The sequence below is a fragment of the Rhodospirillaceae bacterium genome (assembly GCA_028819475.1).
GTDB lineage: Bacteria > Pseudomonadota > Alphaproteobacteria > Bin65 > Bin65 > Bin65.
The window spans coordinates 1-99,959 of record JAPPLJ010000016.1; the positions used below are offsets into that span (position 1 = coordinate 1).

General features: G+C 66.9%; 90 protein-coding genes and 1 tRNA gene. 39 read left to right on the plus strand and 52 right to left on the minus strand.

All coding sequences use genetic code 11. The annotated features are described in order from the left end of the window. Window positions 1-257: 257 nt before the first annotated feature. Window positions 258-1,973, minus strand: coding sequence for an aldehyde ferredoxin oxidoreductase (locus tag OXM58_03400; protein ID MDE0147394.1), 1,716 nt, complete (start codon window positions 1,971-1,973; stop codon window positions 258-260). Between the two features lie 433 nt (window positions 1,974-2,406). On the opposite strand from OXM58_03400, the gene OXM58_03405 reads away from it, so the two are divergent. After that, complete coding sequence (locus tag OXM58_03405) at window positions 2,407-3,618, plus strand: Fic family protein (protein MDE0147395.1); 1,212 nt, start codon at window positions 2,407-2,409, stop codon at window positions 3,616-3,618. A 252-nt stretch (window positions 3,619-3,870) separates the two neighbouring features. Next, the gene (locus tag OXM58_03410) at window positions 3,871-5,043 is read left to right on the plus strand and encodes a M20 family metallopeptidase (GenBank protein ID MDE0147396.1); all 1,173 of its coding nucleotides are present in this window, start codon (window positions 3,871-3,873) and stop codon (window positions 5,041-5,043) included. Window positions 5,044-5,048: 5 nt separating this feature from the next. Here OXM58_03410 and OXM58_03415 read toward each other — a convergent pair whose 3' ends face one another. Continuing rightward, window positions 5,049-5,741 carry an EI24 domain-containing protein gene (locus tag OXM58_03415; protein ID MDE0147397.1) on the minus strand — a complete coding sequence of 231 codons (693 nt, stop codon included), beginning with the start codon at window positions 5,739-5,741 and terminating at the stop codon, window positions 5,049-5,051. A gap of 206 nt (window positions 5,742-5,947) precedes the next feature. Between OXM58_03415 and OXM58_03420 the strand changes: the two genes are divergently transcribed. Both OXM58_03420 and OXM58_03425 read left to right on the plus strand, forming a co-directional pair. Continuing rightward, window positions 5,948-6,940 carry an adenosine kinase gene (locus OXM58_03420; protein MDE0147398.1) on the plus strand — a complete coding sequence of 331 codons (993 nt, stop codon included), beginning with the start codon at window positions 5,948-5,950 and terminating at the stop codon, window positions 6,938-6,940. Between the two features lie 64 nt (window positions 6,941-7,004). Then, window positions 7,005-8,423 (plus strand): MFS transporter, encoded by a 1,419-nt coding sequence (locus OXM58_03425; GenBank protein ID MDE0147399.1) that lies wholly within the window; start codon window positions 7,005-7,007, stop codon window positions 8,421-8,423. Window positions 8,424-8,510: 87 nt separating this feature from the next. Here the strand turns inward: OXM58_03425 and OXM58_03430 are convergent, their stop codons facing one another. From OXM58_03430 to OXM58_03460, 7 genes are all read right to left on the minus strand, one after another. Continuing rightward, complete coding sequence (locus tag OXM58_03430; GenBank protein MDE0147400.1) at window positions 8,511-8,684, minus strand: hypothetical protein; 174 nt, start codon at window positions 8,682-8,684, stop codon at window positions 8,511-8,513. Between the two features lie 143 nt (window positions 8,685-8,827). Next, window positions 8,828-9,514, minus strand: a complete 687-nt coding sequence (phoB, locus tag OXM58_03435) for a phosphate regulon transcriptional regulator PhoB (protein MDE0147401.1) — start codon at window positions 9,512-9,514, stop codon at window positions 8,828-8,830. A gap of 25 nt (window positions 9,515-9,539) precedes the next feature. Next, entirely contained in the window at window positions 9,540-10,259 is a 720-nt protein-coding gene (gene phoU, locus OXM58_03440) for a phosphate signaling complex protein PhoU (GenBank protein MDE0147402.1), read from the minus strand. Window positions 10,260-10,318: 59 nt separating this feature from the next. Continuing rightward, window positions 10,319-11,065 (minus strand): phosphate ABC transporter ATP-binding protein PstB, encoded by a 747-nt coding sequence (gene pstB / locus OXM58_03445; protein MDE0147403.1) that lies wholly within the window; start codon window positions 11,063-11,065, stop codon window positions 10,319-10,321. 102 nt (window positions 11,066-11,167) lie between these two features. Beyond that, on the minus strand, window positions 11,168-12,472 hold the full coding sequence (gene pstA, locus OXM58_03450) for a phosphate ABC transporter permease PstA (GenBank protein MDE0147404.1): 1,305 nt from the start codon (window positions 12,470-12,472) through the stop codon (window positions 11,168-11,170). Beyond that, window positions 12,465-13,874: a phosphate ABC transporter permease subunit PstC gene (pstC, locus tag OXM58_03455; GenBank protein MDE0147405.1), complete on the minus strand. Its 1,410-nt coding sequence runs from the start codon at window positions 13,872-13,874 to the stop codon at window positions 12,465-12,467. Before pstC ends, pstA begins: the two co-directional genes overlap by 8 nt. A gap of 115 nt (window positions 13,875-13,989) precedes the next feature. Further along, the gene (locus tag OXM58_03460; GenBank protein ID MDE0147406.1) at window positions 13,990-15,033 is read right to left on the minus strand and encodes a PstS family phosphate ABC transporter substrate-binding protein; all 1,044 of its coding nucleotides are present in this window, start codon (window positions 15,031-15,033) and stop codon (window positions 13,990-13,992) included. 208 nt (window positions 15,034-15,241) lie between these two features. Here OXM58_03460 and aceB point away from each other — a divergent pair, with 208 nt between their 5' ends. Continuing rightward, a complete protein-coding gene (gene aceB, locus OXM58_03465; protein ID MDE0147407.1) occupies window positions 15,242-16,858 on the plus strand; it encodes a malate synthase A in 1,617 nt (538 codons plus the stop codon). Between the two features lie 111 nt (window positions 16,859-16,969). Here the strand turns inward: aceB and OXM58_03470 are convergent, their stop codons facing one another. From OXM58_03470 to OXM58_03485, 4 genes are all read right to left on the minus strand, one after another. After that, window positions 16,970-17,839, minus strand: a complete 870-nt coding sequence (locus tag OXM58_03470; protein ID MDE0147408.1) for a DMT family transporter — start codon at window positions 17,837-17,839, stop codon at window positions 16,970-16,972. A 46-nt stretch (window positions 17,840-17,885) separates the two neighbouring features. Then, on the minus strand, window positions 17,886-18,617 hold the full coding sequence (locus OXM58_03475; protein ID MDE0147409.1) for a 2Fe-2S iron-sulfur cluster-binding protein: 732 nt from the start codon (window positions 18,615-18,617) through the stop codon (window positions 17,886-17,888). 9 nt (window positions 18,618-18,626) lie between these two features. Then, a complete protein-coding gene (locus OXM58_03480) occupies window positions 18,627-20,612 on the minus strand; it encodes an FAD-binding protein (protein ID MDE0147410.1) in 1,986 nt (661 codons plus the stop codon). 360 nt (window positions 20,613-20,972) lie between these two features. After that, window positions 20,973-21,518, minus strand: a complete 546-nt coding sequence (locus OXM58_03485; protein ID MDE0147411.1) for an NAD(P)H-dependent oxidoreductase — start codon at window positions 21,516-21,518, stop codon at window positions 20,973-20,975. Between the two features lie 237 nt (window positions 21,519-21,755). On the opposite strand from OXM58_03485, the gene OXM58_03490 reads away from it, so the two are divergent. Together OXM58_03490 and OXM58_03495 are read left to right on the plus strand one after the other, a co-directional pair. Further along, window positions 21,756-23,453, plus strand: a complete 1,698-nt coding sequence (locus tag OXM58_03490) for a thiamine pyrophosphate-binding protein (GenBank protein ID MDE0147412.1) — start codon at window positions 21,756-21,758, stop codon at window positions 23,451-23,453. Between the two features lie 76 nt (window positions 23,454-23,529). Continuing rightward, window positions 23,530-24,177 (plus strand): isochorismatase family protein, encoded by a 648-nt coding sequence (locus OXM58_03495; GenBank protein MDE0147413.1) that lies wholly within the window; start codon window positions 23,530-23,532, stop codon window positions 24,175-24,177. A 27-nt stretch (window positions 24,178-24,204) separates the two neighbouring features. Here OXM58_03495 and OXM58_03500 read toward each other — a convergent pair whose 3' ends face one another. The 4 genes from OXM58_03500 to OXM58_03515 all read right to left on the minus strand — a co-directional run bounded on the left by OXM58_03500 (window position 24,205) and on the right by OXM58_03515 (window position 29,277). After that, window positions 24,205-25,305, minus strand: coding sequence for a hypothetical protein (locus OXM58_03500; protein ID MDE0147414.1), 1,101 nt, complete (start codon window positions 25,303-25,305; stop codon window positions 24,205-24,207). A 37-nt stretch (window positions 25,306-25,342) separates the two neighbouring features. Beyond that, complete coding sequence (locus OXM58_03505) at window positions 25,343-26,230, minus strand: isocitrate lyase/PEP mutase family protein (GenBank protein ID MDE0147415.1); 888 nt, start codon at window positions 26,228-26,230, stop codon at window positions 25,343-25,345. 94 nt (window positions 26,231-26,324) lie between these two features. Beyond that, on the minus strand, window positions 26,325-26,864 hold the full coding sequence (locus OXM58_03510; protein ID MDE0147416.1) for a BrnA antitoxin family protein: 540 nt from the start codon (window positions 26,862-26,864) through the stop codon (window positions 26,325-26,327). Window positions 26,865-27,288: 424 nt separating this feature from the next. Beyond that, window positions 27,289-29,277, minus strand: a complete 1,989-nt coding sequence (locus tag OXM58_03515) for a benzoate/H(+) symporter BenE family transporter (protein ID MDE0147417.1) — start codon at window positions 29,275-29,277, stop codon at window positions 27,289-27,291. A gap of 218 nt (window positions 29,278-29,495) precedes the next feature. Between OXM58_03515 and OXM58_03520 the strand changes: the two genes are divergently transcribed. Beyond that, complete coding sequence (locus tag OXM58_03520; protein ID MDE0147418.1) at window positions 29,496-30,707, plus strand: acyl-CoA dehydrogenase family protein; 1,212 nt, start codon at window positions 29,496-29,498, stop codon at window positions 30,705-30,707. A 33-nt stretch (window positions 30,708-30,740) separates the two neighbouring features. On the opposite strand, the gene OXM58_03525 is transcribed toward OXM58_03520, so the two are convergent. From OXM58_03525 to OXM58_03545, 5 genes are all read right to left on the minus strand, one after another. Continuing rightward, a complete protein-coding gene (locus OXM58_03525) occupies window positions 30,741-31,529 on the minus strand; it encodes a crotonase/enoyl-CoA hydratase family protein (protein MDE0147419.1) in 789 nt (262 codons plus the stop codon). Window positions 31,530-31,942: 413 nt separating this feature from the next. Beyond that, the gene (locus OXM58_03530) at window positions 31,943-33,250 is read right to left on the minus strand and encodes a TRAP transporter large permease (protein ID MDE0147420.1); all 1,308 of its coding nucleotides are present in this window, start codon (window positions 33,248-33,250) and stop codon (window positions 31,943-31,945) included. Between the two features lie 59 nt (window positions 33,251-33,309). Then, entirely contained in the window at window positions 33,310-33,867 is a 558-nt protein-coding gene (locus OXM58_03535) for a TRAP transporter small permease (GenBank protein MDE0147421.1), read from the minus strand. A 42-nt stretch (window positions 33,868-33,909) separates the two neighbouring features. Further along, window positions 33,910-34,953, minus strand: coding sequence for a TRAP transporter substrate-binding protein (locus OXM58_03540; protein MDE0147422.1), 1,044 nt, complete (start codon window positions 34,951-34,953; stop codon window positions 33,910-33,912). Between the two features lie 102 nt (window positions 34,954-35,055). Next, complete coding sequence (locus OXM58_03545) at window positions 35,056-35,664, minus strand: VOC family protein (protein MDE0147423.1); 609 nt, start codon at window positions 35,662-35,664, stop codon at window positions 35,056-35,058. 191 nt (window positions 35,665-35,855) lie between these two features. Here OXM58_03545 and OXM58_03550 point away from each other — a divergent pair, with 191 nt between their 5' ends. Beyond that, entirely contained in the window at window positions 35,856-36,671 is an 816-nt protein-coding gene (locus OXM58_03550) for a citryl-CoA lyase (protein ID MDE0147424.1), read from the plus strand. A gap of 7 nt (window positions 36,672-36,678) precedes the next feature. Then, complete coding sequence (locus OXM58_03555; protein ID MDE0147425.1) at window positions 36,679-37,992, plus strand: hypothetical protein; 1,314 nt, start codon at window positions 36,679-36,681, stop codon at window positions 37,990-37,992. A gap of 12 nt (window positions 37,993-38,004) precedes the next feature. Here OXM58_03555 and OXM58_03560 read toward each other — a convergent pair whose 3' ends face one another. The 6 genes from OXM58_03560 to OXM58_03585 all read right to left on the minus strand — a co-directional run bounded on the left by OXM58_03560 (window position 38,005) and on the right by OXM58_03585 (window position 42,075). Further along, complete coding sequence (locus OXM58_03560) at window positions 38,005-38,184, minus strand: hypothetical protein (protein MDE0147426.1); 180 nt, start codon at window positions 38,182-38,184, stop codon at window positions 38,005-38,007. A gap of 11 nt (window positions 38,185-38,195) precedes the next feature. Continuing rightward, entirely contained in the window at window positions 38,196-39,116 is a 921-nt protein-coding gene (locus tag OXM58_03565; protein ID MDE0147427.1) for an XcyI family restriction endonuclease, read from the minus strand. Then, on the minus strand, window positions 39,109-40,506 hold the full coding sequence (locus OXM58_03570; GenBank protein ID MDE0147428.1) for a hypothetical protein: 1,398 nt from the start codon (window positions 40,504-40,506) through the stop codon (window positions 39,109-39,111). The genes OXM58_03565 and OXM58_03570 overlap by 8 nt, the downstream gene beginning before the upstream one ends. Before the next feature lie 80 nt (window positions 40,507-40,586). Further along, a complete protein-coding gene (locus OXM58_03575) occupies window positions 40,587-40,883 on the minus strand; it encodes a hypothetical protein (protein ID MDE0147429.1) in 297 nt (98 codons plus the stop codon). After that, entirely contained in the window at window positions 40,880-41,200 is a 321-nt protein-coding gene (locus OXM58_03580; protein ID MDE0147430.1) for a hypothetical protein, read from the minus strand. The genes OXM58_03575 and OXM58_03580 overlap by 4 nt, the downstream gene beginning before the upstream one ends. After that, complete coding sequence (locus OXM58_03585) at window positions 41,197-42,075, minus strand: IS1595 family transposase (protein MDE0147431.1); 879 nt, start codon at window positions 42,073-42,075, stop codon at window positions 41,197-41,199. The genes OXM58_03580 and OXM58_03585 overlap by 4 nt, the downstream gene beginning before the upstream one ends. A 229-nt stretch (window positions 42,076-42,304) precedes the next feature. Here OXM58_03585 and OXM58_03590 point away from each other — a divergent pair, with 229 nt between their 5' ends. Then, complete coding sequence (locus OXM58_03590) at window positions 42,305-43,204, plus strand: alpha/beta hydrolase (protein MDE0147432.1); 900 nt, start codon at window positions 42,305-42,307, stop codon at window positions 43,202-43,204. Between the two features lie 214 nt (window positions 43,205-43,418). Here OXM58_03590 and OXM58_03595 read toward each other — a convergent pair whose 3' ends face one another. The 4 genes from OXM58_03595 to OXM58_03610 form a co-directional block, all read right to left on the minus strand. Further along, window positions 43,419-44,537: a 5-methyltetrahydropteroyltriglutamate--homocysteine S-methyltransferase gene (locus tag OXM58_03595; protein ID MDE0147433.1), complete on the minus strand. Its 1,119-nt coding sequence runs from the start codon at window positions 44,535-44,537 to the stop codon at window positions 43,419-43,421. An 83-nt stretch (window positions 44,538-44,620) separates the two neighbouring features. Continuing rightward, window positions 44,621-46,042 (minus strand): pyruvate kinase, encoded by a 1,422-nt coding sequence (gene pyk / locus OXM58_03600; protein ID MDE0147434.1) that lies wholly within the window; start codon window positions 46,040-46,042, stop codon window positions 44,621-44,623. A gap of 63 nt (window positions 46,043-46,105) precedes the next feature. Beyond that, window positions 46,106-47,410 carry a glycerate kinase gene (locus OXM58_03605; GenBank protein MDE0147435.1) on the minus strand — a complete coding sequence of 435 codons (1,305 nt, stop codon included), beginning with the start codon at window positions 47,408-47,410 and terminating at the stop codon, window positions 46,106-46,108. Window positions 47,411-47,696: 286 nt separating this feature from the next. Continuing rightward, a complete protein-coding gene (locus OXM58_03610; protein ID MDE0147436.1) occupies window positions 47,697-49,091 on the minus strand; it encodes an aspartate aminotransferase family protein in 1,395 nt (464 codons plus the stop codon). 262 nt (window positions 49,092-49,353) lie between these two features. On the opposite strand from OXM58_03610, the gene OXM58_03615 reads away from it, so the two are divergent. Beyond that, window positions 49,354-49,896, plus strand: a complete 543-nt coding sequence (locus OXM58_03615) for a paraquat-inducible protein A (GenBank protein MDE0147437.1) — start codon at window positions 49,354-49,356, stop codon at window positions 49,894-49,896. Window positions 49,897-49,976: 80 nt separating this feature from the next. On the opposite strand, the gene OXM58_03620 is transcribed toward OXM58_03615, so the two are convergent. From OXM58_03620 to OXM58_03650, 7 genes are all read right to left on the minus strand, one after another. Then, complete coding sequence (locus OXM58_03620) at window positions 49,977-50,177, minus strand: hypothetical protein (GenBank protein MDE0147438.1); 201 nt, start codon at window positions 50,175-50,177, stop codon at window positions 49,977-49,979. After that, window positions 50,156-50,410, minus strand: a complete 255-nt coding sequence (locus OXM58_03625) for a hypothetical protein (GenBank protein MDE0147439.1) — start codon at window positions 50,408-50,410, stop codon at window positions 50,156-50,158. The genes OXM58_03620 and OXM58_03625 overlap by 22 nt, the downstream gene beginning before the upstream one ends. Window positions 50,411-50,599: 189 nt before the next feature. Next, entirely contained in the window at window positions 50,600-51,091 is a 492-nt protein-coding gene (locus tag OXM58_03630) for a hypothetical protein (GenBank protein ID MDE0147440.1), read from the minus strand. Continuing rightward, on the minus strand, window positions 51,088-52,242 hold the full coding sequence (locus tag OXM58_03635; GenBank protein MDE0147441.1) for an ABC transporter substrate-binding protein: 1,155 nt from the start codon (window positions 52,240-52,242) through the stop codon (window positions 51,088-51,090). The genes OXM58_03630 and OXM58_03635 overlap by 4 nt, the downstream gene beginning before the upstream one ends. 34 nt (window positions 52,243-52,276) lie before the next feature. Further along, window positions 52,277-53,722, minus strand: a complete 1,446-nt coding sequence (locus OXM58_03640) for a protease modulator HflK (protein MDE0147442.1) — start codon at window positions 53,720-53,722, stop codon at window positions 52,277-52,279. Window positions 53,723-53,734: 12 nt separating this feature from the next. Beyond that, window positions 53,735-54,655: a protease modulator HflC gene (hflC, locus tag OXM58_03645; GenBank protein MDE0147443.1), complete on the minus strand. Its 921-nt coding sequence runs from the start codon at window positions 54,653-54,655 to the stop codon at window positions 53,735-53,737. Beyond that, entirely contained in the window at window positions 54,652-57,009 is a 2,358-nt protein-coding gene (locus OXM58_03650) for an SO_0444 family Cu/Zn efflux transporter (GenBank protein MDE0147444.1), read from the minus strand. Before OXM58_03650 ends, hflC begins: the two co-directional genes overlap by 4 nt. Window positions 57,010-57,797: 788 nt before the next feature. Between OXM58_03650 and OXM58_03655 the strand changes: the two genes are divergently transcribed. From OXM58_03655 to OXM58_03665, 3 genes are all read left to right on the plus strand, one after another. After that, window positions 57,798-58,736 carry a zinc ABC transporter substrate-binding protein gene (locus tag OXM58_03655; GenBank protein ID MDE0147445.1) on the plus strand — a complete coding sequence of 313 codons (939 nt, stop codon included), beginning with the start codon at window positions 57,798-57,800 and terminating at the stop codon, window positions 58,734-58,736. A 108-nt stretch (window positions 58,737-58,844) separates the two neighbouring features. Further along, window positions 58,845-59,984, plus strand: a complete 1,140-nt coding sequence (locus tag OXM58_03660) for a Na/Pi symporter (protein MDE0147446.1) — start codon at window positions 58,845-58,847, stop codon at window positions 59,982-59,984. A 304-nt stretch (window positions 59,985-60,288) separates the two neighbouring features. After that, entirely contained in the window at window positions 60,289-61,374 is a 1,086-nt protein-coding gene (locus tag OXM58_03665) for a Fic family protein (GenBank protein ID MDE0147447.1), read from the plus strand. Window positions 61,375-61,646: 272 nt separating this feature from the next. On the opposite strand, the gene OXM58_03670 is transcribed toward OXM58_03665, so the two are convergent. Then, window positions 61,647-61,722 (minus strand) — tRNA-Thr (locus OXM58_03670). Between the two features lie 103 nt (window positions 61,723-61,825). Continuing rightward, the gene (locus OXM58_03675) at window positions 61,826-62,290 is read right to left on the minus strand and encodes a nucleoside 2-deoxyribosyltransferase (GenBank protein ID MDE0147448.1); all 465 of its coding nucleotides are present in this window, start codon (window positions 62,288-62,290) and stop codon (window positions 61,826-61,828) included. A gap of 184 nt (window positions 62,291-62,474) precedes the next feature. On the opposite strand from OXM58_03675, the gene ilvD reads away from it, so the two are divergent. Beyond that, on the plus strand, window positions 62,475-64,205 hold the full coding sequence (ilvD, locus tag OXM58_03680; protein MDE0147449.1) for a dihydroxy-acid dehydratase: 1,731 nt from the start codon (window positions 62,475-62,477) through the stop codon (window positions 64,203-64,205). A gap of 140 nt (window positions 64,206-64,345) precedes the next feature. Here the strand turns inward: ilvD and OXM58_03685 are convergent, their stop codons facing one another. The 5 genes from OXM58_03685 to erpA all read right to left on the minus strand — a co-directional run bounded on the left by OXM58_03685 (window position 64,346) and on the right by erpA (window position 67,677). Next, the gene (locus OXM58_03685; protein ID MDE0147450.1) at window positions 64,346-65,533 is read right to left on the minus strand and encodes a multidrug effflux MFS transporter; all 1,188 of its coding nucleotides are present in this window, start codon (window positions 65,531-65,533) and stop codon (window positions 64,346-64,348) included. A 93-nt stretch (window positions 65,534-65,626) separates the two neighbouring features. Further along, the gene (locus OXM58_03690; GenBank protein ID MDE0147451.1) at window positions 65,627-66,028 is read right to left on the minus strand and encodes a PaaI family thioesterase; all 402 of its coding nucleotides are present in this window, start codon (window positions 66,026-66,028) and stop codon (window positions 65,627-65,629) included. Further along, window positions 66,025-66,402, minus strand: a complete 378-nt coding sequence (locus tag OXM58_03695) for an EthD domain-containing protein (protein MDE0147452.1) — start codon at window positions 66,400-66,402, stop codon at window positions 66,025-66,027. Before OXM58_03695 ends, OXM58_03690 begins: the two co-directional genes overlap by 4 nt. 96 nt (window positions 66,403-66,498) lie before the next feature. Further along, window positions 66,499-67,287, minus strand: coding sequence for an exodeoxyribonuclease III (gene xth, locus OXM58_03700; protein ID MDE0147453.1), 789 nt, complete (start codon window positions 67,285-67,287; stop codon window positions 66,499-66,501). Between the two features lie 42 nt (window positions 67,288-67,329). Beyond that, the gene (erpA, locus tag OXM58_03705) at window positions 67,330-67,677 is read right to left on the minus strand and encodes an iron-sulfur cluster insertion protein ErpA (GenBank protein ID MDE0147454.1); all 348 of its coding nucleotides are present in this window, start codon (window positions 67,675-67,677) and stop codon (window positions 67,330-67,332) included. A 164-nt stretch (window positions 67,678-67,841) separates the two neighbouring features. Between erpA and OXM58_03710 the strand changes: the two genes are divergently transcribed. The 15 genes from OXM58_03710 (at window position 67,842) to OXM58_03780 (ending at window position 82,702) form a co-directional block, all read left to right on the plus strand. After that, entirely contained in the window at window positions 67,842-69,059 is a 1,218-nt protein-coding gene (locus OXM58_03710; GenBank protein ID MDE0147455.1) for a deoxyguanosinetriphosphate triphosphohydrolase, read from the plus strand. A 14-nt stretch (window positions 69,060-69,073) separates the two neighbouring features. After that, a complete protein-coding gene (argS, locus tag OXM58_03715) occupies window positions 69,074-70,837 on the plus strand; it encodes an arginine--tRNA ligase (protein MDE0147456.1) in 1,764 nt (587 codons plus the stop codon). Then, window positions 70,834-71,835: an SPOR domain-containing protein gene (locus OXM58_03720; GenBank protein ID MDE0147457.1), complete on the plus strand. Its 1,002-nt coding sequence runs from the start codon at window positions 70,834-70,836 to the stop codon at window positions 71,833-71,835. Before argS ends, OXM58_03720 begins: the two co-directional genes overlap by 4 nt. 7 nt (window positions 71,836-71,842) lie before the next feature. Then, complete coding sequence (gene nagZ, locus OXM58_03725; protein MDE0147458.1) at window positions 71,843-72,883, plus strand: beta-N-acetylhexosaminidase; 1,041 nt, start codon at window positions 71,843-71,845, stop codon at window positions 72,881-72,883. Next, entirely contained in the window at window positions 72,880-73,587 is a 708-nt protein-coding gene (locus OXM58_03730; protein ID MDE0147459.1) for a site-2 protease family protein, read from the plus strand. Before nagZ ends, OXM58_03730 begins: the two co-directional genes overlap by 4 nt. Before the next feature lie 11 nt (window positions 73,588-73,598). Continuing rightward, window positions 73,599-74,378 carry a ScpA family protein gene (locus OXM58_03735; GenBank protein MDE0147460.1) on the plus strand — a complete coding sequence of 260 codons (780 nt, stop codon included), beginning with the start codon at window positions 73,599-73,601 and terminating at the stop codon, window positions 74,376-74,378. Continuing rightward, window positions 74,375-75,103: an SMC-Scp complex subunit ScpB gene (gene scpB, locus OXM58_03740; protein MDE0147461.1), complete on the plus strand. Its 729-nt coding sequence runs from the start codon at window positions 74,375-74,377 to the stop codon at window positions 75,101-75,103. Before OXM58_03735 ends, scpB begins: the two co-directional genes overlap by 4 nt. A gap of 91 nt (window positions 75,104-75,194) precedes the next feature. Continuing rightward, a complete protein-coding gene (locus tag OXM58_03745; GenBank protein ID MDE0147462.1) occupies window positions 75,195-76,934 on the plus strand; it encodes an iron ABC transporter permease in 1,740 nt (579 codons plus the stop codon). Next, window positions 76,931-78,001 carry an ABC transporter ATP-binding protein gene (locus OXM58_03750; protein ID MDE0147463.1) on the plus strand — a complete coding sequence of 357 codons (1,071 nt, stop codon included), beginning with the start codon at window positions 76,931-76,933 and terminating at the stop codon, window positions 77,999-78,001. The genes OXM58_03745 and OXM58_03750 overlap by 4 nt, the downstream gene beginning before the upstream one ends. Before the next feature lie 125 nt (window positions 78,002-78,126). Then, a complete protein-coding gene (tatA, locus tag OXM58_03755) occupies window positions 78,127-78,360 on the plus strand; it encodes a twin-arginine translocase TatA/TatE family subunit (GenBank protein ID MDE0147464.1) in 234 nt (77 codons plus the stop codon). A gap of 79 nt (window positions 78,361-78,439) precedes the next feature. Then, on the plus strand, window positions 78,440-78,904 hold the full coding sequence (locus tag OXM58_03760) for a hypothetical protein (GenBank protein MDE0147465.1): 465 nt from the start codon (window positions 78,440-78,442) through the stop codon (window positions 78,902-78,904). Continuing rightward, complete coding sequence (gene tatC / locus OXM58_03765; protein MDE0147466.1) at window positions 78,904-79,833, plus strand: twin-arginine translocase subunit TatC; 930 nt, start codon at window positions 78,904-78,906, stop codon at window positions 79,831-79,833. Before OXM58_03760 ends, tatC begins: the two co-directional genes overlap by 1 nt. A 130-nt stretch (window positions 79,834-79,963) precedes the next feature. Beyond that, complete coding sequence (gene serS, locus OXM58_03770) at window positions 79,964-81,235, plus strand: serine--tRNA ligase (GenBank protein MDE0147467.1); 1,272 nt, start codon at window positions 79,964-79,966, stop codon at window positions 81,233-81,235. Further along, on the plus strand, window positions 81,232-82,014 hold the full coding sequence (gene surE, locus OXM58_03775) for a 5'/3'-nucleotidase SurE (GenBank protein MDE0147468.1): 783 nt from the start codon (window positions 81,232-81,234) through the stop codon (window positions 82,012-82,014). The genes serS and surE overlap by 4 nt, the downstream gene beginning before the upstream one ends. 52 nt (window positions 82,015-82,066) lie before the next feature. Further along, the gene (locus tag OXM58_03780) at window positions 82,067-82,702 is read left to right on the plus strand and encodes a protein-L-isoaspartate(D-aspartate) O-methyltransferase (GenBank protein ID MDE0147469.1); all 636 of its coding nucleotides are present in this window, start codon (window positions 82,067-82,069) and stop codon (window positions 82,700-82,702) included. On the opposite strand, the gene OXM58_03785 is transcribed toward OXM58_03780, so the two are convergent. After that, the gene (locus OXM58_03785) at window positions 82,699-83,568 is read right to left on the minus strand and encodes an ATP-binding protein (protein MDE0147470.1); all 870 of its coding nucleotides are present in this window, start codon (window positions 83,566-83,568) and stop codon (window positions 82,699-82,701) included. The genes OXM58_03780 and OXM58_03785 overlap by 4 nt on opposite strands. A 215-nt stretch (window positions 83,569-83,783) precedes the next feature. On the opposite strand from OXM58_03785, the gene yajC reads away from it, so the two are divergent. From yajC to OXM58_03815, 6 genes are all read left to right on the plus strand, one after another. After that, window positions 83,784-84,182: a preprotein translocase subunit YajC gene (yajC, locus tag OXM58_03790; GenBank protein ID MDE0147471.1), complete on the plus strand. Its 399-nt coding sequence runs from the start codon at window positions 83,784-83,786 to the stop codon at window positions 84,180-84,182. Window positions 84,183-84,244: 62 nt separating this feature from the next. Then, on the plus strand, window positions 84,245-85,846 hold the full coding sequence (gene secD, locus OXM58_03795; protein MDE0147472.1) for a protein translocase subunit SecD: 1,602 nt from the start codon (window positions 84,245-84,247) through the stop codon (window positions 85,844-85,846). A 115-nt stretch (window positions 85,847-85,961) separates the two neighbouring features. Further along, the gene (gene folE / locus OXM58_03800; GenBank protein ID MDE0147473.1) at window positions 85,962-86,567 is read left to right on the plus strand and encodes a GTP cyclohydrolase I FolE; all 606 of its coding nucleotides are present in this window, start codon (window positions 85,962-85,964) and stop codon (window positions 86,565-86,567) included. Window positions 86,568-86,680: 113 nt separating this feature from the next. Beyond that, window positions 86,681-88,126 carry a TrkH family potassium uptake protein gene (locus OXM58_03805; protein MDE0147474.1) on the plus strand — a complete coding sequence of 482 codons (1,446 nt, stop codon included), beginning with the start codon at window positions 86,681-86,683 and terminating at the stop codon, window positions 88,124-88,126. Window positions 88,127-88,160: 34 nt separating this feature from the next. After that, window positions 88,161-89,327 (plus strand): acetylornithine deacetylase, encoded by a 1,167-nt coding sequence (argE, locus tag OXM58_03810; GenBank protein ID MDE0147475.1) that lies wholly within the window; start codon window positions 88,161-88,163, stop codon window positions 89,325-89,327. Between the two features lie 41 nt (window positions 89,328-89,368). Then, on the plus strand, window positions 89,369-90,232 hold the full coding sequence (locus OXM58_03815; protein MDE0147476.1) for a phosphosulfolactate synthase: 864 nt from the start codon (window positions 89,369-89,371) through the stop codon (window positions 90,230-90,232). Window positions 90,233-90,275: 43 nt separating this feature from the next. On the opposite strand, the gene OXM58_03820 is transcribed toward OXM58_03815, so the two are convergent. The 4 genes from OXM58_03820 to OXM58_03835 all read right to left on the minus strand — a co-directional run bounded on the left by OXM58_03820 (window position 90,276) and on the right by OXM58_03835 (window position 95,025). Then, a complete protein-coding gene (locus OXM58_03820; GenBank protein ID MDE0147477.1) occupies window positions 90,276-91,277 on the minus strand; it encodes an Hsp33 family molecular chaperone HslO in 1,002 nt (333 codons plus the stop codon). Further along, window positions 91,274-92,275, minus strand: a complete 1,002-nt coding sequence (argF, locus tag OXM58_03825) for an ornithine carbamoyltransferase (GenBank protein ID MDE0147478.1) — start codon at window positions 92,273-92,275, stop codon at window positions 91,274-91,276. Before argF ends, OXM58_03820 begins: the two co-directional genes overlap by 4 nt. Continuing rightward, window positions 92,265-93,461, minus strand: coding sequence for an aspartate aminotransferase family protein (locus tag OXM58_03830; GenBank protein ID MDE0147479.1), 1,197 nt, complete (start codon window positions 93,459-93,461; stop codon window positions 92,265-92,267). The genes argF and OXM58_03830 overlap by 11 nt, the downstream gene beginning before the upstream one ends. Before the next feature lie 388 nt (window positions 93,462-93,849). Further along, window positions 93,850-95,025: an FAD-dependent monooxygenase gene (locus OXM58_03835; GenBank protein ID MDE0147480.1), complete on the minus strand. Its 1,176-nt coding sequence runs from the start codon at window positions 95,023-95,025 to the stop codon at window positions 93,850-93,852. Between the two features lie 236 nt (window positions 95,026-95,261). Here OXM58_03835 and OXM58_03840 point away from each other — a divergent pair, with 236 nt between their 5' ends. Continuing rightward, a complete protein-coding gene (locus OXM58_03840) occupies window positions 95,262-96,149 on the plus strand; it encodes a DMT family transporter (protein ID MDE0147481.1) in 888 nt (295 codons plus the stop codon). On the opposite strand, the gene OXM58_03845 is transcribed toward OXM58_03840, so the two are convergent. Beyond that, window positions 96,143-97,321 (minus strand): acyl-CoA/acyl-ACP dehydrogenase, encoded by a 1,179-nt coding sequence (locus tag OXM58_03845; GenBank protein MDE0147482.1) that lies wholly within the window; start codon window positions 97,319-97,321, stop codon window positions 96,143-96,145. The genes OXM58_03840 and OXM58_03845 overlap by 7 nt on opposite strands. Window positions 97,322-98,054: 733 nt before the next feature. On the opposite strand from OXM58_03845, the gene recQ reads away from it, so the two are divergent. Then, the gene (gene recQ / locus OXM58_03850) at window positions 98,055-99,905 is read left to right on the plus strand and encodes a DNA helicase RecQ (protein ID MDE0147483.1); all 1,851 of its coding nucleotides are present in this window, start codon (window positions 98,055-98,057) and stop codon (window positions 99,903-99,905) included. The last annotated feature ends 54 nt before the right edge of the window (window positions 99,906-99,959 follow it).

The window sequence follows — 99,959 nt, forward strand, 5'->3', positions numbered from 1 at the left end:
AACCCAGAGAATCACACTACGGACAGGTTGAGAATCCCCTTTCGCAGAGAAATCCCTCCCCTTGGGGGAGGGGGTTAGGGGGAGGGGTCCGCGGACCCTGTCGCGGCGCCGGGATCGGACGTCGGTGCGGCGGCGGCCGACCCCTCCCCTGGCCCCTCCCCCAAGGGGAGGGGGATTCGAGCGACGCCCCTCTTGCAGAGGAAACCGCTGACGCGGGGAAGAACCGGGTAAAGGATCGAGCGAATTCGCGCCGACGGTTACCAGGCCGCCACGACCTCGTCCATCGCGGCGTTGACTTCGGCGGCGTGCAGCCGGCCCGTCTTGTTGGTCGGCGCGAGCGGTTCGTGGAGGAAGAATTCGGGCAGTTCGTCGTCTTCGACCGTAAAGCCGGCCTGGCGGTTGAATTCCTTCTCCAGCCTCAACGTCTCGATGCCGATCTCGTCGATGAAGTCCGGGGGTATGTCGATATTGTAGGAATCGTTGATCGCGTCGGCGATCAACTTGCGGTTGACGTCGGTCACCGTGCGGCCGAACACGCACAGGCCGAGGGAATCGGCGACCGCGCTGTTGATCTGGACCTGGTAGCTGCGCTCGGCCAGGTCCTTCATCGGCTTGCCGGCGCTGTCGTAGTGCGGCAGGTTGCCGGCGGTGTGGTCGGCGCCCTGGGCAGTCAGCATCATGGAGACGCCGGTCACCTCGATGACCCGCGGATCGTAAGCGCTGATCGCCTGCTTCTTGATCACCGGCACCCGCTCGATGCCGTAATGCGCGCCGACCCGGGCGGTGCCCTGGGCGAGGATGCGGCCGCGCTCGTTGCCGACGCGGATATCCTCCAGCGCCCGCTCCATGAAGGCGACGTCGCCAAATTCGGCCTCGCCGTGATCCATCAGGATCGCCAGCATCGCGCCGACCTCGATGGTGTCGATGCCGAGATCGTTGGCGATGAAGTTGAGCCGGGCGATATCGTCCGGATCCTTGATGCCGCAGTTGGTGCCGAGCAGGCCGATGGTCTCGTATTCCAGCGGTGAGACGACCTCGTTGCCGTCCGCGTCGTTATAGATGTTGGAACATTTGATCAGACAGCCGGGCATGCAGGCGTGGGAGGGGTCGCCGCCGCGCTCGACATTCTGGTTGTAGATAAAGTCGCCGCCCGCCTCGAAGGTCTCCTCCTTCGGATCGACGATCTGGCCGGCGCTAAAATTGCGCACCGGCAGGGCGCCGGTGGCATTGGTGTAGTCGGCCATCATGGCGGTGCCGTAGGTCGACATGTTCTGGACCGCCGGCTGCTCGCGCAACATCGCGCCGTATTGCTTGATCGCGCCCATCACCTTCGGGCGGTCGTGCAGCGGCGGCATCTTGGTCTTGTCGACGACGATCGCCTTGACCTTCTTGAGGCCCATGACGGCGCCGACGCCGCCGCGCGCCGCGATGCGCACCGGGCGGTTCTCGGCGTCGCTCACCGCGATGCCGGCGAGCAGGCCGCAATATTCTCCGACCGGGCTGCACAGGGCGACGCTGGTCTTCCGGCCGTATTTCTCGTGCAGCAGGGCGGCGGCCTCGATATTGCCCTTGCCCATGTAGGGCTCGGCCGTGTCCCAGCTGAAATTGCCGTCCTTGTCGATATGGATGACGACCCAGTTGTCCGCCGCGCCGTGCAGCGTGAAGCCGGCGATCTGCAGATGGCCCATGGCGAGCGCGAAGGTGCCGCCGGCGTTGGATTCCTTGATCCCGCCGGTCAGCGGGCTCTTGCAGCCGATCGACAGCCGGTTGGCGTTCGAGAAGTTCGTGCCGGCGAAGGGGCCGGCGGAGAAGATCAGCGGGTTGTACGGCGACATCGGATCGACCGTGGCGACGCCGTCCTTCAGCAGGGTCTTGGCGATGAAATAGCGACCGGCCTCGGCGAACTCCCGCCCTTTCAGCTCGCGGGATGTGACGGTGCGGGTCGCAAGATCGATATCGAGATAATGGCGCATGACAGCCCCGGTGTTTCCAGTCGTATGTCGCGGATATTAACGGCTCGGGCCGGCGGTGTGTGGGAAAATTATGACGCCCGCCCTTTCGCTCTCGACCGCTGGTGGCGATAACTCCTCCTCCGCAGATGGAGGGACGCTCCGTGAGGCGCGGTCGATCAGCCGCTCGGTCAGCTAGATGAGCGGCATCAGACGGTCCCAGCGGCTCGCAGGTGACGGTTACATGCAGCCCTCAGCGCCTGTCACCGCCATCACAAGCCTGACAAGCGGGTGAACGATGAACTAGCGCACGAACAGCCAGCAGGCAATTATCGCGCAACAAATAAGAAATGAATCTGAGGAGAGAGTCGGAAATGAAAAATTAATTTAGTTTTTTCAATGACTTAAATGATATTTTTTCTCTTGACATTGGAAATGAAGACGATATTTTCAAAATATGACCATACAGTATCAGATACCTGATCGCTGGGTCGCTTACGATCCTGTGGCGATAATCGATGAGCTGACAGAGGCGAAGGCGGCCGTCCTATCACTCACCAATATTCCGTTCCAACGATCTTGGGCGGAGAACCTTCAAGAAATGGAATTAAAGCGAGAGGTCGCTGGCACCTCACGCATTGAGGGCGCTGACTTCACTGATCGGGAGTTTGAAGAGGCGGTATCGAGCGACACTCCAGACGCTCACTTTAGTCGATCCCAACGACAAGCACGAGCTGCAATCTACACTTATCGCTGGATTGCAGCACTAGAATCAGACAGGCCACTGGATGAGAGCCTAATAAGAGAAATACATAGGCGGATTGTTACTGGGTGTGACGATGATCATTGCCCTCCTGGTCAGTTACGAGAATTTGGACAGAATGTGACTTTCGGTCGCCCGCGGCATCGAGGGGTTGAAGGGGGGACTACTTGTGAAGAGACCATAAAACGTTTTGTAGGAGCGGTAAACCAAGAGTTCCTCGGTCACGATCCCTTAATTCAAGCATTAGCAGTGCATTATCACATCGGAGCGATGCACCCTTTTCTTGACGGGAACGGTAGAACGGCACGGGCACTCGAAGCTCTTATTCTCCGTCGTGCGAGATTGAAAGATGCTCTTTTCGTTTCAATGTCAAATTATTATTACGATGAAAAGAATACTTACCTTTTATGCTTAAGCGAATCACGACAAGGAGGCCATGACCTCACCCCATTTCTTAGATTTGGGCTTCGGGGAATTGCTATTCAATGTAATCGATTGTTAGGTGAAATTCGAATGCAATTGCAGAAAAGCCTTTTCCGAGATGTAATGGGACAAATGTATGATCGCTTGAGTTCTACTCGCAAGCGGGCTTTAGCGCGTCGGCAATGTGAGATATTAAACAAACTTCTCGACCTCGGAAGGGAAATTGAATATCGCGAATTGTATGAGAATTTAGGAAGAATATACAGCGGCTTAAAATCTCCGTTTAGAGCGTATATTCGTGATTTAAGTCATCTTATAGAACTGAAAGCTATTGACCTCAAATTTGAGAAAAATGAGTCCGATTTTAGTTTAATTCGTGTTAGGGTGCGATTAGAATGGGCAACCGAAATTACAGAAACTGAGTTTTATCGACATATAAACCAGCTTCCAAAGGCGAAAACTCGGCTCATTGCAACTATGTAATTCCCAAAATGTATTATTCCCCTTAACCGCCACATCGACTGGAGCGGATCTCGGAGCTGCGTAGCGGAAAATCATTCCGCGTTGTGCAAGGATCCGAAGTGCCGTGTGGTAAGACCTCTTTATGCGTTTCACTCGGTAGATATGACGGACCGGCATGCGCTTGAGTCGGCTGCCTCCAGAGTCACAGTATTGATTCTGTCCGAATGCAATTCGCGCTAAGAAGGGGTTCGTACAACCGAGGAGCGACGCCCCATGCCCGTCATCAACCGCATCGCCGATTTCCACGACGACATGACCGCCTGGCGCCGGGACATCCATGCCCATCCGGAAACCGCCTTCGAGGAGAACCGGACGGCCGATATCGTCGCCGACAGGCTGGAGAGCTTCGGCATCGATGTGCATCGCGGGCTGGCGAGGACCGGCGTGGTCGGCCGGCTGAAGGCCGGCGCCTCGGACCGGACCATCGGGCTGCGGGCCGACCTCGACGCCCTCAACCTGCTCGAAAAGAACGACTTCGACTACCGCTCGAAGCACGACGGCAAGATGCACGCCTGCGGCCATGACGGCCACATCACCATGCTGCTCGGCGCGGCGCGCTACCTGGCCGAGACCCGGAATTTCGACGGCACCGTGCATTTCATCTTCCAGCCGGCAGAGGAAGGCGGCGTCGGCGGCAAGGTCATGGTGGACGAGGGGCTGTTCGAGAAATTCCCCTGCACGGCGGTCTACGGCATGCACAACTGGCCCGGCATGGCGCGCGGCCGGATCGGCGTGCGCACCGGCGCGATGATGGCCTCGGCGGACATGTTCGAAATCCGCATCCACGGCCGGGGCGGCCATGCCGCGATGCCGCACCATGCCGTCGATCCGGTGGTGGTCGGCGCACAGATGGTCGGCGCCCTCCAGACCATCGCCAGCCGCACCAACGACCCGCTCGACAGCGTCGTGGTCAGCGTCACCCAGTTCCACGCCGGCACGGCGGACAATGTGATCCCCGACGAGGCCGTGCTCTCCGGCACCTGCCGGGCGCTCTCGCCGGAAGGGCGGGACATGATCGAGCGGCGGATGCGGGAGACGGTCGCGGGCATCGCCGCGGCCCACGGCATAACCGCCGACCTCGACTACCGGCGCAACTATCCGGTGCTGGTCAACACGGCCGAAGAGACGCAGAGGGCCGCGTGCGCCGCCGCGAAGGTGGTCGGCGAGGCCAATGTCGCGGTCGACGATCCGCCGGTCATGGGCTCCGAGGATTTCGCCTTCATGCTCCAGGCCCGGCCGGGCAGCTATGTGTGGATCGGCAACGGCGTCGGTGCGGAGGGCGGCTGCATGGTGCACAATCCGCACTATGACTTCAGCGACGAGATCCTGCCGGTCGGCGCCAGCTACTGGGCCGCGCTGGTCGAACAGGAACTGCCCAGGGGGTAGACGATCTAGGGCGTCCGTTCCCGGATGGCGTGGAATGTGTGGGTCATGTAGGCGGCGGCGACGACGGGCATGACCAGGTTGAGCACCGGCACGGTCATCAGCATGGCGATGACGAATCCGGTGCGGAAGACGCGCCCGCCGTTGGCGCGGCGCAGCGCCGTGCGATCGGCCTTCTCCAGCCGGCGCATGGCTACCACGTCGTAATATTCCCGGCCGGCCAGATAGCCGTTCAGGGTCCAGGAAATCAGGAAGTTCAGGCCGGGCAGCAGCAGGTAGAGCGGCAGCACGAGCAGGTTGAGCAGAAGCAGCAGCCCTGTGAAGCGCAGCACGCCGACGATATCCTCGCGCAGGGGAATGTCCCGCGCGGGCGGCAGGTGCGGATAGTGCCGGCGCTCGACCGCCGCGACGACCCAAGACAGGAAGAAGCCGGTGATCATCAGCAGGACCGCCGGCGCGACCAGCAGCACGGCGAAGAAGATCGCCAGCCCGGTGAAGGTGTCGACGATCCAGTTGGCCCAGCCCCAGCGGAAAATCTCGAAGCCGGTGAGCAGCCAGGCCACGACAACCCACAGGACGGCGAGCGCCGCCACGGTCAGCAGGAGACTGACCAGCACGACCCAGCTTATGCGCGGGTTGAGCAGGGCGCCGAAGGCCCGGGCGAGCGACCCGGCGGTCTGAACGGCTTCGTTGGACGCCATGGGCATTTCCCTTCCCGCAATCTTCCCTGCGCGAAATGCGGCCCCGCGTGAAATACCGCCCCGCGTGAAATACCGCCCCGCGTGAAATGCCGCGCAGCCTGCCGGCCGCAGGGACCGGCGCTCTTGCCGCCGCCGCATACTGCCTTTAGTTGGGGCTACATTTGGGAACGGGCCCGCACATTTCCACCGGAACGGACATATTCCCCATGAGCGACGCCGCTTTCGACGTTGTCGGCCTCGGCAACGCCATCGTCGACGTGATCGCCCCGGCCGACGACGCCTTCATCGCACGGCACGGTCTGCGCAAGGGCGGCATGACGCTGGCGGATACGGCAGCGACCGAAACGCTTTATGCCGCCATGGGTCCGGCAACGGAAATGTCCGGCGGCTCGGCGGCCAACACCATGGCAGGGATCGCCTCGCTCGGCGGCCGGCCGGCCTTTTTCGGCCGGGTGCGCGACGACCAGCTCGGCGCGGTTTTCACCCACGACATCCGGGCCATCGGCGTCGGCTACCGGACTCCGCCGGCGCGCAATGGCGACGCGACCGGACGCTGCCTGATCCTGGTGACGCCGGACGCCGAGCGCACCATGCAGACCTGTCTCGGCGCGTCGGCGCAGTTCGAACCGGAGGACGTCGACGACGCCGTCGTCCGCAACTCCGGGATCGTCTATCTGGAAGGCTATCTGTTCGATCCGCCGCCCGCCCGGGCGGCCTTCTACAAGGCGGCCGAGGCGGCCCACGCCGCCGGGCGCAAGGTCGCGCTGTCGCTTTCCGATGCCTTCTGCGTCGAGCGGCACCGGGCGGAAATCCGCGATCTTGTCGACGGCCATATCGATATCCTGTTCGCCAACGAGGAAGAGATCGTCTCGCTGTATGAAACGCGCGATTTCGCCGGCGCGCTGGACGCGGTGCGCGGCAAATGCGCCATCGCGGCGCTGACCCGGAGCGAGAAAGGCTCGGTCGTCGTCTCCGGCGCCGATGCCTTCGAGGTTGCCGCCGAGCCGGTCGCCGCCGTGGTCGATACCACCGGCGCGGGCGACCTGTACGCCGCTGGCTTCCTGCACGGCCTCAGCCGCGGCGCCAGCCTTGCCGAGTGCGCCCGGACCGGCGGCCTGTGCGCGGCCGAAATCATCAGCCATATCGGCGCCCGGCCGGCTGTGGCGCTCAGGGAACTGGTAACGCAAAAGTTGGGTTGACGCTTGCCGGCTGCTGCCGGAAGCAGGCCCGCACCGGGACGAACGGGCCGTCAAGGAACGGGACATGACAAACGCGGCGGAAAAAACCGCGCCGACATGGCGGCAGGCGCTCGCCGCCTATCGCGACCCGCGGGTCATCGCCATGTTCTTCATGGGCATCTCGGCCGGGCTGCCGCTCATCCTGGTGTTTACCACGCTGTCGGTCTGGCTGCGCGACGTCGGCGTCAGCCGCACCGCCATCGGCTTCTTCAGCTGGGTCGCGCTGACCTACGGCTTCAAGTTCCTGTGGTCGCCGCTGGTCGACCGGTTGCTGCTTCCCGGGCCGCTCTCCCGGCTCGGCCGGCGCCGGAGCTGGGTCCTGCTGGCCATAGCCGGCGTGATCGCCGGCCTGATCGGCATGGCGCTCACCGATCCGAAGAGCGACCTGTGGCAGATGGCGCTGTTCGCCTTCATCGTCGCGTTCAGCAGCGCGACCCAGGACATTGCGCTCGACGCATTCCGCATCGAGAGCGCCCCCGACCACATGCAGGGCGCGACCGCCGGCGCCTACCAGGCCGGCTACATGCTGGCAGTCAAGATCGTCGGCGGCGCGCTGGCGCTCTATCTGGCGGAATTCATCGACTGGGGCACGGCCTACGCCGCCATGGCCGCCTTCATGCTCATCGGCGTCGTCACCATCCTGATCCGGCCGGAGCCCGTGGCGGCCCGCACCGGGGCGACCGACGAGCTGCTGGCCAGACTCCAGGCGGCCGCCGGCCTGCGCGGCGGCCGGCAGACCGCCCTTACCCGGATCGCGACCTGGTTCAGCACCGCCGTGATCGGGCCGTTCACCGAATTCTTCACCCGCAACGGCAGCTGGACCCTGCTGATCCTGCTGCTGATCGCGGTCTACCGCCTGTCCGACATCACGCTCGGCGTCATGGCGGGGCCCTTCTATATCGACCTCGGCTTTTCCAAGACCGACATCGCCAACGCCACCAAGCTGTTCGGCCTGTTCGCGGCGATCGGCGGCGCCCTGTTCGGCGGCTTCGTCGTGGCCCGGATCGGCGTTCTGCCGGCGCTGATGACAGCGGCGCTCGCCGTGATCGCGACCAATCTGCTGTTCGGCTTCATGGCGCTGATCCAGACCGACAGCTTCTGGCTGCTCACGGCGATCGTCAGCGCCGACAGCATCGCCGCCGGCATGGCCGGATCGGCTTTCATCGCCTATCTGTCGTCGCTCACCAACGTCCAGTACACGGCGACGCAATATGCCCTGCTGACCTCGATCATGCTGCTGCCGGGCAAGCTGGTCGCCGGCTTTTCGGGCGTCGTCGTCGATGCCGCGGGCTATGTGCTGTTCTTCGCCTACGCCTCGGTGCTGGGCGCGCCGGCGGTCATCCTGATCCTGGTGCTGGCACGCCTGGAGCGGCGCGGCATCATCCGCCGCAAGCGCGAAGACGGCCGGGAAGCGACGGGAGAAGCGGTTACCGATCCGGCCTAGGCGAAAATCGCCGCCTCGCTTGTCGACGAAAACAGGAAGCGGGCGGCGGCTGCCGGTCCGCCGAAATATCGATCCGCAAAGGTAAAATCACGCATCTTCGGCCTGGCGGCCGGTGCGTCCGGTGAAACCTTCAAAAAGCCCTTCGAGCTTCGCCATGCGCTCGCGCAGATCGGCGATCTCGCGGCTCAACCGCCACAGGAACGCGATGATGGCGATGCCGATCACCATGTTGATCGTGTCAGGGGTGAGCAGGCCTTCCATCGTGCCGCTGTCCGCAATAGTTCCATCGCTGCGTTTAATGGATATAACAAGAACGTATCGAATTGCAACGCCAATCGTCGGACTGGTGACATGCCGCGCTCTCCGGGGCGAGGCCGCCGTGTTCCGTCGGCCGCCATCGAGCGCTACTGCAGCTCCATCGCGTAACCGGCGGAGCGGACCGTGCGGATGACGTCGGGCGCCCGGCCGACATCGAGCGCCTTGCGCAACCGCCGGATATGCACGTCCACGGTCCGCGGCTCGACATAGACATCGTGGCCCCAGACCGAATCGAGCAGCTGCTCGCGCGAGAAGACCCGGCCCGGATGCTCCATGAAATGGCGCAGCAGGCGGAATTCGGTCGGGCCCAGATGGGTCGCCCTGCCGGCGCGCGTCACCCTGTGGGCAATCAGATCCATCTCGATATCGGCGAATTTCAGGTTCTCGGCCGAAACGGCCGGCCGGGTCCGGCGCATGACGGCGCGAATCCGCGCGACGAGCTCCCTGGGCGAGAAGGGCTTGGTGAGATAGTCGTCGGCGCCGCTGTCCAGGCCCCGGATGCGGTCGGCTTCCTCCGATTTGGCGGTCAGCATGATCACCGGAACGTCGAGGGTCTCGCGGCGCCGGCGCAGCTGGCGGCACACCTCGATACCGGAGACCGCCGGCAGCATCCAGTCCAGGACGATCAGGTCCGGGCGGCGTTCGCGGACCGAGATCAGGGCATCCTCGCCATCCCGCGCGTCATCGACCTCGAAGCCCGCCTCTTCCAGATTGTAGCGGAGCAGCGTGACCAGCGGCGCCTCGTCTTCGACGACAAGGATGTAGGGCTTCATCGGCCTTCCCCGGGGCGCCGCCGCGCTATTCGCCCGTCGGCGCTTCGACCTGGTCGTATTCCTCGTCGCCGCCCTTCGGGCGCGATTGCAGCAGCGGGCGGCCCTCGACCAGATAATAGATGGATTCGGCGATGTTCGTCGCGTGATCGCCGACCCGTTCGATATTCTTGGCGATGAACAGGAGATGGGTACAGGAGGAAATCCTGCGCGCATCCTCCATCATGTAGGTCAGCAGTTCGCGGAACAGGCTGACATACATTTCGTCCAGTTCCTCGTCGCGGCGCCAGACCGCGATCGCCTTCCGCGTATCCCGGTCCGAATAGGAATCGAGAACCTCGTTGATCATCGACAGGGCGAGCCGGACCATGCGCGGGATCGCGTGGGCGGGGCGGACCTGCGGATGCTGCGCCAGGGTGATCGTCCGTTTCGCGACGTTGGTCGCATAGTCGGCAATCCGCTCGAGGTCGCTGGCGATCTTGAGCGCGACGATGATTTCGCGCAGGTCGGTCGCCATGGGCTGGCGCAGCGCCAGAAGCTGGACGACGAAGGCATCGATCTCGCGCTCCATCTCGTCGACCCGCCGGTCGCTCTCGACCGTGCGCGCCGCCAGATCGGTATCCCGGCGCTGCATCGCCTCCAGCGCATTGGCGAGTTGCGCCTCGGCAAGGCCGCCCATTTCGGACACCTTGTTCTTCAGTTCGTTCAATTCCTGGTCGAACGCGCTGACGATATGTTCCGATGCCATTGCGGTTTCCTTCCGGCCGCCTTGCCGTCTGCCTGTCGCTGCGGCGCCGGCGCGCTTTCCTAGCCGAACCGGCCGGTGATGTATCCCTGGGTCTTCTCGTCCCGGGGATTGGTGAATATCTGCGGGGTCTCGCCCTGTTCGATCAGATCGCCCAGATGGAAGAAGGCGGTTTTCTGCGAAACCCGCGCCGCCTGCTGCATCGAATGGGTGACAATGACGATCGTGTAGTTCTGGCGCAATTCGTCGATCAGCTCCTCGATCCGGGCCGTCGCGATCGGGTCGAGCGAGGAACAGGGCTCGTCCATCAGGATCACTTCGGGGCCCACGGCGATCGCCCGGGCGATGCACAGGCGCTGCTGCTGGCCGCCGGACAGGCTGGTGCCGGGATCGCCGAGCCGGTCCTTCACCTCGTCGAACAGGCCGGCCTTGAGCAAGCTCTGCTCGACAAGCTGTTCGAGACCGGCCCGGTCCGCGACAAGGCCGTGGACCCGCGGACCGTAGGCGACGTTGTCGAAGATCGACTTGGGAAACGGGTTCGGTTTCTGGAACACCATGCCGATGCTGGCGCGCAACTGCACCACATCCACGCTGTCGGCGTAGATGTCCTGGCCGTCAAGCTCCAGCCGGCCGGTGACCCGGCAGATGTCGATGGTGTCGTTCATCCGGTTCAGGCAGCGCAGGAAGGTCGACTTGCCGCAGCCCGACGGCCCGATCAGCGCGGTGACCTCCCGCTCGCCGATATCGAGCGACACGTCGCGCAGGGCGTGCTTCTCGGCGTAATGCACGTTGACGCCGCGGGTCCGCATCTTGACCGGATTGCGGTCGGCGCCGGCGGGTTCCGCCTCCGCGGCCTCGGGCGGCGGTGCGGTCACGACATCCTCAACCGATTTCTCGTTCATGACGGCTCCTCACCAGCGGCGCTCGAATTTCTTGCGAAGATACACGGCCGACGCGTTCATAACGACCAGGAAGGCCAGCAGCACGATAACCGCGCCGGACGTCTTCTCGACGAAGCCGCGTTCGGGGCTGTCGGCCCACAGGTAGATCTGCACCGGCATCACCGTCGACGCGTCGGTCGGCCCGCCGGGAATGTCGACGATGAAGGCGACCATGCCGATCATCAGCAGCGGCGCGGTTTCGCCCAGCGCCCGCGCCATGCCGATGATCGTCCCGGTCAGGATGCCCGGCATCGCCAGCGGCAGGACATGGTGGGAGACCACCTGCACCCGCGACGCGCCGAGGCCGAGCGCGGCTTCGCGCACTGACGGCGGCACCGCCAGGAGCGAGGCGCGGGCCGCGATGATGATGGTCGGCAGCGTCATCAGCGCCAGCACCATGCCGCCGACCAGCGGCGCGGAGCGCGGCAGTTCGAAAAAGTTCAGGAACACGGCCAGGCCGAGCAGGCCGAACACGATCGACGGCACCGCCGCCAGATTGTTGATGTTGACCTCGATCAGGTCGGTTAGCCGGTTCTTCGGTGCGAACTCTTCCAGGTAGACCGCTGCGGCGAGGCCGACCGGGAAGGCCAGGATCAGGGTCACGAGCATGGTCAGGAAGGAACCGACGATCGCGCCCCAGATGCCGGCCTGCTCCGGTTCGCGCGAATCGCCGGTGGAAAAGAAGCCGGTATTGAAGCGCGTCTCGATCCGGCCTTCCTGTTCCATCCGGTCGTACCAGCCGAGTTGCAGGTCCTTCACCTTCCGCCCCGATTCGGGCAGCTCGCGGCGGATCGCGCCCTTGGTCAACTGATCGATGTCGGAAGACGCCTTGACCCAGATTGAGACGGTCCTGCCGATCAGCTGCGGGTTCGCGATGACATTGCGTTGCAGGGTCCGCTCGGCGTCGGTGCTGAACATGGCGACGAGCCGGTTTTCCTTCTCGCGCCCGCGCACCCGGTAGCTGGCGACCAGCGATTCGATCAGCGCGCCGCGGAAGTCGCCGTCGTCGCGCAGCGTCTGCGGATCGGTCTTGCCGTCGGGCGCAATCAGTTCCGCGTCGAGGAAGACATCGACCTTGATCCAGGTCTGGTAAAAGGCCGAATAGCCGTTCGCCGCGATGGTGCCGGCCAGGAACAGCAGCATCAGGATGGCGAGCACGATCGCGACGACGCCATAGGCCCGGAAGCGCCGCTCGGCGCGCAGACGCCGGCTCAGGCCCTGCCGGACCTTCTCCTTCTGGCCCTCGATCAGCACGCTGTCGGCAGGATCAGTCATATTTTTCGCGGTATTTCTGGACCACTTTGAGGGCGATGACGTTGAGGCACAGGGTGACCAGGAACAGCGCCAGGCCGAGGGCGAAGGCCGACAGGGTCTTGGGGCTGTCGAATTCCGGGTCGCCGGTCAGGTTGGTGACGATCTGCACGGTCACCGTGGTCACCGCGTCGAAGGGATTGACGGTCAGCCTGGCCGACAGGCCGGCCGCCATCACGACGATCATCGTCTCGCCGATGGCGCGGGATACGGCGAGCAGCACGGCGCCGACGATTCCCGGCAGGGCCGCCGGCAGCACCACCTGACGGATCGTTTCCGAGCGGGTCGCGCCCAGCCCGTAGGAGCCGTCGCGCAGGGCCTGGGGCACCGCGTTGATGATGTCGTCCGACAGCGAACTGACGAACGGGATGATCATGATGCCCATGATCATGCCGGCGGCGAGCGCGCTCTCCGAGGCGACCGACAGGCCGACCGCCGCGCCGGCATCGCGGATCATCGGCGCCACGGTGAGCGCGGCGAAGAAACCGTAGACCACCGTCGGGATGCCGGCCAGCACCTCCAGAACCGGCTTCACCGCCGCCCGGACCCGGCGCGAGGCGTATTCCGACAGGTAGATCGCCGCAAACAGGCCGACAGGGACGGCCACGATCATCGCGATCACCGTGATCAGCATCGTGCCGGCAAAGACCGGAATCGCGCCGAACGCGCCGGATGCGCCGACCTGGTCCTCGCGGATCGCGGTCTGCGGGCTCCATTCCAGCCCGAACAGGAAATCGACCGGCGAGACCTTGGTAAAGAAGGCCAGCGCCTCGAACAGCAGGGAAAGAACGATGCCGACGGTCGTCAGGATCGCGATGGTGGACGCGACCATCAGCAGCAGCAGCGCAACCCGTTCCACCCGGACGCGGGCGCGCATCGCCGGGGCGATGCTCCGGTAGGTCAGCAGCAGCCCGACCGCCGCCAGGATCGCCATGGCGGCCGCCAGGATCCACGAGGACAGGGCTTCCAGCCGCAGATAGTGCGCCGCACCCTGTTTCATCAGGGCGGTGACGTCCCCGCTCACCACGTCGCCGGTGGCGTAGTTGCGGATATTGTTGATCAGGAACTGCTTCTGTTCGGCCGGCAGCGCATCCCTGGGCTTCGTCTCGCCCAGCACGGTCACCCTGTCGGGCAGGCCGTTCCAGACGATGCCCTCGACAATCGCGCCCTGGAACGAAATCCAGAACACGAACAGGGTGAAGGCGGGCAGAGCCATCCAGATGGCGACATGGGCGCCGTAATATCCGGGCAGCGAATGCAGCCGGGACTGTCCGCGCCCGGCGGCGGCCCGGGCGCGGCCCCGGCCCAGATAGAAGCCGAGCACCGTCAGCGCCAGCAAGGCCGCCAGGATCGCGCCGTAGTTCATCCTTCTCCGCCGCACGAATACGGCAACCGCTGCGAACCTTCCGGGTCCGTTTCCCCGCCGGCCGCGCGTGCCGTTTCGATCGTCACATCGTCAAAAAAATAATGAACCGGGCCTTCTACATCGTCAGGTCGGGCAGGGATTTTCCGGCCGAGATAAAGTCTCTCATTTCGGCCCGCGGCAGCGGGATCAGGCCCTTGCCGATCAGGTAGCCGCGCTTGCCGATCGCCTTCCGGTTCATGAAGGCGCGGACATATTCCTGGATACCCGGAATCTGGCCGACATGGTTCTTCTTGACATAGAAGAACAGCGAGCGGCTGACCGGGTATTTCTGCGCGGAAATGTTCTCGAAGGTCGGCGGGACGCCGTCGACGATCGAACCCTGGACCTTGTCGCCGTTCTGGTCGAGGAAGGAGAAGCCGAAGACGCCCAGCGCGTTCGGATCGGCCTCCAGCTTCTGGACGATCAGATTGTCGTTCTCGCCGGCCTCGACCCAGGCGCCGTCTTCGCGGATGCCGCGGCAGACGCCCTTGTACCGCTTCTTGTCCACCTTCTTCACCGCCTTCAGGCTCTCGAAGGTCCTGCAGCCGCCCTCCATGGCGAGTTCGTTGAAGGCGTCGCGGGTGCCGGAGGTCGGCGGCGGACCGAGAACCCTGATGGCGACATTCGGCAACGCCGGGTTGACGTCCTTCCAGGTCCTGTTCGGGTTCGGCACCAGCTTGCCGCCGTCCCTTTGGCCTTCGGGGACCAGCTTGGCGAGCGCCAGGAAGATGTCGCGGCGGCTCAGTTCGATCCGCCTGGTCTTCTTCGAATTGGCCAGCACGATGCCGTCATAGCCGATCTTGAACTCGGCGACCTTGATGCCGTTCCTCGTGCAGCGGTCGTATTCGCTCTTCTTGATGCGGCGCGACGCGTTGGTGATGTCCGGCGACTTCACGCCCAGGCCGGCGCAGAACAGCTTGAGGCCGCCGCCCGAGCCGGTGGCTTCGACGACCGGCGTCTTGAACTTGCTGCTCTTGCCGAAGCGTTCGGCGACGACGGTCGCGAACGGGTAGACCGTCGACGACCCGACGATGCGGACCTGGTCGCGCGCCGCGGCCTGTCCTGCCGCGCCGGCGAGGGCGAGCGCTCCGACGGTGGCGAGCGTGATTGTCTTTTTCACGGATGTTTCTCCAGATTGAAAGCCGCGCTGCGGACAATCCGGATGCTACCGGCGGCGCGCTGCCGATTTACTACAGTTTTGCGTCAGATTTGTTACGGCGGCCGGTAGCGGCGGCTAAGTGCGCCGAAGCCGCCCTTGACCGGGCCGGCCATATGCCGTTGAACCGCCGCAGATCCGGCAGACCCACGAGATTCGGGAGGCCCCGACCATGACGACTGTAGCGGGGACGACAGCGGCGGGCGTAACCCTGCACGGCGAACTCAAGCCCGGCTATGACGAGATCCTGACTCCGGAAGCCCTGGAGTTTATCGCCGACCTTCAGCGCACCTTCGGCCCGCGCCGGGCGGAGCTTCTGGCGCGCCGGGAGGAGGTGCAGGGCAAGCTGGACGACGGCTGGCTGCCGGACTTCCTGCCGGAGACGAAGCATGTGCGCGACGGCGACTGGACGGTCGCGCCGATCCCGGAGCCGCTGCTCGACCGGCGGGTCGAGATCACCGGCCCGGTCGACCGCAAGATGGTTATCAACGCGCTGAATTCCGGCGCGCGGGTCTTCATGGCGGATTTCGAGGATTCCAACGCGCCGACCTGGGACAACAACATCCAGGGCCATCTCAACGTGCGCGACGCCGTGCGCGGAACGATCGAGTATGACGATCCGGTCAGCGGCAAGCATTACGAGCTGGGCGAGAAGACCGCCGTTCTGATTATCCGGCCGCGCGGCTGGCACCTGCCCGACAACTATATCCGCGTGGACGGCGAGCCGATTTCCGGCAGCCTCGCCGATTTCGGCCTGGTGTTTTTCCACAATGCGAATGCGCAGATCGCCCGCGGCCTCGGCCCGTATTTCTACCTGCCCAAGCTGGAAAACCATCTCGAGGCGCGGCTGTGGAACGACGTGTTCGTCCATGCGCAGGAGAGGCTCGGCCTGCCGGCCGGCACGATCAGGGCAACCGTGCTGATCGAGACGATCATGGCCGTCTTCGAGATGGACGAGATCCTCTACGAACTGAAGGACCACATCGCCGGCCTGAACTGCGGCCGCTGGGACTATATCTTCAGCTACATCAAGCGCTTCCGGAACCGGGCGGATTTCACCCTGCCGGACCGCGCCCAGGTAACGATGACGGTGGGCTTCCTGCGCAGCTATTCGCTGGAGCTGATCCGCACCTGCCACCGGCGCGGCGCCTTCGCCATGGGCGGTATGGCGGCGCAAATTCCGATCAGGAACGATCCCGAAGCCAGCGAGGCCGCCATCGGCATGGTGCGGGCCGACAAGGAGCGCGAGGCCGGCGACGGCCATGACGGCACCTGGGTCGCCCACCCCGGCCTGGTGCCGGTCGCCCTCGAGGTGTTCGACCGGCTGATGCCTGAGAGCAACCAGCTCGCCCGCCAGCGCCAGGACGTGCACACAAGGGCCGCCGACCTGCTCGCCGTGCCCGACGGCACGATCACCGAACAGGGCGTGCGCAACAACATTTCGGTCGGCATCCAGTACACGGAGGCCTGGCTGCGCGGTAACGGCTGCGTGCCGATCAACAACCTGATGGAAGATGCCGCGACGGCGGAGATCTGCCGGTCCCAAATCTGGCAGTGGCGCAGGCACGGCGCGTCGATCACCGGCGGGCCGCCGATCGACGACGATCTGCTTGCCCGCCTGATCGCCGAAGAGGCGGAGCGGATTGCCGGGGCAAGGGGCGAGGACGCCGAAGCGCTCGCCGCCCTCGAAGAGGCGCGCGCCCTGTTCTGGGACATGACGGCGTCCGACGAGTTCCAGGAATTCCTGACCCTGCCCGCCTATCAGCGGATTTCGGCCGACGCGGCGTAGCACTCTGCCGGGTCCCCCCTCCCCTTGGGGAGGGGGATTTGAGCAGCGGTTTAGCCCATTTTCGGCGGATTCCCGAAGCGGCGGAAATTCCGGTTTCCCGCAATATTCCGGTCACCCGCCCCCGGCCTTCGCTTCCCGGCGCATGACGTAGAGGCCGACGACGATCAGCACGGCGGCGCCGGCGATCGTGACCGCGTCGGGGAATTCGCCGAAGAAGATCAGGCCCAGCAAAACAGCCCAGGGGAAGGTTGTGTAAACGAAGGGCTGCAACAGCGAGGCCGGCGCCGCGTTCAGCGCCAGGATCAGCGTGTAGTGGGCCACGGTGCCCAGGATGCCGGCCGCAATCAGCAGCAGCCAGGTCTCCGGGCTCGGCCAGACCCAGTCGATCCAGCCGATGAGGGTCGTGAACGCAAGGCCGGCGAGCACGGTCCACAGGAGCGTCGTATCCTGCCCGTCATAGTGCGCGGTCAGACGGATCAGCACCTGGTAGATCGCCCAGATCAACGCCCCGGCGACCGGCAGCAGGTGATACCAGTCCAGGTCCAGGAAACCGGGGCGGATGATCGCCAGCACCGCGAAGAACCCGACCCCGACGGCGATCCAGCGCCGCCAGCCGACCCGCTCGCCCAGCACCGGGACGGCCAGCGCCGTGACGATCAGCGGAACGGCGGCGGCGACGGCATGAACGTCGGCGACGGGCAGGTAGCGGAAGCTCAGCACGAAGATCGCGATCTCCGCCACCAGCACCATGCTGCGGACGAACTGCAGCCAGGGCTTCCGGCTCTTCAGCTTGGCGGGGACCGTGCGCGGTCCGGCGATCGCGACGACGATCGCGGCGAAGATCACGAAGCGCACCCATAGGATCTGGCTGACCGCCAGGCGCTGGGTCAGTTCCCGGGCGAGCGTATCGACCGCGACGAAGAAGAACATCGACAGGCACATGATCGCGATGCCGCGGACCGGGTTGTCCTGGGCGGTCATCGCGGCGGCTGTCGGGGAGGATTGCCCAGGAGGCGCTCCGACGCGCCTATTCGGCGGCGGACGGCAGCCGGTCGCCGGCGTCGTCGACCAGCGCCTTGACCACCAGGCCCTTCAGATCGATGCCGACGCCGCACTTGCAGCCGGGACAGCCGACGCATTCGTCGAGGCCGAGGTCGATGGCGTTGTCCAGCGCCGCCTCGCGGCCGGCCGCGGTCGTCAAGGGATCGATACGGATCATCTGCAGCTTCAGCAGCGAGAAGGGATTGCCCCAGCGATAACCCTCCGCCGGGTCCGGCAGGTCGGCCGGGTCCATGTCGCCGGGCAGGCCGCCACCGAAGTTGCGCATGTGCATCGGGCAGTTGTTGAGGCAGGCATAGCATTCGATGCACGACGTCAGCTCGTGATAGTCCGCCGGCGCCTCGACGTTCAGGTCGTTGCCCTGGGCGGTCTGCAGGCGCCCGCGCATCTGCCGGGCGATGCCGTCGCGGCGCACCACCAGGTCCGCGACCGCCGGCAGGGTCGCCACCGGGCTGATCCGGTCGCCGTCGCGCGCCCGGGCGCGGCAGGCGATACGTGGCCGGCCGTTGATGTCGATGGTGCAGACCCCGCAATTGCGCGCGCGGCAGCCGTAGCGGAAGGCGAGGTCCGGCATGGTCGTCGCCTGGGCCTGGAGGAGGACGTCGAGCACCATCGGCTTCTCGTCCTCCGAACGGCGGGCATAGTCGAACGCGACGACGGCCTCCTCGCCGTCGCGGACGGTGACGATTTCCACTTTCATGGCCCGCCCCTACGCCCGCGTGCTTTCGCCGATGGCGGCTTCCGTGCCGCCGATCGCCATCTCGGGCGCCTTGACCTCTTCGACCGCGCCCTTGCCCATGATCGCCTGATAGCGCGCCAGCAGCTTCCTGTCCTTCACACCCCTGGGCAGCATGCGCAGCCATCTCAACTGAATCTTCCGCCTGGTCTCCTGGAGTTTGTAGGAGATCAGGCGTTTCACCGGCGTGCGCTCCCGTTCGAGCCGGGCGATCTGCCAGCCGTCGTCGTTGAGGCGGACCACCGTGGAGTAGGGCTTCGAAAAGGCGGAAACGGTCTTCCTGTCGAAGCGCACATGGCCGCCCAGGCTGCCGTCACGCTCCCGCGCCGCCGTGGCGACGGCCCTGGCGCAATCCAGCAGATTGCGCAATTCCTCGAACTCGATGAACGCCTGGTTCCACATGCCGTAGTCCGGGATCGCCACCTCGTCGAGCCTGGCCATCGATTCGGCGATCACCATATCCATCCGGTCCAGCTTCTCCGCCGTCCGCACGGGCCCGATATACTTCCAGGCCTCCTTCTGCAGCTCGAGCTTGAGGGTTGCCGCCGCCACGGTGCCTTTCTGGCCGAAGCGCCGGTTGACCCGGTCGATCAGGGGCTGGAAGGCCTCATCCCCGGTCCGGCCCCCGGTCCGGCCCTTTGCCTGGCGCGCATGGCTTGCCGCGGCAGCGCCGGAACGCCCGCCGAAGACCGCGCCTTCGGTCAGGGATGTCGAACCGAGGCGGTTCGCGCCGAAGACGCCGCCCATGGCGCCCCCGGCAGTAAACAGGCCGGCGATGCCGTATTCCGCGTCGCCGTCGCCCGCGCCGCCGGCCGAGGCGCCGTGCGCGTCGGCCCGGATGCCGCCCATGTGATAGTGGGCGCCCGGGCGCACTTCCCACGGTTCCTCGAACTTCGCCGCCTTCTTGCCCAGCGCCAGGCGCGCGTTGTTGTAGGAACTCGGCAGGCAGGTTTCCCCGAACCGCTGAAAGTAGGGGCCGGAGAGGGGCAGTTCCTTGTTGGCCGTCATATCCAGATAGGCGCCGCCGTTCGGGCTGCCGCGGCCGTCCTCGACCGCGCGCAGGATCGCCGACGCGCACTCGGCGCGGGTCCGGATGAAAACGCTGTCCAGGATGATCTTGCCGTTCTTGTCGCGCAGGACGCCCAGATAGCTGGCCATCACCGGCTCGCCGGCGCACAGGCCCTCGTAGGCCGGCGGAGAGGCGAGGCAGAAGGGCAGGAACTGGATCTGTTCCATATCGACCAGGTCGGCGCCGGCGCGCAGCGCGACGGCGTAACCGTCGCCGGTATTGCCGCGCATGGTGTCGGTGTTCGGGAAATACAGGCTGGAGACGCCGCCGGCGGCGATCACCACCGAGGGCGCGCGCACGGCGAGGAGAACGCCGCGCGCCGCGTGGTAGATCAGGCCGCCGGCGATTTTCTTCTTGGGCCCCGACCCGTTGGACACGTCCTCTGTGACCAGGTCGAGGAACCAGGCGTCTTCGATATAGTCGACGCGGTTGCCCTGGACGATCGCGTTCCAGTTGGCATGGCCGAAGGCGATGCCGCTGTTCTTGTGGCCGACCGAGCGCCGCCGCGTGTGCCCGCCGAACGGCAGGGGCAGGGGCTGCGGGCCGGACCGGTCTTCCTTGATCGGGGGGCGCAGGCCCTGGGTGCGGTAGCGGTCGTAGGCCGATGTGCTGTCGCTGGCGAAGGCGTCGGTGATCGCCCGCACGGGCAGGTCGCCGCCGGCCATCTTGAGGTTTTCCGAGAGCACCTCTTCCGAATCGTCCGCAGCGCCGGAGCCGCGCACCGTCGCGATGCCTTCCGAGATTTTCGTGTCGGACGCGCCGACCGGATCCTTCGAGACCGACAGCACCCGCGCTCCCGCATCCGCCGCCGCCCGGGCGGCCTGGCCGCCGGAGCCGCCGGAGCCGACCACGATCACGTCATAATCCAGCCATTCGATGTCTATCGTCATCGGATATCTCCTGCCCCGATCGCGGCGCCGGCATGGGACGAACTGCGGTCGGTATAGCCCGCGAATACGCATGCGGGCAAATGCACGGGAAAGGGGTAGTGAGTCGGTTTGACTTTCCGCGCAGGACAAAGCCCGGAATTCTCTTCGAATCCCTCCCTTGTTACCCCGGATGGAGCGAAGCGGAAATCCGGGGTCCAGAGTCGCACGGCACGGTCTTGCCTTGCGGTCCTGGGCCCCGGATTAAATCCGGGACGGCAAGGGGTGGGCGTTGGACGGCGGGCCGTTTTCAGGCCGCTGCGTGCGCGATAACGTCAAACTGACTCACCATCGGCAAATGCCGGGGCGGCCCTTCTTGCCGGGTTATCCCACCCGCTCGATCCAGGCCGCCAGCGCCTTCATGTAATCCGTCAGGATTTCCCGGGTCGCTTCGTCGGTCAGCGCGCCGGTCTCGTCGAACTTCGTGTGCGCGGCGCCGACGAAGATTTCCGGCCGGTTCATCACCAGGCCGTCCAGGAAGATGAACGACCGGCGCAGGTCGTATTGCGCCCGTGCAGTGCCCAGACCGCCCATCGCCGCCCCCATGACGCCGATCGGCTTATCCTTGAAGGGCTGGTCCGGCACGCGGGACACCCAGTCGATGGCGTTCTTCAGCACGCCCGAGACGCCGTAGTTGTATTCCGGCGTCGAAATCAGCAGGCCGTCCGCGGCGCGGATCTCTTCTGCCAGCGCGGTCACCGCCGCCGGGATCGCCTTCTGCTTCTCGTCGTCGTTGTAGGGCGGAATTTCGCCGAGGCGGTCGAACGGGGTGACGCCGGCGCCGTCCGGCGCCGCGGTCGCCGCCGCCCGGATCAGGCTGCGGTTGAAGGAGCCGGCGCGCAGGCTGCCGGCGATGCCGAGAAGGTTCATGCAATTCGCTCCGGGGTTTAGCCTTCGGGGTCGAGGCTTCGTCCGCCGTGACCTATCCGGCTTCGGGCGGACCGGCAAGATGACCGGCCATCGCCGGAAGGCATGGGCCTGTTGCGGAATTCGCAACCGGAGCGTTTCCGCCGCTGCCCCCGAAGACGGCAGGGCGGGACGGACTGACGCTTCCGCCGCGCCCGCGAAGGGTGCTAACGGAGGATGCCAACCGACAGCGGAGAGATCATGACCGGCGCAGCAACCGCTCCTTCCGACAATCTCAGGACCGGCGGACAAATCCTGATCGACCAGCTGCGCGTCCACCGCGTCGAGCGCGTGTTCTGCGTGCCCGGCGAGAGCTACCTTGCCGCGCTCGACGCCTTTGTCGACGCGCCGGAAATCCACGTCGTCACGGCGCGCCAGGAGGGCGGCGCGGCGATCATGGCGGAGGCCCACGGCAAGCTGACCGGCACGCCGGGCGTCTGCTTCGTCACCCGCGGACCGGGCGCGACCAACGCCAGCGCCGGCATGCATATCGCGTTCCAGGATTCGACGCCGATGGTCCTGTTCGTCGGCCAGGTCGCCCGCGCCATGGCGGACCGGGAGGCCTTCCAGGAGATCGACTACCGGCGCATGTACGGCCAGCTCGCGAAATGGGTCGGCCAGATCGAGGACCCGGAGCGCATCCCGGAGATGGTCTCCCGCGCCTTCCACACGGCGGTCAACGGCCGGCCGGGCCCGGTCGTCCTCGCCCTGCCGGAAGACATGCTGGTGCAGCGCGCCGGGGTCGGCGACGCGCGCCGGTTCCGGGAGATGCCGCCCGCGCCGCCCCCGGAAGACATGGAACGGCTGCGCGGCCTGCTGTTCAAGGCCGAGCGGCCGATGGCACTGCTCGGCGGCGGCGGCTGGGACCGGCAGGCGGTCGCCGCCTTCGAGGCGTTTGCTCAGGCCTTCGACCTGCCGGTTGCGGTCTCGTTCCGCTGCCAGGCCTATTTCGACAACCGGCTGGGCCAGTATGCCGGCCATGCCGGGGTCGGCGCGGACCCGGCGCTCAACGACCGGCTCGCCGCGGCGGACCTGCTGCTGGTCGCCGGCGCCCGTCTCGGCGAGGTGACGACCGGCGGCTACACCATCGTGCGCCCGCCGGTGCCGGAACAGACGCTCATTCACGTCCATCCCGGCGCCGAGGAACTGGGCCGGGTCTACCAGCCGGCGCTCGGCATCAACGCCGGGATGACGCATTTCGCGGCAGCGGCCGCGGCGCTGGAGCCACCGGAAGCGATCCCCTGGAGCGAATGGCGCAGGGCCGCACACGACGACTACCTCGCCTTCCTCCGGCCGCTTGCAGTGCCCGGCGACGTCCAGATCGGCGAGATCGTCGTCTGGCTGAGCGACCGGCTGCCGGAAGACGCCATCGTCTGCAACGGCGCCGGCAACTACAACACCTGGCTGCACAGGAATTTCGTCTTCAAGGGTTACCGGACGCAGATCGGCGCGACCTCCGGCTCGATGGGCTACGGCACGCCGGCGGCCGTCGCAATCGCTCTGGCCGAACCGGATCGGGTCGTCGTGAACTGGACCGGCGACGGCTGCTTCCTGATGCACGGCCAGGAACTGGCGACGGCGATGCAGTACGGCGCGAAGGTCGTCAACATCGTCGTCAACAACGGCATGCTCGGCAGCATCCGGATCCACCAGGAGCGGGATTATCCGACCCGCGTTTCGGCGACCGCCCTGCGCAACCCCGATTTCGTTGCGCTGGCCGAGGCCTACGGCCTGCACGGCGAGACGGTGCGCACGACCGACGACTTCGCGCCGGCCTTCGAGCGGTGCGCGGCGGCCGGACGGTCCTCCCTGATCGACCTCCAGGTCAGCCCGGACGCCGGCACGACGACCCGCTCGATCAGCGAAATCCGCGACGCCGCCCTGGCACGGCAAGGCTGACGGACGGCCGCCAAAGCTGTATGTATGGATGGCGGGCGAAGGCACTTGCCGCAAAATGAGGGGAAGGACCGCTTCGATGAGCGACGTCGATATCTACAAGACCCAGAATTTCGGCAACAGCAGCGGATGGGGCCGGGCGCCGGCGCTGCTGATCGTCGATTTCGTCAACGGCTTCACCGATCCGGCGCGTTTCGGCGGCGGCAACATCCAGGAGGCGATCGCCAACACGGCGGTTCTGCTCGACGCGTGCCGCAGCTACGGCCTGCCCATCGTGTTCACCCGGGTGATCTACGCCGACGACGGCGCGGACGCCGGCGTGTTCTGCCTCAAGGCGCCGAGCCTCGTGACGCTGACCGAGGACAATCCGGAGAGCCACGTCGTCGATGCGCTAAAGCCGCGCGCCGGCGAACTGATCGCGCGCAAGCAGCAGCCGTCGGCCTTCTTCGGCACCAACCTGCATTCCTGGCTCACCATGCGCGGCGTCGACACGATCATCCAGACCGGCTGCACGACCTCGGGCTGCGTCCGCGCCTCGGTGATCGATGCGCTGAGCTACAACTACCGCAACATCGTCGTGACCGACTGCGTCGGCGACCGCGCCATCGGCCCGCACGAGGCCAACCTGTTCGACATGGGCCAGAAATACGCCGACCTGCTGACCTGCGAGGAGACGCTGGCCGCGCTCGCCGGGCTCATGGGCGTGCGCGCGGAAGCGGCGGAATAAGGCCGACGGCGGCCGCGCTCAGGGCGGCTAACGGGCCACCGGTGCGTAGGACACGCTCAGGCCGAGGAACTTCTGGAGCGGGTCCAGATCGATTTTCCGCCCTTTCATCCGCTCGACGGCTGTGGCGAATCCCTCCGCAAATCCAGCCAGACGGGTCATCGACAGCGGCTGGCCGGGCTTCGCCGCGACGGTCAGCGTCCCCGGCACCATGACGAACCGCCCCGCTTCCCGCAAAGCCTGCGCTGCCAAAATGCCCGAAAAGCGCGCGCCGAATCCGGCCAGAATGCCGGCCGCCATGTCGCGCATCGAGTCGGGGGTCAGCCTGGGACGGTCCGGGTTCTCTTTCGACCGCTGTTCCTCGGCATAGGCCATCGCCCGTTCGACGCCGCCCAGATCGGTCAGCGAAACGGACAGCGCATGAAGACGTAGCCGGGGTACGGCGGCCATCAGAACGGTATCGACAGCGGCGAGCCGCTTTCTTTTCCCGGGGTGCCGTTCCCGCAGGAGCAGTCTTTCCCAGACATCCGGGTCCGACAGTCCGGCGAAATCGATCCCGTCCAGGCGAACCGCCAGACCGAGGGTGGCCACGCCGCGCAGCGCAACCGAAAAATTCCGGAAATCCAGCGAACCGGCCGCCAAGTCCAGCGCGTAGTTCTGCGCGATGTCCAGAACGATGTCGTCCCGGCCGAATATCGACCGGAAAACGCTCCGTTCCCGTTCATTGACCGCGTTTCCGCCGGGACGCACGCCCGTTATCGCCAGATCGGCGAAGCGCGGCAGGTCCGGGTTCCGGTAGTCGAAGCAGCGGACAAGCATCGTCTCCGCCGTCACCGTCAATTTTCCGGCGCGCCCCCGAATCGACAGTCTGTCCACCGGCGCCGGGATTTCGAGTTTCAAATCCCGGATCGTCAGAGCGCGGTTCCCGCCGGCGACAGAGCCGTAGCGGGCCCTGCCGCCGAATTTCCGGAAAGCGGTGAACAGCAAAGCGGCCTTCTGCGCCGGGGTCAGGGCTTCTTGTGCCTGCGCCGCGCCCGAAACAGGGCCGGTGGCCAGTCCGGTGCCGGCGAGTAGTCCGCTGGCCAGGGCCAGGACCGCTGCGCCCGGCCGGCGTCGCGCCGCGGTCAGCATCGCGTTAGTATTCTGTTCTGTCCGGCCACGCGGGGCCTTACACGGCTTCGGCCCACTTCTTCTCGAATTCCCAGACATCCTCGAAGCCCATCAGCCGGCTGAAATCCTGGAAGTCGTAGAGCGGCGCGCCCGTGCCGATGCTCGATCCGGTCTCGCGGATCTGCGCGTAGACCCGGCGCAGCGCCTCGCCCGCCGCCAGGAAGCCCGCCGCCGGATAGATTGCCATCGTGTAGCCGATCGCCCGGTAGTCGGCGATCGGCAGGACCGGCGTGCTGCCGCCCTCGACGACATTCACGAGCAGGGGCTTGCCCCGGAAGGCCGCGCCGATCCGCTGCATCTCCTGTTCGTTCTCAGGCGATTCGATGAACAGGATGTCGGCGCCCGCCTCGGCGAAGGCCGCGCCGCGGCGCAACGCCTCGTCCAGCCCGTACAGGCCGCGCGCGTCGGTCCGCGCGACGATCAGGAAATCCTTCGAGGCCCGCGACGCCGCGGCGACCCTGAGCTTGGCGACCGCATCCTCGAGCGGGATGACCCGGCGGCCCGGCGTGTGGCCGCATTTCTTGGGAAACTCCTGGTCCTCGAGCTGAATCGCCGCGGCGCCGGCCGCCTCGTAGCCGCGCACCGTGCGCTCCACGTTGAGCAGGCCGCCATAGCCGGTGTCGCCGTCGGCGATCAGCGGGGTCCCGGTCACGCCGACGAACTGGCCGACGCGGCCGACCATGTCGGTGTAGGTCGCCAGCCCGGCGTCGGGAATGCCCAGGTGGCTCGCGACGGTGCCGTAGCCGGTCATGTAAAGCGCGTCGAAGCCCATCGCGTCGGCGACGCGCGCCGAGATCATCTCGAACACCCCCGGCATCGACATCCATTCGCGCCTGCGGATCTTCCCGGCCAGCGCCGCATTGGCCGCCTTTCGATCTGCCGTCATCGCCGAACAGCAGCTTTGCGGACGTCCGGGCGGCGCTTTCCGGCAGCCGCGCCGGACCGGCCGTTGCATCTTCCATCAGTCATCGAAGGGCCCTTTATCCGTGATGGTGGCGCACGAAGGCAATGACGCTGCCGTAGGTCTGCTTCACGCGGGTTTGCACCTTCGGCATCATATCCCGGCCGCGCTCGGGCCAGTCGTGCGCTTCGAACAGTTTGGTGAAGTTTCCGTATTTCTCTCTTGCCGTCTCGGCGATCGCCTTGGAGTCCCAACCGGGCGTCCGGTATTGCCTTGCGGTTGCCCCGACGCCGCGCGACGACGCCGGTTGCCCGGCGGGAAGTGCGAGGCGGCTGTTCATATACATCCGCAAAGCCGCATTGATACGGGTCTGATACCCCGGCCCGCCGGCTTTGAAGAATTCGAGAATATCCGTGTCCAGCCGGACCGAGATGGCCCGTTTCCGGCACGGCATGACAACCCTGGCCCGGGCCTCGTCGAATTCGCCTTCATCGAGGTCGGCCGCAGGCTCGAAGCCCGCGGCCTGCTGTTTGCGAAGGCGGTCCCAGTCGGTCCGGTTCTCACCCCGCCGAAGGAGGGCTTCGTTCAGGGACATGCGCTCGATATTGTTCTCGTTCATTTCGTTTCGCCGGTCTTGCAGAGATGATTCGGCGTCTGCCGTTTCTGCGGGTGTAGACGAGGGTTACAAGGATGTCCGCGCATCGCCCGACAGCTTTCCACCTGTCTTCGTTCGACCTGACCGATGGCGTCTCCACGACCGCTTCGTCAAATATCGTGATCGCATCCCTGAAGTCGATTCCATGTTTGTCGATATTGGCGAGGCGCTTCGCCTCGTCCCATTCGAAGCGGGCCTCTTCATCCGGCCGCATTCGACGCGCCTCGGTGCGCGGCGGTGGGTCGGCCGCTTCCCGGAGTCACGGTACGGCAGGTCTCTTGTGCGGACGGCGATCCGTCCGCCGCGGAGATCGGGTTTGCCGACGCGATTGTATATACGAAGGGGCCTGTCCCGGTCAAGTATCCCTCGGGCCCGCGCGAAGGAGAATTCAACCCTTCAGCACCGCGCCGACCGCCGGCCGGCCGGCGATGTCTTCGAACCATGCGGCCAGCGCCGGCCAGGCCGCCCGCCAGTCCTCGCCGGGCAGCTGCCGGTCGAGATGCGCCAGCATGGCCGCGAGCGCGATATCGCTGCGCGAGAATTGCGCGCCCACGGTGAAGGACCGGTCGCCCAGCATGGCGGCGGCGGTCGCCAGGCCGTCCCGCACCCGGGTGCGCCGGCGCGCGATCCAGTCCCCGTCCCCTCCAGGGTTTTCAGCCGGTTCCCCGCGGGCGCCGGCGATGTAGAGATCGACCGCGGCGGCGTTCACGCCTTCGGTGAGCGCTTCCCAGGTCTTGACCTCGAAGACCTCGGCCGGGTCCGACGGCATCAGGGCGGGCACGGGCCGGACGGTTTCCAGATAGTCCAGGATGGTCCGCGGATCGTAGAGCGCGAATCCGCCCCCGAAGCGGACCAGCGGGTTCCGGTTCAACGGGTTTTCCGACACGCCCTCGCCGGGGCGCCACGTCATGTCTTCGACCAGCCGGTAGGCCAGCCCCTTTTCGCGCAGCGCGATCAGCACCCGGCTTGTATCCGGCCCCGGCGCGGGCGAGATTACGGCGATCGGGCCGCCGGGCAGCTGCCCGGCGTCGGCCGGCGTGCGCCCCGGCCCCGGCCCGCTCAGCGCCTTGGGCGCCGGCGTTTGCGTATCCGCGGCTTCTTTCTCGTCCTGCCGGGGCGGCGCGGGCGCCCCGTTGCCGGCGGCGATCAGCTCGGCATAGTCCCGGCGTTCGAGCAGGAGCGAGGTCGCCGCGCCGAAGACCAGCCCCCAGAAGGGCGCGCCGATGCCGAGCAGGTTGACATTCACGCCCGGGATCAGGTCGGTCACCGTCACGATCAGGCTGACCGTCGCGCCAATGGCGAAACGGCCGCCGAAACCGGCGGTAAAGGCCTGCTGCAGCACCGGCAGCATGGCCAGCCCGCCGATGATGTAGATGAAGGATTCCGGCACCGAAAGCGCGAGCCTGGTGACGACCGGCGACAGCAGGCCGAAGGCGACCGCCAGCGCCGCCCACAGATAGGCGCCGACGAAATGGAAACGCACCGGGCCGGACGACGACAGGATTGCGTTGACCGGCCCGGTCATGCAGGTGTTGACGCTGCCATAGGCGCCGAACAGCAGCGAGCCGGCGCCGCACATGAAGGTGCTGGTGTTGGTCGGCGGATCGTGGCCGGCGACGCGCAGGATGGCGATGCCCTGGGCGTTCTGCAACGCCAGCACGGAAACCAGCAGCGGCAGGACAAGATCGAGCAGCGCGGCCTTCGAGAACACCGGGTGGATGGCGTCGGGCCGGGCGATCTGAAGTGTCAGCTCTTCCTCAAGTGCGAACTGGCCGCCCTCGACCGCCATGTAGCCGGCGGCGAGCAGCGCCATCAGCACCGGCGGCAGGACGCGGGCGACCGGCTTCCAGAAGGAAAACACGACCCAGGCGATCAGCGCGGCCAGCGCGATCTTCAGTTCCTTGTCGAATGCGTCGACCGCCAGGAGGCCGAACTTCAGGAATACGCCGGCGACCATGGCCATGACGATCGGCTGAGGCACGAAGCGCATGATCGCCTTGAAGCCGCCGCTGAGGCCGAGCAGGATCATCACGGCGCCGGTCACCATGTAGGCGCCGACGATTTCCGCGAAGGGGTATTTGAGCAGGGCCTGGCCGGCGATGGCCGTGCCGGAGATCGTCCAGGCGAAGGCGAGCGGCTGCTTGTAGAGCCAACTCATCGCGAAGGTGATGGCGCCGCCGGCGACGAAGCCGATGAAGATCCACGACGACAGGGTCTCGGTCGAGAGCCCTCCGGCGATCCCGATGGTCAGGATCAGCGCGACCGGCCCGGTCGAGGCGAAGAGAAACGCGACGACGGCGTTCGCCAGATGGTGCGGACGGACGGCCAGCAGCGTCTCGGCAATTTTCGGGCGGTCGCGGGTTGGCAGTTCGAACACGGGATGCGGCGGGCTCGTTCGCTATGTCCTGCGCCGCGCGGTCAACGGCAGCGCGCGGCCGGCGCACGTTAGCGGCGGCGGCAACGGCCGGTCAACGCGCCATGACCGGTCCGCCGCGGTGCGGGGACCGGGCCCGGGAACCGGACCGGGAGATTGGACCTGCCGGCGGACCGGCTCTATTCTGCCGGCGCAAATCCAACGGATCCGGGGAGGGCGACATGGCGGTCGGCACGCTCGACAAAGAGGCTGTAACGGAGATTCCGTCCCACGACGAAATCGTGGCGCGCGCCGAGCGGGTCGCGATTGCGCTCCGGGACAACGCGGCCGAGGCCGACGACCTGCGCCGGGTGCCCGACGACTCGGTCCGGATGATGAAGGAGCAGGGGCTGCTCAGGGTCATCCAGCCGCGCCGGGCCGGCGGCTGGGAAATGTCGCTGCGCGCCCATCTCGACGTTGTCGGCGCGCTGGCCGAGGGCTGCGGCTCGGCCGCCTGGGTCGCCGGCGTCGCCCACGCGCACAGCTGGATGCTCGGCCATTTCCCGGAGCAGGCGCTCCAGGAAGTCTACGGCCCGGACCCGACAAACCTGGTCGCCGCCGTGATCGGTCCGCGCGGCCGGGCGGTGCGCCGCGCCGACGGCAGCCACACGCTGGAGGGGTTCTGGCCCTTCGGTTCCGGCTGCCACCACGCCGACTGGCTGATCCTGGGCGCCGAGGTGTTCGACGAGGCCGGCGAGCTGATCGAACCCGGCGATTTCGTCGTTCCGGCCGGCGCTGTCGAAATCCGCGACGACTGGTATGTCGCCGGCCTCCAGGGCACCGGCAGCAATTCGCTCACCTGCAAGGGCCTGGAAATCCCGGCCCACCGCTTCCTCTCGATGCCGAAGCTGTTCGATCTCGATACGCCGGGCCTGGAGGGCTATGACGGCTGGCTCTACCGGGCGGAGGCGGTGCCGGTGCTCGCCCTGTGCATCACCGGCAGTTCGCTGGGCATCGCCCGGGCCGCCCTGCCGGAATATCTGCGCGTCGTGCCCGGCAAGGCGCTGGCCTATACCCACTATACGGCGGAGGAATTCGTCGGCACCCAGATCGGCGTCGCCGAGGCCGCGACCCTGATCGACTGCGCCCATTTCCTGCTCTACCGCATCGCCGACGATATCGACCGCTACGCGAAGGCCGGCGACCGGATGCCGATGGAGATGCGCGGCCGCATCCGCATGGACTGCGCCCAGGGCGTGCGCTTCTGCATGGAGGCGGTGGACAAGCTGTTCCACACCGCCGGCGCCTCGGGCCTGTCGCTCAAGGGCTCGCTGCAACGCGCATGGCGCAACCTGCACGCCATCAACATGCATGGCCTGCTGGCCTACGACACCAGCGCGGAACTCTACGGCCGGGTCATGCTCGGCCTTGAGCCGAACACCGAGATCATCTGAGCCGCCGGGGCCGCTCGGGCCGGGGGCGGCCCGCTATTTCCTGTCGAAGCGGATGTCCTGCTTGGCGAGGAAGGCTTCGATGCCGCGCCTTGCCTCCTCGCTGGTCTGCGACAGGGCGGCCGCGACGGCCTCGGCGAAGCTGCCGCCCATCCGGTCCATGTCGGCGATGCGCGGCAGGGCGTTGATCATCATGTAGTTGCTGATCTTCGCGTTGCCGGCGATGTCGTCGGCGAGCGCCATCGCCTTGTCGAAGGCGGTCCCGGCCGGCTCGACATAGTGGCTGAGGCCAAGGCGCCGGCCTTCCTCGGCGTCGTAGCGCCGGCCCGTCAGCATCATCTCGCGCATCCGGTCGAAGCCGATGATGCGCTGGACCCGGACGCTGGCGCCGCCGCCGACATAGATGCCGCGCCGGCCTTCCGGCAGCTGGTAGAAGGCGGTCGGCTCCGAGACCCGGACATGGCAGGCCGTCGCGATCTCCAGCCCGCCGCCGATCACCCCGCCCTGCATCGCCGCGACGACCGGCACCGGGCCGAACTCGAGCAGGTCCAGCGTCTCGTGCCAGAAGCGCGAATGGAGCACGCCGTCGAAGGCCGAGCGCTCCTTGTGCTCGGCGAGGTCGAGGCCGGCGCAGAAATGGCTGCCGGCGCCGCGCAGCACGATGGCGCTGGTCTCCTCCGGGTCCAGGGCGTCGACGAAGGCGCGGATATCGCGGATCAGCCCGTCGCACACCGCGTTGCGCTTCTCCTCCCGGTCCAGGGTCAGAACGGCGATCCGCTCCTGCCGGGAAACGGTGACATAGTCGGTGGCGTAAACCTGTTCCATCGGGCGCCCGCTCGTTCGTGCCGGTTGAGGGGCACAGGCTATAGACAATGCCGCCGCGGGTGAGAAGGGGCGTGTCGCGGAGTCGGGCCGCCGGACCAGGCGGCGAAAGTTACCTCGGTGTCTTACACCATCCGACAGTGTCACCCCGGATGGAGCGCAGCGGAAATCCGGGGTCCAGGAGCCACAGGCTGACGAATTTCGGGATGGCCCTGGGCCCCGGATCAAGTCCGGGGCGGCAATTTTTGATTGATTTTGTAAAAATGCTGCGCATTAGAGGCAATTCGGGCGTTCGGTCCGGATATTGGTCTAATTCACGAACCGGGGCGTGGCCGGGCAGGACAGCCAATAATTGAATAATCGCTCATAAATATCGCAGAACGCATCGGTACCGGCGCCAGGCCGCGCCGCCGCCCTCAATACAGCAGCCCCGGCAGCCACAGCGCGAGGCCGGGGACGAGGACGAGCAGGACGACCAGCGCCGTATCGGCGAAAAGGAAGGGCACGATACCGCGATAGACCGCGCCGAGGTCGATATCCGGCAGCTGGGCGCGGATGACGAAGATGTTCATGCCGACCGGCGGCGTGATCAGGCCGGCCTCCGCCACGACGACCACGAAAATCCCGAACCAGACCTTGTCGTAGCCGATGCCCTCGGCGAGCGGCAGGAAGACCGGCACCGTGATCAGGATCATGCTGAGCGAATCGAGGAAGCAGCCGAGCACCAGATAGACCGCGAGCATCAGCAGGATGACCAGCCAGGGATGCAGCGAGCCGGCGCCGAACAGGTCGGTCACCGCCTTGGGCAGCTGGGTCAGGACGATGAATTCCTTGAACAGGAAGGCGCCGAGCACGATGAAGAACAGCATCGCCGTGGTCGACACCGTCTCGGCCAGGCTGGCCCGGAAGCCGGCCCAGTCGAGGGTCCGGGTCGCCACGGCGATCGCGATGGCGGTCAGGGCGCTGACCGCGGCCGCCTCGGTCGGGCTGAACACGCCGAGATAGATGCCGCCCACGGCGATGCCGAACAGCAGGACGATCTTCCACAGGCCGAACAGGGGCAAAAGCCGCTCGGCGAGCGCCAGGCCGGGCATTTTCGGCACCCGGCCCGGCGCGACCCAGCCGATGATCGCGATCACCAGGACATGCAGGGCCGCCAGCGCAAGACCGGGCAGCAGGGCGGCGGCGAACAGCTCCGGCACGCCGGCCTCGGCAATGATGGCGTAGAAAATCAGGATGACCGAGGGCGGGATCAGGATGCCGAGGGTGCCGCCGGAGGCCACCGTCCCGGTCGCCAGCTTCTCGTCGTAGCCGAACTTGCGCATTTCGGGGATCGAGACGCGCGACATGGTGGCGGCGGTGGCCAGCGACGAGCCGCAGATCGCGCCGAAGCCGGCGCAGGCGCCGATCGTGCCCATGGCGAGCGCGCCGCGCAGGCCGCTGAACAGGGCGTTGGCCGCCCGGTAGAGGTCGCCCGACATGCCGGAGCGGGTCGCGACGACGCCCATCAGGATGAACAGCGGCACGACGGTCAGCCCGTAGGCGTCCTCGCCGACCAGGTAGGAGGAGGTTTCGCCCGCCGCCAGCCCGGCGTTGCGCCAGCCGTCCATGACCGTGTAGCCGAGCAGGCCGGTGATGCCGAGGGCGGCGCCGACCGGAATCCGGACCAGGATCAGTCCGAAAACCGCCAGCAGGCCGAGGACGCCGTAGACCTCATCCGGCATCGGGAATCGCCCGAATCCGCTCGTTTCCGGTTTTTGAACGAATCATCGTTAATGTGCGGTCAGAGCGCCGCGCCGCCGCCCTGGTCGGGCGGCCCGCGGCGCAGCCAGTGGACCGCGACCGCCACGCCGGCGAGCGCGGCGCAGCCGAGGCCGATCAGCATGGGCAGCCAGAACCAGAAGCGGTTGATGTCCAGCGACATCGTGTTTTCGCCGAATTCGAGCTTTTCCAGCGCGACCGGTAGTGACTGGAAGAAGGACACCGCCAGGAAAACGATAATCAGGAGCAGGCCGATCCAGCGCATCGCCCGGATCGGCCGGCCCGGCGCGATCTGGTCGATCAGGTCGACGGCGACATGCTCGTCGCGCAGGGTGACCGCGGGCAGGGCGATGAAGATGCAGGTCGCGAACGCCCACACCATGATGTCGACATCGTTCTCCCCGGTCCAGTTCGCGACGTAGCGCAATGTCACCGAGACCGTGGTGAACAGCATCATGAATACAAGGAACAGGGCGGCGGCGAGGGAAAACACCCCCGCCGCCCGGTTCAGCCCGGTCGGCGGCCCGGTTGGCGGCCCGGTTGGCGGCCCGGTCGGCGGCCCGGCTTGATCCCGGGACAAGAGCCGGAGTCCGACCGATTTGGGCCTGAACGTCGGCCGGCGCTAGTTCCTCAGGAAGTTGCGCGAGGTCTTTTCGTGCTTCGCGGCCAGCGATTTCATCATGGTGTAGACCGCGCGCGCCGGCAGGCCCTTCTTCTCCAGGGCGGCGATCCGGGCTTCGGTCACCTTGGCGCCGACGTCGCGGAACTTCTTCGCTTCGGCGTCGGACAGCTGGATCGGCGTCATGCCGGCCTTCATCATGATCTTCTTGCCGATCGCGTCCAACTTGTCCCACTCATGGCCGATTTCCTTCTCCCGGCCGGTCACCGTGTCGTCGATGACCTTCTTCAGTTTGGCCGAAAGGGAATCGTACCGCTTGGCGTTCATGTTGACCGAGAAGCTGGCGACATAGCTGTACATCTCGGTGGTGTATTTGGTCACCGGGCCCATGCGGAAGGCGATGCCGGCGCCGCCATAGTCGATAAACGCACCGTCCAGCGTGCCTTTCTGCATCTGCTCGACGATCTGGGTCGGCGGCAGGCCGCGCGGCGTGGCGCCCAGGGCCCGGATGAAGTCCCGGATCGTCTGGGAGGCGAAGCGCAGGCGCAGCCCCTTCATGTCCGCGGTCGTGCGCACCGGCTTCTTGGCCGTGTGGATGTTGCCCGGCTGGTGGGTCAGCAGCACCAGCACCTTCACGCCCTTGTGCTCCCCGTCGAGATACTTGGCGCGCAATCCCGCATCGTTCAGCACCTTGGTGCCGATCTCGGCGCTGCCGATCAGGAACGGCATGTTGGACATTTCGGTCAGGGGGAAGCGGCCGGGCGTGAAGCCGTGGACCGACCAGGTCACGTCGGCCCGGCCGGTGCGGGCGATGTCGTAGTATTTCGGCGGCGGGCCCATCTGGGCGCCGGGGAAGAGCTTGAAGGCGATCTCGCCGCCGGATTTCTGCTCGACCTCCTTGGCCCAGCGCGCGAGCCACTGGGAAAACGAGTGTTTCGGCGTCACGAAATGCGCCAGCTTCATCTCGATCTTGGCGCTGGCCGATGCGGACCAGAGCACCGCGCCGGCGAGGGCCGCAACTGCGGCCGCTGTTTTCAGATGATGCATGTTTTTCCTCCCGTCGCGCCCGGGCACCGTTGCCCGTACAGGCGCTTTGCAGATTTTAGCCGGGCGCCGGCAACGGTCCGGATGCCGGCAGGCGGCGGGCCCTCAACCGTCCAGCAAAGGCATGCGGTCCAGCCATTTTTCCACGTCCGCCGGATCGTCGAACAGGGTTTCCAGTTCCGCCTTCGCCGTGGACCGGGTCTGTCTTGCCGACTGTACTACAGAGGGATCGTAGCCTTCCACCCTCGTGCTGATTTCCAGCCGGATGCCGTTGTTGTCGTAGAAGTAGACCGACAGGAACCCGTCGCCGAGGTCGATCGGCTCGGTGATCTCCACGCCGCTGTCCCGGACGTGGGCGCGGATTTCGTCGAAGCGCCGGTGCGGCGCGTGAAACGCGACATGCTGCATGCCGCCGATATGGTCCCGGTCCGCCTTCGGTACGCCTTTCGGATACTCGAACACGGCGAACAGCGAATCGTTGCCCATGTCGAAGAAGTAATGGCGCAACTGATCGTAGGGCGGCTGGCCGCGGTCGGCCGCATAGGGCACCCGGCGGACATGCACCAGCTCCATGCGCAGCACACGGGTGTAGAAATCCAGCGTCCCTTCGAGGTCGTCGGTAACGATCGCCAGATGGTCGATGCCGCGCAGCGGCATGCCGGCCGGCGCGCCGCTGCGATCGGTGTCCCGGGCCGATTGCGGGGTTCCGTCCATTGTCCTCACCTGTGCTATGGCCGGCAAAGCGGCTTGCGCTTACGGTAGACCGGAGAAAGCCTAGGAGTCCCGGCGAATTCAGTCAAATTTCCGTGCCGGGTCATGGCACGCCCTACGCAACCGGGCGGACCGGCGATACCGGGCGTCCGCAGGGCGACGAGCCGGAAAAGGGGCGAGCGAAAGGGGGAGCCATGTTGATCGGCAAGGCGCGTCCGCTCAGAAGCGCAATCTGCACGGCGGACGAGACCAGCATCGCGGTGCGCGGACGCGACCTGTGCGGCGACCTGATGGGCGGCCTGTCCTTCACGGAGTTTTTCCTGCTCCATCTGACCGGCAAGGCGCCGAGCGCAGACCAGGCCTTCTTCCTCGACGCCATGCTGGTCGGCCTTGCCGAACACGGCGTGACGCCGAGCGTCCAGGCGGCGCGCATGACGCTCGCCGCGGCGCCGGAATCGCTACAGGGCGCGGTGGCGGCCGGGATCGCCGGCGCCGGCTCTGTTGTGCTCGGCGCGGCGGAAGAGGCCGGCCGGCTGCTGGCGCGCGGCGTTGCCGAGGCAGGCGAGGAGGCGGACGCCTTCGAAACTGCCGCCCGGCGCATTGCGGAGGAAATCCGCGCGGCGCGCCGGCCGATCCCCGGCTTCGGCCACCCCTTGCACAGGCCCGACGATCCGCGCGCGACGCGCCTGCTCGCCCTGGCGCGCGACCGCGGCGCGGCCGGCGACCACACCCGTTTTCTCGAAACCCTGGCACCGGTCGTGAACGAGGTCTGGCAGCGCAATCTGCCGGTCAACATCAACGGCGCCATCGCTTCCATCATGCTGGATCTGGAATTCCCGATGGAGGCCCTGCGCGGCGTGCCGATCCTGGCGCGGACCGCCGGCCTGCTCGGCCATCTGTACGAGGAGAGCCAGCGGCCGATGGGCTTCCTGCTCGCCCACCACGCCGAAGCGGCGGTCGAGTATGACGGCGAACCGCCACCGCCGGACAAAATGGCAGGGCGGGAGTGACCGGTCCGTGACGGGATTCCTGCACAATCCCGCGGTCGAAACCCGGGATCCGGCGGAACAGGCGTCGCGCGACGCCGCCCGCTATCCCGAGCAGATCGGCTATCTGCTCGAAAAGTCGGACTTTTACCGCGCCAAGCTGGCCGAAGCCGGCATTGCAAGCGCCGCGGACGCCGGCGGCCTCGACGCCATCGCGAACCTGCCGTTCACGGAAAAGGACGAATTGCGCAAGAGCCAGGCGGACCATCCGCCGCTCGGCAGCCATGTCGCCGCGTCGTGGGACGAGATCGTCCGGGTCTATTCCACCAGCGGCACCAGCGGCGACCCCTGCTACATCGCGATCACGCCGGCCGACCTCGACGTCTGGACCGAAATCTCGGCGCGCAGCTACGCCGCCTGCGGCATCCACCGCGGCCGCCGCGTGGTGCACAATTACGGCGCCGGCCCCTTCGTCGCGGCAGCGGCCACGGACATGCTGACCCGCAACCGCATCGCCCACATCCCGGTCGGCACGGGCAATACCGAACGCTACGTCGCCGGCATCCGCAAAATGGGCGCAACGGCGATCATGGCGACGCCCTCCTTCGCCCTGTACCTGATCGACTGGCTGGAGGAACGCGGCATCGCGCCCCGGTCGCTCTGCATCGAGCGCATGGCGGTCGCCGGCGAGCCCGGCGGCGGTGATCCGGTGATCCGCAACCGGATCGAGACGGCGTTCGGCTGCACGGCGAACGAGGCGATGGGCATCGGCGATATGTCGATCACCCTGTGGGGCGAGTGCGAAGACCAGGGCGGCATGCATTTCAGCGGCCGGGACTTCGTCCATGTCGAGTTGATCGACCCGGAGAGCGGCGCGGCCCTGCCGTTCGAGGACGGCGCGGAAGGCGAGCTGGTCTACACCGCCCTGCGGCGCGAGGCGATGCCGTTGCTGCGCTTCCGCAGCCGCGACCATGTCACGGTCAATGCGAAACCCTGCACCTGCGGCCGGACGAGCGTGCGCGTGCGCTGCATCGGGCGGACCGACGACATGCTGATCGTGCGCGGCGTCAACCTGTTCCCCTCGGCGTTGCGGGCGGTCGTGAACCGGTTCGCGCCCCATGTCGGCGAAGTCGTGATGATCCGCCCCAGGACGCGCGGCGTGATGCAGGAGCCGCCGTTGCCGGTCGCGATCGAACTGGCCGCCGGCGCGGAGCCGCCGCCGGACCTTGCCGAGCGCATCCGGGCGGCGATCCGCAGCGAACTCATCGTCGCGACCGAGATCGAACTGGTGCCGCACCTCTCCCTGCCGCGCAGCGAATACAAAGGGAATTATACGCTATCCTAGCCAAGCGCCCGATTATCGGGCCGGTTTTTCCTTGCGGTTGTAGGCTTTCGGGAGACGCAACGACGGGTCCGGGCGCTTGACCCCGGAGAAGATCGCGCGGGCGACCTGTTCAGGCGTCGCATCAATCCGGGGCATGGGACGCGGCGGGCGACCGCGGGGCTTCTTGTGCGGGTCTGGTCTGTCGTCGGTCATGGCGAGTCTCCCTAGATCACCCGGACGGCATGGTGGAAGACCTCATTCGTGAAGTCGTTCCAATGGTCGTCGTCTTGGTCAAGATCGTCGAGCATGTAGACCTTGACGTTGCCGAGCGCGTCGAGTCTGGCCTGCATCTCTGGGGTGACGACGCCCGCAATAAGGAAGTTCTGGCAGCCCGGCGGCGTCTCGGCGAAGCTCTTTGACATAGCGCCAAGGCGTTCAAGCGCCCCGGCCGGGTCGCGACCGCCCTTGATCTCGATTGTGGCAATCAGCCGACCGTCCCGCACGAAGTCAATGTCCGGTTCCGAGCCGTAACGCATGATCGTGTCTTTGGGCAGGCTGTACTGCCCGATTTCGGGCGCATCCGGGGCAAGTGTGCCGCGCTTCTTCAGCCAAGCTACGATCCTGTCCTTGACCAGCGCCTCGGCCATGTCGCCGATCCGGTTTCGGAACATGCCATCAAGGGTTATTCCCATCGTCGCGACGATGTTCCGGTAGCCGTTTTCAAGCGCCCAATCGACCTTGCCCTCTATGATCGAGGAAATGGCGAGATTGTAGAAGCGGGCCGCCCGGCTGGCCCTGTCGAACGAGATTTGAGTCCTTCCCCCGGTCTCCCACGATTTGACATCAACCCGCGCTTCCTGAACCACCCGCTTGAGCGGCAAAAGGGCGATCCCTCGATAGTACGCGGACGTGCGGGGATGGGCTTGAAGCATGTCCGGGTGCGCAAAGACCATCTTCGGCGCGACGCCCAGACCGGCGACATGATTCCATGCGCCGCCACTGATCATGCGCTCCTCAATAGGTTCGAAGGCGAGGGGCGCAGCGTAGCCCTCAATGACCCGGCGCTGTGCATCGTCGTCCCGCCGCGCGATGATCTCGGCGAACAGTTGCGACCGATGCCGGGTTGCATCCGACAGTTCAGGCACTGGACCGCCGCCACCTGTAGACGCACTTGCGCAACTCTTTCCGACCGAACCGGGCCATCTGCTGACTCGAATTGCCCTTGCCGCGTGCGAGCGCCCAAATCGCTTCGCACTCGAAACCGGATTGCTCGGCAAAGTCCGACAAGATGAAATCGACCGGCAATTCTTCGCCGTGATACTGCACGTTGTCGTTGACCATGATCACGGTCCCGCCGGGGCGGACGACCCGGCCCAGTTCGGCGACGACGACGGCCATTTCGAGGAAATAGGAATCGACCAGGCGAATGACGTGGCGGTTGCTCAACTCGCCTTCATGCTCCCGGAGAATTGCCAGCGCCTCATGCAGCGCGCCCTGGGCGGCGTGCATTTCGGCGGCATGGGCCAACGTGTCCGACGCATCGGCATACTGCGCTTCCAGCCATTCCGTCTTTGCCCGGTTTTCGACGGTCGCCGAAAGCATACTTTGGCGCAAATCGGAAAAGCCGTCCCGGTCGTAGCCCATCCATGCGAGCTCAAGCGCGTAGGTCCGGGTGTAATCGTAGCGGTTCGCGTACGGCGGCGACGTTATCACCATGTCGAAAGACGCCGCCGGCAACTGCCGCAGAAGCTCAAGGCAGGACCCCACCCGAAGATCGGGGCGCCCTTCCCCGTATTCGTCCTTGAGCGGCCCTATATCCGCCACGATCTCGGCGATCCGGTCTTCCAGCGCGTCGCTGAACCGGGCCACGTCGCCCTTGTGCACGCCGGATCGAAGTGGCCGCCCCGAACGGCTATCCCATCGGAGATACTGGCCGTCCTTCCGGGTGTAGCTCGCATCTTCAAGGACCGAAACGCAGGCCAGATCCAACAAGGCCCTGTGCGCTTCGTTATCGACGCTCGCCAGAAAGGCGCGGGCCGTCGCAATTTCTTCTTCTGTCTCCGCCGGGAACGCGCGCTCGGTGATCCGCACATGCGGAAACTCGAAACCGTCGCGGTCGCAGCGCCGCCCCCGGACGCATTGCACCATCTTGCGCCCGGCACGGGCAAAGCTATCGGGGCAAAGCCCGTTCGACGCCTCGGCGATCGCGTTGCCCGCCAACACGCCGACAGGCATTATCTCGATCCCCGTCCCGGCCTTGCCGCTTCCGGCCGCAACCAGAGGGGCCGTCCCGATCCCGGCAAAGGGGTCGAGCACGTCATCCGGGTCATGCGCCGCCAGAAAATCGGCGACCAACTGCCGGGAGAATCCCTCCTTGTATTTCAGCCAGCGGAAGCCGGGAACATCGCGGTTTCCTTGGTAGGAGACCAGCCGCCGGTTGAGACCGTCATTGACGGACAGGCGCGGCGAAAATCTGTCGGATAGCCTCTGGCGCTCCCCTGTCGGGCCACCATTGGGCGACAGTGCCGCGCTCATCTACTCATCTCGATCTTCGCGGATCAGATGCCCAACGCCTTGATCCTTCGGCTTCTTCGGGGTTTTGGCGGTCATCGGTTTCAACTCCCGGCGATCAGGCCGTCCAGACGAAACTCCTTGAGCTGCACGCTCAACATCCGGCGGGCTTCATACGCGGCTTCCAAATCCTCCCGGCTCTTGTGCGTTTCGCCATGAGCAAAATCGGACAGATCGGATGCTTCGACCAGTGCAGGGTCTTGCTCAAGACGCGGCCCCAACCGGGCCATTGTCTTGCCTAGCCGCCGCAGCTTGCATTCCAGCGCGGCGATCTTCTCTTCATTGGTCGAATATTCCCGCACAACCCGAAGAATCTCTGCGTCCCGGTCGCCGTCGGTCATCGGTTTGTCTCCCGGTCTTCGCGGATCAGATGGCCAACGCCTTGATCCTGTAGCGCCTTGTACAACCGCCGCTTGGCCGCGTCCGCCTTGGCGATCTCCATCAGCAGATCGCGGATCGACACGTCGCCGGCTTCCTCCGCAGCCGATTGCGCCTTCGCGGCCACTGAACCTGACTTGGCGGCAATGGCTTCCTGCACATTCTCGATACGGTCGAACAGCCGACTCAGCTTCGACGCCAGACAACCGAGTCGATCCGACTCCGCCTGATACTCCCGGAGCGTGCGCCCGATCTCGGTGTCTTTTTCGTCGCCGGTCACGCCACCAAGTCCCGGTAGCGGAGCCGCTTGCCGACCATGCCGCGGGCCAGCAGGGACATCTGCGCCAGCGTGTCGAGGTCGCGGATATTGTGGCGTCCGGCAAATTCGCGAACGTAGCGGGGCAGGTGCTTTTCCGACACATGGTGAAACGTGCCGTGCAGGCCGCGCTTGAAGATGGCCCAAAGGGCTTCGATCCCCTGCGTGTGCGCTTCGCCTCGCACATATTCGCCCGCGCTGTGCCGGACGGTCGCGTGCGCCCGGTCCTTCATGCCCCGATAGGCGCGGGCATCGTCGGTGTAGACCGTCGCGCCCTTTTCCGTGCGCTCCGCCACGAAGCCCTTGAGGGTGTCGCCGTCGGTATTCTCGACAACGGCGGCGCTGACCTGTTTCGAGTCACGGTCCCGGACGCCAGCGACGGCAACCTTCCCGCCGGTCCCGCCGCCGACCTTCAGCTTTTTCGAGGCGTGCTTGTTTTTCTCTTTGCCGCCGATATAGGTTTCGTCGGCTTCGACCGGGCCGGGGAATGGCAGGCCCGCGTTGTCGTCAAAGGCTTCCCGGATGCGGTGCATCAGGTGCCATGCCGTCGCCTGCCGCATTCCGATGTCCCGATAGACCTTCATGCTGGCCGTGCCCTTGATGCCGGTCGTCGCTAAGTACAGGGCAATCGCCCATTTTTGCAGGCCGAGATTGCTGGACTGCATGACTGTTCCCTTCTTGACCGAGAAATGCGCCCGGCAGTCGCGGCAGCGGTAGGGCATGGGTTTCCGGCTTTTAACCGGAACGGTGTTGACCGAACCGCATTCGGGGCAGTAGCGGCCTGTCGGCCAACGCTGCGACTCGAACCAGCGTTCGGCGGCAGCATCGTCGGGGAACATCCGAAGCAACTGGACAACGGTGAGTCCCTCACGGTGCGAGCGTCCGGGGCCATTCTTCGCCATTTCTGCCATCCGTCAATCGGTTTCTATGGCTAGAATATGGCGATTAAATCGGCAGTTGTCAAGCGATTTTGGCTAGGATAGCGTATAATTCCCAATACAAAAGCCGGCTGGTCGATTTCGGCAAGGCCGGATAGCCTTGCACCGCAACCCTTCAGGAGACGAGCCCGTGAACGCACCCGTCACCCTGCCGGACCACCGGACCGGCACCGTCGAGTCCGGCGACGTCACGATCTTCTACCGGCATTTCGGCGCGCGCCCTCCCGACTCCGGGGCCGGCACGCCGATGATCGTTTTGCACGGCCAGTCTTACTTTTCCTACGACTGGATCGGCATCGCCGACGAACTGGCCCGCGACTCCGACGGCGGCCGCGAGATCGCCGCTATGGACATGCGCGGCTTCGGCAGCTCCGGCTGGAGTCCGGGCCAGGCCTACAAGGTGCAGGATTTCGCCGCCGACGTGCTGGCGGTCGCCGACAGCCTGGGCTGGGACCGCTTCGTCCTCGCCGGGCATTCGATGGGCGGGCGCAACGCCACCTACACCGCCTCGGCCCATCCCGGCCGGGTCGAGAAGCTGATTTTGATTGATTACTCACCAACAAACGCGAAGGCGGGATCGATGCGGGTGATGAACCAGTCGGTCGACATGCCCGAATCGTTTTCGGGGCTGGATCAGGCGCTGCGCTATTTCGGCCTGGATCCGGCGACAGTGGACGCAAGGAAGCGCGCGCGCTTCGCGGCCTATCTCGGCACTTTCGGCGGCAACTACACCGTGTCCCGCGATCCCTATTTCAGAGAGGTTTTCAGAAAAACCCGCGACGAGGGCATCAAGCCCGACCACGGCGCCGACCTGTGGGACTGCCTCGGCCGGGTCGCCTGCCCGATTCTCGCGGTGCGCGGCCGGCAGTCCGACATGTTCGCGCCGGAAACCGCCGAGAAGGTCAGGGCGGCGAACGCCAACGTCACGCTGGTCGAGGTCGAGGGCGGCCACAACGTCCCCGGCGACAACCCGGCCGGCCTGATTGCGGCGCTGCGCCCGTTCCTCACGAGCCGGGCCGCGGCCGCCTGAACCGCGCCCTGACGCCGCCCGCGCGCCGCATTCGCAGCGCGAAGCAATCTCCTGTATACATCACGCCGAATTTCAGGGGCGCCGCCAGATCGTCCGACCGTGGAACCGGCGCCGAATTCCGGCATACATCGCACCTGTGTCATTAAAATACTGTATACTGAATTCCGAAAAGGCGGATGGTCCATTGTGTACATCCCGCCGGACCGGCGCCGCGTCAGGCCCAGGCGTCCCTTGCAACCCGTACGATGGTCTCCAGCTTCGCCCTCTCGTCCTCTTCGCGCACCGGATTGCCGGCAACCGTCGAGGCGAAACCGCATTGCGGGCTCAGCGACAGGCGCTCGCGGTCGATATGGCGCGCCGCCTCGTCGATCCGGCGTTTCAGGTCGTCCGCCCCCTCGAGATCCGGGACTTTCGAGCTGACGATGCCGAGAACGACGCTCTTGTCGTCCGGAACATGGCGCAGGGGCTCGAAACCGCCGGACCGCTCCGTATCGTATTCCAGCATGAAGGTATCGACCTCGACGTATTGGAACACCCGTTCAGAAATCAGGTCGTAACCGCCTTCGGAGAGCCATTTTCCGCGGAAATTGCCCCGGCACATATGCATGCCGGCAACGACGTCGCCCCGCCCGCGCACGGCGGCGTTCATCGCCTCGATATACAGCTCCAGCAGCCGGTTCGGATCGCCGCCCAGGGCGCGCACCCGCTCGCACACCGCCGGGCTGCCGAGCATGATGAGCGGCACCTCGTCAAGCTGGACATAGCGGCAGCCCAAAGCGGCAAGATCGGCAATTTCCTGCCGGAAAATCGCGCACAGATCGTCGAAAAACGCCTCGTCCGTGGCGTAGCCGGAGCCTTCGATCGTTTTCGACAACCGCCAGAAATGCAGGGTGGACGGCGACGGCATGGTGATCTTCGGCTCGGCGGCTTTCGCCGCGGTCTTGAGGAAAGCGAACTCTTCGGTCGAAATCGGCGCCGCCTTGCGCAACGGGCCGACGCAATCGGCCGCGATGAAGTCCTGTTCCGCGCCGGATTCGTCGTGGAAGGTGAACAGGGACGGCGCGACATCGAAGCCGTCGATCGCGTCGACCCAGTGGCCCCAGTAGGATTTGCGCCGGAATTCGCCGTCGGTCACCATTTCGAGGCCCAGGCCCTCCTGCATCGCCACGACATCGCGGATCGCCGCCCGTTTGGCCGCCTCGAAGGCCGCATCGCCGATCTCCCCCGCGCTATGGGCCTTGAAGGCGTCCTTGAGCGCCCGCGGGCGCAGCAGGCTGCCGATATGCTCGGCGCGGAACGGCGGGTTGCGTCTCGCTTTCGTCGGGGCGGTCATCGTTACGGCCTTGTCTCGATTATTATTGAAGGAACGCTCATTCATTTCGGAAGCGACCGGCAATGCGCAAGACGCGCGCCGGGCTAGCCGCCGACCCAGGCGATGCGCAGCATGTTGGTGGCGCCGGGGGTGCCGAAGGGCATGCCGGCGGTAATGACGATCGGCTGGCCGGCCTCGGCAAACCCGTGCGTCTTCGCCATGTCGACGGCGTAATCGACCATTTCCTCGACGCTGTTGGCATCGTGGGAGAAGAAGCAGGACACGCCCCAGGCGAGCACCAGCTTGCGCGCCGTCCGGTCGCTGCCGGTCAGGCACAGGATCGGCGCCGCCGGCCGGGCGCGCGAAGCGCGCAGCGCCGTCGAGCCCGACATGGTGTAGGTGACGATCGCCGCGGCGCCCACGGTATCGGCGACCTGCCGGGCCGCCGCCGTGATCGCGTCCGACGCCGTCGGATCCGGGATCGCGGCGCCGGCGTCGATCACGCTGCGCCAGGTCGGGTCGGCCTCGGTCCGGCGCACGATCCGGCTCATGACATCGACCGAGCGGACGGCATGGCGGCCGACCGCCGTTTCCGCCGAGAGCATCACCGCGTCCGCGCCTTCGTACACGGCGTTGGCGACATCGGAGGCCTCGGCGCGGGTCGGCGTCGGCGCGGCGACCATCGATTCCAGCATCTGGGTGGCGACGATGACCGGCTTGCCGGCCGCCCGGCAGGCCCGCACGATCCGCTTCTGGACGCTCGGCACCTCCTCCGGCGGCAGTTCGACGCCGAGATCGCCGCGCGCCACCATGACGGCGTCCGACAGGTCGACGATCTGGGCCAGGTTATCGAGTGCCGACGGTTTTTCGATCTTGGCCAGCACGCTCGCCCGGTTGCCGGCGAGCGTGCGCAGCTCGGCGACATCGTCCGGCCGCTGCACGAAGGAGAGCGCGATCCAGTCCACCCCCTGGTCGAGCGCGAAGGACAGATCCATGCGGTCCTTCTCCGTCATCGCGGAAAGGGGCAGCACCGCGCCGGGCAGGTTGACGCCCTTGCGGTCGCCGATCGGGCCGCCGGCGCGCACCGTCGCCGCGATATGGCTGTCCGAACAGTCGGCGATCTCGAGCCGCAGCCGCCCGTCGTCGACCAGCATCTGCTGGCCCGGCGCCACGGCGCGGTAGACCTCCAGATGGGGCAGGCAGACCCGGCCGGCGTCGCCGGGCGCCGGGTCGGTGTCGAAGCGGAAGGCCGCGCCCTCGGACAGATCGACCGGGCCGGCGGCAAATTCGCCGATACGGATTTTCGGCCCCTGCAGGTCGGCCATGATGCCGATCGGCCGCTGGACCTCGCGTTCGACGGCGCGGACGGCGCGGATGCGCGCCCGGTGGTCCTCTCGGCCGCCATGGCTGAAATTGATCCGGAACACCGCGACGCCCGCCTCGTACAGGGCGCGCACGGTCTCGGGCGCGCTGCTCGCCGGGCCCAACGTCGCGACGATCTTGGCGTTGGCGCGTAATCTCGGCATCGCGTCCTGCACTCCCGGCCTGCCCTTCCGGCCGGCTTTTCCCATGATTGGGCCGGCGGCCGGTCAGGCGATCAGAATCGCCCGGAAATCGTTGACATTGGTGTGTGTCGGCCCTGTGACGACGAGGTCATCCAGGGCGTCGAAGAAGCTCCAGGCATCGTTGTCGGCCAGAAAGGCGGCTGGACGCAAGCCCCGTCGCCCGGCCCTGTCCAGTGTGTCGGGCCGGACGATGGCGCCGGCATTGTCCTCGCTGCCGTCTGCGCCGTCGGTATCGGCCGCCAGCGCCCACACGCCCGGCATGCCGTCCAGCGCCCCGGCAAGACCGAGCAGGTATTCCGTGTTCGGCCCGCCCTTTCGCGTTTCGGGCCCGCCGCCGGCAAGCGTGACGGTGGTTTCGCCGCCCGAGAGCAGCAGCACCGGCCGGTCGTCCTGCCGCCGGGCGGCCCGCTCCCGCGCCAGCGCGGCATGGTCCCGGCCCAGGTCGCGGGCCTCGCCGGTCAGGTCGTCGCCCAGCATCTCGACGGCGAGTCCCTCGGCCTTCGCCAGCCGGGCGGCGGCGGCGAGCGATTGCGCCGGCGTTGCGATCAGCCGGTAGTGCGCCCCGGCAAGCCGCGGATCGCCCGGCTTCACCGTTTCGTTTGCCGGATCGTCGAGCGCCGCGGTCACCTCCGGGCCGGGCGCGATGTCGTAATGTTCGAGCACCCGGCGGGCGTCGGCCAGCGTGGTCGGGTCGGCGACGGTCGGGCCCGAGCCTATGGTCGCCGGATCGTCGCCCGCCACGTCCGATATGGCGAGCGTCGTCAGGCGCGCCGGCGCGGCCCCGGCGGCGAGCCGGCCGCCCTTGATCGCCGACAAGTGCTTGCGCACCGCGTTGAGCTCGTGGATGTCGGCGCCCGCCGCCAGCAGGGCCCGGGTGACGGCCTGTTTGCCGGCGAGCGTCAGGCCCGGCGCGGGCAGGCTGAGCAGGGCCGAGGCGCCGCCGGACAGCAGGAACAGCACCGCATCCTCCGCCCCGGCGCCGCGCGCCAGCTCCGAAATTTGCGCGGCGGCCTCTGCACCGGCCCGGTCCGGCACCGGGTGGGCCGCTTCGAGGACGCGGATGCGACGGCAGGGAACGGCGTGGCCGTAGCGGGTGACGACCAGGCCTTCGAGGTCGCGCTCCGGCCATGCCCGTTCGACCGTCTGCGCCATGGCGGCGGCGGCCTTCCCCGCACCGAGAACGAGCATCCGGCCCGCCGGCTCGAAGCCCCGACTTCGTTCCAGTTCGGCCAGGACCGGCGGCAGGCAGCGCTCCGGGCGCGCCACCGCGACGGCTTCGTCGAGCAGGCGGCGCAGCAGCGCCGGCGGATCGGAGACCGGCGCGGTCATGGCGTTCGCCGAAATCGAAATCCGCCAATCACGACGGGCCGCCGCCGCAAATCGCCTTTTGTTGAAGGAGGAGATTCTCCTGCGGCGAATACCTGTTCTGCTGCGAAAACGTACCGCCGGACCCGTTGCGCGTCCCTCGATACGGCGCTTGCGCGCCTACTCGGGATGAGGGTGTGTAGTGAATTCACCCCCCTTCACCCTCACCCTGAGTAGCCCCGGCCCCCGGCCGGGGCGTATCGAAGGGCGGCGGTTTCCGCATTGTCCGGTCATTCGCGAAAAATCCGGATTACTCCGGCCCGTTCTCGCGCACCCAGTCTTCGGTATCCTCCAGCGCGGCGCCGAACCGGTCGACGAGATCGTCGATGCCCGCCTCGTCGATCACGAGCGGCGGGCACAGGGCGATCGCGTCTACGATGTTGCGCAGGATCAGCCCGTGTTTTTCGGCATTCTTGCGGAACACGGTGCCGACGACGCCCGGCCTGGCGAAGCCCTTGTGGGCGGCCTTGTCCCGGACCAGTTCGATACCGGCGATCAGGCCGACGCCGCGCACCTCGCCGACCAGGTCGCTGCTCCCGAACTGGCGCAGCCGGGCCTGGAAGCGGTCCTGCACGCTGCGGACATGGGCGCCGATATCGGTCTCGCGGTAAATCTTCTGGGCCTCGATGGCGACCGCCGCGGCGACCGGATGGCCGGAATAGGTGTAGCCGTGGCCGAAGGTGCCGATCCGCGCGCTCGCCTCGACCATGGCGGCCCAGATCCGTTCGTTCACCAGCAGGGCCGAGATCGGCAGGTAGGAGGCCGACAGCGCCTTCGCCATGGAGATCATGTCCGGCTCGATATAGAAGGTCTGGCAGCCCCACGGGTTGCCGGTGCGGTGGAAGCCGCAGATCACCTCGTCGGCGACGAACAGGATGTCGTATTTCTTCAGCACCGCCTGGATTTTCGGGAAATAGCCGCGCGGCGGCACGACCACACCGCCGGCGCCCATGATCGGCTCGGCGAACATGCCGCCGATCGTTTCCGGGCCTTCATTCAAAATCAGTTTTTCCAGGTCTTCCGCGCATCTGGTGGCGAAGGCGTCGTCGTCCTCGCCGTCCCGCGCCTCGAAATAGTGGTGCGGGCAGGTCGTGTGGACGATCCGGTCGATCGGCAGGTCGAAGTCCATATGGTTGGGCGGCAGGCCGGTCAGGCTGGCCGAGGCGATGGTGACGCCGTGATAGGCGCGGCGCCGGGAAACGATCTTCTTCTTCTCCGGCTTGCCCATCGCGTTCCAGTAGTACCAGATCAGCTTCATGGCCGTGTCGTTGGCCTCGGAGCCCGAGTTCGAGAACAGGGCCTTGGACATCGGCACCGGCGCCATTTCCAGCAGGATCTCCGCCAGCTCGACGCCGGGCATGTGCGACTTGTGGGTGAACTGGTGGTAGAAGGGCAGGGTCCGCAGGGCCTCGGCCGCCGCCTCCACGAGTCGGCTGTTGTCGAAGCCGAGCGCGGCGCACCACAGGCCGGCCATCCCCTCGATATACTGCTTGCCGTCATCGTCCCAGACATGGATGCCCCGGCCGCGCCGGATCATCAGCGGGCCTTCTTCCTGGTGCAGCTTCAGGTTGGTGTAGGGGTGGACGACGGCGGCGATGTCGCGGGCCGCCGGCGAGTTGGCGGCGTGGCGGTCGGGTGCGGACATGAAGGTCTCCAGGCTGGAACGGCGGAATCGCGGCAATATAGGCCGGGCCGCGTGACGCGCCAGTGCCCTTCGAGACGGGGCTTCGAGACGCGATCCTTCGGATCGCTCCTCAGCCCCTCCTCAGGATGAAGCTGATGAGGAGACCAATCACAACCCTTCATCCTGAGGAGGCCATTGAGGAGGCGCGTCAGCGCCGTCTCGAAATGGCCGTCTCGAAGGGCACGCCCTTGCAAACCGCGGCCGGGCGCGCCTAATCAGCCTCATGCCCGAGAACGAACCCCTTGGGGCCGTACGGCGCTGGCGCCACCCGAACGCGCTCGCCGGCCGGCCCGGCGCCTTCTGGATCGGGCCGCTCGCCGCGGCCAATCTGGCGCTGCTGGTCGCGGCCTGGTTCCTGCCGATCATGACGCTGACCCGGTTCTGGTTCTGGAGCGACCGGGTCTCGCTCTGGGAAACGGCGGCGGGCCTGCTGGAAGAGGGCGAAATCCTGCTGTTCCTGATCGTCGCGGGCTTCTCGATGGTCTTCCCGTCGGCCAAGCTGCTCGCCGCTGGCTGGGTCTGGGCGCGGGTCGATGCGGCCAGCGGCGGCGGCCACCGGGCCGTGCGCCTCATGGAGGCGTTGGGCCGCTGGTCGATGATCGACGTCTTCGTCGCTGCGCTGATCGTCGTCGCGGTGAAAGTCTCGCTGGTCGCCGATGTCGGCGTGCACAGCGGCATCTACGTCTTCGCCGCCGCTGCGGCCCTGTCGATCGCGCTGATGGCCTGGATCGGCCGGGCGCTCAAGCGCGCCGCGGCGGATGCCTGACGCGCCGGAGAGCCGGGTCCCGGCCGCGGTGCCCGCCGCCGGGCAGCGACTGGCGACGGCGAAGATAAGCAGGATGGGCGTTATTCGGCGGGTTCGCCTTCGCCCTTGCCGCGAGCGCGCCCCGTCAGGCCGAGTCCTTCGAGCAGACCGGCCAGCCGCGCGGTTTCCTTTTCGACGGCGGTCAGCCGCGCGCCCAGCCGCCCGGACGTGGTAAGAATCAGCCCGGCCAGCGCCACGCCGACGGCGCAAATGGCAACGATTATCGCGGTATCGCCTTCCATGCGCCTTGCAATGTTCGACGATGGAAAATGGTGTCAGGCGGTGTCGTAACGGCGTCGACCGAGGCGCGGGCACCCGAGAGTATGCCCTCGACATGGGCAACGCATTCCTTGATCGCGCTCAGCTCCTTCTGCATGTCGTTGAAGCGGTCCTGCCAGCGTGCGTCTACCCGCCACATGAAGCCGAGAATGGCCAGCGCCGTCGCAATCACGGTGAGGATCGTCGGATATTCCATACGGCGCGCTATCCCGGTGCCGGTGCAGTGCCCGAACCAAAACATTTGCAGTACAAAATAGCGCCTTGCGGTTAATCCGTCAACCTGCCTGTCGTCCCCGCGCTGCGGCGGGCCGGAAGCGTCTCGAAACCGAAATTGCCCCGGAGCGGGACGCCCCGCCGCCGCGGCTCAACCTGAGGCGGACAGGCTCTAGAAGAACACCATCAGCAGCACGATGCCGGCCACACCGCCCAGAATGAAGGCGATGGCGCTGACGATGCCGGTCAGCGTCGCCCAGTCGGCGGCGCGCCAGGTCTGTCCTTCGATGTTGAACATGACCTCGGACCGGTCGCCGTCGCCGTCGACAAAGCGCTTCAGCGCGGTCTCGCTGCCATGCGCTTCCTTGATGGAAACGACGGTCACCAGAAACATCGTCAGGGCCGACGTCAGCGTGCCGATGCCGAATATCAACACGGTCGCCAGCGCGAACCAGTGGAACACGCCCTCGACCCCGCCGGTCGTGGCGCCGCTCATGAAGCCGATGATCAGCGCCGTGCCGGCGCCGTTGCCGAACAACAGGAAACGCGTCGACTCGAGCAGATTCCGGAACATGATGTTCCGCCGCATGGAGACGACCTTGTAGCCCTCGCGGAGCCACTCCTCGGCGGTTTCCTCGCGTTCGAATTCGTCGATTTTCTTCACTCGGCCGTCACCTTGTCAGGATTGTCGTTCGAATATTCGATGAGCCGCACATAGTCGGAACCCGCATTGCTGCCGGCGGCGAAGGAAATGACCCAGTCATCGATGCCGACGGGCTTCGTCGCCAGCGCGGACGCCAGGAATTTCTCGCGGGTCGGTTCATCCGGCATCCGTTCCAGGACCGCTATGACGAACCGGCCGACGATATAGCCTTCCAGGCTGTACGGCCCGGCGACGCGGGCGGCAGCCTCCGGGCTGGCCCGCCTGTACCGTGCAAGCGCCGACCGGAACCGCCGTACCAGTGCAATGCTCCCCTTGCGGACGTCTGGCGTTATCCTGGCGACGACCGCCGGTTCGAAGGAGCGGTCCAGCGATCTCCTGAGCAGATCGGTATTCACGATGGACAGCAGCCCCACGGCATAGGTGTCGCCGAGGGTCCGCGCCATGTTGATCGCATCCACGGCGTTCGTCGTGGTTGTCGCGAGCATGACGACGTCCAGGTCGGCCTTCTGCAGCAGAAACACGCTGCTATGAACCGAATGCGAGTGCCAGGAATAGGACGCCTTGGCCAGTATGGGCAGACCCAGGGCCTTCAGCGCTTCGTGGTAACTGTTCAGGACGGACCGGCCGAACGCATCGTCCTGATAGATGACGCCGAACCGGCGGGCGCCCAACTTGTTGAACATGTGGGAAACCAGCCGGCGCGTTTCCTCGCCATAGGAGGTCCGCAGGTTGACCACGTTCGGAAATCGCTTGCGGTCACGCAGGAAATCCGCGCCCGACACGATTCCGACGAACGGCATTTTCGCGCGGCGCAGTATCGGAGCCATGCGCCGCGCCGTCGGAGAGCCGATGCCGCCGACGATCGCGAACACGTTGTTGTCGGAGACAAACTTCATCGCATCGGCAGCGGCCTTTTCCGCCTGATACTCGTGGTCCCGCGACACCAGCTCGAGTCTCCGGCCGTTGACGCCGCCCTGCAGGTTGCGTTCGTGGAAAGCGGCAAGAATGCCGGCGCTGACCTGCAGACCGGCGTGCCCGCACGGGCCGGAGAGACAACTGCTTTGACCGAATGTAATCGAATTGGCCGTCACGCCCGGCGCCTTGGCCCCGGAGCCTCCCGAACCGCCGACTAGGAAAAGCAACACAAGCATGAACACTGAAATCGGCCTAGCGGCTACGGCCATCTCATTTCTCTGACTTCGCAGTTGCGGTTTTCGCCCGCTTTTCTTTTCCCGGCTTTGCCTTCGGCGGTTTCCCCGGCTTGGCACCCGCCGTTTTTGCCGGCTTGGGCCCGGCTTTCCTTGCCCGGGCGGGTGCCTCATCGTCTTCTTCGTCGGTCCGGACGGTCGTTCGGGTCACCAGCGGCTGCTCGTTTTTCTCCGCCGATGCCGCGACGCCGGTCGATGCGACATGGCGATGGCTGAAGATGGAGAGATCGTCGAAGATCAGAGACCGCGGCCGGGCGCTGCTCAGATGGTGGCGTTCGCTGCCCGCTGCGTGAAGGCGGCCGCTGATCAGGAAACGGTCCGCCCCGGTATTCTCGAAACCGTGGCGGCGTTTCTCGCTGGCCGTGGTCAGGGAACGGCGCCCGCCCACCAGCTGGTCTCTTACGGTCGCAGGCCGCCCGGAAGCGCCGGCCGATGCGACCGCAGCCGGCATGCGGCCGACACCCGGCACGAATCCGTCGACCATATTGATGTCGATCGCCGAAGCATCGCCGGGATTTACCGCCGAAAGCGTCGCGTCGCGGAAAATACTGCGCATCCGCTGCCAATAGCGCGTCACCGTCACCGAAGAGGACTGCTTGCGATAGACGGCCAGCAGATCCGAAAACATCTTGGCGCTGCTTCCCGCCTGCATCACACGCTCCTTCGCCCTGGCCCTGGCGTTCGTCACCACGGCCTCGGCCTGGCCCCTGCTGCGGGCCAGAAGCTGTTCCGTTCTCCGTCTCGCGTCGCTGACCGACTGGATGCTCTCGGCGATTGCGTCGCTGACGTCCCGGAATGCCGCGACGGTTTCCTCGATGGGCCGCAAATCGACGATATTGAGCGCCAGCAGTTCGATGCCGATATCGTTGGCCTTCAGATAGGCCGTGGTGCTCTTGAACAGGTGCGCCTGGATGACGTCGCGGTTATTGGTAAAAATCAGGTCGATATAGTTCCTGCCCATAATGTCGATCAGGCGTTCGCGCACGATCAACGTCAGGACGGTTTCCGGATCGACCGTTGCGTAGAGGTATTTTCTCAGGTCTCCGATTTTGAACTGCAGCGCCACATCGGCTTCGAAGAGGTTCGCGTCGCCCGAGAGCATCGAAAAGGAGACACTGCCCTTTTCGCCCTGCGTCGCAACATTGCTTCGGGTTATGCGCATGACCTTGCGGACATGGGCCCGTTCGACGAACGGCAGGGCGTAGTGCAGCCCCGGCGGAACTTTCGGGACCACCACCTTGCCGAAACGGGTGAGGACCGCTTCTTCTTCTTTCTTTACGACGTAGAATCCGCTCGCCAGGAACGCCAGCACCGCGACGGCCGACAGCGACGCGAGGATGATCCTCTTCCGCGCGCCCAGAAAATCGAAAACCGCGTAGATGGCGCGTGTGCTCGGCGCCAGATCTTCGGGAATTTCCGGCATGGCTTCGGCCCGCTATTCCTGCGCCTGGCCCGGCGGCTGGCCCGGCGACGGAACTGTCCTGCCGTCGAGATATTTGAACAGCTCGTTGTCGGCGGGCAGGATCAGGGTTGTGTTCTTGTCGATGATCGAATCGTAGCTGTCGAGCGCCCGGATGAACTTGTAGAAGGCCGGATCCTTGCGGTAGGCCGCGGACAGCGTTTTCAGGGCATCGGCCTCGGCGCGGCCGAGGATGGCGGTCGCTTCGGCATGGGCCGCCGCCATGATCTTCTGATGTTCGTTGATCGCGAACGCCTCGATACCGATGGCCCGTTCCTCGCCTTCGCTGCGGTAGCGCGCGGCGATGCGGGCGCGTTCGGAAATCATCCGCTTGATGACGCTGGGGCGGTTTTCCGCCGGCAGGGTGTATTCGACCAGTCCGGCGCGCAGCACGTCGATGCCGTAATCCGATGCGGCGACGGATTTGATCTGATCGAGAATTTCCCCGGCGATCTTGGCCATGTCCTCATGCGCCAGGCCGAGGCTGACGAATGCGTCCCGCGACTTGTTGCTGACGACGATGCCGACGCTCGACCTGTACAGGTCGCTCAGCCGCTTCACGGCATTGGTTTCGGTCCGGATGGCCTCGACGAAGCGAACGGGATTGGAGACGCGCCACAACAGATAGCCGTCCACCAGGACGTTCTTCTGATCTTCGGTGATGAACTCCTGCTTGAGGCCCGTCAACGGGCGCACGCGCCGGTCGATCTTGTAGACCATCGAAATCGGCGTCGGCAGCTTGAAGTGGAGGCCCGGACCTTTGACCGGCGGAACGATCCTGCCGAAATTGGTCAGGACGCCCTGCTCCGATTCGTCGATCACATAGTGTATGTCCCAGGCGATGACGCCCGCGAACAGGACCGCGGCAGCGGCGGCGATGGTCTTGCGCCTGCTCATGGCCGGCCTCCGGTAGTCTGGGTCTTGTGTCCGGCCTTGCCTGCGTGCCCCGGACGCTTCAGGCGCCGGTGCCCCGCGCCGGCTGCGCCGTTCGAGGATTTCCACACGGCGACCTTTTTCAGCGTTTCTTCGCTGGGCACGATGATCTTGCTCCGGCCGGCGAGCGACGTCTCCAGCTTTTCGCGCCACAACATGTAGTGGAGCACGTCGGGCGCTGTCCGGACGGCGCCGGCAACGTCGCGGATCGCCTTGCTCTCCGCCGCCGATGTCACCGATCTCCGCGCGGCTTCGCCCTTCGCCTGCTGGACTTCGTAGACGGCGTTGCCGTGGGCCCGGGGAATCAGCGAGACGGTCAGGCGCTGGGCGTTGACGATGATGCGCTCTCGGTCGTCCTGGGAACTCGAGACCTCGCGGAACGCACTCATCGAATCGTTGACCGGGTTGACCGACAGCAGACTGACCTTCACCAGTTCGATGGCGTCGAGCATGGCGCTGTCCCCGCCGGCCATCAGGTTCTTGAACACCCGCTCGATATGGGATTGCAATTGCGCCCGCTCGACGTTGAGCAGCGTGTCGAGCGTCCGCCCGGCCACGAACTTGCGCAATTCCTTGCGAACATTGTCGCCGATCACCTGCTCCGGATTCGCGACCCGATAGTAGTAGGTGTAGGGGTCCTTGACCCGATACTGCACGTTCAGCGACATCGACATGAGGTTGACGTCGCCGGTGAGATATTCGTTCGCCGTGCCGCTGGTGACGGACTTCACCACCCGCACCGGCCAGCGGTCCGCCTGCGCAAAGGGCCAGGGCGCGAGATAGTGGAGGCCGGGCGGCAGGTCGCGCCACACGACCGCGCCGAACAGCCGCCCGTAGCCGACCTCGCCGTGCCGCACGACCATGAGGCCGCTCGCCAGGAAGGCGACGGCCAGCGCGGCCAGGATGCCGGCGCCGGCCGGCGTGCGCGGGCGGAACAGGCCCCTGACGGGCTCGTTGCCCGTGAGCCGGGCCCACCAGCCCGCCAGCGGCGTCGTGACCGGGCGCAGGTTGGAAAACAGGTCCTGATAGCCGGTCTTGAACGCGCCGGCCCGGAAGCGCCAGAGCATGAGGGCGAAGAGGCCGAGCGCGCCGGCCCATTGCAGGGTCAGGAGCGCCGGCGAATCGGACGCGTCGAGATTCACCGCAAGCGACAGGCCGAAGGCGATCATCAGGAGGTCGACGGCGATACCCAACGCCAGCGTTACGGCGATCACGGAACCGACATAGACCGAGGCGAAACGCGCGCCGAACTGGCTCGCGACGATGGCGATGGTGCCGGTATTGGTCGCCGGGCCGGTCATCAGGAAGATGAGCGCAGCGCCCGGGCTGAATCCCTTGGCCACCAGGGCTGCGGCGATCGGGGTGCTGGCCGAGGCGCAGATGTACAGCGGGATCCCGACGAGGACCATGACCGGATAGGAGAGCCAGCGGGCGTATTCGTAGGCCATGAGGTCGCTGGGAATGGCGAGGTAGATGACGCCGCCCAGCAGCACGCCGACGAGCAGGGCGAAGAGAATGTCGTCCGCGACCTCGATGAAGCCGTAGCGCAGAATGTGTCTGCAGACGGTGCTGAAGGAGAGGCCGCTGAGATCGCGCCCGCCGACCGTCGGCGGCTCGGTGCGCACTTCGGGAAGCGACAGGAACTCCCGGTAGAATTCGGGCTTGATCCAGGTCATGGACCGGGCGCGCCCGACGCCCTGGTTCAACCGCGCCAGCCAGGTCACGAAGAAGGCCTTGAAGGCGGCCGGGCTGATGTAGCAGTCGTCGTCGCCCGGGATCAGCGTCTTGTGGCTGTGATCGTGCCCGTCATGGTCGTGGGAATGATCGTGGTCGTGGCCGAGGTGGTCGTGATCGTGATGGTCGTGATCGTGGCTGTCGCCGGCCGCCGGCTCGTCGGCGTCGGCGCCGCGGATCATCCCGATGCAGAAGATGCCCGCTACGACGCCGGTAATGAAGCTGATGAACGGCCGGACCACCGCAGCCACGGGGCCGAAGAACGCGTTGGTGACGAGGATCGAATCCGCGCCCGTCTCCGGCGCGGTGATCAGGAACGACATGCAGGACGAACGCGAGGCCCCCTTGCGCCGCATTTCGGCGACGACCGGGACCACGGAACAGCTGCAGAGCGGCATCGGCACGCCGATGGCGGCGCTGGACGCGACGGATTTCAGGCTGTCATGGCGCAGCCATTTCAGGACCGCGTCCCGCGAAATGAAGACGTGAATCAGCCCTGCCAGGAACAGGCCGAGCAGAAGCATCGGCCCGAGCAGCAGAAAAGAAGACCAGAGAAAATCAAGAAAAAGGATTAAGTTTTCCACCACGCTTTCCTGCGCAGTTTGCGCCCGAAAAAATGCACTATGTCGCGACAACGGGAGCGATGTCAACAATTGCCGCGCGAGGACAATTTCCGTTCTCGAAAACCGAAAAAAATTCCATTAGTTGCAGACAATAGATCGCCGGGTTGCAGAAAGTTTTTGCACTTCAGAACAGAAATTGCGTTATAATATAAAATATTAATTCTGAAAATAGGATAGTGAAGGACATTTGCGGCAGTCGGCGCGCTTGTCCGAACCGGCAGGCCGGGAGGCCCGTTCGACCGTTTCCCGCGGCCAATCTTCCGACCGCACCGCGGCTATCCGCAATCCGCCGGCGAAGGCTGCTTCCGCGCACTGCGTTCGGCATTTCTGCGCCGCCCGGCGTTTCCCGGTTGCCGACACCGATACGGCATCCTGCATTCCGCCCGGCCGCGTCCGCATGAGACCCGGCGAAGCCGCAGAGTTCCGATCTGCGTGTTTCGATCTGCATGATGCGCGCGGAAGATTCAGGGCTGCATGCAGACAAAAGTTATGTTATCTTGTAATGAAACAATTTTCGTGTTCGGCATTTTTCATTATCGGGAAACAATGATATTGGCTTGCACAGGGAGCCACCCCTCGAATCCGGAATATTCCGGTGTACGGGCGCCGACTAGGTCCGCCTTACGGCGGGAATGGTGGAGCATTCGGCCCCGGTCCTGCCGGTCGGAGTGACTTGCGAACCGGCAGAAGTTCTGATCGAAACCGGCCGGGACCGATGCGAGTCGTCCGGCCGAACGGCACGGGCAGCCATGAAATATCTACTCCTTCTCGCCGCCTTTTTTTCTCTGGCGACCCTGCATGCGCCGCAGGCGCGCGCCGTCGAAGTCGTCGTCAGCATCAAGCCGGTCCATTCCCTCGTCGCCGCTGTGATGGGCAAGACCGGCAAGCCGCGCCTGCTGCTGGGCGGCGACGTGTCCCCGCACACATACCCGTTGCGCCCGTCCGAGGCCCGGGCGCTGACCGGGGCCGGTCTCGTCGTCTGGATCGGCAGGAATTTCGAGAAATTCCTCGATCGCCCGATCGCCGGTCTCGGCTCCGGCGCGAGAGTCCAGACCTTGCGCGACGCGGCGGGGATGCGGTTGCTGCCGGCCCGCGGCGGCGGCATATGGGAGGCCGGCCGGAGCCGGGTTCATGTCGACGAGACCGAGGAACCCGGCCACGATCACAGCGGGTTCGACATGCATATCTGGCTCGATCCCGCCAACGCCCGCCGCATCGTCGAGGTCGTCGCCGAATCGCTCGTCCGCATCGATCCCGGCCGCACCGACACCTATCGAAAGAATGCCGCGGCCACGCGAAAGCGGATCGCCGCGCTCGAGGAATCGTTGCGAGCGCGGCTGGAGCCGGTCCGGCGGCGTGCGTTCATCGTATTCCACGATGCCTTCCAGTATTTCGAGTTCGCGTTCGGCCTCAACAGCAAGGGCGCCATCGCCGTCGATCCGGCACAACCGCCCGGCGCCAGACGGCTGGCGGAGCTGCGCGCCGCCCTTGCCGATTACAATATCGGTTGCGTGTTTTCCGAACCGCAGTTCGAGCCGGACCTCGTTCGGACCGTCATCGAGGGGACGCGAATCAGGACAGGAACGCTCGATCCGCTGGGCTTCGGCGTCGAGCCGGGCCCGGACGCCTGGTTCGCGATCATGCGCCGCCTGGGCGACGCCATCGCGGAATGTCTCGGCAGGCCCTGATTTCTCCGGTGCCGTCCTTCGTTCCGCAGGCCGGGCGGCGTCTACTGATTTTTCCGCGGCGCTCCTCTAGATTGGGGAGGCCCGATCCCGAACGGAGAGAAATCCCGGATGGCTCCCGAGACCCGGAGATCCGGCTGGTACCGGATCCTTTCCTGGCTCGTCCTTGCGGCGGCACTCTACGCTTTGCTCGTGGCAGTCGGCGTCGTCGGCAAGGGCTTCCGCCTGGCGTTCGGCGGTGCGGAGGGGGTTGGGGCGCTGTTCGAATTCGCGACGAACCCGTTCATCGGGCTGGTTCTCGGCATCCTTGCAACCGCCCTGATCCAGTCGTCCAGCACCGTCACGTCGATCATCGTCGGCCTCGTGGCGGGCGGCATGCCGATCGCCATGGCGATCCCCATGGTGATGGGCGCCAATGTCGGAACGACGGTGACCAACACGCTTGTCAGCTTCGGCCATATCAAGCGGCCGGCGGAGTTCAGAAAGGCGTTTGCCGCCGCCACCATTCACGACTTCTTCAATCTGCTCAGCATCGCGATTTTCCTGCCGCTGGAGCTCGCCTTCGGCCTGCTCGAAAAACTGAGCGGCGCGGTGAGCCATGTCGTCGAAAGCATCGGGACGGTCGACGCCGGCGGGAAGGGCGTCTTCAAGACCGTCATCGGCGCCGGGACGGAATTCATCGAGTCGCTGACGGCGCCGCTGCCCGACGTCTGGGCCGGTTCGGTCCTGATCGTCGGCGGAATCGCGCTGATCCTGCTGTCGATCCTGTATCTCGGCAATGCCCTGAAGACCGTATTCGTGGGCAGAGCCAGGAGAATCCTGCAGGCGGCGGTCGCCAGGGGGCCGGTGACCGGGATCTGCTCCGGCACCCTGGTCACGGTGCTCGTGCAATCGTCGTCGACCACCACGAGCATCATCGTGCCGCTGGCGGGAAGCGGCGTGATCGGGCTGCGCCACGCCTACCCGTTCACGCTTGGCGCCAACATCGGCACGACCGTGACCGCGCTGCTCGCCGCGACGGCGATCGTCGGCCCGACCCATGCCGTCGCGCACCAGATCGCAATTGCGCATTTTCTCTACAATCTGATGGGCGTCGCCGTGATCTACAGCATCCCCTGGCTGCGCGAGATCCCGATTGCGGGCGCGGAGTGGATCGCACGGCTCGGCAGCGAACGGAAATGGGCGGCCATGGCGTACATCCTCTCGGTATTTTTCGGCATTCCGGGCGCCCTCGTGTATGTGACGGCATAGGATTGCCGGCAGAGGGCCGCGCGTCCGGACGCGGATGAAGGGCCCCGATCGTGCGCATCGCGCTCACCGGCGGCGCCAAATGGGCCGAGATGAACGCCATGCTGCACGGCGACCTCCGGACGAACCTCGAATTGACCGGGACTGGGCGCGAGACATCGGATTGACAGCGGTCGACATTACCAGCCGCTCTGCTTGCCACGGCCCAACGTGTCGATATATTCTCTCTATATCGACACGTTGGAGCGAAGTGTCGATGCGATCGACATGTCCGGATCATGTGTCGACGGGAGCAGGATATATCGACATGGCGTTCGATCCCGATCGACCCTTCAACGACCTTCCAGACCTACCACCGGCCTCCGAAACCGAGACAAAGGCCATTCTTCGGAGTTGCATTACCGCGCGCGCGGCACTGGCGGAGCTCCGCGTCTCCGGGACTCTCATCCCGAACCAGGCGATGCTGATCAACTCGATCCCCCTGCTCGAAGCGCAGGCGAGTTCCGAGATCGAGAACATCGTCACGACGGCAGACCGGCTGTTCCGCTATGCCAACGACGCGGCGGGTCGAGCCGACCCTGCCACCAGGGAAGCTCTGCGCTACCGCACCGCCTTGCACAGCGGTTTCGAGATGCTGAACCAACGGCCGGTTTCGACCGCTATCGCGGTCGAAGTCTGTCGAACGATCAAGGGCGTCGAGCTGGACATTCGCAACACGCCGGGAACGGCGTTGGTGAACGATGCGACCGACGAGGTCATCTACACGCCGCCGGAGGGAGAGGATGTTCTCCGGAGCAAGCTGGCCAACTGGGAGCGCTACATTCACGAGACCGAGGAGATCGATCCGCTGATCCGGCTTGCGGTCATGCACTACCAGTTCGAGGCGATCCACCCGTTCGTCGACGGAAACGGCCGGACCGGACGCGTGCTGAACCTGCTCTATCTCGTTGACAAGGGCCTGCTCGACATTCCGGTCCTCTATCTCAGCCGGCACATCATCCGGAACAAGGCGCTCTACTACCGGCACCTGCTCGAGGTGACGACCCGGCAGGACTGGGAAGCATGGATACTGTTCATACTGGAGGCTGTCAGAACGACGGCGGAATGGACCACGGCGAAAATCCGCGCGATCCGTGAGCTTCTCGACGAGACGGGCGCCGCAATTCGACGGAGGATGCCGAGAATCTACTCCCGGGAGCTGACGGAACTGATCTTCGTGCATCCCTACTGCCGGATCGGCGACGTGGTCAAAGCGGATATCGCCAAGCGCCAGACGGCCGCCGTTTACCTGAAGGCCCTCGCAGCCGAAGGCATCCTCCAGCAAATCAAGGCGGGGCGCGAGAACCTCTACATCAACCCGCCGCTTCTGGCGCTTCTGGCCGAGGACGCGTGACCATGCGCAACGCGGCAGCACCCTGACCGTGCCCGCATACTGTCGAACGGCGCTCGGGCAGGATGCCAATCGGGACCGTAACGCTTTGGTTTTCCGGATCGAACGGGATCAGGAACGGAAGGCGGAACAACATGCGCGACACGCATCTTCCGCCGCACCCTGCATTCCGATGATCCGGCAGCAATGATTATGTATCTTCAGGTTTGCGTGACCGCAGGGCGGCCGTTCGGGTCTATCCGGCCGCCGTATCTCTTCTAACCCATTGATTTATTTGGTGCCGCAAGAGGGACTCGAACCCCCGACCTCCTGATTACAAATCAGATGCTCTACCGGCTGAGCTATTGCGGCGCCGCGCTCCCCCGCCCTCGGCAAATTCGGGTTGGGGGCGGTTCCGGGCCGCCGGCGATATCGGGCGGGCGCCCCGAAACATCAAGAGATGATCGAGAGACTATCAGGCGGCCAGCCAGCGGGCGAGCGCCTTGTCCGGGTCGGCGAGGCCGTCGACCGAATCGTACCAGTGGTCTTCCCAGCCCTGCTCCGGCAGGCCGGCGAACACCATCAGGTTGAGCGGATAGGCCTCGCTGTCGGTGCAGCGGCGGAAATCGTCGCGGAACAGGAAGACCGGCTTCTCCCAGGCGATCGCCATGCCGAGCTCGACCATCACACCCTCGTCGGGCGGGCAGCCGTTGACCACGGCGAAAATCCCGTCGCTGTCGCGCACGTCGCGCAGGTCGGCCTGGCCGATGCGCCAGGCCCAGCCGGGCGCCGCCTTGTCGACCTGGTTGTTGCGCGCGAACGGCTCCCAGACCTCGGCGCCGATGGCTTCGAGCGCGGCGGCGAGCTCCGCCAGCGGGCCGGCGCGCTGCTGGCCGGAAAAGCCGTAGGGATTGGCGAGATACAGGGTTTTCCGGGCCATGACGCCGCGTCCTGGAAATTTCGCAATCGGCCGAACCGCCCGGACGATAGGTCATGCCCGTCCGCCGGTCCATGGCATCCCGCCCCTGCGCCACCCGTGCCGCTTGTCCGCTCCGGGCGCGCGCCGGTAATGTCGCCGCCTGACAGGCCATCATCGAAACATCATTGATTTTGGGGAGTCCGCCATGACCGGCAACGGCGCCTTCGACAAGTCCAAGATGCCCTCCCGCCACACCACGGTCGGGCCGGAGCGCGCGCCCCACCGGGCGTTCCTCTACGCCATGGGCGTGACCGAGGAGGAGGTCGCGCAACCGCTGGTCGGTGTGGCGGCGGCGTGGAACGAAGCCGCGCCCTGCAACATCTCCCTGCACCGCCAGGCCCAGGCCGTGAAGCACGGCGTCGCCGCGGCCCGGGGCACGCCGCGCGAATTCGCCACCATCACCGTGACCGACGGCATCGCCATGGGCCACGAGGGCATGAAGGCCTCGCTGGTCAGCCGCGAGATCATCGCCGATTCGGTCGAGCTGACCATGCGCGGCCACGGCTATGACGCGCTGGTGACGCTCGCCGGCTGCGACAAGAGCCTGCCGGGCATGATGATGGCGATGTGCCGGCTCAACGTGCCGGCCGTGTTCATCTACGGCGGCTCGATCCTGCCCGGCCGCTACCGCGGCAAGGACGTCACCATCGTCGACGTCTTCGAAGGCGTCGGCCAGCACGCTGCCGGCCATTGCGAAGACGAGGATCTGCGCGAACTGGAGCTGGTCGCCTGCCCGTCGGCCGGCTCGTGCGGCGGCCAGTTCACCGCCAACACGATGGCCTGCGTGTCCGAGGCAATCGGCCTGGCGCTGCCCGGCTCGGCCGGCGCGCCGGCGGCCTTCGAATCCCGCGACCAGCTGTGCGAAAAGTCCGGCGAGGCGGTGATGGAGCTGCTGCGGCTCAACCTGCGGCCGCGGGATATCGTGACCCGCGCGGCGCTGGAGAATGCCGCGGCGGTGGTCGCGGCGACCGGCGGCTCGACCAACGCCGGCCTGCATCTGCCGGCGATCGCCAACGAGTGCGGCATCGACTTCGACCTCTACGACGTCGCCGAGATTTTCCGCAAGACGCCCTACATCGCCGACCTCAAGCCGGGCGGAAAATACGTCGCCAAGGACATGTACGAGGTCGGCGGCGTGCAGGTGGTCATCCGGGAACTGCTGGATGCCGGCCTTCTGCACGGCGATTGCCTGACCGTCACGGGCCGGACGCTGGCGGAGAACTGCGCCGGCGTGACATTCCCCGAGGGGCAGGACGTCGTCTACCGGGTGAAGGAGGCGCTGGCGCCGACCGGCGGCGTCGTCGGCCTCAAGGGCAACCTGGCGCCGGAGGGCGCGATCGTGAAGGTCGCCGGCATCGCGCCGGAAGGCCAGACCTTCACCGGCCCGGCCCGGGTCTTCGAGTGCGAGGAGGACTGTTTCGACTATGTCACCAAGGGCGGCGTGCAGGAGGGCGATTGCCTGGTCATCCGCTACGAGGGGCCGAAGGGCGGGCCCGGCATGCGCGAGATGCTGGCGACCACGGCGGCGCTCTACGGCCTCGGCATCGAGAATGTCGCGCTGATCACCGACGGCCGCTTCTCCGGCGGCACCCGCGGCCTGTGCGTCGGCCATATCGGGCCGGAGGCCGCGGTCGGCGGCCCCATCGGCCTGTTGCGGGACGGCGACATCGTCACCATCGACGCGCCGGGCGGCACGATCTCGGTCGATTTGAGCGATGCGGAGCTTGCGGCGCGCCGCGAGGCCTGGCAGCCGCGGGAAAACATCTACGGGTCCGGTGCGATCTGGCGCTATGCCCAGACCGTCGGCCCGGCGCGCCACGGCGCCGTCTGTCACCCCGGCGCCCGCGCCGAAGGGCATGTGTACGCGGATTTGTAGGCTGGCGCTTTCGCGTACCTCGCTGGGATTGTAGGGGAGGGTTTGAAACCCTCCCCTACGCCCGGCAAGGACCGTGAACCGGGGTCCGGGCGGCCCGCGACGAATCGTAGAAATCCGCGGACTGTCCGCGAATTCGCCCCCTACCCCGTCGTGCGCATGAAGCGCCCCGGCTCTGCAATCAGCACGATCAGGATGCTGAGGCCGGCGCAGGCGGCGAAGCCGAGGGTGAGCGGCATGACGGTGCCGTCGAAGGCGTCGCCGATCGCCCAGCCCAGCGCCGAGCCGATGGCGGTCGAGACGAAGCCGGTGATCGACGAGGCGGTGCCGGCGATCGCGCCGTGGGGCTCCATCGCCAGGGCGTTGAAGTTCGGGAAGCACAGGCCGACCATGAACATGGAGAGGCCGAGAAAGACGAGCAGCAGGACGAGCGACGGCTCGCCGGCCCAGGCGAGCGCGGCGAAGGCGAGCGCCAGGGCGAGCTGCATCAGCAATGCGCTGTGGGACATGCGGCGCATGCCAAGCCGCGGCACCAGCCGGGCGTTGACGAAGGCGGAGGCGATGCTGAACAGCGCGATGCCGCCGAAGGCGACCGGGAACCAGGCGTCGATCCGGTAGATGCCGACGAAAATCTGGTGCGACGACGCGATATAGGCGAGCAGCGGCCCGAAGGTCAGGCTGACGGTCGCCATGTAGCAGAGGGTCTGACGGTTGCCCAGCACGGCGCCTGCCGCGCCCGCAAAGCTGCGCACCGTAAGCGGCCGGCGCGCGTCCTTCGGCTGGGTCTCCTTGAGGCGCAGCCCGGCCCACAGCGTCAGGATCGCGGCGATGCCGAGCAGGAACCAGAAAATGTCCTGCCACGGGCCGATCAACAGAATGCCGGCGCCGATCCCCGGCGCGACCACAGGCACGAGGATGAAGATCGCCATGATGAAGGACATCGCCCGCGCCATCGCCCGCCCGGCGAAGCGGTCGCGGACGACGGCGACGGCGATAACCCGCGTCGCCCCGGCCGCCACGCCCTGGAACAGCCGCCCCGCCAGATGGGTATCGAAATCGAGCGCCGCCACCGCCGCGACGGTCGCCGCCATGTAGACCGCCATGCCGAAATAGAAGACCGGCTTGCGGCCGTAGCGGTCGGAAAAGGGGCCGAAGACGAGCTGGCCGATGCCGAAGCCGACCATGTAGCTGACGATCACCAGCTGCTGGTCGTTCATGTCGGTGAGATCGTAATGCGCCTCGATGGCCGGCAGGGCCGGCAGCATGATGTCGATGGTCAGCGCCGTGATCCCCATCATCAGGGCGATCAGCAGGATGAACTCGACGCCGATCCGGGGCGGCGCGGCGCTGCCTGTGGCGGAGCCGGATATGGCGGGGCTGGATATGGCGGTATTCCGTTCGGGTCCGGCGCGGGTCGGCGCGCCTTAGACGCGCATCAGCGTCGCCGTGGCGATGGCGATCAGCTTTTCCGCGCCGTCTTTCACGGCGAACACGTCGGCCCGGGCGATCGCGGTGCGGCGGGTCGCCTTGACGACATGGCCGCGGCCGACGAACAGGTCTCCGGCGCCGGGGGCAAGGAAGTTGATCTTGTATTCGGCGGTCCGGCATTCGCCGACCAGCGACGCCGCCGCCCGGGCGCAGGCGGTATCGGCCAGATAGCTCACGGCGGCGCCATGAAGGAACCCGCCGCGCTGCACCAGGTCGTCCCGGAACGGCAGATGCACCTCCGCCTCGCCGTCGCGCCAGTATTTCAGTTCGGAGCCGAGCAGGCTGCCGAAGGCCGACGGAGCCAGTTTGCCGCCGGAACCGGGAGCGCCGCCGCTCACGCCCCGCCCCCGACGATCTCCCGCTCGGTGGCGAACCAGATCGGCGAGTTTTCCAGGTCGATGAAGCGGGCCTCGTCCTCAAGCAGTGCGCGCCCGGCGGCCCGGCCCGCCTTGGTGGAAAACCCGGCCTGCACGGCCTCAAGGCTGTCGAACCACAGCTCGGCGACGCCGTCGAAGGGCGCCGTCGCGCCCCGGACTTTCGCGGCCGCTTCGGCGAGGTCGCTGTCGAAGCGCGTGCTCTGGACGTAGCGCCGGATGCCCAGCGCCGCGGCGTGGCGGCGGACCAGCGGCGCGTGGGTATCGCGCCAGTAGGCGTCGAACTGCTCCGGGGTCAGGTCCGGCCTGCGGCGCAGGCAGAAGGTGATCTTGAACATGGGTCTCCCTGTAGACGGTCTTGCGCCAGCCGCCCAGCGGTCCGGCCGCGGCGCATCACCGCCCGAATCCGGTGCGCCGGGCGACCGGCGTGCGCGTCAGGCAGCCGCCAGTTCGCACCAGATCGGCGTGTGGTCCGACGCTTTCGGCCGTCCGCGCGGTTTCTGGTCGATCCGGCAGTCGGTCAGCAGGTCGGCCGCCTGGGGCGACAGCAGCAGATGATCGATGCGAATGCCGCGGTCGTTCTGCCAGGCGCCGCCCTGGTAGTCCCAGAAGGTGTAGGCCCGGGCATGCGGGTTCAGGGTCCGGAAGGCCTCGGTGTAGCCGAGCGCCAGCAGCCGGCGGAAGGCGGCGCGGCTCTCCGGCCGGAACAGGGCGTCGCCGTGCCAGGCCGCCGGATCGTGGCAGTCCTCGCCCTGCGGGATCACGTTGTAGTCGCCGCCCAGGACGACCGGCTCCTCCAACGCCAGGAGGTCGCGGGCATGGGCGATCAGCCGTTCCATCCAGGCCAGCTTGTAGCCGAACTTGTCCGAATTCGCCGGATTGCCGTTGGGCAGGTAGATGCTGGCGACGCGCAGGACGCCGGCGTCGGTTTCCGTAACGGCCTCGATGTAGCGCGCCTGCTCGTCGCCTTCGTCGCCGGGGAGCCGGGTATGGACAACCTCCAGCGGCGTTTTCGAGAAGATGGCGACGCCGTTGTAGGATTTCTGGCCGCTGATCGCGATGTTGTAGCCGGCCGCTTCCAGTTCCATACGCGGGAAGCTCTCCTCGGTGGATTTGATTTCCTGGAACAGCGCGATGTCCGGGCCGAATTCGTCCAGCCAGGCCAGCACATTCGCCATGCGCGCCTTGATCGAATTGACGTTGAAGGTCGCGATCCGGGTCATCGGGCCGACCGCCGGCGCAGATGGGGCCTGCTCACCCGCGGCTCAATCGACCGAAAAGCTGGTGCCGCAGCCGCAGTTCGACGTGGCGTTGGGATTTTCGACGGCAAAATAGCTGCCGATCAACTCCTGCTTGAAATCGACCTGGGCGTTGCCCAGAAAATCGAGCGAGATTTCGTCGACGACGACCTTCACCCCGTCGCGCTCGAACACCGTGTCGTCGTCGTTCACGGCATCGTCGAAATCGAAGCGGTACTGGAAACCGTTGCAGCCGCCGCCGTCTACCGCGACACGCAGCATCAGCCGCTCGTTGCCCTCCGCGGCGCGCAGCTCGGCAACGCGCCGCGCGGCGCTTTCCGTGATGCCGAAGAAGGGTGTGGCGGAATCGGGCATGGGCGGTTGCCGGGTCTCACTCGTACCTGCCCCAGAGTTAGGGAAACGGCGGCGATAGTCAATTTCGGAACCGCCGCCGGAACGGTCCTTCGGGCGCCCGCGCCCGCGCGCCGCTACCCGCTGGCGGATTGCCGGGAACCTGCTGCCGCCCTAGGTTCCGGCCCATGAACCGTGCCGAAGCGCCCGACCGGATTTTCGGCGTCCGCCATGCGCCCTATGCATGCGATCCGGCGCACAGCCGCGGCCGCCTCCACGGCGAGCCGGAATGTGCGACGCGCACGGTGTTCCAGCGCGACCGCGACCGAATCGTCCACTCGACGGCGTTCCGCCGGATGAAGCACAAGACCCAGGTCTTCGTCTCCCACGAAGGCGACCATTACCGGACGCGCCTGACCCATTCGCTGGAAGTCTCGAACATCGCCCGCTCGGTCGGCCGCTGCCTGGGCCTGAACGAGGAACTGGCCGAAACCCTGGCGCTGGCGCACGACCTGGGCCACACGCCGTTCGGCCACGCCGGCGAGAACGCGCTCAACGACTGCATGGCGGACTACGGCGGCTTCGACCACAACGCCCAGACGCTGCGGATCCTGACGCGGCTGGAGCGCAAATACGCCGAATTCGACGGCCTGAACCTGACCTGGGAAACGCTCGAAGGCGTGGTCAAGCATAACGGCCCGCTCGTGAAACCGTCTGCCGGGCCGGCCGCGGAGCCGGCGATGCAGCCGGTTCCCGAGCCGATCGCCGACTATGTCGCGCAGCACGATCTGGAACTCGACACCTGGCCGGGGCTGGAGGCGCAGGTTGCGGCGCTGGCCGACGATATCGCCTACAACAATCACGATCTGGACGACGGCCTGCGCGCCGGCCTGTTCACCGTCGCCGAGGTGCGCGAGGTCGGTTTCGTCGACGAAACGTTCCGCGAGGTGCTGGACCGCTATCCCGATCTCGAGGAGCCGCGGCTGAACAACGAGGCGAACCGCCGGCTGATCAGCCTGATGGTCGACGACCTGCTGTCCGAGACAGGGCGCCGCCTCGCAGCCTATCGGCCCGGCGATCCGGACGCCGTGCGCCGGCGCGGCGGTGCGACGGCGGCCTTTTCCGGAACCATGGCGGCCAACGACCGGGCGTTGAAGGCGTTCCTTTACGAGAATATGTACGCCCATCCGAAGGTCAGGCGCGAGACCGACGAGGCGCGCAACGTGCTGCGCAGCCTGTTCGGCCTGTTCTTCGACCGGCCCGACCGGCTGCCCCTGCCGTGGCGCCGCCGCGCGGAAGCCGGCGGCGAAGCCCGCCGCGCCCGCGTTATCGCCGACTATATCGCCGGGATGACCGACCGGTTTGCCCTGAACGAACATCACCGGCTGATTGCCGCCGAACGCTGACGGACCCGCTTCGCATGAACGTTTTCCGCCATTTTCGCGACGAGGTCGCGGGGGTGCTGGCCGCGCTGGCCCGGGCCGGGGACCTGCCCGCCGACGCGGATTTCGACCGCGTGACCTGCGAGCCGCCGCGCGATGCCAGCCACGGCGACATGGCGACCAACGCCGCCCTCGTCCTCGCCAAAGCCGCCGGCGCAAAGCCGCGCGACCTGGCCGGGAAGATAACCGAAGGCCTGCACAGGCTGGATAGCGTGGCTGCGGTCGAGATCGCCGGCCCCGGCTTCATCAACATCCGGATCGCCGACGGTTTCTGGCAGCGCCGCGTGGCCGATATTCTCACGGCCGGCAAAGCCTATGGCGATACGGATGTCGGCCGGGGCGAAGCCGTCAACGTCGAGTTCACCAGCGCGAACCCGACTGGCCTGCTCCATGTCGCCCATGCCCGGGGCGCCGTCTTCGGCGATGCGCTGGCGGCGCTACTGGAAAAGGCCGGCTATGCCGTCACAACGGAATATTACATCAACGACTGGGGCGGCCAGGTCGATATCCTCGCCGAATCCCTGTTGAAACGGATGCGCCAGCTACAGGGCGATACCGTGGCGGAGGCCGAATTCGACGGCCTCTATCCGGGCCGGGAGGTGATCGAAGCGGCGGAAGCGGCGCTGGACCTGCCGCCCGGCGAGCGGCCGGATCCGGCGTCCGGCAGCGAGGAAAACCGGATCCGCGCCCGCGACTTTGCCGTCGCGTACATGATGGACCGGATCAGGAGCGACCTGGCTGCACTCGGCGTCCGCCACGACGTGTTTGCATCGGAACGGTCGCTCGTCGAGGCCGGCGCCGTCGATGCCGCCTTCGCCGACCTGGAGGCGCGCGGGCTGATCTATACCGGCGTGCTCGAGCCGCCCAAGGGCAAGCGGCCCGAGGACTGGGAGGAACGGCCGCAATCTCTGTTCCGCTCCACAGGATTCGGCGACGATATCGACCGGCCATTGAAGAAATCGAACGGCGACTGGACCTATTTCGCCACGGACATCGCCTATCACCGGGACAAGTGGAAGCGCGGCGCCGGGCGGCTGATCGACGTGTGGGGCGCCGACCATCAGGGCTACATCCCGCGGATGAAGGCGGCGGTCGACGCCATCACCCGGGGCGGGGCCGCGCTCGACGTGAAGGTGGTCCAGCTTGTCCGCCTGATCCGCGACGGCGCGGTGGTGAAAATGTCGAAGCGGGCCGGCGATGTCGTGACCGTCCGCGACGTCGTCGACGAGGTCGGCAAGGATGTCGTCCGCTTCGTCATGCTGACGCGCCGGAACGATGCGCCGCTCGATTTCGACTTCGTCAAGGTCACCGAGCAGTCGAAGGACAACCCGGTCTTCTATGTCCAATACGCCCACGCGCGCAGCTGTTCGGTGTTCCGCCAGGTGAAGGAGATCCTGCCGGACCTCGATACCGGCCACCCATCCCTGGTAAATGCCGACTGCTCAATCTTGACGAATGAAGGAGAATTAAGTCTAATCAAGAAGCTTACCATGTGGCCCAGAGTAATCGAGAGCGCAGCCGAAACACACGAGCCGCACAGAATCGCCTATTACTTGTACGATGTTGCGGCGGACTTTCATGCGCACTGGAACCGGGGGCGGGACGATCCCGATTTACGGTTTGTCCGGCCGGATGATCTTCCGCTCACCCTGGCCCGGCTGGCGCTGGTCAAAGCCGTCGCAACCGTCATTGCTTCGGGCCTGATTCTGTTCGGCGTCGAGCCGGCAGAGGAAATGCGGTGACCGACGACGACTATGACGATTATGAAGACGCCGCCCCCGGCGGGAGTGGCTGGGGGGCCGGCTGGATTTCCGTCGTCTATCGCTGGCTGCTCGGCATCGGGGGAGTCGCGGCCCTGGTCTTCGGCGGCGTCTATCTGCACTACAGCTTCGGCGGCGGGGCCGGGCCGGAACAGGGGAGCGTCCCGCTGATCCGCGCGGCCGAAGGGCCGGTCAAGGTCCGGCCGGAAAATCCGGGCGGCCGGACGGTGCCGAACAAGGATCTCGACGTCTACAAGGAAATCGATGCCGCGCAACTCAAGGGACTGCCCGGCAAGCCGTCCGAGGACCTGCTCGCGCCCGGCAAGCCGCGCCCGGCGGCAAAGCGGGACCCCGTTCCAAAGGGGCCGGTCTGCCATCCGGTGCCGACCCTGCTCGCCGATACCGGCCGCTACCGGCTTGCTGCGCTGAAGCTCGCATCGTCGAAACCTGCCGTGTCGAGGCCAGCGGCTGCGGAGAAGGCGGCCAAGCCGCGGGCGAAGCGGCCCGTACCGAAAACCGTACCGAAGAGCGCGCCCGATTCCGCGACGAAAACCGTGCTGAAATCGGTACCGAAGTCTGTGCGGACCGCCAGGGCCGCCCGTGAGGCCGATACAGGCAAAGCGGGCGCGGGCAAGGCGGCCGTACGCAAGGCCAGTACGCGGGCCGGTACGGATAAAGCAGGCGCCGGCACCCGGAAACCGGCCGTCAAGAACCGCCGGACCGCGAAAGCCGGAAGGTTCCGTATCCAGCTCGGCGCTTTCCGGACGCGGGCCAAGGCCGCCCGCCACGGGCAGGGCCTGCAGCGCAAACACCATGGCCTGCTCGGTCAACTGAACATGGTCGTCGTGCGGGTCGACCTGGGCTCGAAAGGCATCTTCTACCGGCTTCGGGCCGGACCGTTCGCAAACCGGCAATCGGCGCGCGAGCTGTGCCGGTCGCTGGGCAAGCGGCGGATCGACTGTTTCCTCGTCAGCGGATAGTCGTTCGTTGACGGTCGGCGCGACGATTCTCGGCTGCGCGTCGGCCCGGCTATCGGAGGACGAACGGCGGTTCTTTGGAAGCGCCGATCCTCTCGGCTTCATCCTGTTCGCCCGCAATATCGAAACGCCGGACCAGGTTCGGGCGCTGGTCAACGAGCTGCGCGAGGCGGTCGGACGCGGCGATGCGCCGGTGCTGATCGACCAGGAAGGCGGCAGGGTCGCCCGGCTGGGGCCGCCGTTCTGGTACCGGGCACCGGCTGCGGCCGTGCTTGCCGGCGTCCATGCCGAAGATCCGGACCGCGGCGCCGAAGCCCTGACCCTCAGCACGCAACTCATCGCCGCCGACCTGATCGACCTGGGAATCGATGTCGACTGCACGCCGGTGGCCGACCTGGCGATCGCCGGCGCGCATGACGTGATCGGCGACCGCGCCTATGGAGCGACGCCGGATCGGGTTGCATCGCTCGGCCGGATCGTCGCCCGGACGCTGCTCGAAGCCGGCGTGATCCCGGTCGTCAAGCATATCCCCGGCCACGGCCGCGCCCTCGCCGACAGCCACCGCGAACTGCCCGTGGTCGACGCGCCGGTCGACCAGTTGCGCAGGACGGATTTCGCGCCGTTCTCGGCGCTGGCCGACCTGCCCTGGGCCATGACCGCCCATGTGGTTTACGAAGCGCTGGACGCGACCGCGCCGGCGACCTTGTCCGAACTGATGGTCAGCACCATCATACGCACCCAGATCGGATTCCAGGGGCTGCTCTTGAGCGATGACCTGTCGATGCAGGCGCTGGAAGGCCCGTTCGACCGCCGGGCGCGGCAATGCCGGATCGCCGGATGCGATATCGCGCTTCATTGCAATGGCGACATGGAAGAGATGATACAGGTCGTCGAAGGGGCCGGGCACATGGACGATGCCGGCCTGAATCGGGTGGAAGCGGGCCGCGCCATGCTGGGAACGCTGGCAGACTTCGACCGGGAGGCCGCGCTTGCCCGCATGGCGGCGCTGCTTGAGGGCCGCGCGGACTTCGGCCGGAGCGCCGGTTCTTGAGCGGCGAGTTTTCCCAGGCTGTCGTCATCCTGCTGTTTGCGGGCGCCGCCATCGTGGCGATCACGATGCACGAAGCGGCGCACGGCTTCGTGGCCGCCCGGCTGGGCGATCCGACGCCGGCAGAGCACGGACGGCTGTCGATCAACCCGCTGCGCCATCTCGATCTGGTCGGCACGCTCATCGTGCCGGTTGCAATCCTGTTTCTGCCGACGCCGAGCCGGTTCATTTTCGGCTGGGCGAAGCCGGTTCCGATCGATCCGCTCAAGATGGGCCGGCCGCGGCGCGACATGCTTCTGGTCGCCGCCGTCGGGCCATTGACGAACATTGTGCTGGCGGTGGGTTTCGCGCTGATCCAGGGGCTGCTGCAACCGGTCGGCCTGGCGGAGGGCATCGTCGCCGGCGTCTGTTCCGCGATGATTTTCGTGAATGTGTTGATCGCGCTGTTCAACCTCATTCCGCTGCTGCCGCTGGATGGCGGACAGGTGGTCCTCCACCTGCTGCCGGAGAATCTCGCCTGGCGTTACAAGCGGCTGGAACCCTATGGATTTGCCGTCATTCTGGGCATCTTTTTCCTGTTGCCCCTGGTGTCCGGCTGGCTGGGCGGCGCGATCGATCCGTTCGACGCGGTGATCCGGCCCCTGGCCGAAGGCCTGATCCGGCATTTCGAGACCGTAACCGGCGCAAGCGTCATCCGATTGTGGTAGGCTGAACCGCCATGGACGACGAATTCGAGATGGAAGACGCGCGGCCGGCTTCGGCCGACGACCGGCTTTTCCTCGATCTTCAGGGCTTCGAAGGCCCGCTCGACCTGCTGCTGGCGCTCGCCCGGGACCAGAAGGTCGATATCACCAAAATCTCGATCCTGCAGCTCTCGGAGCAGTATCTGGCCTTCATCGCGCGCGCCCGGACGCTACGGCTGGAACTGGCGGCCGATTATCTCGTCATGGCGGCCTGGCTGGCCTATCTGAAATCGCGCCTGCTGCTGCCGCGGGACGAGTCCGCCGACGAGCCGAGCGGCGCCGAAATGGCCGCGGCCCTCACCTTCCAGCTCAAGCGGCTCGAGTCCCTGCGCGAAGCCGCCGGCCGGCTGATGGCGCGGCCGCAACTGGGCCGGGAACGGTTCGTGCGCGGCGCGCCGGAAAACACGGCCGTCGTTTCCAGCACGGTCTTCGAGGTATCGCTGTTCGACCTGCTCAGCGCCTATGCCAGGAATCGCCAGCGCCTCGGGCATGCGGTGCTGCGCATCGTGGAACCGGCCGACCTCCTGTCCATCGAGCAGGCGCGCGAACGGTTGAAGGCCCTGCTGGGCGATTTCCCGGACTGGACAGAGCTGGCGGCCTTCCTGCCGGAGGATCTGCGCGAGGGCCTCACCATGCGGTCCGCCGTCGCCTCGACGCTCGTCGCCAGCCTGGAAATGGCGCGGGCGGGCGACGTGCAGATCCGGCAGGACAGCGCCTTCGGGCCGATCCTGCTGCGCGACGGCCGCAAACGATGAGCGGCGCCGGTTCGCCGGAAGACCCGGCCGCTGCGCCGGAATCCGGCAGCACGGCCGGCAGCGATCCGGTGGCAGCCGACGGCGGGGCCGACAGCAGGACCGTCCGGCTGATCGAGGCGCTGCTGTTTTCCGCCGCCGAACCGGTCCGCGAGTCGGACCTGGCGCAGCGGCTGCCGGATCCCGGCCAGCTCGACCCGGCGCTGAAAATCCTGCGCAGCCTGTACGAAAACCGGGGCGTCGAGCTGTACAGGGCGGGCGACGCCTGGGCGTTCCGGACCGCGCCCGACCTGGGCGACGCCCTCAGGATCGAGCGGTCGACGGTGCGAAAACTGTCCCGCGCAGCGGTCGAGACGCTGGCGGTCATCGCCTATCATCAGCCGGTGACCCGCGCAGAGATCGAGGAAATCCGGGGTGTCGGGCAAAGCCGCGGCACCCTCGACCTGTTGCTGGAGGCCGGCTGGATCAAGCCGGGCCGCCGCCGCCAGACGCCGGGCCGGCCGCTGACCTGGATCACCACCCAGGCCTTTCTCGACCATTTCGGCCTGGAGAATGTCGGGGACCTCCCGGGCGTCGCGGATCTCAAGGCCTCCGGCCTGCTCGACAAGCGGCCGGCCATCGAGGCGTTCCGCGACATGGCGGGCTCTCATACGCCGGAGGACGCAGAGAACGCGGGGGAAGCGGCGGAAGGCGCCGATCCGGCAGAGGCTGCCGCCGATACCGACTGACCGGCGCGCGAACCTGCGGCACATTGCGACTGCAAATCATTTGCAACAGTGCTAAGGGCGCACGCTATCGCTTGTCTGCCGAAGTCGCGTCGTGCCCGCCGATTCGCCCGTTGCCACGCTGAACGCCTCCCCCGGAACCGTGAGCGCGCCGCCGCTCAGGCCGGCGCGCGCCGTCTGGGGGCTCGGTCTGGCGGCGGTTCTCGGCGCCGTCCTCCTGCCGATTGCCGTGGTGCTGGCGCACCTGTTCGTCCCGACCGGCGACCTGTGGGCCCATCTCGCGTCGACCGTCCTGCCCCGCTATGTCGTCAACACGCTGTGGCTGATCGCCGGCGTCGGCGTGCTGACGCTGATCGGCGGGGTCGGCACGGCCTGGCTGGTCAGCCTGTGCCGCTTTCCCGGCCGGCGGTTCTTTTCCTGGGCGCTCCTGCTGCCCTTCGCCATGCCGGCCTACGTCATCGCCTACACCTATACCGGGCTGCTCGACTTTTCCGGTCCGGTCCAGACCGGATTGCGCGACCTGTTCGGCTGGTCCGCCGGCGACTACCCGGCGCCGAACATCCGGTCGCTGGCCGGCGCGATCGTCATGCTGAGCCTCGTCCTGTACCCCTATGTCTACCTGCTCAGCCGGTCGGCGTTTCTCGAACAATCCATCTGTTCGCTCGAGGTCAGCCGCACGCTGGGCTGCACGCCGGCGCAGGCGATGTGGCGGGTCGCGCTGCCGCTGGCCCGGCCGTCCATCGTCGCCGGCATGGCGCTGGCGCTGCTGGAGGCGTTGAACGAATTCGGCGCCATGCAGCATTTCGGCGTCGATACCTTCACGACCGGCATCTTCCGCGTCTGGCTCGCGGACGGCAGTCCGGCCGCGGCGGCCAAGCTGGCGTCGGTTTTCCTGATCTTCGTATTTGCGATCCTGGTGCTGGAACGCCGGTCGCGCGGGCGTGCCGCTTTCCACAATCTGTCCATCCGCTACCGGCCCCTGCCGGGATGGCGGCTTGCCGGCTGGCGCGCCGCCTTCGCCGTCATCTTCTGCGCAACGCCGATCGTCTTCGGTTTCGCGGCGCCGGCGGCAGCGCTGCTCTGGTGGACCTGGCTGTCCGCCGCCGAGGTCGTCAATGCAGACTTCGTCCGCCTCCTGATCACCAGCGTCGCCCTCGCCGGTTCGGCGGCGCTCATTACGGTCGCCGTCGCCCTGTTCCTCGCCTACGCCGCCCGGCGCTCCGCCAGCCGCCTGTTCCGCGGGCTGACGCGGCTGGCGGCAATCGGCTATGCCGTGCCGGGCGCCGTTCTCGCCGTCGGCATCGTCATTCCCTTCGCGGCGCTGGACGAACGGATCAACGCCTTCGGCGCGGACATCTTCGGCCTGTCGCCCGGCCTGATTTTCAGCGGCACCGTATTCGCCCTCCTGTTTGCCTACGCCGTGCGCTTTCTCGCGATCTCCTACGGCGCCGTCGACGGCGGCCTCACCCGCATCACCGGTCATATGGACGATGCTGCGCGGACACTGGGCGCCAGCGCGACGGGCGTCGTCCGGCGCATCCACGCGCCGATGCTCCGACCCAGCATCGCCGCCGCCGGCCTGCTGATCTTCGTCGACGTCCTGAAGGAACTGCCGGCAACGCTGCTGCTGCGGCCGTTCGGTATCGATACGCTGGCGCTGCGGACATACGAATACGCCACCGACGAACAGCTGGTCGAGGCGGCGCCGTCGGCGCTTGCGATCGTTCTCGCCGGAACGCTTCCCGTGATCCTGCTGTCCCGCGCCATGCGGCGCAGCAGCGAGCCGCGCGAGGCGGAGAAGATCGCCCCGATCGCGGCGCCGGCGCCGCTATGACCGCCGCGCCGCCCGGCCCCGACCTGTCCGTCGACGCGCTGAGCCACCGGTTCGACCGGGTGACGGCGCTGAAGGAAATTTCGCTCGAAATCGGCGGGGGCGAGATCCTGGCGCTGCTCGGGCCGTCGGGCTGCGGCAAGTCCACCCTGCTGCGGCTGGTCGCCGGGCTGGAAGCCATCCAGCACGGCACCATCGCCATCGGCGGAAGGACGGTCAGCGCCGCGCCCGGCCTCAACCTGCCGCCCGAACGGCGCGATGTCGGGTTCCTGTTCCAGGACTATGCGCTGTTCCCGCATCTGAGCGCGGCCGACAACGTCGCCTTCGGGCTGCAGCATCTGGGCGACGCCGAACGGCGCAAACGAGTCGGCGAAGTGCTGGAGCGCGTCGGCGTATCGGCCCTCGCCGACGCCTTTCCCCATACCCTGTCGGGCGGCCAGCAGCAGCGGATCGCCCTTGCCCGGGCGCTGGCGCCGTCACCCGGCATGCTGCTGCTGGACGAGCCGTTGTCCGGCCTCGACGCGCGTCTTCGCCATGGCCTGGCCGATACGTTGCTGGCCATCCTGCGCGAGACCGGGACGACGGCGGTCGTGGTGACGCACGATCCGGAAGAGGCCATGTATGTCGCCGACCGGATCGGCGTCCTGCGCGACGGCAGGCTGATGCAGTTCGGCGCGCCCGCCGCCGTCTATGACCGCCCGGCCAACCCGTTCGTCGCCAATTTCCTTAGCGATTCTAACCGGTTGACCGGCATTGTCGGAGAATCGGGAACGATTGACACGGGCTGGGGGCCGGTCGATGCCGGAAGCCTGCCGGCCGGCGCCGCGGTACAAATTCTCGTTCGCTACGAAGGCGTCGGCTTTGGCGGCGACGGCGCGGTGCGCGCCCGGGTCCTGCGCAGCCGGCCGGTCGGCAGCGGCGCGGTTATCGTGCTGGAGGCGGCGGACCGGCCGGGCGAAACGCTGTATGCCCGTGCGCCGGCAGCGCGCGCGCCCCGCGAGGGCGATTGCGTCGCGGTGACGCTAGACCCGGCGCATGTGTTTGTTTTTCCGTCGGCAAACGCTAAATAGCGCTAAATGGATCGGGCGCAACGAACCGCGCCGGAAAGGCGCGTCGGCCGGCTGCGCAAAGCCATTGGAACGCGGCCGGATCGCCGGAATGAGACCGGAAGCAGACCGGGCAGGGGAGAAGTGGAATGGGCCTGAGCATCTGGCAAATCCTGATCATCGTCGCGGTCATCCTGCTGCTGTTCGGCGGCCGGAAAATTCCCGGACTGATGCGCGACCTGGGCAGCGGCATCACTCAGTTCCGCAAGGGCCTGAAGGCCGATTCCGAATCGGCCGCCGCCGGTGGCGACGACGCCAAGGTCATCGACGGCAAGAGCGGCCAGACCGCCGGCGCCAAGGTCGACGAGGTCGAGAAAGCCTGATCCGACACCGCGCCGGACATCGTGCCGGGGCTGGTATCGGGGCTGAAGGCCGGGAAGCGCGGGCCGCGATTGTAGGGCGATGTTCGATCTCGGCTGGATGGAAATGGCGATGATCGCCGTCATCACGTTGATGATCGTCGGCCCGAAAGACATGCCGAAGGTCGTCAAGGGCGTCACCGAGGGCATCGGCCGGCTCAAGGCGCTGTCCGGCGAATTCCGCTCCGGCCTGGACGACCTCGCCCGCGAAGCCGATCTGGACAAGCTCCAGCAGGATATCGACAAGGTCGCCAACGCCGCGAGCGAGGAAATGAACGCCATCGAGGACATGGCGGGCGATTTCGACTACGCCGGCGTGGACGATAATTCCGACAGCCCCGACTACAGTTCCTACTGGAAGCCGATTCCGGCCTGGCGCAACGTCTCACCGGGCGATGCCGCCGACAAGTGGCCCAGGCACCGCAAGGCGCCGCGCAAGGCCCGGCCACGCTACAGCGGCCGCCGGACGGGCCGCGACACGCCGGGCAAGCGCAAGGTCCGGAGATGATGGCCGACGGCGACCCGGAAGCCGGGAAGAAGGAGACCGAACCCGACGCGCCCGACGCGCCCGAGGAGACCGCCGAAGGCGCGGAAGACGGGCCGACGCAGGACCATGTCGAGTCGTTGACCGGCGATGCCCCGGCGGAAACCGACCCCGACCAGAACCGCATGACGATGATGGAGCATCTGACGGAGCTGCGGCGCCGCCTGATGTGGTGCGTCGTGGCCCTGCTGGTCGCTTTCGGCGTCTGTGTCTTCTTCGCCTCGGAAATCTTCGATTTTCTGTCCCGGCCGCTGATGGACATCCTGCGCGCCCGGAACGAGGACGCCACGCTGATCTACACCAAGCTGTACGAGGTGTTTTTCACGGAGATCAAGATCGGCTTCTACGCGGCGGCCTTCCTCGCCTTCCCGATCTTCGCCGTCCAGTTGTGGAAATTCGTGGCGCCGGGCCTGTACACCAAGGAGAAGTCTGCGTTCCGGCCGTTCCTGATCGCCACGCCGGTCCTGTTCTTCGCCGGCGGGGCCATGGTCTACTATGCGATCATGCCGCTGGCCTGGGAGTTCTTCGCGGCGTTCCAGAACACCGGCGAGACCGGCGCCCGGATCGAGCTGCTGCCCAAGGTGGAGGAATATCTCTCCCTCGTCATCAAGCTGATCTTCGCCTTCGGCATCGCGTTCCAGTTGCCGGTGGTGCTGACGTTGCTGGCCAAGGTCGATCTCGTAACTTCCAAGGGCCTGGCAAAGTTCCGGAAATATGCCGTCGTCCTGGTCTTTGTCTTTGCCGCGATCCTGACGCCGCCGGATGTGATCAGCCAGGTCGGCCTCGCCATCCCGATCCTGCTGCTCTACGAAGTGTCCATCTTCCTTGCCCGGATGATCGAGAAGAAGCGGGCCGAGGAAGACGCTGCATTGCAGGCGGAACTGGCGGACTAGGCCGCCGGACCGCGGCGGGCGGCGCGCGACCCATTCGCCGGGCCGGCGGGCGACGGTGGATGTCGGGCGCGGGCGCGGCTATATGCGTTGGCGAATTGCGCCCAACCGAGATCCCGAGACGTTTCGAGCCATGCACGATATCCGCTGGATTCGCGACAACCCCGAAGCCTTCGACGCCGCCCTGGCGCGCCGCGGCCTGGCGCCGGAGAGCGCGTCCCTGATTGCCCTCGACGCGCGCCGGCGCGAAGCGCAGACGGAAGCCCAGACGCTGCAATCGGAGCGGAACGCGCTGTCGAAGGACATCGGCCGGGCGAAGGCCGAAGGACGGGACGTTGCGGACGTCATCGCCAGGGTGGGTGCGATGAAAGACCGGCTCGGCGAACTGGAGGCCGAGCAGAAAGGCGCCGAGGATGCGCTGACGGCGGCGCTGGAGGTGATCCCCAACCTGCCGTTCGAGGATGTGCCGGTGGGCGCGGACGAGGCGGCGAATGTCGAGCTCCGCCGGGTCGGCGACCGGCCGGCGTTCGATTTCGAGCCGAAACAGCATTTCGATCTCGGCGAGGCGCTGGGCGAAATGGATTTCGATACCGCCGCCAGCCTGAGCGGCGCGCGCTTCGTTTTGCTGTCCGGCCGGCTGGCCCGGCTGGAACGCGCGCTCGCCCAGTTCATGCTCGATACCCACACCGGCGAGTTCGGCTATACGGAAATCTCGCCGCCCGTCCTGGTGCGCGATCATGTGCTCTACGGCACCGGCCAGCTGCCGAAATTCGCCGAAGACCAGTACCGGACCGAAGAGGGCATGTGGCTGATCCCGACCGCCGAGGTCCCGCTGACCAACCTCGCGGCCGGGCAGGTCGTCGACGAGAACACCCTGCCGCGGCGCTACACGGCCTACACCCTCTGCTTCCGCTCCGAAGCCGGCGCGGCGGGGCGCGACACCCGCGGCATGCTGCGCCAGCACCAGTTTTCCAAGGTCGAAATGGTCAGCATCGCGCACCCGGACGGCTCGGAGGCCGAGCTCGAACGCATGACCGGCTGCGCCGAGGAAATCCTCAAGCGGCTCGGCATCCCCTACCGGGTCGTGGTGCTATCGACCGGCGACATGGGTTTCGGCGCGCGCAAGACCTACGATCTCGAAGTCTGGCTGCCGGGCCAGGACGCCTATCGCGAAATCTCGAGCTGCTCGAACTGCGGCGACTTCCAGGCCCGGCGCATGAACGCCCGGTTCAGGCCGGCCGGCGGCAAGGGCACCCGCTTCGTCCACACGCTCAACGGGTCTGGCCTCGCCGTGGGCCGGACCCTGATTGCGGTGATGGAGAATTTTCAGCAGGCCGACGGGTCGATCGCCGTTCCCGAAGCGCTGCGGCCCTACATGGGCGGGATCGACAGGATCGCCGCTTGACCCGGCGGATCCCCGACCTTTCGAAGGCGCGCATCCTCGTTACCAATGACGACGGGGTGAACGCGCCGGGCCTCGACATCCTGGCCGGCATCGCGCGGGCCTTTTCGGATGATGTCTGGATCGTGGCGCCGGAGCAGGAGCAGAGCGGCGCCGGTCACTCGCTGACCCTGCGGCGGCCCCTGCGCATGACCCAACGCGGCGAGCGCCGCTATTCCGTCGACGGAACGCCGACCGACTGCGTTTTGATGGCGGTGGGGCATCTGCTCAAGGACCGCAAGCCCGATCTGGCGCTTTCCGGCATCAACCGGGGCGGCAATCTGGGCGAGGACCTGACCTATTCCGGCACGGTCGCCGCCGCCATGGAAGGCACGCTGACGGGCGTACCCTCCATCGCGCTCAGCCAGGTCTACGAGGACGGCGCCCGGCCGGACTGGGAGACCGCGCGCCGCTTTGCGCCGGATATCGTCCGCCGGCTTGTCGAGGCCGGCTGGCCGGACGGCGTGCTCATCAACGTCAATTTTCCGGCCGGCGGGCCGGACGCGGTCAGGGGATCGCAGGTAGTCGGCCTCGGACGGCGCAAGGTCGGCGATCATCTGGTGGAGCGCCGGGATCCGCGCGGCGTGCCCTACTACTGGATCGGCTCGCTGCGCAACGAGGAACCGAACCGCCCGCAGACCGACCTGGCCGCGGTCATGGACGGCTATATCGCGATCACGCCGGTGCATCTGGATTTGACCGACCGCCCGACGGTTCGCACCTTGAAGGCGGTGTTCGACTGAGCGGGCCCCGCCGCCCCCCTCCCTCCCGCCGCATTCCGCCATCCACGCCCGAATGATCGCCGAAACCCGCAAGATCCGACTGATCATGGAACTCCGCCAGGGCGGGGTGACGCAGACCGACGTGCTGACGGCGATCGAGACGACACCGCGGGAAGAATTCGTCCCCGAGCTGTTCCGCGAAAGCGCCTACGACAACCGGCCCCTGCCGATCGGCAGCGACCAGACGATCAGCCAGCCGCTCATCGTCGGCCTGATGACCCAGGCGCTGGCGCTGGACAAGCGGTGCAAGGTGCTGGAGATCGGCACCGGGTCGGGCTACCAGACGGCGATCCTGGCCCGCCTTGCGCGGCGGGTCTATTCCGTCGAGCGCATCCGCGACCTGTATGTGGCCGCAGCGCAGCGCTTCGACAGGCTGGGTATCGCCAACGTCACGGCGCAGATCGGCGACGGCGGACTCGGCTGGCCCGAGCAGGCGCCCTTCGACCGCATCCTCGTGACGGCCGCGGCGGACACGGTGCCCCAGGCCCTGCTCGACCAATTGCGCGTCGGCGGCTGCCTGGTCATCCCGGTCGGCGCCGAAGGCGGCACGCAGACCCTCTGGCGCATCGTGCGCACCGCCGAAGGTTTCGAGGAAGAGCCGCTCACCAGCGTCCGCTTCGTCCCGCTGGTAAGCGGAATTGCCGGTTAATCCAGCCGCTTGCCGAGGCGCCCGGCGAGGTCCTGGACGAACTGCCAGGCGACGCGACCCGAGCGCGAACCGCGGGTGACGGCCCATTCCCGGGCCTCGGCGCGCAGGGTTTCGCGCCCGACATCGAGCCCGTACCGGCCGGCATAGCCCTCGATGATCTCGAAATAGGTTTCCTGGTCGCAGGCGTGGAAGCCGAGCCAGAGACCGAACCGGTCCGACAGCGAGACCTTTTCCTCCACGGCTTCCGAAGGAGAGATCGCCGTCGAGCGTTCGTTCTCGATCATGTCGCGCGGCATGAGATGGCGCCGGTTGGACGTGGCGTAGAAGATCACGTTGGCCGGCCGGCCTTCGATGCCGCCTTCCAGCACCGCCTTGAGCGACTTGTAGGAGGTGTCCTGCCCGTCGAAGGAAAGGTCGTCGCAGAACAGGATGCAGGGCCGGCCGCTCCGGCGCAGATTGCCCAGCAGCGCCGGGAGAGTCGGAATATCCTCGCGGTGGATCTCGACAAGCGCCAGCCTGCCGCCGGTCTCGCCGTTCACCGCCGCATGAACCGCCTTGACGATCGAGCTCTTGCCGGTGCCCCGCGCGCCCCACAGCAGCGCATTGTTGGCCGGCAGGCCGCGGGCGAACCGGCGGGTGTTTTCCAGCAGCTGGTCGCGCTGCCGGTCGATACCCCGAAGCAGATCGAGATCGACCCGGTTGACATCGGCGACCAGTTCGAGCCGCCGGCCGTCGGCGTGCCAGATAAAGGCGTCGCCGTCGTCGAGCGCGGCAGCGGGCGGCTGCGCCGGCACAAGCCTTTCCAGGGCCCTTTCCAGGGCGTCGGCGATCCGCGACAGATGCGCGCGTTGGGAAGGGTCGGTCATCGTCGGGTGTGAATTCGGTCCGGCGTCACATTATATAAGCCGCCGCAAACACAGCGCCGCGGCGGGTTCGGTTCCGGCGACACTATCGGGCGCCGGCCCTTTCCGTCAAACCGGCAGATGCCGGGCCTATTGTTGCCGGGCCTCTCGCCGAGCATACGCCAAACGGTATCTTTACGGGCGCGCCAACGCGATAACGAGACATCTGGGAGTCGGTCATGCTGGTTTCGGAAGCCTGGGCCCAATCCGGAGGCGGCGGTTCGCCGGATTTTTCTTTTCTCCTCATGATCGTCCTGCTGTTCGTGGTCATGTATTTCTTCATGATCCGGCCCCAGCAGAGACGCGCGCGCGAACATCGCGAAATGGTCGCCGCCGTCAAACGCAACGACCGGATCGTGACCAGCGGCGGCCTGATCGGCAAGATCACCAAGGCCGGCGAGGGTCCGGAGATCGAAATGGAGATTGCCCCCGAGGTGAAGGTTTCGATTGACCGGAATTCCATCCAGGGCGTGCTGAACAAGAAACCGGGGCAAAAACCGTCAGCCGCCAACGATTCCGGCGAGCGCCGGAGTCTGCTGGGCGGCCTGTTCGGCGGCTTCGGCGGCCGGAGGAACTGAGCCGCGCCGCGCCGGACCCGGATTGCGCATGATCGCATTGCACCAGCGACGGGCCTGTTTCCATGATTAACATTTCGCGCGGGCAGATGATCGCTGTGGCGTTCATCTGCCTGATGGGCCTGGCCTTTGCCATCCCCAACGCGCTGGACAGGAAGTTTCTGGAAAAGGTTCCGGGCTGGCTGCCGAGCCAGACCTTCAATCTCGGCCTCGACCTGCAGGGCGGAATTCACCTGCTCTATTCCGTCGATCTCTCCGACGTGATCAAGGACCGCATGCAGGATGTGCGCAAGCAGGTGCGCGCGATGTTCCGCAGCGCCGACTACCGGGTGAAATACCAGCGCCTCAGGGCGACGGACCGGCAGGTCACCTTCCGGCTGGTCGATCCGTCCCAGCAGGACCTTGCGCGGCAGGCGCTGCGCGACGTGATCGCCGATCTCGGCGGCAGCGCCAATGCGCTGACCGGCGCCAGCGCCCATTACGAGTTCGAGTTCGACAACGGGCGCGGCACGATGCATCTGACCGAGACCGGCCGCACGGCGCTGGCCAGGCGGACGGTGGATCAGGCGATCGAAATCCTGCGCCAGCGGATCGACCCGACCGGCGCCATCGACCCGATCATCCAGGCCCAGGGCGACGACCGCATCCTGATCCAGGTGCCGGGCGAGAAGGACCCGGAATCGCTGCGCCGGAAGATCGGCACGACGGCGAAGATGACCTTCCACCTGCTGCATCCGTCGCTGGACGGAACGCAGACCGCCGAGGCGCCGCCCGGCTACTTTCTTGTCGACAGCGAGGACGGGTACCGGCAGCGCTACCTGCTGGTGGACGAGGTGGCGCTGGACGGCCAGCATATCGTCGACGCCAGCCAGTCGTTCCAGGACGGACGGCCCGTCGTGGCGTTCCGCTTCGATACCTCGGGCGCCCGCCAGTTCTGCAAGATCACCCAGGCCAATGTCGACAAGCCGTTCGCCATCGTCCTCGACAACAAGGTGATCTCCGCCCCGGTCATCCAGTCGGCGATCTGCGGCGGCTCGGGCATTATCACCGGCCGGTTCACCATCCAGTCGGCGAACGAACTGGCCCTGCTGCTGCGCGCCGGCGCCCTGCCCGCACCGCTCAGCATCGAGGAACAGCGCCAGGTCGGCGCCGAACTGGGCCAGGATTCCATCGATGCCGGCAAGATCGCCTGCATCATCGGCCTGATCCTCGTCGTCGCCTTCGTGGTGATGGCCTATGGCCGGTTCGGCCTGTTCGCCAATGTCGCGCTGCTGACCAACCTGGTGCTGATCGCGGCCGCGCTCTCGCTGTTGCAGGCGACCCTCACCCTGCCGGGCATTGCCGGCATCGTGCTCACCATCGGCATGGCGGTTGACGCCAACGTGCTGATTTTCGAGCGCATCCGCGAGGAAGTCCGCGCCGGGCGCACGCCGCTGTCGGCGATCGACACGGGATACCGGCGCGCGCTCACCACCATCATCGACTCCAACCTGACGACGTTCATCGCCGCGCTGCTGCTGTTCCTGTTCGGCTCGGGGCCGGTGCAGGGATTCGGCGTCACCCTGTCGATCGGGCTGGCGACCTCCATGTTCACGGCCATCATGGTGACCCGGCTGCTGGTCGTCGGCTGGTGGCGGCGCTCCAGGCCCCGGGCCCTGCCGATCTAGCCGTGTTCGATCTAGCCGTGTTCGATCCCCCGACCGCTCCACCCGCCCCCGTCGACGGCGCCGGCCGGTTGCCGCACCGCGGCGGCCGGCATGACCGCCCATCCGGGACATCGCCATGAACGACAGCTCACCCGCCGTCCGCCGCCCGTCGCGCCCGTCACGCCAGGAAGCCGAAGCGGCTGTCCGCACCCTGCTGCGCTGGACCGGCGACGACCCGGACCGCGAAGGCCTGCTCGACACGCCGTCCCGGGTGGTCCGCGCCTATGAGGAGTTTTTCTCCGGCTATGCCGTCGATCCGGTGGATTTCCTGAACCGGACCTTTTCCGAGACCGAAGGCTACGACGAGATCGTCGTGCTGCGCGATATCCGCGTCGAATCCCACTGCGAGCACCATATGGTGCCGATCATCGGCCGGGCCCATGTCGGCTATCTGCCGAAGAACCGGGTCGTCGGGATCAGCAAGATCGCCCGGCTGGTCGAAGCCTATGCCCGACGGCTGCAGATCCAGGAAAAGCTGACGGCGCAGATCGCCAACACGATGCAGGAAGTGCTCGACCCGCGCGGCGTCGCCGTCGTCATCGAGGCGTCGCACCAATGCATGACGACCCGCGGCGTGCACAAGTCGGGCGCCGCCATGGTGACGAGCCGGATGCTCGGCGCGTTCCGGGACGATCCGGCGACCCGGCGCGAATTCCTGACCATGATCGGGAACGGCAGCTAGCCCGGACGCGCTTTGCCCGCCGTGCCGGGCGGCGTATAGTCCGGCCGCACAGGCGGCTCCGGCGGGGCGAAGCGGCCGGGCCGACTTCGACCTCTTTCGAAAACGGGCTCCACGTGCTGGATCTTCGACCGGTCTTCTTCATTTGCGGCGTGCTGCTGGCGATTCTCGCCGTCATCATGCTCGTGCCTGTCGCTGCGGATCTCTCCACGCGCGACGAAGACTGGAGCGCCTTCGTCAAGGCTTCCGGGGTCACGCTGTTCGTCGGCATCTCGCTGATCCTGGCGAACCGGGCCGAGGGCTTCCGGCTCAACCTGCGCCAGGCCTTCGCCTTCACCGGGCTGAGCTGGCTGATCATTGCCGCCTTTTCGGCCCTGCCTTTCGCCTTCTCCAAGCTCGAGTTGTCCTATACCGACGCGTTCTTCGAATCGATGTCGGGCATCACGACGACAGGCGCCACGGTCATCATCGGCCTGGACAATGCGCCGCCCGGCATTCTGCTGTGGCGGTCGATCCTGCAATGGCTCGGCGGCATCGGCATCATCGTCTTCGCGCTGGCCTTCCTGCCGGTGCTGCGCGTCGGCGGCATGCAGCTGTTCCGGACCGAAGCCTTCGAGACGCCGGAGAAGGTGCTGCCGCGGGCGGCGCAGCTCGCCGCGGGGATCGGCGGCGTCTATATCGGCCTCACCTTCCTTACGGCGGTCGTGCTGTGGGGCGCGCAGATGGCGCCGTTCGATGCCGTCAACCACGCCATGACGAGCATCGCCACCGGCGGCTTTTCGACCCGCGACGCCTCGATCGGCGCCTATCCGCCGTCGATCCAGTGGATCCTGTTCGTCGCAATGATCATCGGCAGCCTGCCGTTCGTCTTCTATATCGACGCCGTGCGCGGCCGCGTCAGTCCGCTGGCCAAGGACAGCCAGGTTCGCGTCTTTCTGGGCGTTCTGGCGGTCGCGATCCTGCTGGTCTTCCTGTGGCTGGTCTTCGATCGCGGCGAGGGCATGGGCGCGGCCCTTACCAAGGCGGCGTTCAACGTGACCTCCGTCATGACCGGCACCGGCTATTCCACGGAAGGCTTCGACAAATGGGGGCCGTTCCCCTTCGCCATGTTCTTTCTGCTGATGTTCATCGGCGGCTGCGCCGGATCGACGACCTGCGGCATCAAGATCTTCCGCTTCCAGGTGGCCTATGCGGTCGGCCGGGTCCAGATTTCGCGCCTCATGCAGCCGCGCGGCGTGTTCATCCCCTATTACAACCGCCGGCCGATCACCGATGAAATTTCCCAGTCGGTCATGGGCTTCCTGCTGTTTTTCGTGTTGTCCTACGGGGTCCTGGCCCTGCTGCTCGGAATGACCGGACTGGACCCGATTACCGCCCTGTCCGGCGCGGCCAGCGCCATCGCCAATGTCGGCCCCGGCCTGGGGCCGATCATCGGGCCGGATAGCAGCTACACCGGCCTGAACGACACGGCAAAATGGCTGCTCGCGGCGGGCATGCTGATTGGCCGGCTGGAGATTTTTGCGGTATTGGTGCTGTTCCTCCCGTCCTTCTGGAAGGAATAGTCCGCTGACTGCGACCCTGGCCGAAATCCGCTCGATCCTCGAGACCATCGTCGGCTTCGATACGACGTCGTCGAAGTCCAACATGCCGATGCTCGACTGGATCCGGGATTATCTGGACGGCCTCGGCATCGAGAGCCAACTGGCGCCGGGCGCCGACCAAACCAAGGCGAACCTGTACGCGACGATCGGCGGAAACGGGGCCGCGGGCGGCGGCGTGGCCCTCTCCGGCCATACCGACGTGGTCCCCGTCGCCGGCCAGGACTGGTCGACCGACCCCTTCGAACTGACCGAACGGGACGGCAAACTCTACGGCCGGGGCACGGCGGACATGAAGGGCTTCATCGCCATCGCGCTCGCCATGGCGCCGGCCCTGAAGGCCGCAGACCTCAGGACGCCGGTCCATTTCGCCTTTTCCTTCGACGAGGAGGTCGGTTGCAAGGGCGTGCCGCATCTGATCGAGCGGCTGGGCCGGGACCTGCCGAAACCCGCGCTCGTCCTGGTCGGCGAGCCGACCTCGATGCGCGTCGTCGACGGCCACAAGGGTATCGCGGCGATGCAGACGACCGTCACCGGCCTGGAGGCCCATTCCAGCCGGCCGCACGAGGCGGTAAGCGCCGTCGTCTGCGCCCTGAGGGTCATCCGGAAAATCGAAGACATCCTGGACGGCCTGCGCCGGGCCGGGCGGACCGACGACGGTTTCACGCCGCCCTGGACGACCTTCAACATCGGCGTCATCAAGGGCGGCAGCGCGGTCAACATCGTGCCCCGCCATTGCCGGTTCGACTGGGAGTTCCGGCCGATTCCGGGCGTGCGGACGGAGGAGGTGCTGGAACCGCTGGACGACTATGTCCGCGGCGAACTGCTGCCGGAAATGCAGGCGGTGTCGCCGGACGCGACTATCGAAACCGCCGTCATGGCCCTGTCGCCGGCGATGCAGGCGGGCACCGCCTCTCCGGCGGTGGCGCTGGCGCGCAAGCTGACCGGGGCCAACCATACCGAAAAGGTCGCCTACGGCACCGAGGCCGGCCTGTTCGAGGAAGCGGACATCCCGGCTGTCGTGTGCGGCCCCGGCGACATCGCCCAGGCCCACAAGCCCGATGAATTCATCGAAATCGCCCAGCTCGAGGCCGGCGCCCGCTATGTCGCGCGGCTGGTCGAATGGGCGGCGGCGGACGGGAACACTGCCGCGCTGGCCGGTTGAGCGCGCGGCGGCTGCGCGGCTGACCCGACAGAATCCGGCCCATGCCCTCGGCGGAAAATTCTCCCGGCACCGGAGCTCCGGCGGCGCCGCAGGCGACCGAGACCGTTCTCGGCGTGCAGATGCCCGCGCGCCAGCCGAAACCGCGCAACCGCGGCCTGACCATGATGATCGACTGGGGCCTGCCGCCCCTGCACCAGGCGGATGTCGTGAAGACGGCCGGCCCGTTCATCGATATGGCGAAGATCGCCGGGAGCATCGCGGGCCTGATGGACGAAGGGATCCTGCTCGAAAAGCTGCGCCTCTACCGCGAGGCGGACATCAGCACCTCGCAGGGCGGGCTGTTCGTGGAACTGGCGGTCATGCAGGGCGGGGTGCAGGCCCTGTTCGGGAATCTGGCCCGACTCGGCTTCGACGCCGTCGAGGTTTCCGACAATCTGCTCGACTGGAGCCTCGAAGAGAAAAGGCGGGTCATCGCCTCGGCGCGCGAGGATTTCGGCTTTCGCGTTCTCGGCGAGGTCGGCAAGAAGGAAGGGACGCTCACCGACAGCGAGGTCCTGGCCGATCTCGACGCCTGTTTCGAGGCCGGCGCCGCGCTGGTGTTCCTCGAAGCCTACGAGTTCTTTTCCGGCGAGCGCATCCGGGCAGACCTGATCCAGTCGATCGCCCGGCGGTTCGGCCTCGAAAGGGTCATTTTCGAGCTGCCGGTCGTCATCCTTCCGGGCGTCAGCCGGGAGTACAAGCACAGGGTGACCGCGTGGCTGGTCGGGGAGCTCGGGACGGAGGTCAATCTCGCCAATCTCGAATGGGACGAAATCTGGATCGCCGAAATGACGCGCCGCGGCGCCGGCGGCGACACCTCCCATCCCGGCGGCGCTTACCGCCTGACCGATCCCGGCGAGTCGTGACCGCAGGGATCGAACCCGTCCTCCGGTGCCGGGCGGCGGCGTCTCAGGCCGCGCTTCTCGCTCCCGCTTCAGACCTGAGCAGGGCCAGCGCCGCCTCGTCGTAGCGCCGGGTCCGGCTGCAGAACTGGCAGGAGACGGTTACGGCGCCGTCGACAATCATCGAGTCCAGGTCGTCAGCGTCCAGCATGCGCAACGCATTCTCCGCCCGGTCGTCGGAGCAGCGGCAGCGGTCGCGCAACGGCTGCGGCCCGAAGACCCGGATGCCGTCTTCGTGGAACAGGCGGAACAGGAGGTTCGCCGGAGCGACGTCGGGGGCCAGCGCCTCGTCGTTGCGGACGGTGCCGAGCAGGATGGCGATGCGCCGCCAGTCGTCATCCCGCCGTTCCTCGTCCGCGTGGCCGCTGTCGTCCGCTTTCGGTTCCCTGCCGAAGCCGCCGGTCAGCGGCACGCGCTGGATCATCAGGGCGGAGGCCTGCCAGCCGGCGCCGCCGGGGCGGCCGACGCCGAGGCGCAGCAGGGTCTCGATCTGCTCGGACTGCCGGAAATAATGCTGGGCGCACTCGGTCAGCGTCGCCCCCGCCAGGTCCACGATGCCCTGATAGCGCTCCATGTCCGGGCCCTGGTCGACCGTGAAGGCGAGGTGGCCGGCGCCCAGGATTCGCGGCACCGGGCCGTCGGGCGCGGCCGGTCCCAGCGCGGCGTAGGCGGCGGCGTCGACCTCGGCGTAACCGCGCAGGTCGCCGTCCGAGGTGACGTCGCACACCATCATGCCGACCGGCCCGTCGCCCTTGGCCTGCAGGGTGAAGACGCCGTCGTATTTCAGCGTGCCGGCCAGCACGGCGGCAAGCGCGAGCGCCTCGCCCAGCAGGTCGGCGACCGGCGGCGGATAATCGTGGCGCGACAGGATCGCATCGATCGCGGGGCCGAGCCGGACCGCCCGGCCGCGCAGGTTGGCGCGCTCCAGCCGGAAGGGAATCAGGATATCGGTCTGCGGCCCACCCTGCAGCTCCCGGCCGGCGGACCGGGCCGAGCCGCCCTCCGTCATGGCGCCGGTTCCAGCTGGTCCGGCGCCAGCGCCCAGAGCAGGATGCCCTTCTGGGCATGCAGCCGGTTTTCCGCCTCGTCCCACACGACGGATTGCGGCCCGTCGATCACCGCGGCGGTGACCTCTTCGCCGCGATGGGCCGGCAGGCAGTGCATGAAGATCGCGTCGTCCCCGGCGCGGGCCATCATGGCGCTGTCGACCCGATAGGGCGCCAGCAGATTATGATGGTCGGCGGCGCCGGTATCGCCCATGGAAATCCAGACATCGGTTACTACGCAGTCCGCGCCCGAAACCGCCGCCACGGGATCGGCGGTCGCATGCACCCGCGCGCCGCGCGCCCTGGCCCATGCCATGACATCGGACGGCGGCGGCAGCTCCGCCGGCGTCGCCAGCCGCAATTCGAACCCGAATTGCACCGCGGCGTGGATCCAGGACGTCGCCATATTGTTGCCGTCGCCGCTCCAGGCGATCGCCCGGCCCGCGATCGGGCCGCGATGCTCCTCGAAGGTCATCACATCGGCCATGATCTGGCAGGGATGGGTGCGGTCGGTCAGCCCGTTGATCACCGGCACGTCGGCGTTGGCCGCCAGTTCGAGCAGCTTCTCTTCCCTGGTGCAGCGCAGCATGATCGCATCGACATAGCGCGAGAGCACGCGCGCCGTATCGGCCACCGTCTCGCCGCGGCCGAGCTGGCTGCTCTCCCGCTCCAGCACGATGGCGTCGCCGCCGAGCTGCCTGACCGCCTGCTCGAACGAGACGCGGGTCCGCGTGGACGGCTTCTCGAAGATCATCGCGAGCGTCTTGCCGGCCAGCGGGCGCGCCGAACGGTCGCCAGCCTGCCCGGCGGCCTTCAGGCGCTTCCCGGCCTCGACGATGCGGCGCAGATCGGCCCGCCCGACCAAGTCGAGATCGAGAAAATGCCGGGCGCCGGCGGCCGCAATCGCGGTGCGGTCCAGCCCCGGAGCAACGCCCGTGTCAGGCCCCGAATCAGGCAACATCCCGCTCTTCGGCCATCAGTTCTTCCGCCGCGGCGCGCAGCAGGGCGACGGCCTCGTCGATCTCCTCGCGTCCGATGATCAGCGGCGGCGCCATGCGCACGACATTCTCGCCCGCCGCGACCGTGAGCAGGCCGCGCTCGCGGACGAAATCCACCACCTGGCGGGTTTCCAGATTGTCGGCCAGCTTCAGGCCCGCCATCAGCCCGCGGCCCCGCGCCTCGACGTAGACCTCGGGATAATCGGCGACCAGCGCCCGCAGTTCGGCGTGCAGCGCCTCGCCCTGGACGCGGACATTTTCGAGGAAGCCGGGCGCGGTGAGCACGTCCCAGACCGCGTTGGCCACCGCCATGGCGAGCGGGTTGCCGCCATAGGTCGAGCCGTGGGTGCCGGCCGTCATGCCCTTAGCCGCCTCTTCCGTCGCCAGGCAGGCGCCGACCGGGAAGCCGCCGCCCATGCCCTTGGCGGTCGCCATGATGTCCGGTGTCATATCCGACCATTCGTGGGCGAAGAGCCTGCCGGTCCGGCCGTTGCCGCACTGGACCTCGTCGAGCATGACCAGGAGGCCGAACTCGTCGGCGGTCTCGCGGACAGCCTCGAGGAAGCCGTCCGGCGCCGGGCGGTAGCCGCCCTCGCCCTGGATCGGCTCGAACAGGATACCGCCGGTCTCGTCGTCGATGGCGTCGCGCAGCTCGTTCATGTTGCCGAAGGCGACGTGCCGGAAGCCCTGGACCGCCGGGCCGAACCCGTCGATATGGCTTTCCTGGCCGCCGGCGAAGATGGTCGCCAGCGTCCGGCCGTGGAACGCGCCCCTCATGCAGACGATCCCGGTCCTGTGCGGGTTGCCGCTCGCATGATGGTATTTGCGGATCATCTTGATGCCGAGCTCGACGGCCTCCGAGCCCGAATTGCCGAAGAAGACGGTGTCGGCGAAGGTGTCGCGCACGAACTTCTCGCCCATCTCCTGCTGGCCCGGGATGGTGAAGATGTTCGAGCAGTGCCAGAACTTCCGCCCCTGCTCGATGAGCGCCTCGACCAATGCCGGATGGCTGTGGCCCAGGCAGGTCACGGCGATGCCGCTGGCGAAGTCCAGGAATCGTCGGCCGTCGGTGCTGTAAAGGTAGGGGCCTTCACCGCGCTCGAAAGCGATATCCGTCCGCCGGTAGGTCGGCATGAGGGCCGGGATCACGATCCTGTCTCCTTCTCGGTTGGGCCGGCATCCGGTGTCTGCCGGGCGCCGGGCGGGCAAAGCCTGCCGCAAAAGCAAACGACGACGCCTCTCCCGTTCCGGAAAAACGCCGTCCGCTCATCCTGGCAGGCGATTCAACGCCGCGGGATATAAGGCGAGGCGCGAAAAAAGGCGAGTCGGCGCGATGGCGCGGCAGCAGGCGGGGCAATTTGGATTTCCAGCCCGCAATCCATCCTCCGATGCCACCCCGGATGGAGCGGAGCGGAAATCCGGGGACCAGAGTCGCCCGGCACGGCCTTGCCCTACCGCCCTGGCCCCCGGATTAAATCCGGGGCGGCATCCTTGGTTCCGTCGGCTCCCGCGGCAAGCCCCGCCTACAAGTCCCCGGCTACAACTCCACCGTCAGCGGGTTGTAGTTGTAGAGCCAGTCCGAGCGTTCCCGGTCCATGTTCCGTTCGGCGAAGGCGGCGCGCAGGGCAGCCTCGCCCGGCAGGTGGAACAGTTTCCGGTTGGCGCGGGATTCGTCGACGATGCGCCGCGCGCGCGGCTTGCGGTGGCGCTCGTACAGGGCCAGCGCATCCGCGATCGAGCCGGCCTCGGCCAGTGCCCGGGCGAGGATGGCGCCGTCTTCCACGGCGACGGCCGCGCCTTGGGCCATGTAGGGCAGCATGGGGTGGGCGGCATCGCCGAGCAGCGTGGCGCGGCCGGCGCTCCAGCGGTCGAGATGCGGGTGGACGTTGAGCGGCCAGCGGTAACAGGCGTCGCGGTCGGCGGCGTCGACGATCGTCAGGATATCCGGGTGCCAGCCCTCGAAATCGGCGCGCAATTCGGCCCAGGGCCGCTTCTGGGTCCAGGATTCCTCGATCCGTTCCTCCAGTTCGACCGCACCGACGAAGTTGAGCAGGCTGCCGCCGCGCAGGAAGTAGACCACGGCGTGCTTGTCCGGCCCGACCCAGATGGAGGACTTACCGTCCAGGAAATCCGGCGGCAGCCGTTCGACCGGCACGGTCAGGCGCCAGGCCGAGTCGCCGGTATATTCCGGCCGGTTCGCGCCGGCGATCCGGCGGCGGACGGCGGACTTGATGCCGTCGGCCCCGATCAGCAGGTCGCCGGAAATTTCCGCGCCGTCGGCCAGGATCATGGCAACACCGCCGGTGCGGTCCCGGAAGCCGGCGACCGTCGCGTTCAGGCGGATGCAGCCGGGCTTCAGCGCCTCGATCCGCGCGGCGAGGACGGCGTGGTAGTCGGCCCGGTGCAGCTGGAGATAGGGCGCGCCGTGGCGTTCGCGATGGGTCGCGGCGAGCGCCAGCGCCTGCAGGACCTCGCCGCTGTCGAACAGGCGGAACTCCGTGACCGGCGGCAGGAAGGCCATGTCCTCCAGCGCGTCGAGGACGCCGAGATGGCGCATGACATGGGTCGCGTTGGCGCTCTGCTGGATGCCGGCGCCGATCTCGCCCAGTGCCGGGGCCTGTTCGTAGATCTCCACGTCGTGCCCGGCGAGCAGCAGGCAGCCGGCCGCCGCCAGCCCGCCGATCCCGGCCCCCGCGATCAGGATCCTGGCCACGTCGCCGCGCCTCCCGAATCAGCCTCGATGTCCGCCCGCCCGACGCTCAGTAGGCCCTTGGCCGCTGACGGGCAAGGCCAGGCAAGGTAACACGCCGCATCGCCCGGTCGCGGTTATCGTTTGCCGGCCGGCCTCTTGTATCGGATGATCCGCCGCAGCCGGCGTGGCGCACCTGCGGGCCCCCGGCCTGCGCCGTCCGGCGCCCCTGCCGATGCCGATCCGGATTCTCCCGCCGTATGACTGCCGCCCCACGCCTTGCGCCGATCTTTCGGGTCGCCCTCTGGATGGTCGGCACCTTCACCTCGCTGCTCTCGATGGCGGTGGCGGGGCGGGAGCTCGCCGCGGAGATCACGATCTTCCAACTGCTGTTCTGGCGCGGCGTCGTCGGGCTGGCCGTCATCATGCTGCTGTTTCAGGTCACCGGCGGCTGGCGGCATCTGCGCACGCAGAAATTTGCCACCCACGGCGCGCGGAGCGTCGTGCATCTCGGCGCGCAATACGCCTGGTTCTACGCCATTGCCTTTATCCCGCTCGCCGAGGTGTTCGCGCTGGAATTCACGACGCCGATCTGGACCCTGATCCTGGCCGCGCTGATCCTGGGCGAGAGGATCACGGTCGTGCGCGTGGCGGCGGTCATCCTCGGCTTCGCCGGGGTGCTGATCATCCTGCGGCCCGGCATCTCGCCGGTCGGCCTGCCGCAGATCGCGGCCCTGCTGTCGGCGCTCGGATTCGCCTTCTCGACCTACGTCATGACCCGCCGGCTGATGCGCACCGATACGCCCCTGACCATGCTGTTCTGGATGGTGGCGATCCAGACGCCGCTGGCGCTGTTCGCCGGCCTCGACGCCTGGGTCTGGCCGGCGGGCTGGAGCTGGGGCTGGATCGCGGTGGTCGGCGTCGGCAGCCTGACCGCGCATTACTGCATGGCCCGCGCCCTCAGCTTGGTCGACGCCAATGTCGTCGTGCCGATGGATTTTTTCCGGCTGCCGCTCGCCGTGCTCGTCGGCTGGCTGGCCTACGCGGAGATCATCGACATCTGGGTCGCGCTCGGCGCGGTCGTCATCTTCGCCGGCAACTATCTCAACGTCCGGGCCGAGACCCGGAAGACCCGGCAGGCTCAATAGCTCTTCGGCAGGCCGAGCGCCTTTTCGGCGATGTGGCTGAGGATCAGCTCGCGCGAGACCGGCGCGATCCGGCAGATCATGACTTCGCGCAGCAGCCGCTCGACATGGAATTCCTTGGCGTAGCCCATGCCGCCATGGGCCAGCACGGCGCGCTCGCAGGCCCGGAAGCCGGCCTCGGCGCCGAGATATTTCGCGGCGTTGCACTGCGGGCCGCAGGGCTTGCCGGCGTCGTACATCCGGGCGGCATGGAGCACGGTGAGCCAGGCCGCCTCCAGTTCCGCCCAGCTTTCGGCGAGCGGGTGCTGGACCGCCTGATTCTGCCCGATCGGCCGGCCGAACACGATGCGCTCCCTGGCATAGCCCGCGGCGCGGCGCAGCGCCTGTTGGCCGATGCCGATCGCCTCGGCAGCGACCAGGCAGCGCTCGGGGTTGAGGCCGTGGAGCAGGCATTCGAAGCCCTGGCCCTCTGCCCCGATCCGGTCCTCGGCCGGCACCTTGAGCCCCTCGATGAACAGCATGTTCGAATCGACCGCCTTGCGGCCCATCTTGTCGATCTCCCGCACCTCGATCCGCTCGCGGTCCAGCTCGGTGAAGAACAGCGTCAGCCCGTCGGTCGGCCGCTTGCAGTCCTCGCGCGGCGTCGTGCGGGTGAGCAGCAGGATGCGGTCGGCAACCTGGGCGGTCGACGTCCAGATCTTCTCGCCGGAGATCGCGTAGCCGGCGTTGCTCTGCGGCCCGGTCCGCACCGCGCGGGTCCGGATGTTGGTCGTGTCCAGCCCGGCGTTCGGCTCGGTAACGGCGAAGCAGGCCCGGGTCCGGCCGGCGATCAGGTCGGGCAGCCAGCGCTGCTTCTGTTCCCCGGTGCCGAACACGACGATCGGGTGCGGCCCGAAAATGTTCATGTGGATCGACGAGCAGGCCGCCATCGCGCCCGCCGACTGCGCGACCCTGCGCATCATGACCGCCGCTTCCGCAATGCCGAGCGCCGCCCCGCCCTGGGCCTCGGGCATCGCGATGCCGAGCCAGCCGCCTTCGGCCATCGCGGCGTGGAACTCGAACGGGAAGCCGCCGTCGCGGTCGCGCTCGAGCCAGAAAGCGTCGTCGAACCGGTCGCAGATCGCGCCGACCGCGTCCTCGATCCGCTGCTGGTCCTCGGTCAGGGAATGGTCCATGGCGCGGCGAGCCTAGGGAAATCCGCCGCCGTTTCCAAGCAGCCGATGGCGCGCCCCGCGGCGGATGTCAGGAAATGTCATGAGATGTCATGATTCGTCACGGTGCCTCCCTTTTGAAATTTTCCCGTCATATCGACCGGAGCGGCCTTCACGGCCGCGGAGCGGAGATATCTTTCCGGCGCAGAGCAAGGGGTCCGAAGCGCCGTGCGGAGAGATTTCTCCGCTCGCTGCGCTTCGGTCGAAATGACGCTCGGGGTCGGGCGACGGCGGCGAGTGTCATGAAATGTCATGATTCGTCATGATCCTGCATCTCCAATCTCCTTGCCGCCCCGGCCTTGAGCCGGGGCCCAGAGTCGCCCGGCACGGCATTTGCCTGTGACTCCTGGTCCCCGGATCGTCGCTGCGCTCCGTCCGGGGTGGCACGGGGGAGTCGCGGTGAGTCCGGGATGCGTCAGGAAATGTCATGTTTCGTCATGATCGGGCTTCCGCCGGGCGGGAAGAGTACCGGTCCGGGCGGCCGGCATTATGTTCATTTAATGTTCTTTTCCACCGGGACAAGATCCGGCCATGCTGCACCGTTTCCCGATCCGGGCTGCCGTAGGTATTGTAGGGGAGGTTTGAAACCCTCCCCTACGGTCGCCACCGCACGCCTGTCTCCGCTGTTTCCAGATCCCCCGTCCGGCGCTACGGTCGCGCGCCTCCCGCCGTTTCCCGGCCGCAGCCCCAAAGCGCAATGCCCGACCTCGACGCCGCCCGCGCCATCCTGAAAGACACCTTCGGCTATGACGGCTTCCGGCCTGGCCAGGCGGAGATCGTCGCGGCGCTGATGGCGGGAGAGAATGTGCTGGCGGTGATGCCGACCGGCTCCGGCAAGTCCCTGTGCTACCAGATCCCGGCGCTCACGGGCGAAAGCCTGACCGTCGTCGTCTCGCCGCTGATCGCCCTCATGCGCGACCAGGTGGCGGCGTTACGCCTGAACGGCGTGGCGGCGGGCGCGCTCAACTCGGCGGTGCCGCGGGCCGAGGCGGCGGAGACGCACCGGCAGATGCGCGAGGGCCGCCTGCGCCTGCTCTACGTCTCGCCGGAGCGCCTGATGCAGCCGGACGTGCTGGACGGCCTCGCCCGTCTTGCGCCGGCACGCTTCGCCATCGACGAGGCGCACTGCATCTCGCAATGGGGCCACGATTTCCGGCCCGACTACCGCCGCCTCGCCGAATTGCCGGCGCATTTTCCGGACGCCCGGCTCGGCGCCTTCACGGCGACGGCGGACGCGGTCACGCGGCAGGACATCGTCGAGCGGCTGTTCGCCGGCACGGCGAAAGTGTTCGTCGCCGGCTTCGACCGGCCGAACCTTCAGATTGGCATCGCGCCCCGGAAGTCGGCGCCCCGCCAGCTCGACAGTCTGCTCGACCGCCACGCCGGCGCGTCCGGCATCGTCTACACCCTGTCGCGCAAGGCGGCGGAGCAGACGGCGGCGCGGCTTGCGGCGGCCGGACGCACGGCGCTGCCCTACCACGCCGGCATGGACCAGGCCGACCGCGACCGCCACCAGGACCGTTTCCTGACCGAAGACGGCGTCGTCATGGTCGCGACCATCGCCTTCGGCATGGGCATCGACAAGCCGGACGTCCGCTTCGTCGCCCACGTCAACATCCCGTCGACCGTCGAGGCCTATTACCAGGAGATCGGCCGCGCCGGGCGCGACGGTCTGCCGGCGGAAACCCTGATGCTCTACGGCATGGACGATATCCGGCTGCGCCGCCTGATGATCGACGATTCCGACCGGCCGGAGGAGGCCAAGCGGGTCGAACACCAGCGGCTCAACGCACTGCTCAGCCTGTGCGAGACCGCCGGCTGCCGCCGCCGGGCGCTGCTTGGCTATTTCGGCGAGGAATGCGAACCCTGCGGCAACTGCGACCGCTGTCTCGATCCGGTCGAAACCGTCGACGGCACGGTGATCGCGCAGAAAGCGCTGTCGGCGGCGCTGCGCACCGGCCAGCGCTTCGGCGCCGAGCATCTGGTCGCCGTGCTGCGCGGCGAGGCGACGGACAAGGTTCGCGACCGTGGCCATGACCGACTACCGACCTTCGGCGTCGGCGCCGATATCGGACAAACGCTCTGGCGCTCCTACCTGCGCCAGCTGGTGGCCGCGGACGTGCTGAAGGTCGATATCGGCGGCTACGGCGGCCTGCAACTGGGCGGCCGGGGCCGCGCGGTGCTCAAGGGGGCCGAGAGCGTGGCGCTGCACGGGGAAGCCGCCGGCCGCGCCACAGGCCGCAAACGCGCCGCCGCCACGGCGCTGCCGGAAAATGTCGACGAATCTCTATTCACCCGGCTCAAAGCGTTGCGGCTGGAGATTTCCCGTGCGGAAGGCGTGCGGCCTTTTCAGGTCTTTCACGACAGTCATTTGCAGGACATGGCCGCCCGCAAGCCGCAGAACCGCCATGCGCTGGCCGCCTGCCGCGGCGTCGGCGCCCGCAAGCTGGAGCGCTACGGAGACCGGTTCCTGGCCGAGATCGCGGACGCGGGCGACGCCGGCAAGCGCGATTGCGCGCCGGTCAATCCGCAACCTAATGGATGCTGAACGGGAAGTAGCGGGCGTTGATCCGCTCGTAGGTGCCGTTCGCGAGGATGGCCT

Coding starts and splice junctions, on each gene's coding strand:
- OXM58_03400 (MDE0147394.1), bottom strand. CDS start 1,973: ATGCGCCATTATCTCGATATCGATCTTGCGACCCGCACCGTCACATCC.
- OXM58_03405 (MDE0147395.1), top strand. CDS start 2,407: ATGACCATACAGTATCAGATACCTGATCGCTGGGTCGCTTACGATCCT.
- OXM58_03410 (MDE0147396.1), top strand. CDS start 3,871: ATGCCCGTCATCAACCGCATCGCCGATTTCCACGACGACATGACCGCC.
- OXM58_03415 (MDE0147397.1), bottom strand. CDS start 5,741: ATGGCGTCCAACGAAGCCGTTCAGACCGCCGGGTCGCTCGCCCGGGCC.
- OXM58_03420 (MDE0147398.1), top strand. CDS start 5,948: ATGAGCGACGCCGCTTTCGACGTTGTCGGCCTCGGCAACGCCATCGTC.
- OXM58_03425 (MDE0147399.1), top strand. CDS start 7,005: ATGACAAACGCGGCGGAAAAAACCGCGCCGACATGGCGGCAGGCGCTC.
- OXM58_03430 (MDE0147400.1), bottom strand. CDS start 8,684: ATGGAAGGCCTGCTCACCCCTGACACGATCAACATGGTGATCGGCATC.
- phoB (MDE0147401.1), bottom strand. CDS start 9,514: ATGAAGCCCTACATCCTTGTCGTCGAAGACGAGGCGCCGCTGGTCACG.
- phoU (MDE0147402.1), bottom strand. CDS start 10,259: ATGGCATCGGAACATATCGTCAGCGCGTTCGACCAGGAATTGAACGAA.
- pstB (MDE0147403.1), bottom strand. CDS start 11,065: ATGCGGACCCGCGGCGTCAACGTGCATTACGCCGAGAAGCACGCCCTG.
- pstA (MDE0147404.1), bottom strand. CDS start 12,472: ATGACTGATCCTGCCGACAGCGTGCTGATCGAGGGCCAGAAGGAGAAG.
- pstC (MDE0147405.1), bottom strand. CDS start 13,874: ATGAACTACGGCGCGATCCTGGCGGCCTTGCTGGCGCTGACGGTGCTC.
- aceB (MDE0147407.1), top strand. CDS start 15,242: ATGACGACTGTAGCGGGGACGACAGCGGCGGGCGTAACCCTGCACGGC.
- OXM58_03470 (MDE0147408.1), bottom strand. CDS start 17,839: ATGACCGCCCAGGACAACCCGGTCCGCGGCATCGCGATCATGTGCCTG.
- OXM58_03475 (MDE0147409.1), bottom strand. CDS start 18,617: ATGAAAGTGGAAATCGTCACCGTCCGCGACGGCGAGGAGGCCGTCGTC.
- OXM58_03480 (MDE0147410.1), bottom strand. CDS start 20,612: ATGACGATAGACATCGAATGGCTGGATTATGACGTGATCGTGGTCGGC.
- OXM58_03485 (MDE0147411.1), bottom strand. CDS start 21,518: ATGAACCTTCTCGGCATCGCCGGCAGCCTGCGCGCCGGCTCCTTCAAC.
- OXM58_03490 (MDE0147412.1), top strand. CDS start 21,756: ATGACCGGCGCAGCAACCGCTCCTTCCGACAATCTCAGGACCGGCGGA.
- OXM58_03495 (MDE0147413.1), top strand. CDS start 23,530: ATGAGCGACGTCGATATCTACAAGACCCAGAATTTCGGCAACAGCAGC.
- OXM58_03500 (MDE0147414.1), bottom strand. CDS start 25,305: ATGCTGACCGCGGCGCGACGCCGGCCGGGCGCAGCGGTCCTGGCCCTG.
- OXM58_03505 (MDE0147415.1), bottom strand. CDS start 26,230: ATGACGGCAGATCGAAAGGCGGCCAATGCGGCGCTGGCCGGGAAGATC.
- OXM58_03510 (MDE0147416.1), bottom strand. CDS start 26,864: ATGAACGAGAACAATATCGAGCGCATGTCCCTGAACGAAGCCCTCCTT.
- OXM58_03520 (MDE0147418.1), top strand. CDS start 29,496: ATGGCGGTCGGCACGCTCGACAAAGAGGCTGTAACGGAGATTCCGTCC.
- OXM58_03525 (MDE0147419.1), bottom strand. CDS start 31,529: ATGGAACAGGTTTACGCCACCGACTATGTCACCGTTTCCCGGCAGGAG.
- OXM58_03530 (MDE0147420.1), bottom strand. CDS start 33,250: ATGCCGGATGAGGTCTACGGCGTCCTCGGCCTGCTGGCGGTTTTCGGA.
- OXM58_03540 (MDE0147422.1), bottom strand. CDS start 34,953: ATGCATCATCTGAAAACAGCGGCCGCAGTTGCGGCCCTCGCCGGCGCG.
- OXM58_03545 (MDE0147423.1), bottom strand. CDS start 35,664: ATGGACGGAACCCCGCAATCGGCCCGGGACACCGATCGCAGCGGCGCG.
- OXM58_03550 (MDE0147424.1), top strand. CDS start 35,856: ATGTTGATCGGCAAGGCGCGTCCGCTCAGAAGCGCAATCTGCACGGCG.
- OXM58_03560 (MDE0147426.1), bottom strand. CDS start 38,184: ATGACCGACGACAGACCAGACCCGCACAAGAAGCCCCGCGGTCGCCCG.
- OXM58_03570 (MDE0147428.1), bottom strand. CDS start 40,506: ATGAGCGCGGCACTGTCGCCCAATGGTGGCCCGACAGGGGAGCGCCAG.
- OXM58_03575 (MDE0147429.1), bottom strand. CDS start 40,883: ATGACCGACGGCGACCGGGACGCAGAGATTCTTCGGGTTGTGCGGGAA.
- OXM58_03585 (MDE0147431.1), bottom strand. CDS start 42,075: ATGTTCCCCGACGATGCTGCCGCCGAACGCTGGTTCGAGTCGCAGCGT.
- OXM58_03595 (MDE0147433.1), bottom strand. CDS start 44,537: ATGACCGCCCCGACGAAAGCGAGACGCAACCCGCCGTTCCGCGCCGAG.
- pyk (MDE0147434.1), bottom strand. CDS start 46,042: ATGCCGAGATTACGCGCCAACGCCAAGATCGTCGCGACGTTGGGCCCG.
- OXM58_03605 (MDE0147435.1), bottom strand. CDS start 47,410: ATGACCGCGCCGGTCTCCGATCCGCCGGCGCTGCTGCGCCGCCTGCTC.
- OXM58_03610 (MDE0147436.1), bottom strand. CDS start 49,091: ATGTCCGCACCCGACCGCCACGCCGCCAACTCGCCGGCGGCCCGCGAC.
- OXM58_03615 (MDE0147437.1), top strand. CDS start 49,354: ATGCCCGAGAACGAACCCCTTGGGGCCGTACGGCGCTGGCGCCACCCG.
- OXM58_03620 (MDE0147438.1), bottom strand. CDS start 50,177: ATGGAAGGCGATACCGCGATAATCGTTGCCATTTGCGCCGTCGGCGTG.
- OXM58_03625 (MDE0147439.1), bottom strand. CDS start 50,410: ATGGAATATCCGACGATCCTCACCGTGATTGCGACGGCGCTGGCCATT.
- OXM58_03635 (MDE0147441.1), bottom strand. CDS start 52,242: ATGCTTGTGTTGCTTTTCCTAGTCGGCGGTTCGGGAGGCTCCGGGGCC.
- OXM58_03640 (MDE0147442.1), bottom strand. CDS start 53,722: ATGCCGGAAATTCCCGAAGATCTGGCGCCGAGCACACGCGCCATCTAC.
- hflC (MDE0147443.1), bottom strand. CDS start 54,655: ATGAGCAGGCGCAAGACCATCGCCGCCGCTGCCGCGGTCCTGTTCGCG.
- OXM58_03655 (MDE0147445.1), top strand. CDS start 57,798: ATGAAATATCTACTCCTTCTCGCCGCCTTTTTTTCTCTGGCGACCCTG.
- OXM58_03660 (MDE0147446.1), top strand. CDS start 58,845: ATGGCTCCCGAGACCCGGAGATCCGGCTGGTACCGGATCCTTTCCTGG.
- OXM58_03665 (MDE0147447.1), top strand. CDS start 60,289: ATGGCGTTCGATCCCGATCGACCCTTCAACGACCTTCCAGACCTACCA.
- OXM58_03675 (MDE0147448.1), bottom strand. CDS start 62,290: ATGGCCCGGAAAACCCTGTATCTCGCCAATCCCTACGGCTTTTCCGGC.
- ilvD (MDE0147449.1), top strand. CDS start 62,475: ATGACCGGCAACGGCGCCTTCGACAAGTCCAAGATGCCCTCCCGCCAC.
- OXM58_03695 (MDE0147452.1), bottom strand. CDS start 66,402: ATGTTCAAGATCACCTTCTGCCTGCGCCGCAGGCCGGACCTGACCCCG.
- xth (MDE0147453.1), bottom strand. CDS start 67,287: ATGACCCGGATCGCGACCTTCAACGTCAATTCGATCAAGGCGCGCATG.
- erpA (MDE0147454.1), bottom strand. CDS start 67,677: ATGCCCGATTCCGCCACACCCTTCTTCGGCATCACGGAAAGCGCCGCG.
- OXM58_03710 (MDE0147455.1), top strand. CDS start 67,842: ATGAACCGTGCCGAAGCGCCCGACCGGATTTTCGGCGTCCGCCATGCG.
- argS (MDE0147456.1), top strand. CDS start 69,074: ATGAACGTTTTCCGCCATTTTCGCGACGAGGTCGCGGGGGTGCTGGCC.
- OXM58_03735 (MDE0147460.1), top strand. CDS start 73,599: ATGGACGACGAATTCGAGATGGAAGACGCGCGGCCGGCTTCGGCCGAC.
- scpB (MDE0147461.1), top strand. CDS start 74,375: ATGAGCGGCGCCGGTTCGCCGGAAGACCCGGCCGCTGCGCCGGAATCC.
- OXM58_03750 (MDE0147463.1), top strand. CDS start 76,931: ATGACCGCCGCGCCGCCCGGCCCCGACCTGTCCGTCGACGCGCTGAGC.
- tatA (MDE0147464.1), top strand. CDS start 78,127: ATGGGCCTGAGCATCTGGCAAATCCTGATCATCGTCGCGGTCATCCTG.
- OXM58_03760 (MDE0147465.1), top strand. CDS start 78,440: ATGTTCGATCTCGGCTGGATGGAAATGGCGATGATCGCCGTCATCACG.
- tatC (MDE0147466.1), top strand. CDS start 78,904: ATGGCCGACGGCGACCCGGAAGCCGGGAAGAAGGAGACCGAACCCGAC.
- serS (MDE0147467.1), top strand. CDS start 79,964: ATGCACGATATCCGCTGGATTCGCGACAACCCCGAAGCCTTCGACGCC.
- OXM58_03780 (MDE0147469.1), top strand. CDS start 82,067: ATGATCGCCGAAACCCGCAAGATCCGACTGATCATGGAACTCCGCCAG.
- OXM58_03785 (MDE0147470.1), bottom strand. CDS start 83,568: ATGACCGACCCTTCCCAACGCGCGCATCTGTCGCGGATCGCCGACGCC.
- yajC (MDE0147471.1), top strand. CDS start 83,784: ATGCTGGTTTCGGAAGCCTGGGCCCAATCCGGAGGCGGCGGTTCGCCG.
- secD (MDE0147472.1), top strand. CDS start 84,245: ATGATTAACATTTCGCGCGGGCAGATGATCGCTGTGGCGTTCATCTGC.
- folE (MDE0147473.1), top strand. CDS start 85,962: ATGAACGACAGCTCACCCGCCGTCCGCCGCCCGTCGCGCCCGTCACGC.
- OXM58_03815 (MDE0147476.1), top strand. CDS start 89,369: ATGCCCTCGGCGGAAAATTCTCCCGGCACCGGAGCTCCGGCGGCGCCG.
- OXM58_03820 (MDE0147477.1), bottom strand. CDS start 91,277: ATGACGGAGGGCGGCTCGGCCCGGTCCGCCGGCCGGGAGCTGCAGGGT.
- argF (MDE0147478.1), bottom strand. CDS start 92,275: ATGTTGCCTGATTCGGGGCCTGACACGGGCGTTGCTCCGGGGCTGGAC.
- OXM58_03840 (MDE0147481.1), top strand. CDS start 95,262: ATGACTGCCGCCCCACGCCTTGCGCCGATCTTTCGGGTCGCCCTCTGG.
- OXM58_03845 (MDE0147482.1), bottom strand. CDS start 97,321: ATGGACCATTCCCTGACCGAGGACCAGCAGCGGATCGAGGACGCGGTC.
- recQ (MDE0147483.1), top strand. CDS start 98,055: ATGCCCGACCTCGACGCCGCCCGCGCCATCCTGAAAGACACCTTCGGC.